75 protein-coding genes, 4 pseudogenes and 1 riboswitch are annotated in these 86,207 nt (G+C 37.6%); of the genes and pseudogenes, 25 read left to right on the top strand and 54 right to left on the bottom strand.

Annotated features, from left to right (window positions below):
* Positions 1–208 precede the first annotated feature (208 nt).
* Together JCM12304_RS08545 and JCM12304_RS08540 are read right to left on the bottom strand one after the other, a co-directional pair.
* On the bottom strand, positions 209–1,147 hold the full coding sequence (locus tag JCM12304_RS08545) for an L-threonine 3-dehydrogenase (protein WP_040956616.1): 939 nt from the start codon (positions 1,145–1,147) through the stop codon (positions 209–211).
* An 80-nt stretch (positions 1,148–1,227) separates the two neighbouring features.
* A complete protein-coding gene (locus JCM12304_RS08540; RefSeq protein ID WP_019379029.1) occupies positions 1,228–2,418 on the bottom strand; it encodes a glycine C-acetyltransferase in 1,191 nt (396 codons plus the stop codon).
* Positions 2,419–2,703: 285 nt separating this feature from the next.
* Here JCM12304_RS08540 and JCM12304_RS20040 point away from each other — a divergent pair, with 285 nt between their 5' ends.
* On the top strand, positions 2,704–2,835 hold the full coding sequence (locus tag JCM12304_RS20040; RefSeq protein ID WP_019379030.1) for a hypothetical protein: 132 nt from the start codon (positions 2,704–2,706) through the stop codon (positions 2,833–2,835).
* 116 nt (positions 2,836–2,951) lie between these two features.
* Here JCM12304_RS20040 and JCM12304_RS08535 read toward each other — a convergent pair whose 3' ends face one another.
* Complete coding sequence (locus JCM12304_RS08535; RefSeq protein ID WP_019379031.1) at positions 2,952–3,755, bottom strand: 3D domain-containing protein; 804 nt, start codon at positions 3,753–3,755, stop codon at positions 2,952–2,954.
* Between the two features lie 777 nt (positions 3,756–4,532).
* A complete protein-coding gene (locus JCM12304_RS08530; RefSeq protein ID WP_040956617.1) occupies positions 4,533–5,459 on the bottom strand; it encodes a DUF1002 domain-containing protein in 927 nt (308 codons plus the stop codon).
* Positions 5,460–5,742: 283 nt separating this feature from the next.
* Here JCM12304_RS08530 and JCM12304_RS08525 point away from each other — a divergent pair.
* Positions 5,743–6,946 (top strand): annotated as a pseudogene (locus JCM12304_RS08525) (MFS transporter).
* 156 nt (positions 6,947–7,102) lie between these two features.
* Entirely contained in the window at positions 7,103–7,348 is a 246-nt protein-coding gene (locus JCM12304_RS08520) for a YuzB family protein (protein WP_026041403.1), read from the top strand.
* A gap of 96 nt (positions 7,349–7,444) precedes the next feature.
* On the opposite strand, the gene JCM12304_RS08515 is transcribed toward JCM12304_RS08520, so the two are convergent.
* The 8 genes from JCM12304_RS08515 to JCM12304_RS08480 form a co-directional block, all read right to left on the bottom strand.
* The gene (locus JCM12304_RS08515; RefSeq protein ID WP_060679771.1) at positions 7,445–8,614 is read right to left on the bottom strand and encodes an iron-containing alcohol dehydrogenase; all 1,170 of its coding nucleotides are present in this window, start codon (positions 8,612–8,614) and stop codon (positions 7,445–7,447) included.
* Between the two features lie 12 nt (positions 8,615–8,626).
* On the bottom strand, positions 8,627–9,007 hold the full coding sequence (locus JCM12304_RS08510) for a RidA family protein (protein ID WP_019377356.1): 381 nt from the start codon (positions 9,005–9,007) through the stop codon (positions 8,627–8,629).
* 48 nt (positions 9,008–9,055) lie between these two features.
* Positions 9,056–9,676, bottom strand: coding sequence for a lysozyme family protein (locus JCM12304_RS08505; RefSeq protein WP_060679769.1), 621 nt, complete (start codon positions 9,674–9,676; stop codon positions 9,056–9,058).
* Position 9,677: 1 nt separating this feature from the next.
* Entirely contained in the window at positions 9,678–10,103 is a 426-nt protein-coding gene (locus tag JCM12304_RS08500; RefSeq protein ID WP_040956621.1) for a hypothetical protein, read from the bottom strand.
* Positions 10,100–11,461: an MATE family efflux transporter gene (locus JCM12304_RS08495; protein ID WP_019377359.1), complete on the bottom strand. Its 1,362-nt coding sequence runs from the start codon at positions 11,459–11,461 to the stop codon at positions 10,100–10,102. Before JCM12304_RS08495 ends, JCM12304_RS08500 begins: the two co-directional genes overlap by 4 nt.
* A 234-nt stretch (positions 11,462–11,695) precedes the next feature.
* Complete coding sequence (locus JCM12304_RS08490; RefSeq protein ID WP_060679768.1) at positions 11,696–13,693, bottom strand: TRAP transporter permease; 1,998 nt, start codon at positions 13,691–13,693, stop codon at positions 11,696–11,698.
* Positions 13,686–14,219: a DUF1850 domain-containing protein gene (locus JCM12304_RS08485; protein WP_060679766.1), complete on the bottom strand. Its 534-nt coding sequence runs from the start codon at positions 14,217–14,219 to the stop codon at positions 13,686–13,688. The genes JCM12304_RS08490 and JCM12304_RS08485 overlap by 8 nt, the downstream gene beginning before the upstream one ends.
* 105 nt (positions 14,220–14,324) lie before the next feature.
* Entirely contained in the window at positions 14,325–15,317 is a 993-nt protein-coding gene (locus JCM12304_RS08480; RefSeq protein WP_060679764.1) for a TAXI family TRAP transporter solute-binding subunit, read from the bottom strand.
* Positions 15,318–15,526: 209 nt separating this feature from the next.
* Here JCM12304_RS08480 and JCM12304_RS08475 point away from each other — a divergent pair, with 209 nt between their 5' ends.
* Positions 15,527–17,146, top strand: coding sequence for a long-chain fatty acid--CoA ligase (locus JCM12304_RS08475; RefSeq protein ID WP_060679763.1), 1,620 nt, complete (start codon positions 15,527–15,529; stop codon positions 17,144–17,146).
* A gap of 199 nt (positions 17,147–17,345) precedes the next feature.
* Here JCM12304_RS08475 and JCM12304_RS08470 read toward each other — a convergent pair whose 3' ends face one another.
* From JCM12304_RS08470 to JCM12304_RS08450, 5 genes are all read right to left on the bottom strand, one after another.
* Positions 17,346–18,278 carry an ABC transporter ATP-binding protein gene (locus JCM12304_RS08470; RefSeq protein WP_019377364.1) on the bottom strand — a complete coding sequence of 311 codons (933 nt, stop codon included), beginning with the start codon at positions 18,276–18,278 and terminating at the stop codon, positions 17,346–17,348.
* Positions 18,278–19,330 (bottom strand): ABC transporter ATP-binding protein, encoded by a 1,053-nt coding sequence (locus JCM12304_RS08465; protein WP_019377365.1) that lies wholly within the window; start codon positions 19,328–19,330, stop codon positions 18,278–18,280. Before JCM12304_RS08465 ends, JCM12304_RS08470 begins: the two co-directional genes overlap by 1 nt.
* Before the next feature lie 18 nt (positions 19,331–19,348).
* Entirely contained in the window at positions 19,349–20,509 is a 1,161-nt protein-coding gene (gene opp3C / locus JCM12304_RS08460) for an oligopeptide ABC transporter permease (RefSeq protein ID WP_060679761.1), read from the bottom strand.
* Entirely contained in the window at positions 20,510–21,439 is a 930-nt protein-coding gene (gene opp3b, locus JCM12304_RS08455) for an oligopeptide ABC transporter permease (RefSeq protein ID WP_019377367.1), read from the bottom strand.
* 157 nt (positions 21,440–21,596) lie between these two features.
* Entirely contained in the window at positions 21,597–23,294 is a 1,698-nt protein-coding gene (locus tag JCM12304_RS08450) for a peptide ABC transporter substrate-binding protein (RefSeq protein WP_040956623.1), read from the bottom strand.
* Positions 23,295–23,581: 287 nt separating this feature from the next.
* On the opposite strand from JCM12304_RS08450, the gene JCM12304_RS08445 reads away from it, so the two are divergent.
* Positions 23,582–23,944 carry a DUF3899 domain-containing protein gene (locus tag JCM12304_RS08445; protein WP_172675271.1) on the top strand — a complete coding sequence of 121 codons (363 nt, stop codon included), beginning with the start codon at positions 23,582–23,584 and terminating at the stop codon, positions 23,942–23,944.
* A 50-nt stretch (positions 23,945–23,994) separates the two neighbouring features.
* Here the strand turns inward: JCM12304_RS08445 and JCM12304_RS08440 are convergent, their stop codons facing one another.
* Positions 23,995–25,035 carry an NAD(P)H-dependent flavin oxidoreductase gene (locus JCM12304_RS08440; RefSeq protein WP_256200801.1) on the bottom strand — a complete coding sequence of 347 codons (1,041 nt, stop codon included), beginning with the start codon at positions 25,033–25,035 and terminating at the stop codon, positions 23,995–23,997.
* A gap of 114 nt (positions 25,036–25,149) precedes the next feature.
* On the opposite strand from JCM12304_RS08440, the gene JCM12304_RS19565 reads away from it, so the two are divergent.
* Positions 25,150–25,314 carry a hypothetical protein gene (locus JCM12304_RS19565; protein WP_172675269.1) on the top strand — a complete coding sequence of 55 codons (165 nt, stop codon included), beginning with the start codon at positions 25,150–25,152 and terminating at the stop codon, positions 25,312–25,314.
* A gap of 436 nt (positions 25,315–25,750) precedes the next feature.
* Here the strand turns inward: JCM12304_RS19565 and JCM12304_RS19370 are convergent, their stop codons facing one another.
* From JCM12304_RS19370 to JCM12304_RS08425, 4 genes are all read right to left on the bottom strand, one after another.
* Complete coding sequence (locus JCM12304_RS19370; RefSeq protein WP_156036061.1) at positions 25,751–25,900, bottom strand: hypothetical protein; 150 nt, start codon at positions 25,898–25,900, stop codon at positions 25,751–25,753.
* 173 nt (positions 25,901–26,073) lie between these two features.
* Positions 26,074–29,250: a DEAD/DEAH box helicase gene (locus tag JCM12304_RS08435; protein WP_060679757.1), complete on the bottom strand. Its 3,177-nt coding sequence runs from the start codon at positions 29,248–29,250 to the stop codon at positions 26,074–26,076.
* Between the two features lie 84 nt (positions 29,251–29,334).
* Positions 29,335–30,522 carry an MFS transporter gene (locus tag JCM12304_RS08430; RefSeq protein ID WP_040956627.1) on the bottom strand — a complete coding sequence of 396 codons (1,188 nt, stop codon included), beginning with the start codon at positions 30,520–30,522 and terminating at the stop codon, positions 29,335–29,337.
* Positions 30,523–30,636: 114 nt separating this feature from the next.
* Positions 30,637–31,488 (bottom strand): MurR/RpiR family transcriptional regulator, encoded by an 852-nt coding sequence (locus JCM12304_RS08425; RefSeq protein ID WP_060679755.1) that lies wholly within the window; start codon positions 31,486–31,488, stop codon positions 30,637–30,639.
* Positions 31,489–31,624: 136 nt separating this feature from the next.
* On the opposite strand from JCM12304_RS08425, the gene gnd reads away from it, so the two are divergent.
* From gnd to gntK, 3 genes and pseudogenes are all read left to right on the top strand, one after another.
* Complete coding sequence (gene gnd, locus JCM12304_RS08420; protein WP_060679753.1) at positions 31,625–32,521, top strand: phosphogluconate dehydrogenase (NAD(+)-dependent, decarboxylating); 897 nt, start codon at positions 31,625–31,627, stop codon at positions 32,519–32,521.
* 172 nt (positions 32,522–32,693) lie between these two features.
* Positions 32,694–34,037, top strand: coding sequence for a GntP family permease (locus JCM12304_RS08415; RefSeq protein WP_019379309.1), 1,344 nt, complete (start codon positions 32,694–32,696; stop codon positions 34,035–34,037).
* Positions 34,038–34,185: 148 nt separating this feature from the next.
* A pseudogene (gntK, locus tag JCM12304_RS08410) lies at positions 34,186–35,741 on the top strand (gluconokinase).
* Between the two features lie 128 nt (positions 35,742–35,869).
* Here the strand turns inward: gntK and JCM12304_RS08405 are convergent.
* Positions 35,870–36,583, bottom strand: a complete 714-nt coding sequence (locus JCM12304_RS08405) for a sulfite exporter TauE/SafE family protein (RefSeq protein ID WP_019379307.1) — start codon at positions 36,581–36,583, stop codon at positions 35,870–35,872.
* Positions 36,584–36,778: 195 nt separating this feature from the next.
* Here JCM12304_RS08405 and JCM12304_RS08400 point away from each other — a divergent pair, with 195 nt between their 5' ends.
* Positions 36,779–38,203, top strand: coding sequence for a YfcC family protein (locus JCM12304_RS08400; protein ID WP_060679751.1), 1,425 nt, complete (start codon positions 36,779–36,781; stop codon positions 38,201–38,203).
* Positions 38,204–38,330: 127 nt separating this feature from the next.
* Here the strand turns inward: JCM12304_RS08400 and JCM12304_RS08395 are convergent, their stop codons facing one another.
* A complete protein-coding gene (locus JCM12304_RS08395) occupies positions 38,331–38,942 on the bottom strand; it encodes a superoxide dismutase family protein (protein WP_019379305.1) in 612 nt (203 codons plus the stop codon).
* Positions 38,943–39,288: 346 nt separating this feature from the next.
* On the bottom strand, positions 39,289–39,801 hold the full coding sequence (locus JCM12304_RS08390; RefSeq protein ID WP_019379304.1) for a DoxX family protein: 513 nt from the start codon (positions 39,799–39,801) through the stop codon (positions 39,289–39,291).
* A 408-nt stretch (positions 39,802–40,209) separates the two neighbouring features.
* On the opposite strand from JCM12304_RS08390, the gene JCM12304_RS08385 reads away from it, so the two are divergent.
* The 3 genes from JCM12304_RS08385 to JCM12304_RS08375 all read left to right on the top strand — a co-directional run bounded on the left by JCM12304_RS08385 (position 40,210) and on the right by JCM12304_RS08375 (position 43,044).
* Positions 40,210–40,605, top strand: a complete 396-nt coding sequence (locus tag JCM12304_RS08385) for a GntR family transcriptional regulator (protein WP_019379303.1) — start codon at positions 40,210–40,212, stop codon at positions 40,603–40,605.
* A gap of 269 nt (positions 40,606–40,874) precedes the next feature.
* Positions 40,875–41,807 carry an ABC transporter ATP-binding protein gene (locus JCM12304_RS08380; RefSeq protein ID WP_060679749.1) on the top strand — a complete coding sequence of 311 codons (933 nt, stop codon included), beginning with the start codon at positions 40,875–40,877 and terminating at the stop codon, positions 41,805–41,807.
* Entirely contained in the window at positions 41,800–43,044 is a 1,245-nt protein-coding gene (locus JCM12304_RS08375; protein WP_040956633.1) for an ABC transporter permease, read from the top strand. The genes JCM12304_RS08380 and JCM12304_RS08375 overlap by 8 nt, the downstream gene beginning before the upstream one ends.
* Before the next feature lie 137 nt (positions 43,045–43,181).
* Here JCM12304_RS08375 and JCM12304_RS08370 read toward each other — a convergent pair whose 3' ends face one another.
* Positions 43,182–43,367 (bottom strand): hypothetical protein, encoded by a 186-nt coding sequence (locus JCM12304_RS08370; protein WP_060679747.1) that lies wholly within the window; start codon positions 43,365–43,367, stop codon positions 43,182–43,184.
* 199 nt (positions 43,368–43,566) lie between these two features.
* On the opposite strand from JCM12304_RS08370, the gene JCM12304_RS08365 reads away from it, so the two are divergent.
* Together JCM12304_RS08365 and JCM12304_RS08360 are read left to right on the top strand one after the other, a co-directional pair.
* Complete coding sequence (locus tag JCM12304_RS08365; RefSeq protein WP_060679745.1) at positions 43,567–44,109, top strand: flavodoxin family protein; 543 nt, start codon at positions 43,567–43,569, stop codon at positions 44,107–44,109.
* Between the two features lie 304 nt (positions 44,110–44,413).
* On the top strand, positions 44,414–45,523 hold the full coding sequence (locus JCM12304_RS08360) for an N-acetylmuramoyl-L-alanine amidase family protein (protein WP_019379298.1): 1,110 nt from the start codon (positions 44,414–44,416) through the stop codon (positions 45,521–45,523).
* Between the two features lie 347 nt (positions 45,524–45,870).
* Here JCM12304_RS08360 and JCM12304_RS08355 read toward each other — a convergent pair whose 3' ends face one another.
* From JCM12304_RS08355 to JCM12304_RS08325, 8 genes are all read right to left on the bottom strand, one after another.
* Positions 45,871–46,719: a DUF2785 domain-containing protein gene (locus JCM12304_RS08355; RefSeq protein WP_060679743.1), complete on the bottom strand. Its 849-nt coding sequence runs from the start codon at positions 46,717–46,719 to the stop codon at positions 45,871–45,873.
* 21 nt (positions 46,720–46,740) lie between these two features.
* On the bottom strand, positions 46,741–47,769 hold the full coding sequence (locus JCM12304_RS08350; RefSeq protein ID WP_060679741.1) for a MerR family transcriptional regulator: 1,029 nt from the start codon (positions 47,767–47,769) through the stop codon (positions 46,741–46,743).
* Positions 47,770–47,833: 64 nt separating this feature from the next.
* Positions 47,834–48,391: an AAA family ATPase gene (locus tag JCM12304_RS08345; protein ID WP_019375751.1), complete on the bottom strand. Its 558-nt coding sequence runs from the start codon at positions 48,389–48,391 to the stop codon at positions 47,834–47,836.
* Positions 48,392–48,430: 39 nt separating this feature from the next.
* Complete coding sequence (locus JCM12304_RS08340; protein WP_060679739.1) at positions 48,431–49,183, bottom strand: amidohydrolase family protein; 753 nt, start codon at positions 49,181–49,183, stop codon at positions 48,431–48,433.
* Positions 49,184–49,207: 24 nt separating this feature from the next.
* A complete protein-coding gene (locus JCM12304_RS08335; protein ID WP_060679737.1) occupies positions 49,208–49,672 on the bottom strand; it encodes a GNAT family N-acetyltransferase in 465 nt (154 codons plus the stop codon).
* Positions 49,673–49,776: 104 nt separating this feature from the next.
* Positions 49,777–50,115 (bottom strand): GNAT family N-acetyltransferase, encoded by a 339-nt coding sequence (locus tag JCM12304_RS20335; protein WP_369813150.1) that lies wholly within the window; start codon positions 50,113–50,115, stop codon positions 49,777–49,779.
* Between the two features lie 25 nt (positions 50,116–50,140).
* Positions 50,141–50,302: a GNAT family N-acetyltransferase gene (locus JCM12304_RS20330; protein WP_369813148.1), complete on the bottom strand. Its 162-nt coding sequence runs from the start codon at positions 50,300–50,302 to the stop codon at positions 50,141–50,143.
* A gap of 156 nt (positions 50,303–50,458) precedes the next feature.
* On the bottom strand, positions 50,459–50,650 hold the full coding sequence (locus JCM12304_RS08325) for a hypothetical protein (protein ID WP_019375747.1): 192 nt from the start codon (positions 50,648–50,650) through the stop codon (positions 50,459–50,461).
* A gap of 158 nt (positions 50,651–50,808) precedes the next feature.
* On the opposite strand from JCM12304_RS08325, the gene JCM12304_RS08320 reads away from it, so the two are divergent.
* The gene (locus JCM12304_RS08320) at positions 50,809–52,074 is read left to right on the top strand and encodes a hypothetical protein (protein ID WP_060679735.1); all 1,266 of its coding nucleotides are present in this window, start codon (positions 50,809–50,811) and stop codon (positions 52,072–52,074) included.
* Positions 52,075–53,054: 980 nt separating this feature from the next.
* On the opposite strand, the gene JCM12304_RS08315 is transcribed toward JCM12304_RS08320, so the two are convergent.
* The 4 genes from JCM12304_RS08315 to gltC form a co-directional block, all read right to left on the bottom strand.
* Positions 53,055–54,098, bottom strand: coding sequence for a ribonucleotide-diphosphate reductase subunit beta (locus JCM12304_RS08315; protein ID WP_019376447.1), 1,044 nt, complete (start codon positions 54,096–54,098; stop codon positions 53,055–53,057).
* Positions 54,076–54,507, bottom strand: a complete 432-nt coding sequence (locus JCM12304_RS08310; RefSeq protein WP_172675270.1) for a flavodoxin — start codon at positions 54,505–54,507, stop codon at positions 54,076–54,078. The genes JCM12304_RS08315 and JCM12304_RS08310 overlap by 23 nt, the downstream gene beginning before the upstream one ends.
* Positions 54,508–54,509: 2 nt before the next feature.
* Entirely contained in the window at positions 54,510–56,708 is a 2,199-nt protein-coding gene (locus JCM12304_RS08305; RefSeq protein ID WP_369813149.1) for a ribonucleoside-diphosphate reductase subunit alpha, read from the bottom strand.
* 191 nt (positions 56,709–56,899) lie between these two features.
* Positions 56,900–57,090: riboswitch (cobalamin riboswitch) on the bottom strand.
* Between the two features lie 110 nt (positions 57,091–57,200).
* Positions 57,201–58,106: a glutamate biosynthesis transcriptional regulator GltC gene (gltC, locus tag JCM12304_RS08300; protein ID WP_019376450.1), complete on the bottom strand. Its 906-nt coding sequence runs from the start codon at positions 58,104–58,106 to the stop codon at positions 57,201–57,203.
* 158 nt (positions 58,107–58,264) lie between these two features.
* Here gltC and gdhA point away from each other — a divergent pair, with 158 nt between their 5' ends.
* Positions 58,265–59,659: an NADP-specific glutamate dehydrogenase gene (gdhA, locus tag JCM12304_RS08295; protein WP_060679729.1), complete on the top strand. Its 1,395-nt coding sequence runs from the start codon at positions 58,265–58,267 to the stop codon at positions 59,657–59,659.
* A gap of 117 nt (positions 59,660–59,776) precedes the next feature.
* On the opposite strand, the gene JCM12304_RS08290 is transcribed toward gdhA, so the two are convergent.
* The 6 genes from JCM12304_RS08290 to JCM12304_RS08265 all read right to left on the bottom strand — a co-directional run bounded on the left by JCM12304_RS08290 (position 59,777) and on the right by JCM12304_RS08265 (position 65,235).
* A complete protein-coding gene (locus JCM12304_RS08290; RefSeq protein ID WP_060679726.1) occupies positions 59,777–60,571 on the bottom strand; it encodes an ABC transporter ATP-binding protein in 795 nt (264 codons plus the stop codon).
* Between the two features lie 2 nt (positions 60,572–60,573).
* The gene (locus JCM12304_RS08285) at positions 60,574–61,557 is read right to left on the bottom strand and encodes an ABC transporter permease (protein ID WP_060679724.1); all 984 of its coding nucleotides are present in this window, start codon (positions 61,555–61,557) and stop codon (positions 60,574–60,576) included.
* Between the two features lie 87 nt (positions 61,558–61,644).
* Positions 61,645–62,655 (bottom strand): ABC transporter substrate-binding protein, encoded by a 1,011-nt coding sequence (locus tag JCM12304_RS08280; RefSeq protein WP_060679722.1) that lies wholly within the window; start codon positions 62,653–62,655, stop codon positions 61,645–61,647.
* Between the two features lie 202 nt (positions 62,656–62,857).
* Complete coding sequence (locus tag JCM12304_RS08275; RefSeq protein WP_060679720.1) at positions 62,858–63,340, bottom strand: thioesterase family protein; 483 nt, start codon at positions 63,338–63,340, stop codon at positions 62,858–62,860.
* A gap of 15 nt (positions 63,341–63,355) precedes the next feature.
* Positions 63,356–64,336, bottom strand: coding sequence for a 3-hydroxyacyl-CoA dehydrogenase NAD-binding domain-containing protein (locus JCM12304_RS08270; RefSeq protein ID WP_060679719.1), 981 nt, complete (start codon positions 64,334–64,336; stop codon positions 63,356–63,358).
* Between the two features lie 5 nt (positions 64,337–64,341).
* Positions 64,342–65,235 carry a beta-keto acid cleavage family enzyme gene (locus tag JCM12304_RS08265; RefSeq protein ID WP_019376457.1) on the bottom strand — a complete coding sequence of 298 codons (894 nt, stop codon included), beginning with the start codon at positions 65,233–65,235 and terminating at the stop codon, positions 64,342–64,344.
* A gap of 291 nt (positions 65,236–65,526) precedes the next feature.
* On the opposite strand from JCM12304_RS08265, the gene JCM12304_RS08260 reads away from it, so the two are divergent.
* Positions 65,527–67,116: a BCCT family transporter gene (locus JCM12304_RS08260; RefSeq protein ID WP_060679717.1), complete on the top strand. Its 1,590-nt coding sequence runs from the start codon at positions 65,527–65,529 to the stop codon at positions 67,114–67,116.
* A gap of 425 nt (positions 67,117–67,541) precedes the next feature.
* On the opposite strand, the pseudogene JCM12304_RS08255 reads toward JCM12304_RS08260, so the two are convergent.
* The 5 genes and pseudogenes from JCM12304_RS08255 to JCM12304_RS08235 all read right to left on the bottom strand — a co-directional run bounded on the left by JCM12304_RS08255 (position 67,542) and on the right by JCM12304_RS08235 (position 72,403).
* A pseudogene (locus JCM12304_RS08255) lies at positions 67,542–68,383 on the bottom strand (MBL fold metallo-hydrolase).
* Positions 68,384–68,484: 101 nt separating this feature from the next.
* Complete coding sequence (locus tag JCM12304_RS08250) at positions 68,485–69,129, bottom strand: DUF421 domain-containing protein (RefSeq protein WP_060679715.1); 645 nt, start codon at positions 69,127–69,129, stop codon at positions 68,485–68,487.
* Positions 69,130–69,194: 65 nt separating this feature from the next.
* Positions 69,195–71,084 (bottom strand): asparagine synthase (glutamine-hydrolyzing), encoded by a 1,890-nt coding sequence (gene asnB, locus JCM12304_RS08245; protein ID WP_060679714.1) that lies wholly within the window; start codon positions 71,082–71,084, stop codon positions 69,195–69,197.
* 17 nt (positions 71,085–71,101) lie between these two features.
* Positions 71,102–71,869 (bottom strand): hypothetical protein, encoded by a 768-nt coding sequence (locus JCM12304_RS08240; protein WP_060679712.1) that lies wholly within the window; start codon positions 71,867–71,869, stop codon positions 71,102–71,104.
* Between the two features lie 24 nt (positions 71,870–71,893).
* Positions 71,894–72,403, bottom strand: coding sequence for an RNA polymerase sigma factor (locus JCM12304_RS08235; protein ID WP_256200800.1), 510 nt, complete (start codon positions 72,401–72,403; stop codon positions 71,894–71,896).
* 198 nt (positions 72,404–72,601) lie between these two features.
* Between JCM12304_RS08235 and fdhD the strand changes: the two genes are divergently transcribed.
* Complete coding sequence (gene fdhD / locus JCM12304_RS08230) at positions 72,602–73,408, top strand: formate dehydrogenase accessory sulfurtransferase FdhD (RefSeq protein WP_060679710.1); 807 nt, start codon at positions 72,602–72,604, stop codon at positions 73,406–73,408.
* A gap of 111 nt (positions 73,409–73,519) precedes the next feature.
* Here fdhD and JCM12304_RS08225 read toward each other — a convergent pair whose 3' ends face one another.
* Positions 73,520–74,053 (bottom strand): hypothetical protein, encoded by a 534-nt coding sequence (locus JCM12304_RS08225; protein ID WP_060679709.1) that lies wholly within the window; start codon positions 74,051–74,053, stop codon positions 73,520–73,522.
* 9 nt (positions 74,054–74,062) lie between these two features.
* Positions 74,063–75,237: pseudogene (locus JCM12304_RS08220) on the bottom strand (Alp7A family actin-like protein).
* Between the two features lie 331 nt (positions 75,238–75,568).
* Between JCM12304_RS08220 and JCM12304_RS08215 the strand changes: the two are divergent.
* Entirely contained in the window at positions 75,569–76,960 is a 1,392-nt protein-coding gene (locus tag JCM12304_RS08215; RefSeq protein ID WP_060679707.1) for an alanine/glycine:cation symporter family protein, read from the top strand.
* A gap of 71 nt (positions 76,961–77,031) precedes the next feature.
* On the opposite strand, the gene JCM12304_RS08210 is transcribed toward JCM12304_RS08215, so the two are convergent.
* Positions 77,032–79,080 carry a catalase gene (locus JCM12304_RS08210; protein ID WP_060679705.1) on the bottom strand — a complete coding sequence of 683 codons (2,049 nt, stop codon included), beginning with the start codon at positions 79,078–79,080 and terminating at the stop codon, positions 77,032–77,034.
* Between the two features lie 243 nt (positions 79,081–79,323).
* On the opposite strand from JCM12304_RS08210, the gene JCM12304_RS08205 reads away from it, so the two are divergent.
* Complete coding sequence (locus JCM12304_RS08205) at positions 79,324–80,589, top strand: GGDEF domain-containing protein (RefSeq protein WP_060679703.1); 1,266 nt, start codon at positions 79,324–79,326, stop codon at positions 80,587–80,589.
* Between the two features lie 80 nt (positions 80,590–80,669).
* Positions 80,670–81,578 carry an EamA family transporter gene (locus JCM12304_RS08200; protein WP_060679701.1) on the top strand — a complete coding sequence of 303 codons (909 nt, stop codon included), beginning with the start codon at positions 80,670–80,672 and terminating at the stop codon, positions 81,576–81,578.
* A 78-nt stretch (positions 81,579–81,656) separates the two neighbouring features.
* On the opposite strand, the gene rlmN is transcribed toward JCM12304_RS08200, so the two are convergent.
* Positions 81,657–82,730: a dual-specificity RNA methyltransferase RlmN gene (rlmN, locus tag JCM12304_RS08195; RefSeq protein WP_019376471.1), complete on the bottom strand. Its 1,074-nt coding sequence runs from the start codon at positions 82,728–82,730 to the stop codon at positions 81,657–81,659.
* Positions 82,731–83,081: 351 nt separating this feature from the next.
* Between rlmN and JCM12304_RS08190 the strand changes: the two genes are divergently transcribed.
* A complete protein-coding gene (locus JCM12304_RS08190) occupies positions 83,082–84,098 on the top strand; it encodes an LLM class flavin-dependent oxidoreductase (RefSeq protein ID WP_060679699.1) in 1,017 nt (338 codons plus the stop codon).
* A gap of 47 nt (positions 84,099–84,145) precedes the next feature.
* On the opposite strand, the gene wrbA is transcribed toward JCM12304_RS08190, so the two are convergent.
* A complete protein-coding gene (wrbA, locus tag JCM12304_RS08185) occupies positions 84,146–84,757 on the bottom strand; it encodes an NAD(P)H:quinone oxidoreductase (protein WP_060679697.1) in 612 nt (203 codons plus the stop codon).
* Between the two features lie 158 nt (positions 84,758–84,915).
* On the opposite strand from wrbA, the gene htpX reads away from it, so the two are divergent.
* Both htpX and JCM12304_RS19735 read left to right on the top strand, forming a co-directional pair.
* Positions 84,916–85,794 carry a protease HtpX gene (htpX, locus tag JCM12304_RS08180; RefSeq protein ID WP_019376474.1) on the top strand — a complete coding sequence of 293 codons (879 nt, stop codon included), beginning with the start codon at positions 84,916–84,918 and terminating at the stop codon, positions 85,792–85,794.
* Between the two features lie 156 nt (positions 85,795–85,950).
* Positions 85,951–86,109, top strand: coding sequence for a hypothetical protein (locus tag JCM12304_RS19735; RefSeq protein WP_218185779.1), 159 nt, complete (start codon positions 85,951–85,953; stop codon positions 86,107–86,109).
* Positions 86,110–86,207: the final 98 nt, after the last annotated feature.

The following is an 86,207-nucleotide window of genomic DNA, read 5'->3' as shown; positions in this document are numbered from 1 at the left end:
CCATTACAAGAACCGAATACGATTACATTTCCAATTTAAACCTGTGGCAAAGAAGTCTATTATATCTGATGAAAACAAATCACACTCTAGGGTAGCTTAACCTCCCCAGAGTGCGATGAATAAATGCGTTTTAAAATCGACTAAAATTCAATACCAACGTCATTTGACTTAGAACCAAAAAAGCGCCCTTTTACAGGACGCTTTTTACTTATTTCTCACGAATTTTTTCCAACATATCTTTTGTCATTTTATCAATGTCATATTCTGCTTTAAATCCCCACTCGCTTTTTGCCGCAGAGGAATCAATACTATTTGGCCAGCTGTCAGCAATGTTTTGTCGAACAGGATCAACGTTATATGTCAGTTCAAACTCAGGGATGTGTTTCTTGATAGCTTTTTCAAAATCCTCTGGTGCTGCAGAAATTGCAGATATATTAAATGCATTGCGGTGCTTCAACTTCGCAGGATCAGCTTCCATTAAATCAACAATTGCATTCAAAGCATCTGGCATATACATCATATCCATATATGTACCTTTACCAATGTAAGAGCTGTATGCTTTATTTTTAATAGCTTCATAATAAATTTCTACAGCATAATCTGTCGTACCACCACCCGGAGGCGTTACATAAGAAATCAATCCAGGGAATCGTACACCCCGTGTATCCACGCCAAAACGATGATGATAATAGTCTGCCAATAGCTCTCCAGCCACTTTATTAACACCATACATGGTATTTGGTCGTTGTAACGTATCCTGAGGGGTATTATCTTTTGGTGTTGAAGGTCCAAATGCACCAATGGAGCTAGGAGTGAAGAACTGTAAATTAAGCTCATGTGCCACTTCTAACGCATTAACAAGACCACCCATGTTAATATCCCAAGCTATTTTAGGGACAACTTCTGCCTTGGCTGAAAGTAGTGCAGCTAAGTGCATAATGGTATCAACCTTATGCTCTTTTGCTACCTCCATTAATCGGTCTCCATTCGTGACGTCTGCAATCTCAAATGGTCCTGCATCACGGATGCCCTCAACTTCTCTTATATCTGCTCCAATTACATTATCTTTTCCATATGTTTTTCTCAGTTTTCCCACAAGCTCGGATCCAATTTGTCCTAGAGCCCCTGTAACTAAAATTTTTCTCATTTCCTAAACCCTTTCTATGTTGAATAGAGAATTGTGTAAACAAATTTAAAAGCCGGAGGGGAATTCCCCCTCACAGCGGACTAAATTAAGCCCATTTCTTTTCCAACTTTTTCGTAAACTGAAATTGCTTTATCAAGCATTTCTTTTGTATGTGCAGCAGTAGGCATATTACGAACACGACCCGTGCCGCGCGGTACTGTAGGGAACACAATTGATTTAGCATAGACTCCTTCTTCAAAAAGACGCTTACTAAATCTTTGTGTATCATTTTCGTCACCAATAATACAAGGAGTAATTGGAGTTTCACTGTTCCCAATATCAAAGCCTAGCTTCTTCAACCCATCCTTTAAATAGTTAGCGTTCTCCCAAAGCTTCTCATTCAATTCCGTGCTTTCCATCAAAAGCTCGACTGCCTTTGTACTAGCTGTTGCATCTGCAGGAGATACAGCTGTAGAAAATAAGAATGGACGTGAGCGTACTTTGAGCCAATCAATCAAATTTGCTTTCCCGGCAACATATCCACCAATAACTCCAATAGCCTTGGAGAGTGTGCCCATTTGAAAATCAACTTTATCCTGTAAACCAAAGTGCTTTACAGTTCCTGCTCCTTTTCCAAGTACACCTGACCCATGAGCATCATCTACATACGTGATTAAATCAAATTCTTCAGCAATCTCAACAATTTCAGGAAGCTTGGCGATATCCCCATCCATGGAGAAAACTCCATCTGTAATTACCATAATTTTATTGTATTGGCCTGATTCTACTGCTTCTTTTGCCTTCAACCGTAAATCTTCCATATCAGAGTGGTTAAAACGGATAATTTTAGCTTTGGATAATCGGCAACCATCAATAATAGAGGCATGATTTAATTCATCAGAAAGAATGGCATCATGTTTATCCATTACTGCAGAAATTGCTGCCATATTACAGTTAAAACCAGATTGGTATGAAATAACCGCTTCTGTGCCCTTGAATTGAGCCAATTTATTTTCTAATTCAATATGAAGATCCAGTGTTCCATTAATTGTACGTACTGCACCAGCTCCAACTCCATGTGAATCTACTGCCTTTTTTGCAACTTCCTTTAAACGATCATCGGTAGCTAGCCCAAGATAGTTGTTCGATGACAAGTTAATTCTTTTTTTCCCGTCGAGTTGAATTTCCGGTCCATTCGCACCCTGTACCGGATCAATTTCATTATATAATCCTCGCTCTTTTAGTTCAGCAATGTTCTCATCTAAAAAGCTATTTAGTGCCTTACTAGTCATATTATTTTTCCTCCTTGTTTGTAAGCGCTTCAATTACATTATCGAGTAAAAATTAGAGCACATAGTTTACATACAGTTTAACATATAGGGTTTAAAATGTTTACTTTATCAAGTTACTCAAAAGAAGTAAAACTATTCATTTTTATCTGATAGTAATTCTCTCAAATTTGTGTTACTTCCTTTCATAAATGTAAGGTTTTTTCTACAAAATATTATAAAAAACGATGGTTATCTACACTTATTTTTATTATAATTGAATTAGTTCTTATTGATGGAGGCATTTAAATGAAGAAAGTTCTGGTTGGTTTGTTTGCGATTATTATTCTCGGCTTTGGAATACTTGGTTATACAGAAATGAACAACGATACAAATGAAATTGTAGATGAAAACTCTCATTCTACTACAATTAAATTATAAAATTATCGCTTGTACGTTTAATATAAATAAAAAAAAGGAAAACATCTTATACATAAATGTTTTCCTTTTTACGTTTATTCGATTATTTAATTGTACGTTTATTCATCTATTTAATTTTATTCAACAATTGTTACTTTTACGTCGTTGCGTACGCCCCAGTTATAAGCTTCATCTTTTGTTGGAACGTGTACGTCAATACGGTTACCTTTAATAGCACCACCGATATCAGCAGCAGTTGCATAACCATAGCCTTCTACATGTACTTTAGAGCCTAAAGGAATAACATTAGGATCCACAGCAATTACTTTTGCATTAGGGTTTGCGTTTAAATCTACACCAGTAGAAGTAATTCCTGAACAACCTGCACAATCAGCAGTATATGCTGTAGCTTTTACAGAAACTGTTTTACCTTGTGGGCTTTCATCAGATTCGTTATCTTCTTGTTTAGAAGCCGCTGATGCTGTGTTCTGTGTATTAGATGACTCAGTTGATTTTTCTTCTTTTTTCGGTGCTGCTTTTTCAGTTTCTTTCTTTTCTACTTTAGTTGCTGGCTTATGACTTTTATCTACGTTGACACCTTTAACAGTCAACTCTTGTCCAACTACAATTAGATCTGAATCTAATTTGTTCCATTCTTTTATATTTTCAATTGATACGTCAAATTCATTTCCAATACTGCTTAGTGTATCTCCTGATTGAACTTCATACATTTCATTGATAAATAGATTTTGTTTTGGATGAATTGTAGTAGATTTCAATTCATTGATAGCTACTAAATCTTCAACAGTTGTATTATATTCATTGGCTATTTGCCAAAGATTGTCTCCTTCTTGTACCTGGTATTCCTCCGCTGATACAGTTGATACAGCAGCGCCAGCAATAATGATGCCTGTAGCGAATGAAGCTAATAATTTTTTCATTCGATAGTCCCTCCTTCAATTTCTGACATTGCCTATACTATCACATGGATACAGGCAATGCAGTTACAAGACTTTTAAGTGTATGTTACAAGCATTACCACTTTTAATACTTTTATTACAAATGTAATAGATTTGTGATAAAAGACCGATAGATTTCCAATTTATAGCACAAAAGTCACAAAAAAAGCGATTCTGTAATAAAAAAAGCGATATTTTTTTTGAATTACTATTTTTTTCGGCTATTATTCTATAAAACTATTAATAGATTAGAGAAAAAAAGCATTGACAAAGGCTTTTGAAAACAAAATAACTATTAGTCTTGCATCTGCAAAAAACCTAATAAATTAAATTAGTTGATCAATAACATAGACTATTCCTGTTTTGTAAAGAAATAATTTAACTGTATAGTTGGAGGAAAATGCGAAGTAGAGTGGGGACTACCAGCAGGAGAGCAAGCTAATCAGCTGCACACTGAAGTTATCCGCCGGAGAATGAGTTAATCAGCTGCAGAGCGAAGAAATTTGCCTTAGATATTTAAGAGATTTAGGGATTAACTATATTGGATTTTTTTAAAACGGGAGTTTGCAGTCCTACCAAATTAGTTCGCACTTTATCTAAATTGTTATTTAGCTAAGAATGCCAATAAATTTTCGAACTTCATTTTTATCACCTATGAAACAAGAAAGGGACTCTATTTTAGAGTCCCTTTCTTGTTCTTATTTAGAATACATGACTAACTATTCACTTCATGAGTAAACTGAGCGCTATAGCTTTATATTAATTAAATAATCCTTTAAAAAAGTTTCCTAAGGAATGGAAAAGTTCACTTAAGAAGTTTGCAACCTTCTCCCAGAAGCTTTGATCCAATCCAAGTTCTTCTGCTTTGTTTTTAATAGTTGACGCAATGTCTTCCAACTGATTTTTCACCTGGTCAAAATCAATGTTTAAGTCGCGCATTTTATCAAAAAGATCTGTGAGCATTTGGCGGTCTGCTTCACTCAAGGAAATTTCCAATTTATCCAATTGCTCCTTCACAATCCGCTCTACATCTTCTTTCGTAGCAGGGTTTTGTTCTGCAATCTGTTTCTTTATGTCTGTCAAAAGCTGACTAACCTTCTCTTGACTCATTCCTTCTTTTTCAGCCAGATCTGTTGCTACGTCAAGTTCTTCATTAGCTAATTCCATTCTTTCCTTATCTAGCTGTTCACCTTCGACATCATACGCTTTGTAAATACCAGTTAAGGCAGAGTGACCACTAACTTTCACAGGAGAAGCTACGTCTACAGTTGCATCTTCTACCCCTGCTGTTAATAATGCGTTTGCATACATTTCCTTTGTTACTTGGGTAATATTATCAGGTGTAACAATATTAACGGTTAAGCCATTTCCTTTTTCCTGTCTTACAATTTTAGCACTGGAAAACATTCTGGAATTAGGGTCACCATCAATATAATTGGCTATGTCTTTCCCTGTGACATTATACTCCTGTACATCTGTTGCTTCCTGTACTTTAAGTAATTCACGAACCTCTGCTCGTTGTGCATCTGTTAACGTATCTCCATAAACGACAATAGGAACGCCTAACTTTTCATTAATGCTGTTAGAATCACTTGCTCCGCTATCTGCAAAAGATGTAGACGCAAGCCCCATAACAAAGCCGATGATGAGGGTCATCATAATAATTATTTTTAATTTCTTTTTCATTTTCATTCTCCTTTGATGTTTATAAACATGTAACTTTTTAAGTAAGTCGCGTTTACTCGTATATTTCAATTGTATGTTTGTCCAAGGTGAATATTGATTATCATCTATTATTATAACTTTTTATTTGCAATATGAATACACATTTGTGTTTTTCATCCAATAGCTAAGCATATATCTTTTGTTCCCTATACAGTTGCGATATATTTAGTGTGTCGAACTATTATATAGAAAGAAGGGTTTGCAAATCAATACAAATTCATTAGTAAAGCGCAATTTAGCAATCATGTGGTTTGCTAACTTTTTTATCGCAGGCAGTATTACGATGGTTCTACCGTTCATCTCATTATATATTGAATCCTTCGGCGATTTTTCAGATGCTTATGTGCAAAACTGGTCTGGTTGGATATTTGCAATTACTTTTGTAACAGCTTTTATATTTTCTCCAATTTGGGGGCGCATCGGTGACAAGTATGGCAGAAAGAAAATCTTAATATTTTCTGCAGTCGCTTAGGCCTTTCCGTTTTCTTAATGGGGTTTGCTACCTCTGTATGGCAGCTTTTTTTATTACGATTATTTATGGGCATAGTGACTGGCTTCATTCCGATGTCTCAAGCTCTAATTTCTACACAGACACCTAAAGAGATAGCCGGAAGAGTGCTTGGAACATTACAAACAGGTAGCATTACCGGAACATTAATGGGGCCACTTATCGGCGGTTCATTAGCAGATACATTCGGCTATGCAAGTACATTCAAAGGGGTTTCCATAACGGTGTTCCTTTCCGCCATTATTGTTACATTCGGGATAAAAGAAATAAACGTCAAACTATCCTCTAAAGAGAGCGACTATAAACCATATTCCAGCAAAGAAGTAATCTTACACATTGTAAAGAAACCGGTTCTACTTGTTGTCATGTTAATTTCTGTATTAGTTCAAGTAGCACACTTTAGTATTCAGCCAATCCTCTCATTATTTGTTGCTGACATTCATGGGCCTCAAAGCATAGCATTTTTCTCAGGGATGGCTTTTTCAGCTGCGGGGTTAGGTAATTTATTGATGACACGCAGGTGGGGGCGCTTGGTGACAAAATTGGTTACATTAAAATACTTATATTCCTGCTGTTCATGGCCGGAATTGTATATTTCCCTGGGGCCTTCGTAACTAATATTTGGCAACTAGTTGTATTACGCTTTTTGCTTGGGATTTCCATTGGAGGGATCATTCCAGTCAGAATCGCATATATTCGTCAGGAAGCCCCTCTATCTATGCAAGGTGAGGTGCTCGGATATAACACAAGTTTACGTTTTCTTGGTAACATTATTGGCCCTTCATTGGGAGGTTTCTTGGCAGGATTCTTTGGATTTTCAGCTGTATTCTTTGTGACAAGTGCCTTACTTATTCTTAGTGGGGTTATCATGTTAATTGCTTGGTATAAATATGAATATGAAGGTAAACATTCGCATTCCTTGTCAACCAACAGAAGTTAGCTAAATCTTTAATAGTAATGACAGGACGCGAAACAAACCTTTTTCTCTTTTCCTTCTATGCTGAACTATTGATTTAAACGTAAAAATATGCAAAAATAACAGAGTCTAATTAATAAAATAAGACAAACTTGTTTACGTAGAAAGAAAGTGATTTATATGGGTATAGTCGTAGTTGAAGTTTGTGACGGCAACGAAATCACTACAATTGATATAGAAGCAATACTGGAAGAAGAGTTTCCTGAAGTCGCTGTTTTAATGAATGAATGTTTATCCTTTTGTGGTTTATGCAGGGTAAAACCATACGCCCTTGTTAATAACAAGCGTGTCTTCGGAAATACGCCAGAGGAATGTCTCGATAAAATTCGTGACGCCATTAAAAAGGAACTAGCTGTATATGAATAACAGCTAGTTCCTTTTTAATTTTCTCTGCTATATTATTTCCCGGGTAATAATTTGTCATAATTTGTTGCTACGAGTAACGCTACCGGATATAGTAACTTATAAACTAGCTCTGAAAATAGCTGCTGCATCTTCCTTCGTCAGCTTTTTGAAATTACCGAATTCCGGACTGGCTATTACTGTTCTTTCCGCCATGTCGTCTACGGATTGTTCATCAATAGAATAATCAGCCAAACGAGACGGAGCCTCTATACTATTCCAAAACTCTCTAAGTTTTTGTATTCCCTCGTTTGCAACTTCGAAATCTGTTTTGCCTTCTTGCTCCACTTCAAATACACGGATTGCAAACTGCTTAAATCTACCTACGTTTGTCTCATCAAGCACATGCTTCATCCAATTAGGAAATAGAATGGCAAGACCGCCGCCATGAGGTATGTCATGTATAGCGGAAACAGCATGCTCCAGGTTATGGGAAGCCCAATCTCCTCTAAGCCCCATACTAAGCATATCATTTAAAGCTAACGTTCCACTCAACATGATTGTTTCTCTGTATTCATAATTCTCAAGGTCATTTAATAATTTCGGTGCTGTTTCCATCACAGTTTTTAACACTGACTCACAGAAACGATCTTGAATAGGTGTATTTGTTGCTTGGTGGAAATAATGTTCTAATACATGTGACATCATATCAACCATACCATAGATTGTTTGATCCTTTGGAACAGACACTGTATGTTCCGGATCAAGAATGGAAAATTGTGGAGAGGTATATGGTGAACCCCAACCATGCTTTTCATTCGTTTCCCAATTGGTAATTACAGAGCCTCGATTCATTTCAGATCCTGTGGCCGACAAGGTAAGAATCGTACCAAACGGAAGTGCATCCGTTGCTGCTTCCTTTTTAGTTACAATATCCCACATATCAACATCTGTTTTAGCCCCCGCAGCAATGGCTTTTGTACAATCGATCGTACTACCTCCGCCAACTGCTAAGAGGAATTCAACACCTTGCTCTTTACATATTTCCACACCTTTTCTGACCGTAGAAATTCTAGGGTTTGGCTCTACACCGGATAACTCCAACACTTCTGCATCTATTTCAGCTAATTTTTTCATTACATTATCATATATGCCGTTTCGTTTAATACTACCTCCACCGTAGACAAGTAATACCTTTTTCCCGTATTTCTCAACTTCCTGTGGCAGAGCATCTATTTGGCCTTTACCAAAAATTAATTTGGTAGGATTCTGATACGTAAAATTATCCACACATATTGCCTCCTATTTCTTGGTGTATACAATAACATCCATTTCTATAAGTACGTCTTTTGGAAGGCGACTTACTTCGACGGTCGCTCTTGCAGGGTAGGGTTCTGTCAAATAGTCTCCATATATTTCATTCACAGTAGCAAAGTCCTCCATGGAGTTTAGGTAAATCGTGAACTTAACTACTTTTGAAAAATCAGTACCTGCTTCTGTTAAAATTGCTTGTAGATTCGCTAACACCTGCTTTGTTTGTTTTTCAATTCCATCCACAACTTCCCCTTTGCTTGGATCAATGCCGATTTGGCCCGAAACATAAACAAAGTCACCTGCCTGAATAGCTTGTGAATATGGCCCAAGGGCAGCTGGTGCGTTATCTGTATGAATTGCTTTCAACATTTACATTCCTCCCATGCATATATTTCTTTCATCATATCATTTCTATACTTAATCTGTCGCTAAACCCTTCTTATATTCCATTACAGATTCAACATAGTATATATCCCCATAGCATGCTTCTAATTTTTTCGCCTCTTCACGTAAACAACGATATTTCTCTTTTTCAGGATCTTCATTATACATTTTTCGGGAGAAAGCTATAGCAGTTTCTTGTGTAAAAGTACCTGTCCTATTTACGGCATAGTCTATAAAACCTCTGCCAAAATTATATGCTTGAACAGCTAATTCTACATCTCCATCCGCTTCTTCTAGTGTTTTAGAAAAGTAATAGACTCCTTGTTTTATGGATACCTCAGGGTCATCTATGCATCCTCTTGACCCACAAAAGCTTTCTGATGCTTGCATCGGATCGTTTCCTCTTCCTCCCGATTCCTGCATCATCATTGCTAATAAAACATGGGTTTTATCAGCTATTCCATACTTTTCCGCATACTTTTTAACAAGTGGTTCATAGGCGATTACCTCTTCACTCACAGATGACTCCTGATTCCAATTGTTCTGTAATGGTTCATAGCTTACCAAGGACAAAAACAGGAGCACCATACATAAGAGAAAAGTTATTAAAAGTGAATGTTTCCATGCCTTTTGTGTTTTCTTTTTATATTTCATATTAATTATTCCTTTTTACAAAAACTATTAAACTACCAACTAGCCATCCATAAATAAAATGGGCTGATAACCAATAAAAGAATGCCATTCCATCGGTAAGCTCAGGGGTGCGGTCAGAGAAACTGGTAGTTAAAAATAATACAGCACCTATTAGTGTATTTATAACAATATAGAGAAGTACTTTTTTTTCACTTTTAAATCTGCTTAATCCGTAATAAAGCACGAAGACAAGAACGATAGAAACAATTAGGTGAAGAATAAATTCTGCTACTGGATGTAATGGAATTTCTTTTAATACAGGTATATAGTCAACATTCATTAGTAGTACGTAAACTTTTTCGGAGCTCCACTTTTCCAATATAAAAAGCAGACCACCGAGAAACAGACCGGATATAATTCCTATGTTAACTAGTTTCCATTTATTCAATACTCTTCCCTCCCTGCTTTTTCACGTGAAAATAATTCCTTCTCTTTCCACTTACCGAATCGATAATACATATAAGCAATCAAGCTACTTACGAGAAAGCTTAACCCCATCCCAATTGCTATACCCATCTCACCAAATAAACCGGACATTATCTCAGCCAGAGGGTAACGCAATAACCAGAAAGATATAATATTTAAAATTAAGACCTGATACATAGCGCCCGAAGCACGGACAATACCATTTAAAATAAAGTTAATCCCAAGAAAAGGGTAGCACAAAGCAATAATAGTTAAATACGTGGTACCAAATTCAACTGCAGCCTTATCCTGAATAAACAACTTTATTCCATATTCAGCAAACAATAGAACACACACACCGACAATTAGCATGATACCTGCGTTATACAACACTCCATACTTGGCGATCTTACGGACTCTTTCCCAGTTATTGCTGCCTATATTTTGCCCGGCCATACTACTAACCGCCGTACCCAATGCATGAGCAGGAAGCATAATTAAACTATCTAATCGCTGCGCAGCACTAAAACCGGCAACTACGTCTCCACCAAAATCAGTTACCGCACTCATTATTGCTGCAACTCCTGCAGCAATTACAGCCATTTGCATACCAGATGGGATGCCTAGATGGAAAATCAGTTTTATTTCTTCCTTTTTAGGAAATTCAGGTATTTGAAAAGGAGCTAGTTTTTTGCGCAGTACATAGGAGACACCAAATATAAATGCACTTCCCTGAGCAAGAATTGTTGCATATGCAGCACCCTTAACGCCTAAATTAAACACAGAAATAAACAAAGGATCCAAAACTATATTTAATAAAACAGCAATCATTACAAATCGAAGGGGTGTTTTACTATCACCTAACGCTCGCAGTACAGTACTGATAAAATTATAACCAAACAAGAAGAGAATCCCAAGAAAATTTAACTGTAAGTAAGCCTTCGCATTAGCCAGCATGGCCTCCGGAGTCCCTACAAGCATAAGAAGAGGCTCTGCCAGCAGAAAACCGAGCAGGCCTAACATAACAGAAAGAATAGTTAAGAGCACCACAAACGCATTTAAGTAACTTCTTAACCCTTCTTGGTGTGACTTCCCCTTTTGCTGTGAGAGTATTGTTAGGGCAGCATTATTCATTCCAATAACGAAGGATAATACGGTAAAGATGATCGTACTGGAGACTGCCACCGCCCCTAACGCGTTTCCCCCAAGCAAATTTCCTATCCATAAACTATCTGCAAACTGATAAGAGGTTTGAAGCAAATTTGTCAGCATAAGTGGACCTGAAAAATATATTAACTGTTTTAGTATATTTCCTTGGGTAAAATTATGCTGATTTGCCATGTTAACAATTCCTTTCTAATAAAATGCTTGAGATCCAACTTAATTATTTTTATATTTGACGAAGAAACCGATCCAATGAGCGTATTTCTATAGCGTTATGATAAACATATTTCTCAAAAAAGCTTGCAATTCATATTTATAGGTAATTCAAACTACCATCTACTTTACCCTTATCTTCCCTGAACATAAACAAAGGTGACCAGAATCTCTGATCACCTTTGCTGTATTCGTGTATTAAGCTTGTGCTCTTGCTTCTTTTGCTTTGTCTTTTTTATCCCGTTTCCAGATGAACTGGAGTGCAATCATAATAATGAATGCTGCTGCACCAAACAAATCGGTGTGTCCCTCTGGATAAATTAAGAGTATTCCTGTTATCACTGCAGCAATCCGCTCAATCCAAGGAAGTTTTCGATACCAATAACCAATTAATCCTGCTCCAATAGCAATCATACCCGTAATAGCAGTGAGTAAAATTAGCAAGATTTCAAAGAAAGTCGTATCTATCATGAGTAATTGCGGTTGCAACACAAACATATATGGAATAATAAAGGCTGCAATTGCTAACTTTGATGCATTTACTCCTGTACGTATCGGTTCGCCACCAGAAATACCTGTTGCCGCAAATGCCGCAAGTGCAACCGGGGGCGTTATATCCGCTACAATACCAAAATAAAATACAAACATATGACCAGCCAATACAGGAATTGCCACTTCCAATTGATCATTTAATGCAAGTATTGCAGGTAAAGCAATTGTAGAAGTAATAATATAATTTGCTGTCGTCGGTGAGCCCATACCTAATATAATAGAAGCAATCATTGTCAGGAACAATGTTAATAGCAACTGAGCTTCTGGTGAACTGGCAATAGACCCTGCAATACTGACAAGACTATTACCCATTTTCAAGCCTAAGCCTGTCTTAGTAACTACACCAACGATAATCCCTGCGCAAGCTGTAGCTGCTGCTACTCCTAACGCCGTTCTGGCACCTTCTTGAAGGGCTACAATAAACTTTGCCGGAGTTATTCTTGTTTCCTTCAGGAATAGACTCACTATAACTGTAATTAAAATACCTAGTAATGCTGTTCTTTCAATACTGAATCCCTGAAACAGCAGAAAAACAATAGCAATAATAGGGAGTAATAAATGAAGCTTCTTTAATACTGTTTTTTTGGCAGGAATCTCTTCTTTAGGTAAGCCATGCAAACCAAGTCTCTTTGCTTCCAGGTGGGTCATAATCCAAATCCCTGAGAAATAAAGTACAGCTGGAATAGTCGCTGCTTTCGCAATTTCCCAGTAACCTACACCAGCAAATTCAATCATCAGAAATGCAGCCGCACCCATAATTGGTGGCATAATTTGTCCACCTGTTGAAGAGGCAGCTTCAACTGCTCCCGCAAAATTAGGTTTATAACCAAGCTTTTTCATCATTGGGATAGTATAAGAACCTGTTGTAACTGTATTCGCTACAGAACTACCTGATATCGTGCCATTTAAAGCACTGGAGAAAATGGCCACTTTTGCAGGTCCACCTGTTCGCTTACCTGCAATAGCAATTGCAAGGTCATTAAAGTAATTCCCTACACCTGTCTGTACTAAAAAAGCACCAAACAGAAGAAATAAAAAGATATATGTAGAAGATACCTGTAGTGGCGTACCTAAAATACCTTCTGTTGTAAAGAACATGGAGTTAATCAGCTGTTCGAGACTCAATCCGCGATGTGCCAGCATACCAGGCATATTAGGGCCAAATAGTGCGTACACCATAAATAATATCGCAATAATTGTTATAGGAAGCCCTACAGCACGTCTCGTACCCTCGAGCACTAGTAAAATAGCAATACTACCGACAACCATTTGTGCTTGAGTAATTCCGCCTATCTGTTGAACTAATGTATCATAAAACACCGGCCAATAAGCACAAACGAGAATAGATAATAATGCAAGAATATAATCATACCAAGCTACCTTTCGTTTGTTCCCTTTTCTTCTCGCCGGAAATAGTAAGAAAATAAGGGTAAGAGCAAACCCTAAATGGACAGTCCGTTGAATATAGGCCGTATATTGGCCAAATGCACCTGTATAAAGCTGAAAAAGGGAAAAAGCCAGCAGCCCGAAAAAGACAATTTTAGCAGCAATGCCACCAAGATTTCGAGTATTGGATTCAGCATCATATTTCTGTAAGAGTTCCTCTTGATGTACTTCTGTTAGCTGATCTTTTGAATCACTCATGGATTCTCACTCCTTTCAAAAATTGCCAAGTTGATAGATTTTCGACTTTAATTTTAAACCACGCTCCTGGTTTAAAATACTTATTAAAGTACACCATATGTTCATTATCCACGCCCCAAACAAGGCGATTCTCAGAAACTGTCTTTCCATTTCTTACATTCATATATGGAAAGATATTATCCAAGTTCTTCACATGGTATTTACCATCTTCATATACAAACGTTTCCCCTTCTTGCGCATTAGAGGGCATTCCAATTCCAAAGTGCTCATAAACGATCTCATATTGTTTTATTTCATGATTACCAAGCACTTGATACTTTTCAACCACGTCTGTCAAATGAATGGAGTGTTTGAAGATGATCTGAAAGGTATCTTTCTCATCAATCGGTAAGAACGCTTCGATGTGGTTTGTATTTTCTTTATAGAACACCACCGCTGTGCGGAAGGGAACAAATAAGAGAAGTACTGCAATAAAAATGAGAAGAATGGCTACATAAAGTACTTTTTTATTTTGATAAAACTTCATTTTATTCACCTAGATTACATCTGTCTTTCATACAAAAATGAGTGACCGGCAGCAAACTCCAATAAAGGATTACTAGCCGGCCACAAAACTTATATTTTTTTATCTTTACTTAGACACGCCAACTTCATCAAAGTATTTTTTTGCGCCAGGGTGTAAATCAATCCCAATACCATCCAGCCCAGATTCTTTCGTAATAAACTCAGCTTTAGCATGGGCCATATCACCTGTATTTTCGTAGATTGCTTTTGTAATTTCATAGACTGTATCCTCTGAAAGACTGTCAACAACAGCTAGCATTGCAAGTACAGCAACTGTATTCACATCTTCCTTTAAACCATACGTACCAGATTTAACAGTATCTGCAGCATAGTATGGATACTTTTCAACAAGTGCGTCTACTTTATCCTGTTCAATTGGCACAATGCTAACATCTACTGTAGCAGATAGTCCTTCTACTGCACCAGTTGGAGTTCCAGCTGTAATAAAGGCGGCATCAATGTTGCCATCCTGAATTCCACCAGTGGATTCTCCAAAGTCAAGATTTTGTGCTTCAATATCATCCATTGACATATCATGAATTTCAAGAATTTGTTCTGCATTAACATACGTACCTGAACCAGGTGCACCAACAGATACAGTTTTACCCTTCAGATCTTCAACAGATTTAATTCCAGAATCTGCTGTTGTAACAATCTGAATAGTCTCAGGGTATAAAGATCCAATCGCTTGAACATTATCTACAGCTTTACCTTCAAAAGAATTTGTTCCTTCAATTGCATTTGCTACTACATCTGTCTGTACAAAGGCAAGTTCAGCATCTCCTGCCGCAAGAGCTGCCACGTTATCCGCAGAAGCGTTTGAAGACAATGCATCTGTTTGGATATCAGTTTCATCTGTAATAATTTTGGCCATTTCTCCACCTAGAGGATAATATGTACCACTTGTGCCTCCAGTAAGCATGCTTAGGAATTTCGGCTTATCCCCACCATCAGAGGAACCACCATCTTCTTTCCCTTCCTCACTATCTCCGCTACCACATGCTGCCAACAGCAATGCAAGCGCTAGCATTAATATAAATGAAAACGATTTCTTTTTCATCCATACTCCCCCTTATAATCTTTATTATAGTAAAACTATTTTACCTTTAAAGCTGGTAAGTTGTCAATATAACTTGGGCTAATAGTTAATAATTTAAGAAAAATCTCACTATAGAATAATACTTTTTTACTAATTGTACATAATTTTTACAATAATATGATATTATGAATACAAGCTTTTTTATTACTATTTTAAAGGAGTTGTTGTATATGATGCACGTCACGTTAACAGTTGGTGCAATGATGGAACATGCGGAAACATTTTTTCCTAAGAAGCAGGTTATTTCGCAAACACATGATCAGTTACATCACTTAACTTACAAAGATGTTGGACAGCGAACCAGGCGTCTTATGTCCGTATTGAAAGAACTCGGAGCGAACAAGGGAGACCGTATAGGGACACTTGCCTGGAATCATCATCGTCATTTGGAGATTTATTTTGCTGCTCCGGGCATTGGTTCGGTCTTACACACCATTAATATCCGTTTAGCTCCAGAACATATTATTTATATTATAAATCACGCTGAGGATAAAATATTATTTGTAGATGAAGACATCCTCCCATTGATTGAGAAAATTAAAGATCACTTAACTACTGTTGAAGCTTACGTTGTCATGACAGATAAAGCTGAACTTCCCGATTCATCCATCCACCCTTTATACTCCTATGAAGAACTCTTACAAACTGGAGATCCAAGTTATCCATTTAACACTGACATTGATGAAAATGAAATTGCCGGCATGTGCTACACATCCGCCACGACTGGCAAACCTAAAGGAGTAACCTACTCACATCGAGGCATCGTGCTGCATAGCTACGCACTTGGCTTAGCTGATTCTGCAGCTATTTCAGAGTCGGATGTTTCCATGCCTGTTGTTCCTCAATTCCATGTAAATGCTTGGGGTACTCCTTTTGCTTGTACATGGTTTGGTTCAACACAGGTCCTGCCTGGCCCAAGGTTTACCCCCCAGCGACTGGCTGAATTCATTGATAAGTTTAAAGTTACCATAACAGCAGGTGTACCTACCATATGGTTAGCTCTATATCGCGAGTTGGAGAAAGGCATTTACGATACGTCAAGTCTCCGTGCTGTTCTATGTGGTGGCTCAGCAGCTCCACTTGGGTTAATAAAAGCATTTGAAGAAAAACTCAATATCCCGTTCTTTCATGCTTATGGAGCAACTGAAACAACCCCATTGGTTACTTTATCTCGATTAAAGAGTTACCAGCAGAATTTATCCAATGAAGAAAAGTTAAAAGAACGTTCCAGACAAGGAATTCTAGTGCCAGGTCTCCAAATGAAGGTGCTTGGGAATAGTGGTGAAATTTCTTGGGACGACCAAGAAATGGGGGAATTACTAGTCCGTGGTAATTGGATAGCAAATGAATATTACAAAGATGAACGAAGTGAACAAGCATTTGTTGATGGATGGTTTCATACAGGAGATGTAGTTACGGTTGACGAAGAAGGTACGATAAAAATTGTAGATCGGACTAAAGATTTAATTAAAAGTGGAGGGGAGTGGATTTCCTCCGTTGATCTTGAAAACGCTATAATGGCACATGAGGCTGTCTTTGAAGCAAGTGTCGTTGCAGTTCCTGACGCAGAATGGCAGGAGCGGCCAATTGCCTGTGTTGTTCTTAATGAAGGCTATAAAAAAGATGGAATGAAAGAAGCTATTATGAATTATCTGCGCCCACAATTCGCTAAATTTTGGCTGCCGGACAACGTACTATTTTTCGATGAAATTCCTAAGACGTCAGTAGGGAAGTTTTTAAAACGGGAATTACGTGAGCAAGTTAAGGAGCAGTTGGGGTTAAAAAATTAATAGATTGTTGTGTTGAGAACCAAGTAAATATCTGCCTTAGATAAGATTAGTGAGCTACAGAGATTTCTTCACCACCGACAAAGTTAATCAGCAGTAGCAATTATACTCCCATTATTGATGGGAATAGTTAGTATACAGAATTTAATCTGCTATCATCAAAAACCCTTGTTCTACAATAGAACAAGGGCCTTGTTTATTCTTATTTATTTGCTTCTTTTTTATATTGTTCAAATTCCTTAGAAGTACAGCGCACCCAATGTCGTGGCCGAACCTCCCTAAATTCCGGCTGCTCACTTGTGTCGTGAACAGTAGGATCATAAGCCACACGTCTGCGTGAACGTTCATAATTTGGATCTGGTAAAGGGATAGCAGATAATAATGATTTAGTATATGGATGAATTGGATTATGATACAGTTCATCTGCATCTGCAAGCTCTACCATATTACCAAAATACATAACACCAATACGATCACTAATATACTTCACCATGGAAAGATCATGCGCGATAAACAAATAAGTTAATCCGCGCTCTTTCTGAAGCTGTTTAAGCAAATTAACTACCTGTGCCTGAATAGATACATCAAGAGCAGATATCGGTTCATCTGCAATAATGAAGTCTGGCTCGACAGCAAGTGCTCTTGCAATACCTATACGCTGTCTTTGTCCACCACTAAACTCATGCGGGAAGCGTGTTGCATGCTCTTTATTCAGACCAACAACTTCTAATAATTCCTCTACACGGGCTTTACGTTCCTTATCATTTTTCGCCAGATTATGAACGTCAATACCTTCAGCTATAATATCCATTACAGTCATACGAGGGTTTAAAGAAGAAGAAGGATCCTGGAAAATCATTTGCATCTTACGGTTAAATTTCAGCAATTCATTCTTTGATTTCTTCCCGTGTACATCTTCGCCTTTAAACTTCACTTCGCCTTCTGTCGCTTCATATAAACGAATGATAGTTCTTCCAGTTGTCGACTTCCCACAACCGGATTCCCCAACTAATCCAAACGTTTCACCTTTGAAGATATCAAAGGTTACTCCGTCTACTGCAGTAATTGTTCTATGTCTTCCAGCTTTAAAGTGTTTTTTTAGGTTTTTAACTTCAAGTAACTTTTCTTGTGACATTATTTCTCACCATCCTTCGAACCTGTATTAGAGAAGCCTTGCATTCTGCGTTGCACAGATTCAGGTGGCTCGATTTTTGGAGCATCTTCATGCAATAGCCATGTAGCTGCATAATGTGTATCAGATACTTTAAACATTGGCGGCTCCATTACTGTATCAATCTCCAAAGCAAATTCATTCCTTGGTGCAAATGCATCTCCCTTTGGTGGATTTAATAAGTCTGGCGGGCTGCCTGGAATAGCAAATAATTCTTCTTCATCACTATCCAATGTTGGCATAGAGCCAAGTAAACCCCAAGTATAAGGATGTTTGGCATTATAAAAGATATCATCTGTTGTGCCAATTTCGACAATCTTACCTGCGTACATAACAGCAACGCGGTCAGCAACGTTAGCTACTACACCTAAGTCATGGGTAATAAAGATAATCGCACTGTCTGTTTCCTTTTGAATATCTTTCATCAGTTCTAAAATTTGTGCTTGAATGGTAACATCCAAAGCTGTTGTAGGTTCATCTGCAATTAGAATTTTTGGATTACATGCCAGCGCAATGGCTACTACAACACGCTGACGCATCCCACCCGAGAATTGGTGTGGATACTGATTTAATCTGGTTTCCGGATGCGGAATCCCTACTAGTTCCAGCAATTCTACAGCCTTTTTCCTAGCATTAGTACGATTCATATTCTGATGCTTTATTAAACCTTCCATGATTTGGTTACCAATTTTCATGGTAGGATTTAGGGAAGACATTGGGTCTTGAAAAACCATCGATATATCTTTACCCCTGATTTTCTGCATATCTCTAGTAGATTTTTTTACTATATCTTCACCTTCAAAAAGGATTTCTCCTGATTTCACATAGCCATGTGGTTTAGGAAGAAGCTGCATTAGAGCCATGGATGTTACAGACTTACCTGAGCCTGATTCTCCAACGATTGCTAACGTCTCTCCTTTATTTAAATCAAAGGTTACACCTCGAACAGCTTGTACTTCACCGTTGTAGGTGTTAAATGAAACCTTCAAATCTTTAACTTCCAATAATTTACTCATTTAAAAACACCTACCTTATTATTTATGCATTTTCGGATCAAATGCATCTCTTAAACCGTCCCCGATAAGGTTGAACGTAATCATAATGACTGAAATTAATACTGCAGGAAATACCAACAAGTAAGGGTATAATCGTAAGTTCTCAAATCCAGTGTTAATTAGTGTACCTAGTGATGCTTCTGGTGGCACTAACCCAAGTCCGATAAAGCTTAGAAAAGCTTCGAAGAAAATGGCACTAGGAATAGTGAACATGGTATTAATAATAATTATACCACTAATATTCGGAACTAAATGACGACTAATTATCTTACCATTGGAGGTTCCCAAGGTTCGTGCCGCAAGAACAAATTCCTGACTTTTCAGCTTCAATATTTCTCCTCGGACAATACGGGCCATTCCAATCCACCCAGTAATGGTCAGAGCGATAATAATAGAGAGAATACCTGGTTGTAGCACTAAGATCATTAATAGTATAACTACCAGGTTCGGTATTCCAACAAGTACCTCCAAAATTCGCTGCATGACGTTATCAACTCGCCCACCATAGAAGGCGGAAACTCCACCATATGCAACACCGATTACTAAATCAATTGCTGCTGCAACTAGGGCGATAATTAATGATACTCTTGTACCTAACCACAATCTTGTCCACTGGTCACGTCCCAGTGTGTCTGTCCCTAGCCAAAAATATTGATCACCCATATCTTTTGCTTCATAAATATGATACGTAGCTTGTACTTCAGCAGACTTCGCACTTCCGTCTCCCTTATCAAGCTCTTTTATATCAATAAAATCTGCGTCATTACCATACCTGGCTACTGCATTTTTCGTAGCTTCTTCTATGTCTTTACCTTTAAATTCATCTGTTAATGTACCATCAAAGCCTAGCCAAGAAATATTTTCAAGTACTGGCACATGTGGTGGCATTTTCGCACGGGACAAATCTTGATCATCCAGTCCGTAGTCATTCATCCCCGGTCCTACAACACTCATAACAGAAATTATTATAAGTATGAACACACAGATCATTGCTAATTTATTTTTAAAGAAGGTTCTCCTTGCATCCTGCATAAAGGTTCTGCTTGGACGGGAGATTTTATCACTTGTATCTTCTTTTCTTTCCAAAGGAACAAGAAGATCCTTTGGAACATTATTATTATTTTTATTTTCGTTATCCATTTAGCTCTCCCCTCCTGTAAGTCTGATTCTAGGGTCAATTAATACATATAGGAGGTCGATTACTAAAATTATTAGAACAAACAAGAAAGCAAATAAAAGTGTTGTTCCCATAATTGTTGGGTAATCATTAACCATAACTGATGTAACAAACTGCTCGCCAATTCCAGGAACAGCAAAGATTTTCTCGATAACTAGTGTACCAGTCATTAGACTAACAGCCATCGGGCCCATTACTGTTACTAGTGGGATTAAAGCATTCCGGAGGCCGTGTTTAAAGATAATTCCATATTCACTAACACCTTTTGCTCTAGCAGTTGTAATAAAATTGGAACCCATAACTTCAATCATTTCTGTACGTGTAAAACGTGCAGCAGTTGCCATTGGGAAAATCATTAATGCAACGGTTGGCAGTATGGTATGTTCAAACGTCCCCCATAATGCGACAGGGAACAATTCCCATTCAACTGCGAGGTAGCGCTGCAGTAATCCTGCAAACACAAAGGATGGAATAGAAGTACCTAACACAGCAAGTATTGTGGAGGTATAGTCCAGTGCCCCATTATGTGATATTGCGGCGATGAGTCCCAGGAGAATTCCTAAAAATGTTCCAATTAACAGTGCCTGTGCCCCTAACTGAGCAGACGGACCAATGCGATCCATAAGTATTTTGGTTACAGGTGTATTGTCAAATGTAAATGAAATTCCTAAATCCCCTTTTACGAGACCACCAATATATCTGACATATTGTACGGGTACCGGGTCATTGAGGCCATATTTCTCTAATACAATTTCTCTTTGTTCTTCACTTAATTTATCTTCAGCTTTTAACGGGCTACCTGGCAGCATCTTCATCAGAAAGAATGATACGGTAGCAATAATGAACAATGTTACAGCCATATAAAGAATACGGCGTAGTATGTAACGAAACATTTCTGCACCTCCTGAATTTATGTCGAATCTTGTTGTAATTTATAAAATGTTCAATATTGTAAGACTTTTTAATTGCAGTGGAAAAGAGAGTATATGCCAAAGGGTCATACACTCTCTTCTCTGAAAGTAAAAGCATATTTTTTATTTAAAAATGTAATTATTTACTAACACTAGCCCACTTGTACTCGTAGTCCGGACCGAATGGGTTAACGATAATTCCTTCAACACCTTGTCTCAACAACTGTGCAGAAGCTTTTTGGTAAACTGGAGCAATTGCTGCATCTTCAAATAGAACCTTTTCAGCTTCTAAGAAGTTTTGATATCTTGCTGGGTTATCAGTAGCAAGTGTTGTTTGTGCCTCTTCCAAAAGCTTATCGTATTCTTTATTGGAATAACCCATTTTGTTGTTTCCACCATCTGTAATCCATAGATTTAAGAAAGTGTATGGATCTAAGAAGTCAGGACCCCAACCGGAGAATTGAATATCATAATCCATGTTTGTATCTAAATCCAAGCGTTGCTCAAATGGAACCTGCTTTAAAGTAACTTTTAATCCATCAAGGTTAGTTTGAAGCTGGTTTGCTAGGTATTCGTTCATTTGCTTAGCAGTTTCACTGTCACCAGCAAGGAATTCAAGTTCAACAGAATCAGTTCCTAGCTCTTCTAAACCTTTTTTCCAATATTCTTTTGCCTTTTCAAGATCATATGTTACTAAGTCTCCACTTACTTCGCGGAAATCTTCTCCAGATTCAGGCATTGGAGTAAAGTTTGCTGGTACTAAACCATTAGCTACTAGAGATCCGTTATTAAGAATCTGATCAACTAATGCCTGTTTATCAAATGCGCGGCTAATAGCTGCACGGATGTTTGTATTTGCTAAAGCTTCGTTTCTAGTTTGATTCATTTTCAAATAGAAAACAGAAGTTTGCGGGTTTACAATATAGTCTTCATGGGTAGAATATTGATCAACAAGGTCAGAAGATAGACCTGCACGGTCAACTGTACCTGCTTCATAAAGATCTACCGCTGTTTGTGGATCTTTAACTACTTCATATGTGATTTTATCTAGAGAAACAGTTTCTGCATCCCAGTAATCTTCGTTCTTTGTAAGATTCCAAGAGCTTGAAGTGCTTTCCCAATCAGATAAAATAAATGGACCATTTGATAATAATGTATCTGTGCTAGTTGCATATTTATCGCCTTGTTCTTCAACAAACTTTTGGTTTAACGGTAAGAACGTTCCGAAAGTTGTTAATGACTCAAAGTATGGAGTTGGGTTTTCAAGTTCTACTACTAATGTATAGTCACCATCTGCTTTAACACCAAGTTCTTCAACTGGCTTATCGCCACTGTTAACAGCAGTTGCATTCTTAATAACTCCACCCATCATGTATGGTCCATATTCTGAACCAGTGTCAGGGTTTACAGCACGTTGCCATGCATAAACAAAGTCATGTGCAGTTACAGGGTCACCATTTGACCATTTTGCATCTTCACGTAAAGTAAATGTCCATGTTTTACCATCTTCACTTACTTTGTGATCATTTGCAATACCTTCAACCGGCTTACCATCTTCACCTAATCGGTAAAGACCTTCCATTGTAGCACCTAAAAATTCAAATGCATATTGGTCTGTTGCCATGGAAGCATCCATTGTTGGAATTGTATCTCCATTAAGAAGATTTAAGACTTGCTCTCCTGAAGCTTCTTCTCCTTCTGATGCAGAATCTTCAGTTTTTTCTTTGTTACCACTGTCTTCTGTGCCTTCTGAAGCGTCGTCTCCTCCGCCACAAGCCACTAAGAACACACTAAGCAGTAAACCTAGTGCCAAAAGTAATGACCATTTCAACTTCATAGTCAAAAGAACCCCCTTATTTTCTATTTTCTGATATTTTCGTAGATGAATTCTACTACAAGAAGTATACAATTATTTTTACAGTTTTGTAAAGTCTTTTTTTAAAATAGTGAAAAAACTATTACTATTTATTAAATTAATAAAGTCATGAAAACCCTTGATTGACAACGCTTTCATGAATAAGTGTTCACTACAAATTATTACAAAATTATTTCCAATTAAATCTATTTTCTATGATATAATGAGTAACAAATTACTATAAAAGGTGGAAATATATGCAACTCTTCATGAACAAATGGTTCTATTTCTTAGTAAATATTTTAGTAGTGACGCTTATCTTTTTTCTATTCACTCCTAAATATGATCTGGAGAACTATATAAACACATGGTTTTATGTTTTTCTCCTTTCACTTGTAGCAATTCTATTTCTATTTATTAAAAAGGGTGGCTTTTTTGACGGTCTGACCTTCTCTTTTAGAAGATTTGGTAGTATGATGTCAAAAAAGAAGAAAGACTATATGGGAGAATGGAAAGACAAACCTGCGCCATCTCAAACTATAAATACTACTTTTTACCGCAATCTCCGATTCCTAGTGTGGATGCAAATTGTTATTCTACTATTGCTAATGGCACTCTACTACACAATATAATTCAGTTTTTAAAAGAGCACAATGAGTCAAAAAGCCCATTATGCTCTCTTTTATATTAGTGAATTTATTATTTGCTTTACCGATTCTTCCTTTTTTATTTCACCTACACCTTGTCCAGCCCATAAGGATTGAAGATCCGCCAATGAAAATTCTTTTGCTGTAGCTCGTATATCTTTAGTCATCTCATTTTGCAAAGGAAATGGCAATGAGTTAAGCTTACTTTGTTCTAAATCATCAATAAAACGGTTCTTCACTGCTCGAGCTGGGCGACCGGAAAATGCTCTTGTTATTTGAGTATCCTCTGCTTCTGCCTGGATTAACGCATGACGATAAGCCGCATTTGTACCGGCTTCTCTAGCTATTAAAAATTTTGTGCCAAGCTGGACAGCACTCACCCCCATTGCTAGCAATCCTTTTATTTGCTCTCTTGTATGTATAGCTCCTGCAGCTATAATAGGAAGTTGCAAATTTGCTTTAAATCTTTCCACTAAAGCTATTAAACCAAGATCAGCATTATCATGGAATCTATTTAAATCAAAGGTACTGCGGTGCCCGCCTGCTTCATAACCTTGTGCCACAACTGCATCATAACCTGCTTCTTCCAACAGTTTTGCCTCATATACATTCGTTGCCATTCCTATCAGTTTCACCTGATTAGCTTTTAATCTTTCAATTAATGAAGCTGTTAACACGCCAAAAGCTGTACTGACAATTGGAATGTTTTCATCGAGTATCACTTGAATTTTTTCATGTAGATGATCTCTTACTTTAATCTCTCTGCTTCCTTCGTTAATAGAAAGTTCTTGCCTGTATTTATTAAGGAATTGTTGCATTTCAGCGACTTCGTTGGAATATGTTTCAAGATTTATGGCGAACACATTTACTGCAAATGGCTTAGAAGTTAGCATTTTCACTTGTTTGATTTCTTCTTTCAGCTTAGGTGCGCTCATATAACCGGCACCTATTGTACCAAGGCATCCATTCGTTGCTACGGCTGCTACTAATTCCGGTGTAGTAATTCCTCCGGCCATCCCTGCTTGAATGATAGGATGTGCAATGTTCATTTCTTTACAAAAATCCAACTCACTCACCTCCCTAATCTAGAATTGTTTTACGGTCCTAATACAGATGCTAAGATACAACATTATCTCGTACATTCATAGTTGGAAATAATTGCTAACTAGAGTATATCTAATTTTAAGGAAGTGGATGAACCCACTGATTTCCGCTTTAGTGGGACGCTTTCCACCGGCATGGCTTCAGCCGCTTCCTTCACTACGCTACGTCCAGGGTCTTCAGCTCATGCTATTCCGGTAGGAGTCGCCCCCTTCCGCTCCAATCAATTTGTATCTGCTTTGTACCATAAATAGCGGGTTATTATCTAACCGCTTACCAGTGAAGGAAAAACACGAAGACTCCTCGGAAAGAAAAAACACCTTTCCTTCGTGCGATGCATAATTCGCTGAAGCCTTCCTTGTCCTGTGGGAAAAGCAACAGGGCTTTTTGATGGGGCGAGTAATCGCAAAAGGTCTTCGGTGGGACGAGGTAACGCAGTCCCAGCCCCAGCTGAAGATCCCGCAGGAAGTGGTTTTCTTCCGAGGAAGCTGAAGCGTTGCCCACGGAAAGCGAAGTGTATTTTCCGAAACGGCCGTTTACAGTACTATCAAGTTACTTTGCAGTATATCTATTTTGCGAATCACTAGATAGCCCCCAACATCTATATTAGAACCTGTTTTATATAGAATATCATACCTATAAAAAAAGAGGATGCATTTAACGAATACATCCTCCTAAATTAAATTCTGCTTATGACTTATTACTGAATAAATATTCCATCATCGAATCAAATAGAGCAACATCATCAGTTACCAGAAATACTGGCAATAACATAATCGCCATTACTACAGCAAAATTAGCTACGAAAAACTTTGCCACCCCTCTTGCAACTGTTCTCATCTTCCCATCTCCCTTAAGTGTTTACTTGTAATTTATACGAATGTGGCTTGGTTAAGAACAAAATATGGTTCGCATTATAAATTTTCTTCTTTTATAAAAGTCACGGATATTATTTTCCCTTTTTTCCGTTTATAAAAACATAAAGAACCAGCCTGGGCAGGCTGGTTCTTTCATTAAATATTCAATAGTTCTCTAACATCATCTTCACTGAGACTGGATAGCATAGACTCTCCAGGCTGAATAACCTGGTCAATGAGCTCTCGTTTCTTTTGTTGTAAATCATAAATTTTTTCTTCGATGGTACCTTCAGCAATCAACCGAATGACCTGGACAACATTTTTCTGACCAAATCGATGCGCTCTGCCTGTTGCCTGGTCCTCAACCGCCGGATTCCACCAAAGATCATACAAAATCACCGTATCTGCCCCAGTTAAGTTGAGGCCTGTGCCACCGGCTTTCAAGGAAATAAGAAAAACATCGTTTTCTCCATTGTTAAATCGTTCGCTCATTTCCACTCGTTCTTGTGATGGTGTCTGCCCGTGTAAGTAAAAGTAACCTATTCCTTCGTTCTCAAGTTTCGCACTAATGATTTCATGCATACTTGTAAACTGGGAGAAGATCAACATGCGTTTTCCACTTTCCCTTGCAGTACGTATCGTCTCCATTAATTGTTCAAGCTTACCCGATTTCCCCTGATAATTTTCGATAAACAAGGAAGGATGACAGCATAGTTGTCGCAAGCGTGTTAATCCAGCAAGTATCTTCATCCGGTTTTTTTGAAAACCACTTTCCTGCATCGATTGGGCAGCTTCCTGTTGAAGTTGGCGATGATACCCAATATACAAATCCTTCTGTTCTTTGGTTAGTTCGGATACATGAACAGTTTCAATCTTATCCGGTAATTCCTTCAGTACATCTTTTTTGAGACGTCGAAGAATAAATGGTTTTGTAATCTTTGCTATTCTTTCATGAGACAATTGTTTGAATTTGCGATGATTTGGCATCAGCCCTGGCAATATAACCTGGAAAATAGCCCATAGCTCATCAATCGAGTTTTCTATTGGTGTGCCACTTAACGCAAATTTTCTTCCTGCTTTTATTTCACGTATTGCCCTTGATGTTTTCGTTGCGTAGTTCTTAATATATTGTGCCTCATCTAAGATGAGTGTCTGAAAGGTCAATTCCCGGTAATATTCAATATCCTGTCTGAGAGTAGCGTAAGAGGTAATCCAAACATCTGCTGCATCAATCGTGCCGGTAATTTTTTCTCTTCGCTCCTGAGGATTCCCTGTTAAGATAGCTACTTTCATCTTCGGTGAAAACTTTTCACATTCATTCTTCCAATTATAAATAACGGAGGATGGGGCCACAATCAAGTGTGGATGCTCACTAGGCTCTGAGGCAATATAAGCGATGCTCTGTAAGGTTTTTCCTAAGCCCATATCATCTGCCAATATGCCCCCTAAATGATAATGGCTAAGTGATTTAAACCATTGATACCCCGTTTGCTGGTAATTTCGCAACGTAGCCTGTAAGTTAGCTGGTAATGGGTAAACTTGTTCTTCCGGTGATTTCAGTTGATGAAGCAGCTTGCGAAATGATGGATCATAATTTTTATTCGTTTCAATCATTTCATCTACCTGCGTACCACGATAGACCGGTACATGAATACTGCCATCTTGAAGATCATCTTTATTAATCTCCATATCACTAAAGAGCTGCTTCATGGAAGTAAAGTCTTCCCCTTCCAATGAGAGCAGTGCGCCATTTTGCAGACGGTAATACCGCTTTTTTTCAATAACGGCATCAATAATTTTGTTTATCTCTGAGTCGTCTACACCTGCTATATCAAAGCCAATTTCCAGTAAATTAGATGATGTTTCCAAATTTACTCTTGTACTGGGTACTGGGTCTGTTTCCATAATATAATTCCGTATATCTGAAGTCAGAAACAGTTCCACTTGGTCATCTAAAAGTGGAAGTACATGGTATAAAAAGTCGTATATTTCTTCCTCTTCTTCTGCTGCCAAATACAGTTCTTTTCCGTTATATTTAAAATTTGCGTATTCAATAAGACGCATGATTTGTTGTTCTTTCTCTGTATCTCGAATAATAATAACATCGTGCTGCTCTCTGCCACTAAACGGATCTATTAATTGATCTCCATAGTGATATTCCAGCTTACCAATAATCCAATCACTTTTTACTTCGAGATACATTTTGGCTCGTAGGGGAACTTGAATGATTTCTTCTCTTACATTATTATCTATCGCTACATCCCCAATTTTCTTCAAAGAGGGAAGCACTTCTGATAAAAACGTGTCTGCTTGTTGTTTGGAGATCGGCAGTTCGAGATTATCCATTCCAAATTGACTAATTTGCTCAAGCACAGGGACCTGTTCTTTAGCAGGGCTATAAAATACACCTTTATGAAAAAATAATTCATATGCCGGAAGATAGGCCCCGTCGGATAGTTCATCCATTATTAAGGTTAAGTCCTCTTTATCATTTTTAGAAATAGAAAAATGAAAAGGAAGACTATTTTTTTCTAATTGCACATGGGTAAAGGACGTCCGTGCTGTGACGACGGTAAAATTCCGTTCAATCAATTTTTCCAAGAGATCTTCTGCAATTAAAGGAGGAAGGGTAATATACCTTCGATCATTTGCTGTCTTTTGATAATACATGTAAGAGTGGTCATTATAAATGGACTCATTTTTTAAAACAGCATGCAGCTTTTCAAAAATTTCCCTATCCTGGGGGAGAAAATGATGCGTATCAGGAAAATAGGTAAATGTTTTTGTGAAAAAGTGTTCGATATTATTTAAAACATGCTTAAGAAATTCATACGCATCCTTTACTACGTAACAGCGCTTCTCCCCAGTTTTTATTTCAATGGATAAGCTTTTGTCATAAGACAGGTGACAATAATACTCCACCTTCATTTCCTTCTTCTCCGGAAGAATCTCATTTTCAGCTGTTGGTTGTTGAATATCACTAAAAGCCCTGATAAATCGGTTGGTCATATTATAATCATAATCTGCAAAGGCTGGAGGTTTATTATCGCTTCTATTGGCAACCGCTATTAATGTTGCAGCAACATGCTTACAGGAACCAAATGTTTCAAATGCCGGGCAATCACAATATGCTTCAATCGAACCATTGGAGAAATCCTTCATATTCAATTCTACAAAATAATCCTCAGAACCAATTACAGTCGCTGTCCATACACTATAGTTAATATCATATAAAAGGTCAGTAACCTTGTTATTCTTAAAGTAATCAAGTCCTCTTTTATAAATGACGGAAGGGAATAAACTTTGGATGTTGATATTACCGATACTTTTCAAAACGTTAGCAACCTACTTTCTAAGTCTTGTGTTCCTTCTATTGTATACGATCACAGCATGTTTTTAAACAAAACTGTTAATACCTTATAGATGATTACGGATGCCAGACTTTAGAATCAAATATACATAAAATAACATGGCAATTAAAACGGAACCAGCTGCTGTCACATAAATCGCTCCATAACCGGATAGTGAAGCAAGCTGGCCAAATGTCATTGCACCGATGCCTACCCCCAAGTCAAAAAATGAAAAAAAGGTAGCGTTAGCCATTCCTTTTCGATTGTTCGGAGATTTATCTACTGCCCATGCCTGTAATGCAGGTTGGACACTTCCAAACCCAAGCCCATAAATGGCTGCAGCAACTAACATTACCATCATATTTGGCAACCAGGATAACAATAGCATTGCAATAAAAATACAGATCGCACCTGGAAGGAATACATATAGATGTCCTTTATTATCATAAATCTTGCCAGCAAAGGTTCGTGAAATCATTAGAAAGGCTGCGTATACAAGGAAATACAGCTCGATACCATCTATATGCTCTTGAGCAGCATATAACGGCAAGAAAGAAGCAATTCCCCCAAATGTTACTGTAATAAAAAACAAGAGGATGGACGGCTGAATTGCGCTTTTTTCAAAAATATCAAATTTAATCGTAACAGCTTTATCCGGTGATTCTTCCACTTTTTTATAGTGAATTGTCATGGAAAGTAAAAATGCTACTAACCCCAGTCCTGCACAGATTAAGAACAGACTGGTAAACGAAATTACTCCAACAAGGGTCAAGCCAAGAGCAGGGCCAAATGCAAGAGCTAAATTACCGGACAAGCCAAAATATCCAAGGCCTTCCCCTCTTCGTTTCATTGGAATAATATCTGTAGCTATGGTGCTTGTTGCTGTAGTTGACAATCCCCAACCCGCACCTTGAACAATCCTCATAACCACCAGTAGTCCAATGCCTACAATGAAAGCATAGGAGCCAACAGAAATTACGAATACAGCTAAACCTATCATATAAACGAATTTCCTGCCTTTTGACTCCAGTGCATGTCCGGCATAGGGACGAAATAATAAAGCGGAAAAGGTAAAAATACCAATAATAATACCTATCATCTGATCACTGCCGCCTAATTCCTTTATAAATAGAGGTAGTGTTGGCAATGTCATTTGAAAACCTAAAAATATAAAAAAGTTTGCCAGACAAACCAGAACAAAATCTTTTGTCCATATCTTGTCTGTCGCTCTATGATTTACTGCTTGTGAACTCATGTATATTTTCTTCCTTTCTTCGTTACTCGAAATATATTATACATGAGTGGGCTTAGAATAGAAATGGAACGACATTACCATTTTTTATAAGAAGGCGCTTACGCTTTTGTTCCTTTATAGTCTTTTAACGGAAATAGCGCTTCTCATATTTTTTAATGCTTTATTTCCCAGGTCTTTTCTTGCAATCATTATATTTGTATATAGTGCGTCCACAATACTTAACTGAGCAATTCTGGATGATAATGCTTCTGAACGAAAATCTGTCTCCTCTGCCACAGTATATAATGCAATATCTGCTTCTTTGGTTAAGGGAGATTTAGCAAAATTGGTTATACTAATAATCTTTACCTCTTTATCCTTCAGCACCTGCAATACATCTAAAATATCTTTCGTTGAACCTGAATGGGAGATGAGAATAGCTACATCTTTCTTTGTTAGCTGAGAAGCAGCCATCAACTGCATGTGCGCATCCAAGGTTGAGTTTACATTTAATCCACTGCGAATAAACTTATGATAGGCATCCAGAGCTACAACTGCAGATCCTCCACTTCCAAAGAAGAAAATACGATCAGCCTTTAAAATGGTTTCGACAACTTTCTCCATTATATGCGAATCCATAATGTGCAATGTATCCTCCAAAGTTTTTACATTTGACCGGAATACTTTTTCGGTTACCATCCCCACACTGTCACCATCACTTATCTTTTCATGAATATCTTTCATCGGTGTTACAATTTCAGCTGCAAGTGCAATTTTCAGAGCTTGATACCCCTTGAAGCCAACCCGTTGACAAAACCGAAACACAGTAGATTCAGCAACATTTAATTCGTCTGCGACCTGATTAATCGTGTGGTGAATAATTTTTTGTGGATCCTGCAAAATATAATCAGCGATCTTTTTTTCCTTTTCACTAAACTTCCCATAATTACTTCGTATTCCTGCTAATCCATACTTATTTGGTTCCATAATGAAATTCCTCTCTATTTTATTCCATACAAACATTATAAACGAAAAAATTTTTTATGAAAACGCTTGATCAAGGAAAAATATTTGATATAATGAATGCGAAAAAGAAAAAAATTTCATCATTAGAGGTGACAAAATGAATATCGGATTAATTGGTCTCGGGAAAATGGGTAGAAATTTGGCTTTTAATCTAATGGACCATAATCATCACGTAGTTGGTTATGATGCAAATCGCTCCATTGGCGAAAATATAGCACATGAAAACTTCTCACTTGCAGATTCGTTGAAAGAACTTACGAACCAATTAGCTACTCCAAGAGTAATTTGGTTAATGGTTCCTGCAGGAAATATAACTGAAAAAGTAATTCAAGAAGTTTCTCCTCATCTGGACAAGGGCGATTCCATTATAGACGGTGGAAATTCAAATTATAAAGACACCTTAAACAGAAATAAAATTCTTTCTGAACAAGGTATTTATTTCTTCGACTGCGGTACAAGCGGTGGTATGGAAGGTGCGCGGAATGGCGCATGTACCATGATTGGAGGAAATGCAGAAAAGTTTACTCAAATCGAGCAACTATTCAGTGATATTTCCGTGGAAAACGGGTACTTATATACAGGAGAAACTGGAAGTGGGCATTTCTTAAAGATGGTGCACAACGGTATGGAGTATGGCATGATGCAATCCATTGCAGAGGGCTTTGAGATTCTCGATAAAAGTGAATTCAATTATGATTACGAGAAAGTGGCTAAGGTTTTTAACCACGGCTCCGTTATTCGCTCATGGCTAATGGAATTAGTAGAAAATGCTTTCTCAAAAGATGCTAATCTTGAACAGATCCACGGAATTATGCATTCATCAGGAGAAGGTAAGTGGACAGTAGAATCAGCAATTGATCTGCAAGTGGCTGCTCCAGTAATTGCCCTATCTCTTATGATGCGCTATCGTTCCTTAGAAAACGATACATTTTCCGGCAAAGTAGTTGCTGCACTTCGGAATGAGTTTGGTGGGCATGAAACCGTAAAAAAATGAAACTGAGAGGAAACTGACTTATGAGGTTTCCTCCTCATCCCTGTGTTTTCGCAACAATTGTAAGCGGTTAAACAAACTCGCTTCATTGCATTAATATTGTGCAGTCACTTGGTGGCTTTGCAAAAGTTATTTTCATATAAAAAAAGATTAATAGAAAGAGGAGGAAGTAAAAATGGGTGATATTTCATTAATTATGATCGCGCTAGCTGGTATTTTTCTTTTATTATTTTTAGTTATCCGCACAAAGCTACACGCCTTTGTTGCATTATTGCTTGTAAGTTTAATTGTCGGGGTGGCAGCAGGCATGCCACTTTCAGGTGTTATTGATTCAATGGAAAGCGGCATGGGAGGAACGCTCGGCTTCGTAGCAGTTGTCGTTGGGCTTGGCGCCATGTTTGGTAAAATGCTTGAAGTCTCCGGGGGAGCTGAACGGTTAGCACAAACAATGATTGCTAAGTTCGGGGAAGACAAAGCGCAATGGGCTTTAGGAGTTACTGGCTTCCTAGTAGCTATTCCTGTTTTCTTTGATGTTGGCTTTATTATTCTAGTGCCGATTGTTTATGGATTGGCTAAGAAGACAGGAAAGTCATTACTTTATTATGGTATTCCGTTGCTAGCTGGTCTTGCAGTAACACATAGCTATATTCCGCCAACTCCAGGGCCCATTGCGGTCGCTGATTTAATTGGGGCTGATCTTGGTTGGGTAATTCTTTTTGGTGCAATCGCTGGGCTTCCTGCAATGATCATAGCCGGCCCGATTTTTGGTAAGTATATCGCTAATAAAATTCACGTGGATATTCCGGATTATATGCAAATAGAAGAAACAGAGCATCAACAGGAACTACCAAGCTTTGCTATGATTGCTTCTTTAATTTTCATTCCATTAGTATTAATTCTTGCTAATACGTTGACTGGCGTTATATTAGAAGAAGGCAATGCAATTAGAAGCTTCTTTACTTTTCTGGGGCATCCCTTTGTTGCATTAACAATTGCAACATTATTGACCTTTTACTTCTTGGGTGTAAAACGAGGGTATAAGAAACAGGATGTTCAAGACATTGCAACAAAAGCATTAGAACCTGCAGGAATTATTATTCTAGTTACAGGCGCAGGTGGAGTTTTTAAGCAAGTATTAATTGATTCTGGAGTTGGAGATGTTTTAGGTGAAATGATGGTAAGCTCTGCACTACCACCTGTATTGCTCGCATTTTTAATCTCTACCGTCGTTCGTGTAGCTCAAGGATCTGCTACGGTTGCCATGGTTACTGCTGCAGGGTTAATATCACCTTTAATAGAAACAATGGGAATTACGGGACCATCCTTAGGCTTAATTGTTATTTCCATCGCTGCAGGTGCCACTATTTTCTCTCATGTTAACGACTCTGGTTTCTGGCTCGTGAACCGATATTTTGGTTTGGATGTGAAAGATACCCTTAAGTCATGGACCGTGATGGAAACATTAATTGCCCTTGTAGGGTTCGCAGTTGTATTTGTATTAAGTTTATTTATTGGATAAGCCGTGTAAGAAATCCTGCTCTTAACCCATGTAGGGCTATGCACATTACCTTTTGCTAAAAACTTATATGTAATACCTTATAAACAAACTACTGGAAAAAGAAGCATAACGTTTCTTTTTCCTTTTCCCATATAGGAGGTCCTTCATTATGAAGAACGAAAAATATTACCTTGGTGTAGATATTGGTACAACAAGTACAAAGGCAGTACTTTTTACAAAAACCGGCATCGTAATAACAAACCATACAATTAATTATCCTTTACACACACCGAACCCTTTAATAGCGGAACAGGATCCGGAGGAAATTTTCAATGCTGTGCTTGGCACAATACGTGAGACAATGAGGAAAAGTGATATTTCATCAGAACAACTAACACTCATTTCCTTCAGTTCTGCTATGCATAGCCTAATTGCTGTAGATGAGCAACATAATTTACTGACAAACAGTATTACTTGGGCAGATACCCGTAGTGCAAATCATGCAAAGAAAATAAAAGAAGAAATGAACGGCCATGAGATCTATTTACGAACTGGGACACCAATCCATGCAATGTCTCCACTCGCCAAACTTGTCTGGTTGCAGGATGAAAAGAAAGATATTTTTGATCAGGCAGCCAAATTTATCTCCATTAAAGAATATGTTTTTTATAAATTGTTTGGAAGGTATATCATTGACCATTCCATCGCCTCTGCTACCGGTATGTTTAATTTGGAAAAAATGAGTTGGGATGAAGAAGCTTTACTTGTGGCAGGCATTTCATCAGAACAGTTATCAACACCGGTACCAACTACCGAGATCATTAAAGGAACAGATAAGAAGCTGTGTGAGTTTATGGGTATTTCCCCCGACACACCTTTTGTAATCGGGGCAAGTGATGGTGTTTTATCGAATTTAGGTGTAAATGCAATTGACCCTGGAGTAATTGCTGTAACAATTGGTACAAGCGGAGCTATTCGCACTGTGTCCAATACACCGAGAACAGATCCCAAGGGACGCATATTTTGTTATGCTTTAACAGAAAATCATTGGGTTATTGGTGGCCCGGTTAATAATGGCGGAATGGTATTACGTTGGTTGCGCGATGAATTTGCTGCAGCGAGGTAGAGACAGCGAAGCGACTAAGCATAGATCCATACGATGTTTTAACAAAAATAGCAAGTGGGGTTAATCCTGGTTCTGACGGCCTGCTTTTCCACCCATACATGACCGGGGAACGAGCACCATTATGGAATGCGAATGCGAGAGCTTCCTTCTTTGGCCTAAGTATCCATCACCAGAAACAACATATGATACGGGCTGTTTTGGAAGGTATTATCTACAATTTATATACCGTGCTTTTAGCATTAGAAGAGTTAACCGGAGAACCTAAAAGAATTCAAGCAACTGGCGGTTTTGCACGATCCCAAATGTGGCGCCAGCTCATGGCCGATATTTTTGACAAACAAGTCGTTGTTCCAGAAAGCTATGAAAGCTCATGTCTTGGAGCAATTGTGCTTGGTATGTATGCATTAAATGAGATTGACGATTTCAGTATCGTATCAGAAATGGTTGGCAAGACGCATACACATGAACCAGTAGAAGAAACAACGAATATTTATCGTGAACTCTTACCCATTTATATACGCTTATCCCGCCTTTTTGAAGAAGAGTATGATAGTATTACAGAATTTCAACGAAAGCATATTAGTGCGGATAAGGCTTAATAATGTAAGGAAAAAAGCAACATGGCAGAGGCAAATTATTATAAGAATTGCCTCTGCCTCTTTATTTTGATAGCCATTAGCCCGAAGGAATCAAGCTATACACATGACAAAGTCTGAAAGCATCTAATTTACAATTGTTGTATAAGCAAATATAAGCCCGAAAATAGCAATAATCCATATGTCAGCCAACGAAACTTATCCTGATCAATCCACCTAAATAAGATTTGGCCTCCAATTAGTCCTACCAATACAATTGGTATCCCCCACATACTTGATACCCATACTTGTTGTGAGGTCCCAGAAACAATTAACTGAAGAGCCAAACTAACAAAGTAAATAAATAAGTAAAACGCCAACGTGGTAGCTCTTAGCTTTTCTTTAGTTGTGTCAGTACCTGAAAAATACAAAAGTATCGGCGGACCTGGCATGCCAATACTTGTTGTAAATGCACCAGAAACCCCACCTATCCAAAAATCCTTCTTCCCTGTTTGCGTTATCCGGAATTTCATGATTAACAATACAGTAAGAATTAGAATACTACCACTTACAAAATACTTCAAAAATATCAAATTGATGCTAGTAAACAGGAAAATGCCTATAGGTAATCCACCGATACTTCCAATGATCAGACGTTTAAGTATGGTGGTATCTACGTGTTTTTTCACATTTCTAATTAATAGAATGGAGATGAGCAAAGAAAGAATCAAATTAATTTGAATGGCATCTCTGGGCGCAAAAATTAAAAGTAAAAAAGGTGTAGCCATAATAGAAAAACCAAATCCCGTGCTTGTTTGAAGGATAGAAGCTATAAAGATAATACATATAAACAAAGCTACTTCCATGAAGGTACACTCCGATCAAATAAGAATTCAGGAATTATTATACACCCTTTCCTTTTATTCCGCTCTACATATACTGAAATTTCATTTAGAGGCATCCCTCCATTTAGAAAGTCATTTCGTATTTTTCTAACTATTTCGTGAATATACTTATTCTTTCTGGTACAATAGTAAAAACTTTTTAAAATAGGAGGGTTTATGGAACCACAAAAAGAAGTAAACCAAGATTATTCAGTAAAACAGCAGAATAAATGGCAGATGCCAGATACCTATGTCATCTTATTTTTTGTATTATTACTAGGATTTCTCGCTACATATGTTTTGCCATCCGGTTTGTTTGAGAGAGAAACAATTGATGGAGTGGAACGAGTTATTCCAAATACATATCACGGAACAGATACTGCTCCTTTGGGTTTTTTTGATTTTTTCTATGCTATCCAGATGGGGATGGTTGAGTCTGCTGATATCATCTTCTTAGTCTTATTCACAGGGGGAATGTTTGAGATAATTGAACGCTCTGGGGCTTTAAATGGCGCGATTCATAGGGCAGTACATATTACACGCGGCAACGAATTTTGGCTGATTGCTATCGTATCTGCCATTTTTGCATTAACAGGGGCTGTGGGAGCTGTGGCTAACGCAGTTATCGCTTTTGTTATGGTAGGAGTTATTATCGCCAGAACATTAAAACTAGATCCTATTGTTGCTGTAGCAATTACATTCGGTGCCAACTTTGCGGGCTTCAGTGTTGGTTTTATTAACCCTTACACTGTCGGAATTGCTCAGGACATAGCAGGTCTTCCTTTATTCTCAGGAATGGTACTACGCATCATCGTATTCCTCGTAATACTGGCATCGCTAATCTGGTATACATGGCGTTATACAAAAAAACTTCTTAAAGATCCATCAAAAAGTTTTGCAGGAGCCTACGGTGATGATGAGGATGGTAATGAGCAAGAGTTAAATGCTCCGTTTACTACAAGGCATAAGCTCCTTCTTATATTTGTAGGATTAAGTTTGCTTTTCTTTGTCTATGGGTCTATTCAATTGAAATGGACGATTAATCATATGTCTGCTTTTTTCGTTTTTATCGCCATCGGAGCAGGCATTATTGCGGGAATGCACTATAATAAGCTTGCCGAAACCTTTCTATCTGGAACGAGAAAGTTAGTTTACGGTGCAATGGTAGTTGGACTTGCCAGATCCGTTATTGTTGTACTGGAGAACGGACAAATTTTGGATACAATTGTTTATGGAATTGCTGTGCCCTTAGAACATTTCCCGCCTGCAGTAGCAGCTATCGGTATGTTTATCTCCAATGGGGTTCTAAACTTCCTTGTCAATTCAGGTAGTGGGCAGGCAATGATTGCGATGCCTATGCTAGCGCCTCTTGCGGATATGGTGGGAGTGACAAGACAAGTAGCTGTACAAGCATACCAATTTGGGGACGGTCTAACAAATTTAATTTTCCCTACATCAGGGATTTTGATGGCAAGCCTAGCTGTCGCTAATTTATCTTGGACCAAATGGTTGAAATGGATTATGCCATTATTTTTCATTTGGCTTGCTATTGCTGTTATTACCTTAGTTACGGGCGTTTTGATAAATTGGGGACCTTTCTAATTAAAAAAACTCAAGTGCCTGAAGTAAAGAAGGCAGGCTAATTTTGTCCCTTTAGCATGGAACACTTTCCACTAGAATAGTTTTTCAGCAATAAACGAAGCCGGCCAAGTTAGCCGGCTTCGTTTATTTATTCACCTATCACACCACAAGCAATACGTTCACCTGCATCTCCGGAAGGCTGCGATTTATAATCATCGGCTCCTGAATGAATAACAAGTGCTGTCCCTCCCTCCTTAAATAAAGAGTTCGCTTCACCTTTTTTCAGTGTAACCATGTCTGCCAAACGTTCTGTCTGAACGGTCCCATCTTCTCCTACTTCAATATTTTTCATATCTCCTGCATGCGGCCCCTCAGGTACATCAAATCCGTGCTTGGCATCTGTCGGATTAAAATGCCCACCTGCAGATTTAAAATCAGGCGCTTCACAGGCCCCCTTTTCATGAATATGGAATCCATGCGTGCCTGCCGGAAGCTTTTCTCCTTCAAGGGCAACATGAACCCCTTCTTCATCTTCTGTCAACGTTGCTGTTGCTACTACATCTCCATCCTTATTTTTTAAAGAGACAAGTACATCCTCTTTATCTGTTGAGTCTGACTTATTCTGATCTGCCATCGTTTCCGACGATTCTTCATTCTCTTGGTTGTTATCTTTATTAGGCTTTTCTTCTTCGTTTCCACCACAGGCTGCTAGAACCATTATCAACAAAACTGAAAATACTAGTAAAAGTGAACGCTTCATTTTACGAACTCCCTTCCTGATTGTTACTAGTATCTTCCTCTATTTTAAAGAAAATTAAACCTTTTTTGAGCTAATTCGTTCTTTTTCCTTATACAATAAATAAATGAGTAGTAATTGAGGCGTAATTTGTCTATTTAGATTGTTGATTTTATTAGTAGTCATATACCTATTTACTTAGATAAAGTATGTTAATTTTTAACCCACATTAATCAAAAGAAAATGCACATGCGTGTAATGTAGTTTCTTAACACATGGAAATTCAAACAAACCGAACGTTTAAATACATCGTCCGGTTTGTACTAAAGCATATATAAATTGTTATCCATCTTTTAAATTGGTTCCACCTTTACACTAGTGCTGCTTCCTTTTTATGTTTTTTATTAATTGGTTTATGGTCTTTTAAGAAAGGAATAATCCATCTGTCTAAACCATATTTACCAGCATTATACCCAGCTACGATCAAAAATACTGTAATTAAAACCATTTGGGCATTCGTGCTAACTGTACCACTGAATAAGAATGCAAAGTTCATAATTATGCCCATCAATGCTGCGAAATTAGTAAAGATCCCTAGAATAAGTGCAATTCCTACTAAAAACTCTCCCCACATTACGATAAAAGTAAATAATTCAGCATTTGGAATAGCTATAGCTTCTAAAAATGCGGCCCACCAGCCTTGAACTGCCGGGTGTTCGCCACTTGCACTTGCTACTGCGCCATGCAAGAAACCAGTCGCATCAAATTCTCCCCCAGTTATTTTACCGTATCCGGCTGTCAACCATTGGTAACCAATATAAACCCTTAGAAAAGTCAATATTCCCGCAGCTATCTTATTATTCCTAATAAAATCTACAAACATTTTATTCATCTCCTTTTCTATTATGTTCAATAGTTCACAATATATATTGTATTGTACCTCCTTGGTACATTTATATAATAACATTATTTAAAGTCTTTGTATATAATTATTGTGAAATATTTCACATATACTTACTATACTATGGCAATTTTGTTAACGTGGTATCGGATAATCCTGCGGAATTCTACAACGAGCATATATACAGAATAATAATTGACTTCTTTACTCAACATATATACTGTATATATAAACATACACAGTATATCACTATTTGAATTAGGAAAGACCGAAAGCAGCGCCCTCTATCGTAAAGAGAAAACTATACGCTTTAACAGCTTTAACTAATTGTCACGTTTACTATTTTCACTAATATTAGTAGATCACAATTTAAAATAAGGGGTGTTTAAGGTGGAATTACCTATCTCCATTTCCAAAGACTCAAGAGAACCTATTTATCATCAAATCGAAAACCAATTAAAAGCGTTAATTGCTGGAGGACATTTACCAGCAGATACACCTTTGCCTTCCATCCGAGCTTTAGCAAAAGACATGGAAACAAGTATGATCACTATTCGAAGAAGCTATCAAAATTTAGAACATCAAGGATTTATAAAAACAATACAGGGCAAAGGCACCTTTGTCGCCCATATTAAAACAGAATTGAAGCAACAGGTGAAAATCTCTACTGTATATTATGAAATCGAAAAAGCAATCAATATTGCATTTGATTATGATTACAACGAAAAGCAGATTCAAGAAATATTTTTTGAAGTACTCTCTTCGTACAAGAAAAATGGAAGCTGAAATATGAATTAGTTGATAAAAATCTCACACTAAAAAAGACGGTAACCACTCGTTCGTTAGGGATTTTATTAAAATTCTAATATTATGAAACTAACTGACTACTTCTACGTATTAAAACATAGGCATATGGTGAGAGCACTTGGGAAAGAAAAACTGCAACAAGGCTAATAAATTTATTGGGAATTTATCCCAATGCATGAGCTGAAAATACAGGAAAATTCACAGACTCACTTATATTTACCACACTATCTACGAAGGAGGGATTGTTAATGGAAGCATTGTTAACAGTAAACAAATTGGGGAAATCTTTTAAAGACAAACAGATCATTTCTGATATATCTTTTGAGGTTCGCAAAGGGGAAATTATGGCCATACTTGGACCAAATGGTGCTGGCAAGTCAACTACCATTCGAAACATTATGGGGATAATGTATCCAGATGAGGGTTCTATTACCTTTACGAACAGTACTGGTAAAGATATTCCAAGACATAAAATTGGTTATTTACCGGAAGAACGTGGATTATACAAAAATGTAAAAGTGATGGATATATTATTGTATTTAGCTGAATTAAAGGACTATCCACAAGCAAAAGCAAAGCAGCGGGCACTTGATTACTTAAAGAAATTTGATCTGGAAGGGAAAGAGAAAGTATCAGTAGAGGAGCTTTCTAAAGGGATGGGGCAGAAGGTTCAATTTATTGCGTCCATTCTACACGAACCGGAACTTCTTATATTAGATGAGCCATTTTCCGGATTAGACCCTGTGAGCCAGGAATTGTTTAAACAAGAAATAAAAGAACTTGCCGAAAAAGGGACAGCTATATTACTATCCTCCCATCAAATGAATTTAGTAGAAGAAATGGCAAATCGTTTGTTTATGATTCACAGGGGACAGAAAGTTATTTACGGATCGATGGAAGAGGTTAAAACAACATATGCAAATTTCAAATGCACCATTCGTGGCATAAATAATTTGGAGATTCTTCAAACAATACCCGAGGTACTACGAATTGAACAACAGGAAGATATATCTGTTCTTTACCTTGAACAGGCTGTTCAACCGACTTTATGGTTAAAGCAATTGCCGAATGAGTTAGTCGTTCATGAATTAACAATGGACCGTGTTTCGTTGCATGAAATATTTATAGATATTGCTACAGATAAAAATATGCTAAAAGAAACAGGTGAAGTATATGCGTAATACCATGAAGGTTGCCAAGTGGGAAATAAAGCGAAACCTGAAGAATAAAACGTTTTTAATCGGGTTATTCCTGACCCCGGTCCTTATTATTGGATTTATGCTTTTGGGTAGTCTTTTTGGTGATGATCCAGCTGATACAGAACAGGAAACAACCAGAGTGTTTGTAAATGATCAGCTCGGTGTATTTCCTGAACTTCAAGAAAGTGTGAATCAGAATAAATTACCTTGGGATCTATTGCAAACCGACCTAACCGAAAAAGAAGTAGCTGCAGAAGCAGAACTAAGTGAGAATACGGCATACATATTTATCGATGAACGCGCGATGCAAGAAGGTAATGTTCCTGTTTATCTCAGTGAGGAAATTCCTCCTTTTTTTTCAAATGAATTGCAACTATTATCTTCTCCTCTACAGACAATGCAAATGGAAGAACTGGGAATAACCGAAAAACAGCTTGCTGTTATCTCAAAAGGGTTCCACTTTAACGAGCAATCGCCAGGAGAAAATATTAATACTACTTCTACAGAAGAAGAAACCAGCTTAGGTGAAAATCCAATAGAAGATCTAGCCCCAGGAGCATTTGCAGGCTTTATTATGCTTTCCATCGTATTTACGGGTATGGCTATATTTCAAAGTGCCTCACAGGAAAAGAAAGATAAAATTGCTGAGATTATTCTTTCATCTCTTACACCAGCAGAGCTTATGCAAGGGAAAATAATCGGTTATTTTGTACTTGGCTTAATTCAAGCAGTTGTATCAATTACTTTGCTTTTTCCTTTTCTTTTATGGAAAATAGATTTACCAATTATAGAGTATATCTTTGTACCAGAGCTTATCCTATTATTAGTTATTGCAATCCTTGGTTTTTTACTATTTGCCTCTCTGTTTGTTGGAATTGGAGCTACAATGGCAGATATCACTACAGCTGGAAATTTTCAAGGTATGGTTATGATGCTTCCTTTCCTTCCTTTTATCTTTATCGGACCTGTAATCAGTGATCCAACTGGTCTAATGGCTCAAATTGGAACCTACATCCCATTTACATCGCCGGGTGTTTTACTGTTACGGTTAACTATTATGGAGGAATGGCCATGGGTAGAAATTGTGATTTCTTTAGCTATATTAATAGTTAGTGTTTGGCTTGCAATGAAGTTGGCTGGAAAAATATTTAAAGTAGGTATTTTAATGTATGGAAAGAATGCAACTCCCGGGGAAATATGGAAATGGATTCGGGCGTAATTATAATAGAGGCAGAGGCTGGATAATTTCAGCCTCTGCCTTATAAATAAATGTGTAACAGAAAGAATCCGTTGAATGCATGAGAACCAATCATAAATAGCAAAATAGTCTTTATTAGATCACTGATTCTTCTCTCATTACTTGTTTCGACTTTCCTCCCAAACAGTCCAAAGCACAAAGGTGATAATGGCACTAATGATAACAACAATGTTCGTATACGGGTGATACCCACCCTCGCTAAAAACAGCCAGTAATGTTCGTATTACAATTGCAGCGATTAATATAACAATAAACTTGAACACACTATTTCCTTTTATAGTCAATTTCTTTCCACCTATCTTTTTTATTGTCTGTAAAACCTTCTAGCGCTCCAAGCACTTTTTCGGTTGTTTTGCTTTCATGAAAATATTAGAACTTACTCATTAACAAATAAAAATTTTACTTATGATTTCCAATTCTTTTACATAGTCTGTAGTAAGCAGTCATATAGTAAACGGCTAAGAACATAAGGAGGTTAACATAATGAAGATAGCAGTAATTCATGGCTCGAGCCGTCAAAATGGTAATGCAGAATATCTTGCCTACCATGCCGTCCCGAAAGAAAAAGCCACCCATATTCATCTTCAAGATTACCATATTCAGCAAATTATTGATGAGCGCCATGAGGTGAAAGGGTTTAAAAATGTTCATGACGATCATAAAGAATTAATTGATCTAATGCTTAGACATGAGATAATCGTATTTTCCACGCCTATCTATTGGTACAGTTTATCAGGCCCAATGAAGACATTTATTGACCGCTGGTCCCAGATTATGCGTGACCCGAATTACGCGCATTTCCGAGGAGAATTAAAGAAGAAAAAAGCCTATCTTATTGCGGTTGGAGGTGATAACCCTACTATTAAAGGATTGCCGCTTGTTCAGCAATTTAATTATATTTGTCAGTTTTTTGGTATGGAGTTTGCCGGTTATGTACTAGGTCAGGCAAGTAAACCCGGCGATATTAAAAATAACAAAAGAGCTTTGGATGAGGCGGCTGTACTCGTAAAAGAAATCAACTTATAACTGGTATTTTTATACTAAATGTAAGTCATTCCCTTACAATAAAAATATAATAAGGAAATTCTTTTAGCACTAGTACCTGACTGTATTTGTAGAGCAGTCAGGTACTTTTATTATGGTATTTTTGTTCTAATGTCACTCTCTAACTATTCTTACTTTATTCGTGAACTTTATGCATTTAGGTATATTGACGAATTTTACTAGGGCTTCTGAATTGTTTTACTCTAAAATAGTTTATTTTGTACTTGTATAGGTAACAATTTAGTATTATGATTTACTTACTTTATTAATTATAAGGAGGGAAAACGTGAAAAAGATTTATTTTTCAGTTGTTGGTATTTGTATATTGCTATTTTCTATTCTTTTCATTCCTAATACGAGTCATGCAGAACAAGGGGAAATTTACGAAATTGGCGAGATCATTCTTAATGTTAGAAGTGAACCTTCTTCCAGCGGAAAAGTTATTGGTCAGCTAGTTGAAGGTAACAAGGTGGAAATTTTTCAAAAAAAACATGGTTGGGCTCAAACCTATTATGCAGGTGAAGAAGCCTGGATTGCTGCACATTACTTGATTCCAGTAAGTGGAAAAAGTCAGCAAGCGAAAACAGATAGATCCAATGAACAAGTGACCATTACAGCAAGTAATGTCAATATTCGTTCAGGACCTGGCGAAAACCATCCAGTAATTGCTTCCACAGATTCAGGAAATACATATAACATTGTAAAAACTTCAGGTGATTGGCACAACATAGAATTGACTAACGGAAATACTGGTTGGGTAGCTTCATGGTTAACGAATAATGGAACGAACAATAATGCTGCCGGGCAATCAAAGAAACAAACAAACTCAGTTAAAAATACAAAAAAAGCGAATGGCACGTTAAACGGTTATACAATCGTTGTTGATCCAGGGCATGGCGGCAAGGATCCAGGTGCAATTGGGCTTGGTGGGATCTATGAAAAAGATCTCATTTCGCCAACAGCTGAAGCAGTTGCTGGACAGCTTCGTTCGGCAGGGGCAAACGTTATCATGACACGTTCGGGAGATTATTTTGTTACACTCGGTAAACGAGTGGCTATTAGTAATAGCTATGATACCGATGCTTTTGTCAGTCTTCATTATAATACCTTCCCGATGTTGTCTATTAATGGTACGAGCACATACTACTATTCAGATAAGGATGCCGGCTTAGCTACTAAGGTGCAATCTGCTATGGCTTCAACAGTTCCACTGGCTAGTAGAGGTAGTCTACAAGCAAATTATAAAGTATTAAGGGAGAATCGGGCGCCCTCTATTTTAATGGAGCTGGGCTTTATCACCAATCCTAATGACTTAGCTCATATTAAAACTGCCGACTATCAAAATAATGTTGGACAAGCAATTACTACAGGTTTACAAAATTACTTTAGCGAGTAATCAAAAGAAGAGCTACCCTCTTTGATATGGGGCAGCTTTTCTTTATTTGATTCCATATTTATTAGGATGTTATGCCATCATTCGAAAAATAATGTATAGTGAACAAATTATAGCTAGTTTGCGAATGTCTACGGCCGATTACTTCAGTCTGCTGCTGATTAATTTGCTCTCCGGAGGATTACTTCGCCCTCCTGCCGATTAATTTGCTCTACAGAGGATTATTTCGCCCTCCTGCCGGTTAATTTGCTCTGCAGCTAGTAGTCTTCACTCTACTTCGCATTTTCCTCCAACTGTGTGAAAGCTGAAGTTCAATAACTGCAATAAAGTTCTTTTATACTCCAAAATATTTAATCATAGAACAATTCATGCCAGGCTTTCAACTCCTTCAATAACCTTTGTTGAATGATCGGGAAATTTCCGTTGAACAAGCATCTAAAGTAAACTGCCCGAAAAAACCGAACAATTTCTCCTCTTTTTCTAAAGAAGACTAAGTTTGTTCCTTCTCTATTCAATAATTCATTTAAATTGGTAGATACCTCAGATATCCAGGATGCTATACGGTCTTCCGTAGCACCCCGACCCAACAATGCTTCTATAACAAAAACAAGCCTTTCTTCTTCATCATCCAGATAAGGAATTCCTTCCTCATTCCTTTTGAATAAGTTGTGCTGTACTGCTTTCAAACAATCATCAACTAACCCCATATCGAAATATGGATGTTTTACCGCTTCTGCCAATAGATCAGCACCGTGTGCAACACTATGCGCCCAACCTTTGTCTTTTACATACCCGCGAATATCTCTTTCTAATTCTAAATATAAAATACTTTGTTTAATAATTTCTCTAACTTCTGTCTCAGATAAACGAAATTCTTGGCTATCTTTTTCTAAAATCAAAGCCAGAACAAGTGAGGAAAAGGATCTTGAGAAAACGGAGTCTGTTTCTGTCTCACCTATGTTTAAAAATAAATGATTGGTATCCATACATGTTTTTACGATATATCTCCACTGATCTACTTTTAAATAATCTTCTTGAATTAATTTCCCGAAAGCGTTGTATATCAATGCATCTCTTAATTCGGGATCGGTTGAGCCAATATTACAAAGCATTTCTTTTATAAGCTCATCCATAGAAATTTTACTAAGGTCGTAGTCATTATGATGAGTAATTTCTTGCAGTACGGTCTTTAATTGCATTAAATGAACCTCCTTTCCAACTCATTTTTCAGCATATATAACGCTTAATATTGAATTTATTTGTTGTGCTTTGACTTCGTAATCATGTGCAACCAGCCATTCTATTAGTAAGGATCTATCAGCATAATACTCATCTTCAATCGCTTCCACAGCTTCCATATTCCCCTCTAAGCGATACATGTCTAGAACACGTTTCCTGTCATTTTCATTTTGGAACATTAAATCTGCAATACATAATTGCCCTCCGGATTTTAACACACGGTTTATTTCCTGCAAGGCTAGCAGCTTTTCTTCATCCGGTAAATGATGCAGAGCATAGCTGGAGACAACTACATCCATTGTGAGATCCATAACGGGTAAAGCCAGAAAATGTCCTTTCCGCACTTCCATCAAAGGATATTTCTCCTTGCATTTTTCAAGCATCTTACCAGATTGATCAACACCAATCACATGGGCACCTTGATGAAGAAATCTCCCTCCTAAATTACCTGTCCCAACCCCAATATCTAAACATTGGTCTTTAGCATTTAACGTAATACATTGCTCTACCGTAGATAAAGCCACATCATAGCCTTGATGCACGTTAAACGTATATCCTGCCTTTTTAATATGTTGATCATATTCTATAGCCTGACTATCAAAGTCCCACTTGTCTTTCCACCCTTTACGAATTTGCTTCAGTTTTTTTAGATGCTCCGCCAATTTGGATATCGGCTGGAAATCGGCAGAATCCACATGCTCCATCATTTGATCAATAGTATGAATCATATCCTTCATCTCCAAAAGCTTTTCATACAAGACACTGCGTTGCAGATTTAAATAATCCTCCATCTGCATTCCAGGCTGCTTCAACATCTCCCTAATCTCACTAATTTGAATACCAATCTCTCTTAGGGCAAGAATGGTACTTAGCCGATATAAGTCGTCTTCGGTAAAGATTCTATAATCATTTTCTTGGTCTTTTTTTAGACTAATCAATCCTTTCTCCTCATATAAGCGAATTGTTCTAGCTGTTGTATTTAGTTTTTTTGCTGCTTCTTTAATAAGCATGTTCGTCACCCCTTCACGTTTACTATAAGGGTTTACGTTACGTTAATGTAAAGGAGGAATTTCCCTATAGTTCAAAATGCTCTTTTATCCTTTCTGCGACTTCCACGGCACTTAGCTTGTTATTATCAATACGAACATAATTATCTCGTTTGAGTTCGCCTTCACGTGAATTCAGTCGAAGGGTTTCCATACTGTTTAATAAATTTTGCTCTGATTGGTTTATGTTGCGTTTTGTTGGTTTGTGTTCCAATCGGTTTGCAGTTTTATTTCGCTTCAGCCTGATATCTAATTTCGCTTCTAATTCTACAAAATAGATTTCCGCGTTTTTTTCTCTAAAAATAGTACATACATGTTCAACGTTTTCCCAATCCTCTTGCTTGTTAAATGCCCAAACAAAGGTAAAGATTATTCCATCTTGATCCGTTTTGGCAAAGGAACGGAAAATTTCTTCCCGAAAGGTATTGGATAACTTCCATAACTCCGGACTAAATCCAAATAATGGTTCTAAAAGATCGATCGTCATGTGGTTATGCATTAGTTTCAAGTTAGTAAGTTTGGCAAGCTCCTGGCCAACTGTCATTTTTCCAACTGCCTGAGGACCGAATATGAGTACTAGCTTCATAGCTTATCACCTTTCTATTTTATAAAATGCAGCTCTACGTTAATTAAGTACTTTTTGATACCAATTTACACCATTTTCACAAAGTACCTTTCGTGCCTCATTTTCTCCCAATACGTCTATAATAAGTTCCATATCGGATAGTTGAAATGGTCTGTCTGCTCTTGTAGATGGAAGGTCTGTCCCAAACAATAGTGCTTCTGGATTTACTGCATGTATTTGTTTCATAGCTTTTGCTGGATCAAAGTCAAGTCTGCCGAAACCAGTTGATTTTACCTTCACTCCTTGGTCGACTAAGCGAAGCAAATCATGAAATCCGTCCTGTGTTAATCCCAAATGGTCAATAGAAACAGCTGGTAGATTTACAATCAACGAAAAGTAATCTTTCAGTTTGGTGGAATCAATATACAACTCCACATGCCAATTGACCATTTCATACACCCGCCGAGCAACATTTTCTAAATTCACCATCGCCTCTGTTCCTCCACGTTTCACATTAAATCGTACTGCCCTAACCCCTAATTTATGTAATTCAATAATCTCGTCATCGGATACATCGTATGGTAATTGTGTTACACCTACAAAGCCTTCGCCAAGTAAATGAAGGGCCTTTTTCAGGTAGGATTGATCGAATCCTTGAAAGGAGCCTGACACAATCGCCCCTCCTGTCACGTTTAAGTTCTTTGTTTTCTCTTTATAATCCTTACATGTAAATTGATCCGGCACGTATCCTTGGTTGGGAATTAGGGGATATTTTGGATCTATAATATGTAAATGAGCATCGAAGATTTTCAAAAAAATCCCTCCGTAATGAAATAGTTAACCTAAATGCAGCTTTAATCCTTCGTGGGAAGCTCGAAATCCAAGTCGTTTATAAAACTCCAAAGCTTCGGGTCGCTGTTTATCAGTTGTCAACTGTACAACATGGGCGCCTCTTTCTTTTGCAAGGTGAATGGCCCATTCGATCATTTGAGTTCCTATCCCCTTACCTCGTAAAAATTTATTAGTTCTTACACCCTCTATCGTCGCTCGCCATCCCCCCTGATAAGTTAAGTAAGGTGTGAAGGTGATCTGTAATACCCCAACTATTTCTTCAGCGAGAACAGCTAGGATTAATTCATTATTTGGATCTCCTTGAATTGCATTAAACGCTTTTATATAACTTTCCGGTAGTGGATCCTCAAGTCTTTCTCTCTTCCTTCCCAATTCATCATCTGCAAGTAATTCAATAATTTTATGAAGGTCCTGGATCTCTGCTTTTTTACATTTGAGTTGCGTATTCATTATTTACACACCTGCTTCTTTGCTTGTTACCTTTATCATAACCTACTAACAAGCGTACAAATAATACTTTTTTGTTATACACTTTGATAACGGTTTGTTTTCAACTATTTACAATCATCATTTTTAATAATCGCATACAATTTTAAGTCATGTTGCTTTCCTTTTGCATACATCGCCTGTCTCAGTGTTCCTTCATACGTCATTCCACACTTTTTCATGACGCCCTCCGAACCTGTATTCTCCAGAAAACATTTCGCTTGAATCCGAACAAGTCCTCCTTCTCTGAAACCAAATCGGATAACTTCTGTTGCTGCTTCTGTCATCAAACCTCTTCTCCAACACGTGTGGGATAGTACATAGCCAATTTCACCTACTCGGTGTTTTTGATTCCAAGTAACATAATTGATTGTTCCAATTAACTTATTATTCTCCTTTAGAATAATGCCCCAAAAATAAGAATCGCCTTGCTCATAACCTTTTTGTATCCTCCAGCGACTGATGCGTTTCCCATGAAACGAATTGAGATACCTCTTTACAGCCTCCGTATTCGTTTATATCATGAAGATCATTCTCCGTAATTCTTCTTAGAATAAGCCTTTCTGTTTCTAATTCTGGTAAACTATTTCTCACATACAAACCTCCTATATTCAACTTCTTATTAAAATAAAAACTCACCCCCAACGTTTTTACTTAATTGTAGGAGTGATTCATCAACTGCCTTATGGAATAATCGTTTTGGATCTTCCATCCTTTCATTATTTATATCTCAGTCTCCATCCTTAATTATTAATTAGGTCCGTGGTTTTGGTTATTCATATTAGCCTGATGAATAATATTTTCCGGAAGATTACGGGGGTCATCATTTAAAGGTTTAGCCTTTTCCCCGGGGTTTATCCGCCCACCTCTTTTTTTGGCGACAAGATCGATAATATAACCAAACACTAATAGCCCTCCGACTATTTGAAGCCATAATGGCATATGAATCTCCCTTTCCTTAGGTTTATTTATTTCTAGTATATGTTTATTTCAGATTATTTACAATATTACTTTACAGTAACTTCCTATTTCCCTTGAAATGTAACCTTTATCGCATCATGTTATACTGAAGAAAATAAAAAAGTGAGGGTTTTATATATATGGACAATAAATTGGAAAAACTAGCGAAAGCTACTGCAGAAGAGTGTGGTCTAAGCAACTACTTTCTGAAAAGAAGCCACATCTTTAAAGAAAGTGGTATACCTGGGGAACATAGCTACCTTTTATCCACAGAGTGGTTCCCTGAAGACTCTGAGCCTATGGATGAAGAACTCAATCCACCTGGTGCTGCTGTGATCGATATTGATATTCAAACTGAAAAAGTGAAGCGAATTATTTTTGTGCAGGATGTCTCCTTTGCTGAAGAAGGCAGTTTTCCTAACTTAAATCAAAAAGAAGAAACGATTACATGGATCGAAAACATTACCGGCTTGGAATTTGGACGACAATTTCAGCTATTGCCTACAGAGGGAACGACAATGCATTTTCAAGCGGCTGTTGATAACATTCCGGTTTTCCCTACTGGTGTAATTAATGTGGAGTTTAATAATGAAGGCCAACTTACGCTATTTTCTATTGATGGTAACTTCCCTTCCGAAGATGCTATTCATTGGGAGCCTTTTGCGTTAACAACAGATATTGTTGAATCTGTTGCGAAAGAACAAATGCAATTGCTTGAAGTGCCTTTAGAGAGTGAAGAAATGTGGAAATCTATCTATAGTGCAACGAGCGTATTTCTAACAAATGACGTTAAGAAAGTAATTACATTTGAAGAGGCAGAAGAACAGGCTGCTTATGTAAAAAAACAAATTATTATGGAATGGGAAGAAGCTATTAAGGATCCTTTTTCTCCAGTAGAAATTGACTTATCTCTTGAGGCTACGGAGGAGGAAGCATTATCTGATCATAGCACTTCTAAGAAGGAACTGGATAAAGAGGATGAGGAAAAAGCAACATTAGAAATTAAGCGGTTCCTACAACGAGTTTATCCTGATGACAGTGGTAAATGGATGCTGTACAGTTTGCGTTTACAAGATTCTTATATCATTGCAGAGTTGCTTCCTGCAGAACGTGGGCGACGAGTAATTGATCGCAAACTTCAGGTATATCTTGATAGTGAAAAATATACTGCTTTGAATTACTCAGATTTTGATAGCCTAATTGAAATTTTTGATCACTTTTCACCAGCTCAGACTCCGGTTTTAACAAAACAGCAAGCATTTGAGCTTTTACGTAAACATGTAGAAGTTACACCTGTTTATGTCTACAGTCAGACAGAAGACAAATATATATTATGTGGAAAAATAGATTGTTCCTATGGTGTTGACGCAGTATCAGGGAAAGTTATCCCATTGGATCAATTATAGATAAGATAGAGGTATACTTTATCTTCGCTTTACAATGCATACCTGCCTATTAGTTAGTTGTGGACGAGTGATTCTGTCGTAGATTATATTTTCTTTATCAGCAAGGGATCATAAATTTTATGTTGGGGGCCACCAGTGATTAGCAAAATAGTTAAACTACGACGTAACTTAATAGTACTCTAAGCGGCCGTTGCGGAAAACACACTCCGCTTTCCGTGGGCAACGCTTCAGCTTCCTCGGAAGAAAACCACTTCCTGCGGGATCTTCAGCTGGGGCTGCGATTACTCGCCCCATCAAAAAGCCCTGTTGTTTTTCCTACACTGGAAAAGTGGTTAGATATTAACCCGCTATTTATGGTTTAAAGCAGATACAAATTGATTGGAGCGGAAGGGGGCAATCTAAGAACGCCACGTCCTGTGGCAACGATTGCATAACCAACGTCCTGTTGGCCCGCGACTCCTGCCGGAATAGCATGAGGCCACTGAAAAAGTCCGGTAAATTCTTGAGAAGGCTAGTTCCAAAAAATTACATCACCACTTTTTAGCCTATGAGTGGCATAAACTAGTTCTGGCTCTCCATTTATGCATATTAACAAAACAAAATTTTGGGATAGCGTCTTTTGAAAAACTTCTATTTTAGTAGAAAATGACTTTTTCAGTGGCCTCGAATTGCATGAGCTGAAGACCCTGCACGGAGCGTAGCGGAGGAAGCGACTGAAGCCATGCCGGGCGGCAAAGAAGACACTGTGAGGTTACGAACAGATGTCGCGCTTGTACCCGGAGGTGTGAAAGCGTCCCCCTGCAGTGGAAATCAATGGGTCTATTCCCCTCCTTAAAATGAAATCTACTACAAATTTACGTCGCAGTTTCCTCCAACTATGAAAAAATAAGATTATATGAGGTATCATATGCGCCCCAGCATTTACAATAAATCATCAAGAAGCATGCCTCCGGTGAAAAAGAGGCATGCTTCTTTTAATCTTAAAGATCGTCAAATCCGTTTAAATCACTTGTTTTGGTGTACTGTCTTGATTTTTGTTCAAAGAAATCAGTTTTAGTTCCATCAAAGTTATCCACATATGCACGAATCCACTTCATTGGATTCTCCACATGCTCTGGATATAATTCTTCCAATCCCATCATCCGGAGCATTTTATTTGCACGGTATTTAATATAGCCTTCCATTTCCTCTAAATCTATTCCCTCTACATTTCCCAATACATAATTCGACCATTCTGTTTCCAGTTCTACTGACTGCTTAAAGTGATCGTATACCCATTCAACAAATTCTTCTGTATTATGTTCCGGGTTTTCTGCCAATGTTGCTCTGAATAGCTCAGCAATGAAACGGCCGTGCTCCAGTTCATCTCTATTAATATAACTAATCATCGTGGAAGTACCAACCATTTTGTTATGACGAGCCAAATTATAGAAAAATGCAAAGCCAGAATAGAAGAACATTCCTTCAAGTAACGCAGTATACGCTAGCGTTTTTAGAATGTTATCCATTGTAGGTTTTTCCACAAATGAATTGTATTGGTTTACTAAGTTTTCATTTCGTTTCAACAACACAGGATCTTTTCTTCCAAGCTGAAAAGATTCGTTTTGTTCATCCAGTGAGACAACGGAAGCAAGTACATAGGAATAACTTTCATTATGCACAGCTTCTTGCTGGGCAATTACCGCCATTATTGATTGTACGGACGGATCTGTTGCATATAACGAAATTAGTAAAGCAGTACGTGTTTGTGGTCCATCTAATGTGGACAATAATCCGATGATCTTTAAATATGCCTCTTTCTCTGCTTCTGATAATGTGGAAAATTGTTTTACATCACCTGCCATATTTACCTCATCAGCCTGCCAATAATTCCCAATCAGCCGCTTGTATATCTTATACCAATGTGGATATGCAATATCATTCCAATTCAATATTCCGCTTGATTTTCCTCCAAATAAGCCTGTGGACTTGTTTGGATTACGCGGCTCCAAAGTCTTTGCTTTAGAAAGCATAACTTCTGACATGTTCTAAAACTCCTTCCACCCAATCATAAACCATTTTTTCCTGATATCCCCGGGGGGACTGTTCAATTTTAAGCCCTGGCCATTTACTATTATAAAATTGAACCAGTTTATCTACTGCTTTACAAAACAATTCATCCCCGCCAAATTGTGTATCACCCGTACCAAAAACTGCAACATTCTCAGGCTTGTAGCCAATTTCCCATATAAAGTCTTTCACTTCTTCAGGCGTACTGCCCCTATCCCATGTAAATGTTCCAATAAAGATAAAATCATAATGGGAGACATCTACGGGGGGATCTATACCCATAAGATGTGTATCTACATTAAACCCTTTATCATAAAGTTTTTTTGCAATATGATCAGCAACTTCTTCCGTATTGCCACTATAGGTATGATACGCAATTAGCATCCTCAACTTTGACACCACTCACATTCTTCGACATCATTTGATGTTGAACGTACGTAATAAGTTGTTTTTAATCCTTCCTGCCATGCCTGCAAGTGAAGATTTAGCAAAACAGAGGCTTTAATCGTATTTGGCACATAAAAGTTGAATGAAATACTTTGATCTACGTGCTTTTGTCTAGCCGCATTTTGTTTCACAGACCAACGTTGATCGACAATATATGCAGAACGGCGATAAATATCGTACGTATGATGATCTAATTCTGGTGCCGTAACAGGAATCTTAAAATCCTTCTTTTCTTCGTTGTAAAAAGCTTTAAATACAGGATCAATACTAGCTGTAGAACCGGCAATCATCGCTGTTGTAGAGTTTGGTGCAACAGCCATTAAATAGCCATTACGCATTCCGTTCTGCTTTACTTGTTCTTTAAGACCTGTCCATTTGTCACTCGTATACCCTTTATTGGTGAAGTATTCACCCGTTTGCCACTTACTGCCTTCATATACAGGATAGGAGCCCTTTTCTTTACTTAATTCCATACTGTTTTTAATGGTTAAATAAGCAATTTCCTCATATAACTCGTCAGCGAAATTCACTGCTTCGTCTGTCTCCCATTTAATATTCTTCTTGGCAAGTAAATGATGCCACCCGAATGTACCCAAGCCGATAGCTCGGTATTTTTGATTTGTTAATTGTGTTTGCTTAATTGGCAATGTATTTATATCTATTACGTTATCCAACATACGTACTTGGATTTTTAACAAACGATCAAGCACACCGTCGGGAACAGCTTTTCCCAGATTAATTGAGCTTAAGTTACAAACAACGTAATCACCAGATTTATATTTTTGCACAATCGTGTTTTCATTTTCTACAAATTCTTCTATAAATTGCGTTGGAGATTGATTTTGCGTAATTTCTGTGCATAAATTCGAGCAATAAATAATTCCTTCGTGTTCATTACTGTTCTGACGATTCACTTCGTCACGATAAAACATGAAAGGCGTGCCTGATTCAAGCTGTGATTTCATTATCCTTTTCATAATAGAAATAGCTGGCACCTGTGTTCTGGAAAGATTCTCGTTTTGAATACATGCTTCGTACTTTTCGCGCCATGTTCCGCTGCCCTTTTCTTCATCATAGAAATCTTCCAAGGAGAAGCCCATAACCTGTCGTACTTCATGTGGGTCAAACAGATACCAATCGCCCCGCTTGTCCACTTGTTCCATAAAGTAATCAGGCAAGCAAACCCCTGTAAAAATATCATGGGCGCGCATTCTGTCATCTCCATTATTTAGCTTCAGATCAAGAAATGCTTCAATATCTTTATGCCATGCATCTAAATAAATGGCAATGGCCCCTTTACGAGTGCCCAACTGATCCACGTTAACAGCTGTATTATTCAGCTGCTTAATCCAAGGTACTACCCCACTGGACATACCTTTAAATCCTTTAATTGCACTACCGCGGCTGCGGATTTTACCCATATATACACCAATTCCGCCACCATTTTTCGACAGTTTGGCAATATCTGTATTACTGTCATAAATAGATTGAAGACTATCGTCGACTGTATCAATAAAACAACTGGATAACTGACCATGCGTTTTTCCGGCATTCGTTAACGTTGGGGTAGCCACTGTCATATAAAGGTTGCTAAGTGCCCAGTATGCTTCCTGGACAAGTTGTGCACGTTGCGCCTTATCCTCATCCTGCATTAAATACATAGCAATTATCATCCAACGTTCCTGAGGTAACTCCATTACATTCTTATTGTGATCTGTAGCAAGATAGCGACTTGCTATGGTATGTATTCCTAGATAGTTAAACAGCAAATCTCTTTGTGGATCAAGCTGCTTTTCAAAAGCTTCAATCTCTTCTTTATTATATTTATTTAATAGGTTAGTAGCATAAATTCCTTGCTCCGTTAGCGTACTAATTAATTTATAAAAATTGCCATAACGTAGATTCACATCAAAGTCCCGGTTTTTGGCAGCTTGACGATATAGCTCCTCAAGAAAAATTCTGCTGGCAAGAAACGCCCATTCAGGTGCAGATTCGTCAATATTTTCTAAAGCATTCTTAACTAAAATATCGGTTATTTTTTCCAAAGAAGTATCTTCTTGAATTGCTCTCAATGATTTTTCAATATACTTTTCCGTATTTATGGGTAATTCTTTTGCTGCCCGGTTAATCCATTCCATTACCTTTTCTTCGTAATCCAAATTCTTTGTTATCATGTGAAACCTCCTCAAAAAAATAATACCGATATACTGTCACCTTAACCTTTAGTGCAATAAAAAAACCGTTCTCCTCATATTAGGAACGGTCAAAACGACAGAACAGTGCTACTTAAACTAGCATCCATCGTTTCACCTTCTCTAATCCCGGAGAATGGAAACTACAAGTTATGGCAGGTATCCTGACTTTTGGTCTTTCTACTAGAGTCCTTCCCATTTGCTCAATAGACATCTCAAACAGTGGAATCATCTCGTTCGTCACAATTACAGTTGCGGGTACAGTTCCAGAATTTCACTGGATTCCCTTTTAAACACGAATGGTGTAACCATAACCAAAACACTATATATAGTGTTAATATTATATTTAGTTATCGATATATTGTATCTATAGACTATCATAGGTAATGAAGTTTATCAAGAAAAATGTAGATAAATATATACTCAAAAATAAAGAATTTAATATTGAAAGCTTTCTAGTCTGCTAAAGAATTGTTTTATAAATTCATAGAATAATTTTTCCGTTGGCAGCAGTTGTCGTTCTGCGGGGATAACTACACCCACTGTACGAGTTACATCTGGTTCCTTAATGGGAATTTTCACTGTAGAACGTGGTAAATGATCAACAAGCGTAATTTCAGGAACCAACGATACACCAAGTCCAGCAGAAACCAGTCCCTTAATGGCATCAATATCCTTCCCCTCAAAAGAAACTTTAGGGGAAAATCCAAGCTGTCTGCAAGCCTTTATGATAATATCGTGTAATACAAAGCCTTCTGGAAAAAGAACAAAGGAATCGTCCCTTAATTGATTAAGATGTAATGCCTTTTCCTGGGCAAGTCTATGTTGTTCTGGTAATAATGCAACAATTTTCTCTGTAAATAGAATAGAGTGCTTTAATCTTTTTTCATTAAGTGGAACAGGTCCAAGCAACGCTATATTACTTTCACCTCTAATTACAGCATTCTTTAAATCATAATATGAACCTTGATTCAATTCAAATTTTACATTTGGATATTGATTTCGAAAAGCAGAAATAGCAGTAGGTAGAATATAAGCCGCCAAGCTGCTCGGAAAACCGATATGAATGGTACCCCTTTGAGGATCTGTATATTCTTCTACTACTTGTACCCCATCATCTATTACGTTCAATGCTTGCTCCATATGATCAAGAAAAACCCTGCCAATAGGGGTCAATCTTACATTCCTGCCTTCCCTGATAAAAAGATTAACACCAAGTTCTTCTTCAAGATTAAATATTTGTCTACTTACTGCAGACTGTGCAACATGAAGCGCATCAGCAGCCTCTGTAACATGCTCACGTTTGGCAACTTCAATGAAATATTTTAATTGTCGTAGTTCCAAATTTAACCGCCACCTTTTATTAATCTCATTATAGCATTAATTATATCTAATATTCATATTGTTAAGATGAATTAATTCAGGTAAAATAATAAACAGAATATTCATTAATTCGGTTGGATTTTCTTAGCGATAATTTGAAGGAGGTTGTTGATGCCTTTATGAGTCTAATTAAAGAGAAAAAGGTTTCAGATGATAAATCAAGCGTAGAGAATGTAGAAAATTACTTAGAAGGACTTTATAAGCGTGTTCTTGAGCGAAATCCCAATGAGGGTGAGTTTCACCAGGCAGTTGAATTGATCTTCCAATCCCTCTCCCCTGTCCTCATTAAAAACCCTATCTATATTGAAAAAGGCATTTTGGAACAACTAGTTGAACCTGAGCGCGTAATTACCTTCCGTGTTCCATGGGTTGATGACAATGGGAAAGTCCATGTGAATCGTGGTTTCCGTGTTCAATTCAATAGTGCACTGGGCCCGTACAAAGGTGGGCTTCGTTTTCACCCATCGGTCAATTTAAGTATTGTGAAATTCCTAGGTCTGGAACAAATTTTTAAAAACTCACTAACCGGTCAGCCTATAGGTGGAGGTAAAGGTGGAGCTGATTTTGATCCAAAAGGAAAATCAGATAATGAAATTATGCGCTTCTGCCGCAGTTTCATGACCGAGCTTGCGAAGTATATCGGACCTGATGTTGATATCCCGGCTGGAGACATTGGCGTTGGCGCTAGAGAAATTGGTTATATGTTTGGCCAGTATAAGAAAATCCGCGGGACTTTTGAAGCTGGAGTACTAACAGGAAAGGGATTAAATTATGGCGGCAGTCTTGCCAGAAAAGAAGCGACCGGTTACGGCACCATTTACTTTGTAAAAGAAATGCTGAATAGTGCGAACCTGACTCTTCAAGATAGTACAGTTGTCGTTTCAGGATCTGGTAATGTGTCTATTTATGCAATGGAAAAAGCATTAGAATTCGGTGCAAATGTTGTTGCTTGCAGTGATTCCAGTGGATATATTTACGATCCGCATGGAATTAATCTGGATACAGTGAAGCAGATTAAAGAGGTGGAGAGTGGACGAATTGCCGATTATGTTGCAATTCATCCTAACGCTGAATTTGTAGATGATTGTTCTAAGATTTGGACTGTGCCTTGTGATATTGCTCTTCCGTGCGCAACACAGAATGAGATCGACGAAGCTGATGCAAAATTATTAATTGCTAATGGTGTTAAAGCCGTTGCAGAGGGGGCTAACATGCCTTCCACAACAGAAGCAATTGATTTATTCCTTGAGAACGATATTTTATTCGGACCTGCAAAAGCAGCTAATGCAGGAGGAGTAGCTGTTTCTTCTCTCGAGATGGCTCAGAATAGTATGAGAATGTCATGGACATTTGAAGAAGTAGATATGAAATTACAAGAAATCATGCAAAACATATACCAAAATTGTGTGGCAGCAGCCGAAGAATATGGCTATCCCGGTAACTTAGTTATCGGATCAGATATTGCCGGATTTGAAAAGGTTGCAAATGCTATGATTGAACAAGGTGTCGTATAAATTAGTTTAAAAAAGTGCTTACCCGAGTGGTAAGCACTTTTATTATGGAATATAACTAAGTCCGATAAATCTGCTTTAAAATATATGTTAATATTTTTCCACGACTTATAATAGCCATTAACCCAGAACCGCTCGATCACTTTCGAATTGCTCACCTCTTATACGCTGGAACTCGCGTAATAAATCTTCCACCCTTAAACCACGCTTCGCCTTTCCGCTTACTTCAAAAATAATTTGACCTTTATCCATCATTACCAAACGATTACCTAAATCCAAGGCTTGCTGCATATTATGTGTAACCATCAGCGTAGTAAGGCCTGAATTGGCGACAACCTCTTTTGTAAGCTCTGTTATTAACGCTGCACGTGAGGGATCTAAAGCAGCTGTATGTTCATCTAACAACAAAATATCCGGGTCAGTAAAAGTGGTCATTAAAAGAGATAATGCCTGCCTTTCTCCACCTGATAAAAAACCTACTTTCGCATTCAATCTGTTTTCCAGACCAAGGTTCAGTGTCTTTAATCGGTCTCGGAACATCTCTTTCCTTTTTTTAGTTACACCAAATACAAGCTTTCTTTTTTTATTACGCGCATAGGCCATTGCCAAATTTTCTTCAATTGTCATCGAGGGGGCTGTACCTGCCATTGGATCTTGAAATACACGTCCGATAAAGGCGGAACGTTTGTATTCCGGTAAATGGACAACCTGTCGTCCATTGATTAACACATCTCCAACATCAGGGTATAGATTACCGGAGATAGTATTCATCAAGGTTGATTTTCCTGCCCCATTGCTTCCAATTATAGTAACAAAATCTCCCTTTTTAAGATTGAGATTTATATCTGTCAATGCCTTCTTCTCGTCTGGAGTCCCTTCATTGAAGGTAATGGAAATATCTTTTAAATCCAACATAGTTACGCCCCCTTTGCATGTTGATGAAGTTGTGCTCGTTTCTGTAAACGACGCTGCTTTTCTTTTCGCGCGTGTACTATTTTAGGTGTAATTAATGCTGCTATTACTATAAGAGCAGTCATTAGCTTCATATCTCCTGTTTCTACAAAGTCAAAACGCAGAGCAACTGTTACGATCATACGATATATAATAGCTCCCCCGATTACCGCAATAGTCGCCCTGGCAACGGTTTTGGTACCAAATAATGCCTCACCAATAATTACGGAGGCGAGCCCTATTACAATCATACCTATCCCCATTCCAACATCTGCAAAGCCTCCAAGTTGAGCAATTAAAGCACCAGCAAGAGCTACCAATCCATTGGAAATTCCTACACCAATGATTGTCAGATTATCTGTATTTGCTGATAAGCTGCGAATCATACGTTTGTTGTCACCAATCGCTCTTAGTGCTAAACCAATTTCTGTCTTAAGGTAAAAATCAGTTACTAATTTTATAGTGATTGTAATTACTAGCATAACGATTAAAAAGGCCCACGTGCTTGGCAATCGATCCGCACCCATCGCAGTTAATAAACCATTTAAGGCCTGGTCAACACCGGTATTACCCCAAATCGTTTGCAGTTGGGTGAAAATGGTTGTTTCATTTAATAGCGATAGAGTAGGCGTATCCATGATCCTTAAATTAATGGAATAGAGTGCAGTCATCATCAGAATCCCTGCAAGCAGGGCGTTAATTTTACCCTTTGTATGCAATAAACCGGTAATACATCCTGCAAGAAAACCTGCTCCAATTGCAAATATAGTAGCTATAACCGGTGGGACTCCGTTAATAATTGAGATTGCTGCGACGGCACCTCCGGTAACGAAACTGCCATCTACAGTTAAATCCGGGAAATCTAAAATACGAAAGGTTAAATAAACTCCCAATGCCATTATTGCATAAATGATTCCTGATTCTACTGCACCAAACATAGCTATTAGCATCGTATATCCCCTTCCTTCCGTATTTGATATGTGTATTTGGTGCAAGGAAGAGCCAGGTTGTCTCCTGGCTCTGTTATAGTTATTATCCTACTCATTTTCAACAAATTGGGCTGTGTTATCCCATTCGTCATTCCATTCTACGTTTTGTTCTTCTGCTGCTTGTTTATTAATAAACAGTTGTATTTCAGGCGGATATTCAACAGGGAAATCGCTTGGTTTCTTTTCACCCTGCAAAATTTGTGCCGCCATTTCACCTGTCCGGTAACCTATTGTATGATAGTCAATACCAAAAGTGACAAAGCCACCTTTTGCTAAGGAATCCGGTTCACCAACAATAAGTGGGATATCCTGTTCATTTGCAACTCCTACCACACTGTCCAATGCAGATACTACTGTATTATCAGTAATGATATAAAATACATCAATGTCACTAACAAGTGAATTAGCGGCCTGTTGAACCTCAGCAGAATTTGCTACAGTGCGCTCTTCTATTTTAAGATCTGTACCCTCTGCTGCTTTACGAACAGCCTCGATTTGGGTAACAGAATTCTGTTCTCCAGCATTATATAACATTCCTATTGTTGCACCAGCGAAGTTTTTATTTAAAAATTCGATTGTTTGATCAATTTGTTCTGGGTGCAGATCAACAACCCCCGTAATATTCTCCCCAGGCTCATCCATGGAAGAAACCAATCCTGCATCGACTGCATCGGTTACCGAGGTAAATACAATTGGGATATCTTTCGTTGCTTGCAATGCTCCTAAGGCACTTGGTGTGGAATTTGCAAAGATAAGATCAACCTGATCAGCAACAAAATTATCTGAAATTGGTTTCACATTATTTTGGTCACCTTGCGCACTTTGAAAATCATATTCAACATCCAATCCAGCTTCCTTTAAAGCAGCCTGAAACCCTTCGTATGCTGCGTCCAGTGATGGATGCTCTACGATTTGGCTGGCTCCTATTGTGTATGTTTCTTTCTTTGCTGCATCTTCACTTTTTTCTTTATCTCCTTCCGAGCCAGCAGCATTATTTGATCCACAAGCTGATAATAGTACCATTGCAATTAACATTGCTAAACCAATTACTTTCTTCAATTTGCTTTCCCCCTGTTATGTGCTAAAGTATTGAAAATGTTAAGCGTGATTATATCATATATTTATCAAAATTAATATAGTTTTCTAAAAAATCTTGAAAAATAATAAAAGCAATAGATGGCGGTAAGTGAGTAGAAATAAGTAGTGAGGAAGTTATAGTGCATCATAAAAAGAAGAGGCCACAAAACGGCCTCTTCTTTTGCTAGTGCTTATTTTTTCGTTTAATACCAATAACTCTTCCTACTTCTTTCGGATTTTCGTCAGGTGTATGATTTTTCGCAAGTTCTTCCACCTGCTTAAACACATCTTCAGGGAATGGAGAAGCCTTTCCTGTTGACTGGTCAATGCCCATCAACATTTGTTCTGAAGTAGCAGCACGTTTACCGTCAGCTCCGTATAATTCAAAAAACACATGGACACGCTTTGCATCATAGTCAATCATTTTCAGATGTACCTCTAGCTGTTCATTTAAGCTCATTTCCGCTAAATAACATACATGTGTTTCCATGGTAAAGATCGTATAATTCTTCTCTTCGCGAAACGTATCATCAATTCCAACTAATTTCATGAACCGGTCTACGCCCCAACTGAACACACGTACATACTCTGCATCGTTCATATGCCCATTGTAATCAATCCATTCTTCACGAACCTTATCTTCAAGGATTACTTTAGACTTTGTCATTTGATCGTCCCCCATCTATAGCTTTCCATTCATTGTAGCTGCAGGCCAATACTTTTCCAATAGTTCTTGTAATTCGACCAAGAATTCGTCTCTACGCTCTTCCAGTTTTTCCATAGAAATACCTTCTGTTTGGGTTTCACAGCCTGTAATAACCTTTTCAGCAAGCTCATCTGTTAGTTCAGGAGCCTCTAGTTTCGTCCATGGAAGCTTGAGTGCAGGGCCGAATTGTTCCAATAGATGGCGCATTCCTTGCTTGCCGCCACCCATATGCAGGGTTAGAAATGGCCCCATTAATGCCCATCTCAAGCCAGGTCCGTACACGATAGATGCATCCACTTCTTCTGTAGTAGCTACACCATCATTTACAATGTGTAACGCTTCTCTCCATATTGCTTCCATCAGACGGTCTGCAATATGTCCTTCAATTTCTTGTTGAACAATAAGTGGCTTCATTTTCATAATCGCATAAAATTCTCTTGCCTTTTCAAGGTTACTATCAGATGTCTTTTTCCCACCTACCAATTCAACCAAAGGCATCAAATATACTGGGTTAAAAGGGTGTGCTACAATAACACGTTCCGGATGATTTGTGCAATCCGCCTGTAAAGTACTTGGCAAAATCCCTGAAGTACTTGAACCAATAATTGTTGCTGCTGGAGCATGTTTATCAATCTCAGCAATAACCTTTCGTTTTAATTCTTCTCGTTCAGGTACATTTTCTTGTATGAAATCAGCTTCAGAAACAGCTTTAGTTAAATCTGGCTCAAAATATAAATTATTCTTGGAAGCATTCTCTGCCAATCCCATTTTTTCCATATATGGCCACGCGTGTGCAACTGCTTCTCGAGTGCGTTGCTCAGCACTTGGATCCGGATCACTCGCAGTAACAGTAAAACCATTTGCCAAGAACCTTGTAATCCATCCGTTACCAATTACACCAGTACCGACAACTGTAATATGTTTTATTTGTTGTATGTTCAAATTCTCTGCTGACATTTTATTTATTCCGCCTTTCCATTCGGGTTACGCAGATTTAAAAAGCTTCTTGCTTCCGCTGGTGACATAACATCTGCTCCTAAGCTCTGAACAATACCTACTGCTTTGTCTACCAATTGTTCGTTTGTTGCTAAGGTACCTTTCTTCAGATAAAGGTTATCCTCCAAGCCAACTCGTACATTACCACCTTGAAGAACTGATTCAGCAACCATAGGCATTTGCATGCGACCAATACCGAAAGCAGCCCATGTTGCATTTTCAGAAATGCGCGACCGCATGTAGGCTAATGTTTCTGCATCAGCGTCTGCTCCCCATGGAATCCCTAAACAAAACTGAAACATCGGATCTCCCTCGATAAGCCCTTCTTTTACCAATTGATTGGCAAATCGAATATGACCTGTGTCAAAACATTCTAACTCTGGCTTTACACCGCTATCTTTAATAAGTTTTGCTTGTTTACGAAGCCAATCTGTAGGACTAATATACACTTGATCTCCAAAGTTGACACTTCCACAGTCTAATGTGCAGATTTCAGGTAATAATAAGCCAACAGGTTCATGACGTTCCTCAGGTGTTTGCATGTCTGTTCCCTCTGCACCTGTAGCAGGATTTGATTCACTCGGAATCCAGTCTCCACCGCCACCTGCAGTAATATTAATAATTACGTCTGTGTCAGCTTCACGAATTCGCTCTACAATTTCCTGAAAAAGCTTAACATCATGACTTAATTTCCCAGTTTCAGGATCGCGGGCATGCACATGGGCAATTGTAGCTCCAGCTTTAGCAGCTTTTATAGCAGAATCTGCAATTTCTTTCGGTGTTACCGGAACATGAGGACTCTTTTCAGTCGTTTCTCCCGCTCCTGTTACAGCACATGATAAGATTACATTTCTATTCATATTTCTCCTCCTAAAATTCAGATTAAATATTGTATTAGTTGTCATTTAATTAGTATAGAAATTATTTATTTTTCTATTATGAATTAACCATACTATAAGTAAAGATTATTTTAAAACACCATTTCACATAGTATTTAAGAGTATATAAGAGGATTTTAACGTTATATTACCATAAACTTTATACAATAAATATTTCACAAAGTTTATGTAAAATAACAGGCGTTGTCTAATCCCCTTATGTTTGTTAATCTAAAAAAGCAAACGTTCGGAAAATAGAAAGGATGTTATAATATGAAAGCAAGATTAATTGATTGGCCAACGTTTATCAGTGCCTTAATTTTATTACTTGCTGTTTCTATACCTCTTATTATTTTTCCAGAGGCAGGAGCACAGGTTGTTAATGAAGCAAATAAGTTTATGACAGGAAACTTTGGAATACTTTATCTGTTGTTGGGTTTATTGGCATTTGTATTTCTTATCTTTGTCGCATTTAGTAAGAATGGGCAAATAAAGTTAGGTAATCGAGAAGAAAAGAAAGAATTCGGAACTTTTTCTTGGGCTGCCATGTTATTTGCCGCAGGTATTGGCTCAAGTATTTTGTATTGGGGAATGATTGAATGGGCTTACTACTATCAAGGTCCTCCTTTTGGTTTAACTCCAGAATCAAAGGAAGCAATTTCTTGGGCTTCTACTTATGGTATTTTTCATTGGGGGCCTATCGCTTGGGCCATCTACACTTTACCCGCCTTACCTATTGCCTACTTCTATTATGTTAGAAAAAAACCTGTCCTAAAAATCAGTGAAGCTGTTCGCCCCGTATTAGGGAATCTGGTTGATACTCCTCTCGGTGTGGTTATTGATGTATTATTTATGTTTGGACTAATGGGTGGGGCTGGTACAACATTGGCACTTGGTACTCCAATGATTGCTGAAGGTATTCATGATCTTACCGGAATCCCTGTGACCCTTGGTTTAAAAGCTGTCATCATGTTAATATGTACTGCTATTTTTGCTATCAGTTCGTATTCTGGTCTAAGCAGAGGAATTAAGGTTTTAAGTGATGTTAACCTGTGGTTGGCAATTTTTATCTTGGCATTTATCTTTATTTTTGGACCAACTGTATTTATCAGTGAAACTACTTTCACAAGTATTGGTCTCATATTAGATAATTTCTTTAGTATGGCCACCTGGCTGGAACCCTTCCGAAATATGGGTGGGTTTACTGAAACGAAATTCCCTGAATCTTGGACTGTTTTCTACTGGGCATGGTGGGTAGTTTATGCTCCATTTGTCGGGTTGTTTGTTGCCCGTATTTCCAGAGGCAGAACAATAAAAGAAATGATACTCGGTACAATGATTTACGGTACAATTGGATCTTTACTATTCTTTGGGATTATGGGTAACTTTGGTCTTTATCTTCAGCTTTCCGGAGCATTTGATGTTATTGGATTCATGAATGAGTTTGGAGCTCCAGCAGCGATTATTGCTATTTTACACCAGTTACCGATGTCATCTATTATTGTCGGGATATTTACCGTACTTGCTATCGTATTTCTAGCAACTACTTTTGACTCTTCATCCTATATTTTAGCATCTGTTGTACAAAAAAACGTTCAATCAGAACCACTGAAGTGGAATCGTCTCTTCTGGGCATTCACTCTATGTCTGTTGCCATTGGTTCTTATGTTTATTGGTGATTTGGAAGTACTGCAGACAGCGAGTATCGTAGCTGGTTTCCCAGTTATTTTCATTATGTTCCTACTAGCATGGTCGTTCATGAAGGCCTCGAACAATGATATTCGGGCATCGAAAGACTACCGATCACCAACCATTCACATTAATCGTAAAGAAATATTAGAAAAACAGAAAAAAGAGAAGTAACAGTTTTCATTTTGATTGGTGGTTTGAGAACGCGCGGAATATTTTACTAAAAGAAAAAGGTAACATTGAATAAGAGAGTGATTCATGTACTACCGACATGGACCACTCTCTTACCTTTATTTATTCTTTCTAATATTTTGAGGTTATTCAATGATTCGCAATATAAATAGACTGCGAAGTAACTGTAAGTATTGTAAATTACTGTTTCTAAAAGATACACTACTAAAATATATTTTAATACATTTTGATGATCATCAACCGCCCGCGGAAAGCGGAATATTTCCCCGTAGCGGTGATTTACGCAGCCTCTATATTTTTAGTTAGTTCGCATTTTACTCCTGCTATTCATGTACAGATAAAGCTTGTACTCCAACATTCGCAATAGATCCATTGTCTCATGACGAGCTATCAGTTATCCTGCATAATTAATCTTTTTCTTCTCTCACGTACTTGCCATGCTCAGGTACTGCAATTTCCTGGAAGTTACGTGTTAATTTATCCAATTCTTGCTGAAGTTCATCTCCCAGCATAGGGATTCCATGGCCTGTAACTGCATGAAGAGGATTTAATGATGCTAACTTCTTTACAGAGTTTTCAGCAGCTTTCCAATCAGGAGTGAAATATTTTGGTGGACCATTTATCTCTTTTTCTTGCTTAATCACCTCAAACATTTCATCCTGTTTTACCGTCGTGAACGCATCTCCAGCTATCAAGGTATTGTCTGATTCACGGAATAGAGAAACATGGCCTGGTGTATGCCCTGGTGTATGATACCATTTCCAATCAGGCATATGAGGAATTGTTCCATCAACCGGTAATTCATGAACATAACCACTTAAATCTATAGGTTCATTCGGAAAGTATTTCGATAACTTTGCTACTAACCCACCAGCAACGGTTGGATCGGGCTCCAGATAGCTGGTTTCGTTTGTAATATAAGGGATTTCCAGTGGATGAGCGTATACAGCACGTCCCATCTCCTCAAAAGCTCTGCAGCTGACCCTACATGATCAAAATGACCATGTGTTAAAATGATTGCTTCAGGTTTGCTGTTTTTTCCAAATAATTTTTCTGCTTCTTTTTCTATGTCCTCTGCTGATCTAGGCATTCCCGCATCTACTAATACCCAATGATCTTTACTTCCAACAAAGCATAAATTCACAACCTGGTTCGTGAAACAGTGAACATCATTAGCCAAGAGACGAACATTACCATTTCCTACAGAAGTCATTGGCATTACTTTATTTTCATATGGATTATTAACCATGTCTACACCTCCATGTAGCTTTTACACACTTTTTCCCTTAACAATTATTAATTAAACACACGAATATACTATTCCCTCCTGCCATAAAAAATCCCCCACCATTACTGTAAATGTTCTGGTGGGGGATTTGTGTGTTCCTTCTGTTTCACTTCAGCAAACAAATTATTATCGCTTTCCTTGTTCACAAGTGAATTTTGTTGTGAGTTCTGTATAAATTGTTTATTGCTTTGAAAAGCCAGTTGATCGAGTTTTAACTGTAAATCTTCTTTCAATTGTAGTAAATCTTGTTTGGTAGCTGGCTGGGCTGAAGGCTTTAAAGTGAATCCAACCTCTCCATTAGGTTCCAAGGTAGCCCATTGGATATCCTTCATATCTGTAACATTTCTTTGTCTCAAGTTAGTTTCTAGCTGATCAATAGTCAATCTCATCTTTTTTAAATTTTTTTCATTCAAAGTTCCATTTTCGATAACAACCTTAGATTTACCGGAAATTAAATTCTCGAAAAAATCAACCTTAATCTGAACAGATTCCATTAATATTAAAGTTAATACTAAAACACCACCAACACCTAAGGTCACCCATATATTTTTATCAGCAACAGGTTGGATGAGTAAAGAACCAATTGCAATCATGATCACAGTTTGGGCCAAGGTCATTTGTGAAATTGACTTTCTTCCCGCAATTCGAAGCAAAAAGGTACCACCTACAACGATAAGGATTGCTTTCCAAATCCAGTCAAACTCCATTTGTGAATAAACCCCATTTCACAATCATTTTTGCTTAGTTTGCCACATTTGCCCAACCTTATTCACTATATGATTTGGTGTTCCCTGCTACGTATACTAATAGGTTCATTTTGTTCCATATAGACACTATGCCATACCATAAAGGTTAGAACTGTCCATAACTTTCGAGAATAGTCGCCTTTCATTTGCGCATGTTTTTCCAATAAAGAAAAGATAACGTTTTTATCAAAAATATGCTCTGTCTGGCTTTCTCTTATAAGATTTTTAGCCCATTCGTATAGTTCCTCTCTCAGCCAATGTTTTATAGGGACAGGAAAACCAAGCTTTTTACGGTTTATTACATGTTCTGGCACAATTCCCTGTGCAGCTTTTCTCAAGATTGATTTTGTAGTGCCTTCTGCAATCTTTTGTTCTACCGGAATTTTACTTGCTAAGTCGAAAACTTCTTTGTCTAAGAATGGAACTCTCACTTCTAATGAATGGGCCATTGACATTTTGTCTGCTTTTAAAAGTATGTCTCCAATCAGCCATGTATGCATATCAATGAATTGCATTTGTTGAGTAGGATGACTTTCTTTAACCTGCGCATACAATGGCTCTGTCCATGATTTATAGGTGTAGTTCGGGTTATACTGTTTAAATAACTGGTTCTTTTCCTGTTCTTCAAATATTTTAGCATTACCAATATATCTGTCTTGTAACGGTGTTGTACCTCGCTGAAGAAAACTTTTTCCTTTCATTCCTTCCGGGAGGATACATGACAGCTGATAGATCTTTTTACTAAGTACGGAAGGTAGATACTTAAAATACTTTAGTGATTCTGCTTCCCTGTATATTTCATATCCTCCAAATAACTCATCAGCCCCTTCACCAGAAAGAACGACAGTTACATCTTCCTTTGCTTTTTTTGATAAAAAGTAAAGAGGGATACATGCTGGATCTGCCAATGGATCGTCCATGTGCCACATGATTTTAGGTAAGGCTTCAACAAATTCTTGTGGTGTAATTAGACTAGAGATATTTTCTACATTAAGTTTTGCCGCCGTCTCTTGTGCAACATCTATTTCTGAGTAACCATTTCTAGCAAAGCCAACTGAAAACGTTTTAATTTTAGGGTTTATTTCTCTCGCTAATGCTACAATAAACGTTGAATCGATTCCACCGGAGAGAAATGCGCCTAACGGTACATCACTCTGCATATGTTTGTGAACAGATTCCGACAAAACATCTTTAATCTGGTGAATGACTTGTTTTTCACTGCTCAAAACCGGATTGAATGCAGGCTTGAAATAAGAATATGTTTCTAACGGTTCTCCCCACGCTTTAATAAAATAGTTCCCTGGCTCTAAGGTACATACCCCTTCTGTTAATGTGAATGGGTTAGGTACATACTGAAAAGAAAGGTAATGCTGGATAGCAACGGTATCTAGAACATTCAGCTGATTTAAGTAGGTAATACATTTTCTTTCCGAAGCAAACGTAAACTCACAGTCACTTTCACAGTAATATAGTGGTTTAATACCAAAATGGTCCCGCGCTCCATACAGCGTCCTTTCCTCTGAATCCCATATTATTATTGAGAACATGCCGCGAAGCTTAGAAAAGGCTTTAACTCCAATACTCTGAAATAACTTTGCTACAACTTCTGTATCAGAATCTGTGTGGAACTCAAATCCTTCAGACCTTAACTCTTCCCTAAGAATTTTATAATTATATATTTCCCCATTAAAAGTGAGCACGTATCTATCTCCGCCAAAGTAGAATGGTTGAGATCCTGCTTTTAAATCCATAATTTTAAGTCGACGGAAAGCTAAAGCCATATACGAATCACTATAATAACCCTCCTCATCCGGTCCCCGATGCTTAATTAGCTTATTACTTTCCTTAATTGCTGTAAGATGTTCTTCACTAAATGCTGTATTTTCTTTTAAGAGTACACCCACAAATCCACACATATCTCTTCAGCCCCCTATTATTTGACTACTTTAAAGCTCTCTAGCATATAATTAAATCTAGCACCATGTCCTTCTGCAGCCTCCAAAAAATAAGCCTGTTTAATAACAAACACCTGCCCATTTTCCTGTTCAGTAACATAATATCTATGAACAGGTGTATCCCACTGATTGCCAACTTTTCCCAACTCATTGGCAGATTCCCTCCCAATTCCCCGCAACATTGTGGATGAAATTGGATTATTGACCGTTTCTTCCTCCACTATTTCCAACCCTTCCTTATCTATCTCCGTTTTAATTTGCTTTACAATTTCCCCACTTGGCACACCGCTTTCTTTACTTATTTCCATGTATACTTCTGGATAGTTTTCACCTAAAGGTTCTTTCGGCTCGACTCGGTCTCCATCTTGCCCCTCAATTAGTTTGTAACGGTCTTCATCAATATATATAATGTAGCGAAGCTCTTCATTAGTCTCTAACTGAGTCTTCATTTCCTCCTTATGCCCTTCTAATTCAATTTCCTGGTTTTTCTCTTCTACGAATAATTCCTTTATGTCTTGTATCATTGCTTGCCCTGTCTCTGTCATGAAACCAAATATCAAAAGTGCAATGGTAGCAACTGATGCTATACTGCCCACAAGAATCCTCTTCCTCTTTTTTCGTCGACGGGGTGCTATGAAAAGTTCTTCAGATATCCCTTCCCAAGTCTTTCGCTTAAGTTCCGAATTAACATTCGTATACCTATTTACAGATTTCTTTAACTGCTCATCAAATTGGTTACTATTCACCTGCAACACCCCCTACAATCTCTTTCAATCGTTGCCTGGCTTTATACAGCTCGATTTCACGGTGTTAACATTTAGTTCAAGAATCTCAGCAATCTCTTTTTCCTTAAATTCATTTAAATATTTTAGAATAAGTACAGTTCGGTGATTGTCATCAAGCTCCTCCATTGCTACTTCTAAGTCTTCTATCCATACTTCACTATCAGAGTCTGTTTTTTTACTGTTAAAATAATCTAGTAGTTGCTCTGTTTCCATACTGATTGCTTGCTTTGATTTTTTTGCAATATACCTTTTTGCTTCATTTATTAATATTTGATAAAACCATGGTTTGAAAGGTTTTTTCATATCATACTTGTCCAGGTTTCGATATACTTTTATGAAGGTTTCCTGAACAATATCAGAAGCATCTGATTGATTTTTTGTTATACCATAAGCTGTTCGAAGTGAGTAATCGGCATATGTATTATATAGCTTTTCGAAGGCTTCCTGATCCCCGTTCTTTATTTTTCGGATAAGCTTTTTCTCTCGATCAAACAATGGAGCACCCCCTCTTTCAAATTGCTCTTACTATATATACCTTTATATTAAGTAAAAAGTTTCCATTTGAAATAAATTATTTTTAGGTTTTCATTTTCTGCGGTATACTGTTAGCTGAACTTTAAATTATTATAGATTTCAAAGTTTTAAAAAGGGGTATCAATTATTAGTGAAATAAATTCAATAGAGGTGAGAGGTATGAATGATACTAACCAAAATGACTGGGAAGTTATCCGATTTGATGGTAACCTCACTTCAGTAGAAGAGACAGAAGTAGCGGAGGAATTCCCATTAACCGTTATGATAAATGGTGAAGAATTTGCAACAATGGTATGTTCACCATCTAATTTAGAAAGTCTGGTTATCGGGTTCCTTGCGGCAGAAGGTGTCATTCGTTCTTTTGATGAGATTTCCTCTCTGTCAATAGATAAAGATCAAGGCTTTGCTTATATTGAGCTTACTCGCTCGTTTTCTCCCAAACAACAGGATTATTCAAAACGTTTTATCGGTTCTTGTTGTGGGAAAAGTAGACAATTTTATTTTCAAAGCGATGTAAAAACTGCCAAAACAATAAGAAATAACCTTTCTATATCGGCAAATCAATGCTATAAATTAATGAAGGAATTGCAGGAACGCTCCGAACACTTCAAGCGAACTGGCGGAGTACATAATGCAGCACTTTGCACAGTAGAGGGATTGCTGTTTATGTGCAGTGATATTGGCAGGCATAATGCCTTGGATAAAGTATATGGATCTATTCTTCAGGAACGTATCCCATTAAAAAATAAGTTAATTGTTTTTAGTGGAAGGATATCTTCAGAAGTATTATTAAAAATATCTAAGATTGGGGTAGGTATTATTATTTCCAAATCCGCCCCGACAAACCTGGCATTAGAATTGGCAACTGATTTAGGGATAACTATCGTAGGTTTTGTTCGCGGTAATAGAATGACTGTATTCACAAACGCTCACCGCATTAGTGAAGCGAATAATAAAAACAATTGAGGAAACACAGGCTGGCCCTACCATAGTCCCGCTAATGATGTGGTGTAGATTACTCTTTCTGAAAAAGAAAAGCTGTCACGGCAGGTAGTAACTTACCTGCGTGGCAGCTTTTTATCTGTTCATACTGGAGAAGAAGTCGCCTAATGGATCTTCCTCTTCTTCTTCCTTCTCTTCTTCCTGATGGATGTCCAGATCCAATCCGTCCATATTCATATCAACCAGATTCCCGACAAATGTTTCCTCCGGTTGTTCATCCTCCTCCTGAGCCATAGCTGATTCTTGTAAATATAATGCTTCATCAATATTGCTCGTATTACTATTTAATGCAGCAAGAAGCGAGGAAGCACGCATTGGATCACTCAGTAGCTGGTATAGAATGGTGCCAATTAGTGCTTCAGAGTGTTCATGCTTTAACCAGCTTTTTTGCTCTTTTGTCAATTGCTTCGGCAAAGGAATGGTGATTGTCTCTCTTTCCCTGGAGAATGTTTCGTTTACACCCTTTAGAACAAACTGAGCAATTTCACTCGAGAAGTTTCTTCTCTCCCTCTCCTTAAGTCTTTGTAGTTGTTTTAAAAGATAATTAGGTGTATCGGAAGGAACACGAAAGGTTATTGATTGCCCGCGTTCTATACTTTTATTAGACATTATCTCACCCTATTTTGTTTTTGCAGTTGTTTCTTCTTCCTTCTTCACGTTTTTTGCTGATTTATTAACAAAGTCTGTAATTAGTTTATAATAGGCATTCGCATCATCCATATGCTCTCTGATTCATCTTCAAAGAACTCTATATTGAAGCCATCTAATTTGTTATTCAATGCTTTAATATAATCCTTTAAGACAGCTGATCCGCCACCAACGAAATAACAAATTTCCGATTGGGAATTTTTTGACCATACATTACGAAGAAAACGATATTCTTTTTTAGCAAGCTCTAATAAGATGTGATCAGTTATATCGTGAACGTTGGTTCTACTTCCTTTTACCATTATGTGGTGACGATCATTTTTTCTAGTGATGATATCTACTACATCTCGCCTGCTGTCAAGCTCCACACCATGTTTGGAACGGATTTCTTCGCGAATTTGTTCTAAAGACTCTGATACGCCCAAATTAAACCCTTGAGCTTTATCATCGTCTACATTGCGATTCCTGATGACAGCAATATCTGTAGATAATCCGCCGATATCCTGAATAAGAATTTGCTTATTTATTAATTCTTTATTAATTACTTTAAGTTCATTATCCATAATAAGATTTACGTAAGCTGCAAACCCTTCAGGATATACCTTTACTTCATCAAACTTAATGTTTACTTTTTTCCCTTGATGTTTAGGTGTAACCAAAAATTCTACCTGATGAACAGATCCTAGCAATTGTGACCTGTAGCCAACATCTTTACCTTCTTTTACTTCACGGAGAGGCAGTCCTGTACCTAATATATAATTGGCATCAATTGTATCATTTTTCGCTGCTTTAAAAGCCTCACTCTCGACTGCATCCAAAGCTAATGATGCGAATAACATAATTAATGTCTGATCTTCCTCAGACTTACTGCTACCTGGATCAAGTTCTGTTGAGTTAGTAGTTTTTGTTGCTAAATTACCTACACGGTATACTACATTGTTCTCCTCAAGGGCAGGGGAGTGAACTCGTATGTGGATATTATCCAATACTTCTTTGTCATTTAATTCTTCAATTCCAATTACCGGTCGATCCTCCATGTCCTGTGCGACGACATTTGGTATGTACAATTCATTTTCCATTTTTCCAAAGTTGGCTTTAAGAGCATCATTACCAACATCCACTGCTGCAATTCTAGGGTTTGTCATATTGAAAAAACTCCTTCCAAATTAAGTACTTACTATTACTAGATTAATAGTTTTTAGTGTAATAATCAATAAATGTTTACATGTTTTCTTTCGAGTTTACTTGTATACATTTTGCAAACGCTGATAAAACAGTATGTGTACGTAATTGTTTACTTGTTTTCAGTATTGTGTACATATTGTTTACTTTTTGTATACTTGTATTCAATTAGGTATACAAGGGTTTTTATGGAATTATTTACCTTTTTATTTTTTTAGGAATATTTTACGATTTGATTTTATTTATTCAGGGAAGTAATTACTAACCTCAAAATATAGAAAAGGATGGGTTGGGATGGAAGTAATTGAAACATTTGTAGCAGACATATCAAATTTTTTATGGACATACTTATTATCATTCCTATTAGTAATTACTGGTTTAATTTACACTTTTCGACTTAAGTTTTTTCAATTCCGCTATTTTGGTCACATACTCAAAAATACTATTGGGCAGGTATTTAAAAAGAATAAGCACACAGGGACAATCACCCCTTTTCAGGCATTTACATCAGCACTCGCTTCAACCGCAGGAGCCACTAACATTGTAGGAGTACCCGTAGCTATATCTTTGGGCGGTCCAGGAGCCCTGTTCTGGATGTGGATTGTCGCTCTGATTGGAATGGCTACACGCTACGGGGAAATTGTATTGGGTATGAAATATAGGGAAAAAAATGAGAAAGGTATATGGGTTGGTGGTCCACAATACTATATTAAAAAGGCCCTGGGTTGGAATACGGTCGCCCTATTGTTTGCAGTATTTCTTATGCTGGAAATCATACCTAGCATTATGGTGCAGTCCAATTCCATTACAACACAGCTTCAAGGCGCATTTAACTGGCCCGTTCAGGTAACCGGGATAATGATAGCAGCCATTATTGGAATTATTGTTTTTGGGGGCATTAAACGGATTGCAAACGTAACAGATAAGCTTGTACCCTTTATGGTTCTAAGTTACCTAATTCTTGCTCTGATAATTATAATTGTTAATATAGCTGAATTACCAAACGTGTTAAGTTTAATATTTACACATGCATTCACTCCAATATCTGCAGCCGGGGGTTTTGCAGGTGCTGGTATAGCACAGGCTCTGCGTTGGGGAATTGCCAGAGGTCTATACTCTAATGAAGCTGGCATGGGGACAGGTCCAGTTGCTCATGCAGCCGCACAAACAGATCATCCCTCCAAACAAGCATTGTGGGGTGTCTTCAGTGTATTTATTGATACTATTGTAATTTGTACTGTTTCAGGATTACTTGTACTTGTAACCGGTGCTTGGAAGGATGTAGATGCAGCTAATGCTTCCAATATGATTAATGTAGCATTCTCAAACTTGTATGGTGACACATTTGGTGGTGTATTTGTAGCTATATTTTTAATGTTTTTCGTTATCACTACAATAGGAATCCTGATTTTCTTTGGCGAAAAACAAGCAGAATACCTTACAAATTTAAAAGGTGCAAGGGTAATGCGAATTGTATATTTAGTGGCTATCTACATTGGAGCAATAGGAGGGCTTAAATTCGTATGGCAGTTCCTTGATCTAATGTTAGCATTTGTTGTGATATTAAACGTAATTCCAATGATATTCCTAAGTAAAGAAGTTAAAAAACTGACGGATGACTATATATTCCGGTTCTACCACGGTAATGAAGGTAAACCAAAGATAACTCTTTTTACAGATGAATAACCAAACATATATTTTAAAACCTAAAAAAGGTGGACTACGATCAAGTAGTCCACCTTTTAATATAAATATATTTAACGGTTCCAGAAACGATGTTCACTTACTGCTTCTGTAAACCTTGAGACAAAGCTGCTTATATCGGTATCAGTTATCACTCCTGGCTTATCTGATAGAGAATTGTTTTCGAGACATTTGATTCCTTCATGAGTAGCACCAATTGGCTTAAAATGATTATAAGCCTCGTTTACGTAATATGTGGCGTTTTTCCAAAAGGCTTCTTGAAGGTTGTCACCACCTATTACATATATCGCATCATATAGCACCGGATCAGCGGTCGTAAACGTCTGATCAACCTCTAGCTCTTTACCTTCTTTTCCTTTAATCGTTCCTAATTTACTGCTGACAACTTCCGGTTCTGTTTTTTGTTTCTTCAAACCTTCTATAACATGCTTTACATCCTTTTCATTGAAGCCATCTCCAAGAATGACAGCAATCTTTCTCGTGTCTGGTTTTTTGCGGGTGTTTTCTTGACTTAATGCTGGAGATGTTTTGGTAATCTCGTTTGCTATTTTAGACGCTTGCTGAGGCTGCTCTACCCCAATATTTCCAGCTACTTCTTGAGCCATAGCCAGATTCACATTAGCGAACATATTAACTACCTGTTGCTGTACAGACTGATTAGACACTTTGCCTAATTCAAAGCTAAATGCTTGTATAATATGGTCCTTCTCAGCATCTGTCATACTGTTCCAAAATAGAATAGCTTGGGAGAAATGATCCTTGAAGCTTTCACTACGTGCTTGTATCTTTCTGCCATCTACTTTTTCCTGGTAATGCACATATCCACCTTCTTCTGCAGAAGAGGTTTCAGGTGTATTATTTGCAAGAGAATTATTGTGATAGCTTACTTGTCCCCTATTAATCGTTTGTCTACCATATCCATCACGTTGGTTATTGTGGAATGGACACACTGGTCGGTTTATAGGCAATTCATGAAAGTTGGGCCCACCTAAACGTATTAATTGAGTATCTGTATAAGAGAATAACCTTCCTTGTAATAAAGGATCATTTGTAAAATCAATCCCAGGGACAACATTTCCGGGATGAAAGGCAACCTGTTCTGTTTCAGCAAATACATTATCTACATTTCTGTTTAAGGTCATTTTCCCAATAATCTTAACTGGCACGTCTTCTTCTGGCCAAATTTTAGTTGGGTCTAATATATCAAAATCAAAGTTGAACTCATCTGCTTCATCTATAATCTGTACACCTAATTCAAATTCCGGGTAATCCCCTTTTTCAATAGATTCATACAAATCAGCTCTATGGAAATCAGGATTTTTACCATTTATTTTTTGCGCCTCATCCCATACCGTAGAGTGCACTCCTAATGTAGGCTTCCAATGAAATTTAACAAAATACGCATTTCCTTGTTCATTTACAAAGCGAAAGGTATGTACACCAAACCCTTCCATCATTCGAAAGCTTCTTGGAATCGCTCTATCTGACATATGCCACATAATCATATGGGCTGATTCCTGATTGTTTGCAACAAAATCCCAAAATGTATCATGAGCTGATGCTGCTTGAGGGATTCCATTATGCGGCTCAGGCTTCACTGCATGTACTAAATCAGGAAATTTGATAGCATCCTGAATAAAGAACACTGGCATATTATTACCAACCAAATCATAGTTACCTTCTTCGGTATAAAACTTTGTAGCAAAACCTCTTACATCTCGTGCTAGTTCTCCAGAACCTTTGGAACCTGCCACTGTAGAAAAACGTACGAACACAGGGGTTTTTGAACCTGGTTCCTGTAAGAATTTTGCTCTTGTATATTCTTTCATCGATTCATATAGTTCAAATTCACCATGTGCAGCATATCCTCTAGCATGTACGACACGCTCAGGAATACGTTCATGGTCAAAGTGAGTCATTTTTTCCCGAAAGTGAAAGTCCTCCATTAAAGTCGGACCACGTTCCCCAGCTTTTAATGAAAATTCATCTTCCGAAACTCTTAAACCCTGATTTGTAGTCATCTTTTTACCATGATCTTCTGTACGGAATTCATTTAATTGCTCATTTTTACTCTTTTCATTCACCTTACGTTGATCACTCATTTGACCTCTCCTTCCAATAGAGTTATTCACAATTTTTATTCCCTATAAGAAGAAACTACAAACTTGAAAAAGGAATATGAGAGATTAATAGAGAATAACTATGGGTATATGTAAATTAGCAAATACATACTTGTGGTTTGTCATAAATTTTTAAAATTTAAATTTATTTGTATCATTATTTCCAGATTATGCTATTATAAGATTAATAATAGGATAATAGACCTAGGAACAGGAGATAAAGTCATGAGAAATGTGCGGATCTTTATTATTTGTATATTTATAGCCTCATTAGTAATAGCTTTTTCCTATGGTCATATTACCGTTGAAAAAAAGGTATTTTTAAACGCGCTTTTTTTATTTTGGTTATTTTCAAGTCTTTATTCTCACTTAAATATTGTAGTTAAAAAAGGTAATGTCAATATGGATCATGGCATTTCTTATGGCTTGGCTTTAGCCCTATTCGCAGGCCCACTTGGTTTATTTTTATTTGAATTTGTTCAACGATTTATTGTCTACGCAGGACGGAAAATTGCCGGAACTGCAGACCCGGACGAATTTCTACATACCTTTTATAATATTGGAGCATTTACTCTTAATAATTCCATCGCTTTCTTTCTGTTTACCATCTGTTACCCGTATGTGGAACCGGTTCCTTTCGGGTTTTGGCTTCTCATTATTTTATTAGTAATTGTCGTCGCTCTGCTATCTGATAGCTTCCTTATCCTGATATTTTCCTTCACTGGCGAGTTGAAAGGTCCAAAGGATGCTATTGAGTTCATAAAGAGTAGAAATGTACTCGATATGGGAAAAACAGCCTTTTCAAATGGCTTATTGTTCATACTATTATTGGAACAAAAATGGGAAATGATTATTGCCTTATTCTTGTTAAATTATCTAGTCAGCAGATCCTTTATCAATAAATCTAAAAGCATCAAGAATAAAATGGAACGAGATAAGTTTGAACAAATGGCTTATACTGACTTCTTAACAAATGTTCACAATAGAGCATTTATGGATAAAAAAATGAGTGAACTAGATCAAACATCAGAACAAATAGGAATTATTGTTGCAGATATAGACACATTTAAACGAATTAATGATACATATAACCATGCGGTTGGTGATCAGGTAATCAAGCATTTCGCCTCTGTATTGCAAAGTTCAATCAGCGAAGAGGATTGTCTATTTAGAAGTGGAGGAGAAGAGTTTACTATCTTTTTACGTAATAAAACCTATCAGGAATGTGTTCAATTTGTACATGGTATTCGAGAAAAGGTGGAAAGAACAAAGGTAACGGCGGAGTACCATGCAAATAAAATTACTATTTCCTATACAGCTTCTTTTGGACTTTTTTATTTTCTGACTGGTCAGGAAATGGAAATAATGAAGGCATATATTCAGGCCGATCAACTTTTACTTCATTCAAAGCAGCTTGGTAGAAATAAAGTCTCAACAAAACATGCTGAGGGGGCACTTCCCTCATCTGTTTCATATATCCCTACAAACTAATTGTTTTCCGCCACCTTCCACTCCAAATATGTTATTATGGTTTTGCAAATAAAGACATGTCTGATTTAGGAGGGGTTAGGGTGAAAAATAAAGGGATTCTATTTGTTCTTATCGGTGCCTCAAGCTTTGGTTTTACACCTATTTTTGCAAAGCTTGGTTTTCAACATGGCTATACACTTGGTCAGCTTAATATTATTCAAATGGTTTTATCCTGTATCCTTCTGTGGGCTATTACCATATTTAAACATACTGATTTCAAAGGGATAACAAAAAGAAATATAATCAAAATTATGATCACAGGTTCCTTTGTAGGGCTAACGAGTGTCTTTTACTATGGGGCCATTCAGTATCTTCCTGCTTCTCTAGCAGTAATTCTTCTATTTCAGTTTGTTTGGATTGGGATTTTCTTTGAATGGATCTTTACTAAAATCAAACCAACTATTGTAACCTTGGGTGTCCTGGTGCTTATATTAACAGGTGTTTTCTTTGCTTCAAACGTAATTGGAGGCACCATTCAAAGCATGCCGATTTCCGGTCTGGTGCTTGGCTTTCTTGCAGCAATTACGTATGCAGGATTTATATTCTTTAGTGGAAAAGTAGCAGTAGACGTCAATCCATGGGTGCGAAGCTCGATTATGGTAACTGGATCTGTCGTTTTGGTGTTACTTATATTTATGAGGAGTATCCCTTCTGTCGTAACGTTTGCGCCTGAATTATGGTTAATCGCAGCAGGAGTCGGCTTGTTTGGGTCTGTTTTTCCACCCCTCTTCTTTGCCTTAGGTGCACATTTAATTTCAGGTAGCCTTGCCAATATACTAAGCTCCGTAGAATTACCTGTCGCCATCATCTCGGCAAGCCTCATCCTTTCCGAGCATATCAGTGGCTTGCAATGGATAGGTATTATAATGATTATTCTTGCCATTGTAATTAATGAATTAGGCATCTCCATAGTAAAGAAATTGAAACATAAAAAAACGTATCAGACATAAGTACTGATACGTTTTTATTTGTAATTGTAGTAGTGTTAAAGCAAATGACCGGCTCTTGGCTCTTACCTCATTACATGCTTATAAAGCATTCTCTTTCTTATTCTTCTTAATTTGTTTACTTCTTAATTGTCCACATGCTGCATCAATATCTGCACCGTTTTCCCAACGAACACCACAATTTATGCCTTGTGATTTTAATGTTTCAAAAAATGCTTGAATATTTTCTGAATCACTTCGTTGATACTGACTGTGCTCATCTACAGAGTTATATGGAATTAAGTTCACATATGCTAAATGGCGATGGTTTGCCAAAAGCTTAGCAAGCTGAATGGCTTCTGCTTTGTGATCATTTACATCTTTGAGCATAATATATTCATACGTAATTCGTCGGTTAGTCTTCTCTAGGTAGTAATCAACAGAATCCATTAACTTTTCAATTGGAAAAGCCTTATTAATCTTCATGATTCTTGTACGCAATTCATTGTTCGGAGCATGAATAGATATAGCCAGATTTACCTGAATACCGGTATCAGCAAAATCTTTAATCTTATGAGCTAATCCACTCGTTGATACAGTAATATGCCTTGCACCGATATTAAGACCTTTATCATCGTTAACAACATAAAGGAAATCCATCAAATTTGTAAAATTGTCAAATGGCTCTCCAATCCCCATAACAACAATATGACTTACTCGTTCGCCTTTTTCCTGTGCGTCTAAATGCTTCTGTACATTCATAATTTGCTCAACGATCTCTCCACTTGATAGATCGCGACTCTTTCTCAACAGACCACTGGCACAAAAAGTACAACCGATATTGCAGCCTACTTGTGTTGTAACACAAACAGATAAGCCATAATTAAAACGCATAAGCACTGTCTCAATCAGGTTCCCATCCGCAAGTTTGAAAAGAAATTTGATCGTTCCGTCCTTTGATTCCTGTTTTACTTCTTGTTCCAGGGTGTGTAGGACAAAGTTTTCTTCTAATAAAGCTACCGTCTGCTTGTTTACATTTTTCATTTCCGAAAAATCTGTAATACGCTTTTTATAAAGCCAATTCCATACCTGGTCTACGCGGAAACGTTGTTGTCCATGATCCATAAGCCAATCCGTCAACTGATCATATGTTAGTCCGTAAATGGATGGTTTCATATTTGTATACCCTCATTTCTATAAAAAAGCATCTTTTGTTAATAAAGTTGCTTATTTCTCAAAAACATTCCAATATATTATCTTACTATATTACTGAAAATTTGACAATAAGGCAAGCCAGTTTTATTTATATCCCCAATAAGCTCTATTACCAAACAGGTAAGCGTAATAGTGACGATCATTTATAAAGCGAGTAACATCATTTGGTAAAGATATATTATATAAGTTAATAAAGCGTTGTTTCCATCTGTTAAATGAGATGATAACTTGTTATTTAATTTAACGTTGGAGAAGCTCTAATCTATTAAAAGCGGAATAACTTTTTTAACAATTATTACAGGAGTGATTTAAGTGGATTCTATTCAACCAAAAACCTTTCATGATACACCTTTATCCGTACTTGATTTAGCACCAGTAAATGAAGGAACAGAGCCCACGGATTCTTTTAAAAACAGTGTTGAATTAGCACAGCATGTTGAACAGTTAGGATTTAATCGTTACTGGCTTGCAGAGCATCATAATATGCCCGGAATCGCCAGTTCTGCAACATCTGTTATTATGGGTCATATAGCAGAAAAAACAAGTCGTATACGAGTCGGTGCTGGTGGTATTATGCTTCCAAATCATGCAACACTTGTCATTGCAGAACAATTTGGAACACTGGAATCCTTGTATCCGGAAAGAATCGATCTGGGCCTAGGGCGTGCGCCAGGAAGTGACCAAGCAACGGCTTATGCATTGCGTAGAACACTAAACATGTCCGTTGAGGATTTTCCGATGCAAGTGAATGAGCTACAGGATTATTTCTCAGACAATCCTATTTCTCGTGTAAAAGCTGTTCCTGGACAAGGCCTCTCTATACCTATTTGGCTCCTTGGTTCAAGTGATTTTAGTGCACGGCTTGCTGCAAAGAAAGGGCTGCGTTTTTCATTTGCCAGTCACTTCGCTCCTGCATACACTGTACCTGCACTAAATTTGTATCGCGAAAATTTCCAACCATCCGAAGAGCTGGAAAAACCGTATGCTATGGTAGGGGTTAATGTGATTGCAGCCGACACAGATGAGCACGCTCAGTTTATTGCAACCTCCCTTCAGCAACAGTTTTTAAATCTGCGTAGAGGGCGGCCAACAAAACTTCAACCACCTATTCAGGATATAGAAAGTGAGTGGACACCGATGGAATTAGCAGCAATTAAGCAATCCCTTGATCCTCGTTCCACCATTATAGGTGATAAAGAAAAAGTAAGGAAAGGCTTAGAAAGCTTTATAGCAGAAACACAGGCGGATGAAGTAATTATCAGTTCTCAAATTTATAATCAAGCCGACCGTTTACGTTCCTATGAAATTATAGGAGAATTAATGGAATAGACTAAAAACCGCCTTCCCATTTATTTAGAAGGCGGTTTTTCATTTTCCTAATCAGTGCTTGATTTTATACGTTTTGCGATATCTACGGTTCGCTTCGTTTGATGCTTGACAGCTGCTTCGACGTTTTCAACCATCTTCCCATCCTTGCCTTGGGTAACTGAGGTTCCATATGGATTACCCCCTGCTGGATACACTACATCATCTGTATATCCAGGTGGTACAATTATTGCACCCCAATGCATCATTGATGTATATAGAGATAGAATAGTTGCTTCCTGTCCTCCATGTGGGTTACTAGCAGAGGACATCGCACTCACAACCTTATTCACCGTTTTACCTGCAGCCCATAAACCTCCTTGTATATCCAAGAATTGTTTCATTTGGGACGGGATGTTACCAAATCGTGTAGGCACACTAAAAAGAATAGCATCCGCCCATTCTATATCCTCCGATTTAGCCTCAGGTACATCCTTTGTTAATTCTATATGTTTCTCCCAGACAGGGTTGGAGGCAATTGCTTCTTTCGGGGCCAATTCCTTTACCTTCAAGACCTTTACCTCTACTCCTTGCTTTCTACCAGCCTCTTCCGCCCACTTTGCCATCTGAAAATTTGTTCCTGTCGAACTGTAGTATATAATTGCTAAATTTACTTTCTTCATTTATTTACACCTTTCTATTTATAAGAGATAAGCTTAGAATATGCTATTCAATCTAATTTATACTGCAATTAAACTACACTTCTGTTGTAAACATGGTTTCTACTAGTTATAATTAGATTATGTGAATTGCTCACAATAATAAAATTAAGGGTGAGAAGATGGGGAAACGAATTTTTTACTTTTTACTGACAAACGTCTTGGTTCTTGTCACAATTAGCATTATTTTTTCACTGATTCCTGGTGGTTGGAATTATATTGAAGATGGTGGTATCAACCCGGTATCATTATTAATATTTAGTGCAGTAATAGGCTTCACTGGATCATTTATCTCCTTGGCTATGTCTCGCTGGATGGCTAAGAAGATGATGGGTGTTCGGGTCATTAATCCAAATGAGGCTATGTCTGCAGAAGAAAGATTAGTAGTTGAAAAGGTACATCGCTCTGCACGTACAGCAGGGCTTATGCATATGCCTGAGGTGGGCATCTATAATTCCCGAGAGGTAAATGCTTTTGCTACTGGGCCAACCAAAAAACGCTCGCTTGTGGCTGTCTCAAGTGGTCTGCTCCAAGAAATGGATGATGATGCAATTGAAGGTGTTATCGCTCATGAAATAGCTCATATAGCTAACGGGGATATGGTTACAATGACTTTGCTGCAAGGTGTTGTAAACACATTTGTTGTATTCCTTGCTCGTGTTGTAGCATTTGCAGTTTCGCGATTTGTAAAAGAGGAAATGGCACCGATTGTACATTTTATTGCGATTATTGTTTTCCAACTTATTTTTTCGATACTTGGAAGTCTTGTTGTATTCGCCTACTCACGGCACAGAGAGTACCATGCCGACCGGGGTGGTGCAGATATAGCAGGTAAGGATAAAATGAGACATGCTTTAGAATCATTAAAAAACTATGCCAACCGCACACAGATGAATGAAGAACAAACAGCCATATCTACCCTAAAAATAAATGGAAGACGTAAATCCAGTATTTTCTCTACACATCCAGATATTGATGAACGGATTAGAAGACTGGTATAATTCATGCAACAAATAAAAAGCCTTTCACGTGAAAGGCTTTTTATTTATCTCCATCTATTATCATAGTTGGAAGAAACTGCGAACTAAAGTATATTTTATTTTAAGGAAGCGGATGGACCCATTGATTTACGCTTTAGTGGGACGCTTTCCACCGGCATGGCTTCAGCCGCTTCCTCCGCTACGCTACGTCCAGGGTCTTCAGCTCATGCTGTTCCGGTAGGAGTCGCGGGCCAACAGGACGTTGGTCATGCAATCGTTGCCACAAATGTTTTCGGTGGGACGAGGAAACGCAGTCCCAGGACGTGGCGTTCTTAGATTGCCCCCTTCCGCTCCAATCAATTTGTATCTGCTTTGTACATAAATAACGGGTTATTATCTAACCACTTTACCAGTGAAAGAAAGACACGAAGACT

The organism is Virgibacillus halodenitrificans JCM 12304 (genome assembly GCF_001310895.1).
Classification (GTDB): Bacteria; Bacillota; Bacilli; order Bacillales; family Amphibacillaceae; genus Virgibacillus_Q; species Virgibacillus_Q halodenitrificans.
This window is presented reverse-complemented; position numbering and strand designations above follow the sequence as displayed.

Excerpts from the sequence above, each read along its gene's own strand:
- JCM12304_RS08545 (WP_040956616.1), bottom strand. The coding sequence starts at position 1,147 with ATGAGAAAAATTTTAGTTACAGGGGCTCTAGGACAAATTGGATCCGAG.
- JCM12304_RS08540 (WP_019379029.1), bottom strand. The coding sequence starts at position 2,418 with ATGACTAGTAAGGCACTAAATAGCTTTTTAGATGAGAACATTGCTGAA.
- JCM12304_RS20040 (WP_019379030.1), top strand. The coding sequence starts at position 2,704 with ATGAAGAAAGTTCTGGTTGGTTTGTTTGCGATTATTATTCTCGGCTTT.
- JCM12304_RS08535 (WP_019379031.1), bottom strand. The coding sequence starts at position 3,755 with ATGAAAAAATTATTAGCTTCATTCGCTACAGGCATCATTATTGCTGGC.
- JCM12304_RS08530 (WP_040956617.1), bottom strand. The coding sequence starts at position 5,459 with ATGAAAAAGAAATTAAAAATAATTATTATGATGACCCTCATCATCGGC.
- JCM12304_RS08520 (WP_026041403.1), top strand. The coding sequence starts at position 7,103 with ATGGGTATAGTCGTAGTTGAAGTTTGTGACGGCAACGAAATCACTACA.
- JCM12304_RS08510 (WP_019377356.1), bottom strand. The coding sequence starts at position 9,007 with ATGTTGAAAGCAATTCATACAGATAACGCACCAGCTGCCCTTGGGCCA.
- JCM12304_RS08505 (WP_060679769.1), bottom strand. The coding sequence starts at position 9,676 with ATGAAATATAAAAAGAAAACACAAAAGGCATGGAAACATTCACTTTTA.
- JCM12304_RS08495 (WP_019377359.1), bottom strand. The coding sequence starts at position 11,461 with ATGGCAAATCAGCATAATTTTACCCAAGGAAATATACTAAAACAGTTA.
- JCM12304_RS08490 (WP_060679768.1), bottom strand. The coding sequence starts at position 13,693 with ATGAGTGATTCAAAAGATCAGCTAACAGAAGTACATCAAGAGGAACTC.
- JCM12304_RS08485 (WP_060679766.1), bottom strand. The coding sequence starts at position 14,219 with ATGAAGTTTTATCAAAATAAAAAAGTACTTTATGTAGCCATTCTTCTC.
- JCM12304_RS08480 (WP_060679764.1), bottom strand. The coding sequence starts at position 15,317 with ATGAAAAAGAAATCGTTTTCATTTATATTAATGCTAGCGCTTGCATTG.
- JCM12304_RS08475 (WP_060679763.1), top strand. The coding sequence starts at position 15,527 with ATGATGCACGTCACGTTAACAGTTGGTGCAATGATGGAACATGCGGAA.
- JCM12304_RS08470 (WP_019377364.1), bottom strand. The coding sequence starts at position 18,278 with ATGTCACAAGAAAAGTTACTTGAAGTTAAAAACCTAAAAAAACACTTT.
- JCM12304_RS08465 (WP_019377365.1), bottom strand. The coding sequence starts at position 19,330 with ATGAGTAAATTATTGGAAGTTAAAGATTTGAAGGTTTCATTTAACACC.
- opp3C (WP_060679761.1), bottom strand. The coding sequence starts at position 20,509 with ATGGATAACGAAAATAAAAATAATAATAATGTTCCAAAGGATCTTCTT.
- opp3b (WP_019377367.1), bottom strand. The coding sequence starts at position 21,439 with ATGTTTCGTTACATACTACGCCGTATTCTTTATATGGCTGTAACATTG.
- JCM12304_RS08450 (WP_040956623.1), bottom strand. The coding sequence starts at position 23,294 with ATGAAGTTGAAATGGTCATTACTTTTGGCACTAGGTTTACTGCTTAGT.
- JCM12304_RS08445 (WP_172675271.1), top strand. The coding sequence starts at position 23,582 with ATGAACAAATGGTTCTATTTCTTAGTAAATATTTTAGTAGTGACGCTT.
- JCM12304_RS19370 (WP_156036061.1), bottom strand. The coding sequence starts at position 25,900 with ATGAGAACAGTTGCAAGAGGGGTGGCAAAGTTTTTCGTAGCTAATTTT.
- JCM12304_RS08430 (WP_040956627.1), bottom strand. The coding sequence starts at position 30,522 with ATGAGTTCACAAGCAGTAAATCATAGAGCGACAGACAAGATATGGACA.
- JCM12304_RS08425 (WP_060679755.1), bottom strand. The coding sequence starts at position 31,488 with ATGGAACCAAATAAGTATGGATTAGCAGGAATACGAAGTAATTATGGG.
- gnd (WP_060679753.1), top strand. The coding sequence starts at position 31,625 with ATGAATATCGGATTAATTGGTCTCGGGAAAATGGGTAGAAATTTGGCT.
- JCM12304_RS08415 (WP_019379309.1), top strand. The coding sequence starts at position 32,694 with ATGGGTGATATTTCATTAATTATGATCGCGCTAGCTGGTATTTTTCTT.
- JCM12304_RS08405 (WP_019379307.1), bottom strand. The coding sequence starts at position 36,583 with ATGGAAGTAGCTTTGTTTATATGTATTATCTTTATAGCTTCTATCCTT.
- JCM12304_RS08400 (WP_060679751.1), top strand. The coding sequence starts at position 36,779 with ATGGAACCACAAAAAGAAGTAAACCAAGATTATTCAGTAAAACAGCAG.
- JCM12304_RS08395 (WP_019379305.1), bottom strand. The coding sequence starts at position 38,942 with ATGAAGCGTTCACTTTTACTAGTATTTTCAGTTTTGTTGATAATGGTT.
- JCM12304_RS08390 (WP_019379304.1), bottom strand. The coding sequence starts at position 39,801 with ATGTTTGTAGATTTTATTAGGAATAATAAGATAGCTGCGGGAATATTG.
- JCM12304_RS08380 (WP_060679749.1), top strand. The coding sequence starts at position 40,875 with ATGGAAGCATTGTTAACAGTAAACAAATTGGGGAAATCTTTTAAAGAC.
- JCM12304_RS08375 (WP_040956633.1), top strand. The coding sequence starts at position 41,800 with ATGCGTAATACCATGAAGGTTGCCAAGTGGGAAATAAAGCGAAACCTG.
- JCM12304_RS08365 (WP_060679745.1), top strand. The coding sequence starts at position 43,567 with ATGAAGATAGCAGTAATTCATGGCTCGAGCCGTCAAAATGGTAATGCA.
- JCM12304_RS08355 (WP_060679743.1), bottom strand. The coding sequence starts at position 46,719 with ATGCAATTAAAGACCGTACTGCAAGAAATTACTCATCATAATGACTAC.
- JCM12304_RS08350 (WP_060679741.1), bottom strand. The coding sequence starts at position 47,769 with ATGCTTATTAAAGAAGCAGCAAAAAAACTAAATACAACAGCTAGAACA.
- JCM12304_RS08345 (WP_019375751.1), bottom strand. The coding sequence starts at position 48,391 with ATGAAGCTAGTACTCATATTCGGTCCTCAGGCAGTTGGAAAAATGACA.
- JCM12304_RS08335 (WP_060679737.1), bottom strand. The coding sequence starts at position 49,672 with ATGAATACGCAACTCAAATGTAAAAAAGCAGAGATCCAGGACCTTCAT.
- JCM12304_RS08325 (WP_019375747.1), bottom strand. The coding sequence starts at position 50,650 with ATGCCATTATGGCTTCAAATAGTCGGAGGGCTATTAGTGTTTGGTTAT.
- JCM12304_RS08320 (WP_060679735.1), top strand. The coding sequence starts at position 50,809 with ATGGACAATAAATTGGAAAAACTAGCGAAAGCTACTGCAGAAGAGTGT.
- JCM12304_RS08315 (WP_019376447.1), bottom strand. The coding sequence starts at position 54,098 with ATGTCAGAAGTTATGCTTTCTAAAGCAAAGACTTTGGAGCCGCGTAAT.
- JCM12304_RS08310 (WP_172675270.1), bottom strand. The coding sequence starts at position 54,507 with ATGCTAATTGCGTATCATACCTATAGTGGCAATACGGAAGAAGTTGCT.
- JCM12304_RS08305 (WP_369813149.1), bottom strand. The coding sequence starts at position 56,708 with ATGGAATGGATTAACCGGGCAGCAAAAGAATTACCCATAAATACGGAA.
- gdhA (WP_060679729.1), top strand. The coding sequence starts at position 58,265 with ATGAGTCTAATTAAAGAGAAAAAGGTTTCAGATGATAAATCAAGCGTA.
- JCM12304_RS08290 (WP_060679726.1), bottom strand. The coding sequence starts at position 60,571 with ATGTTGGATTTAAAAGATATTTCCATTACCTTCAATGAAGGGACTCCA.
- JCM12304_RS08285 (WP_060679724.1), bottom strand. The coding sequence starts at position 61,557 with ATGCTAATAGCTATGTTTGGTGCAGTAGAATCAGGAATCATTTATGCA.
- JCM12304_RS08275 (WP_060679720.1), bottom strand. The coding sequence starts at position 63,340 with ATGACAAAGTCTAAAGTAATCCTTGAAGATAAGGTTCGTGAAGAATGG.
- JCM12304_RS08270 (WP_060679719.1), bottom strand. The coding sequence starts at position 64,336 with ATGTCAGCAGAGAATTTGAACATACAACAAATAAAACATATTACAGTT.
- JCM12304_RS08265 (WP_019376457.1), bottom strand. The coding sequence starts at position 65,235 with ATGAATAGAAATGTAATCTTATCATGTGCTGTAACAGGAGCGGGAGAA.
- JCM12304_RS08260 (WP_060679717.1), top strand. The coding sequence starts at position 65,527 with ATGAAAGCAAGATTAATTGATTGGCCAACGTTTATCAGTGCCTTAATT.
- JCM12304_RS08250 (WP_060679715.1), bottom strand. The coding sequence starts at position 69,129 with ATGGAGTTTGACTGGATTTGGAAAGCAATCCTTATCGTTGTAGGTGGT.
- asnB (WP_060679714.1), bottom strand. The coding sequence starts at position 71,084 with ATGTGTGGATTTGTGGGTGTACTCTTAAAAGAAAATACAGCATTTAGT.
- fdhD (WP_060679710.1), top strand. The coding sequence starts at position 72,602 with ATGAATGATACTAACCAAAATGACTGGGAAGTTATCCGATTTGATGGT.
- JCM12304_RS08225 (WP_060679709.1), bottom strand. The coding sequence starts at position 74,053 with ATGTCTAATAAAAGTATAGAACGCGGGCAATCAATAACCTTTCGTGTT.
- JCM12304_RS08215 (WP_060679707.1), top strand. The coding sequence starts at position 75,569 with ATGGAAGTAATTGAAACATTTGTAGCAGACATATCAAATTTTTTATGG.
- JCM12304_RS08210 (WP_060679705.1), bottom strand. The coding sequence starts at position 79,080 with ATGAGTGATCAACGTAAGGTGAATGAAAAGAGTAAAAATGAGCAATTA.
- JCM12304_RS08205 (WP_060679703.1), top strand. The coding sequence starts at position 79,324 with ATGAGAAATGTGCGGATCTTTATTATTTGTATATTTATAGCCTCATTA.
- rlmN (WP_019376471.1), bottom strand. The coding sequence starts at position 82,730 with ATGAAACCATCCATTTACGGACTAACATATGATCAGTTGACGGATTGG.
- wrbA (WP_060679697.1), bottom strand. The coding sequence starts at position 84,757 with ATGAAGAAAGTAAATTTAGCAATTATATACTACAGTTCGACAGGAACA.
- htpX (WP_019376474.1), top strand. The coding sequence starts at position 84,916 with ATGGGGAAACGAATTTTTTACTTTTTACTGACAAACGTCTTGGTTCTT.
- JCM12304_RS19735 (WP_218185779.1), top strand. The coding sequence starts at position 85,951 with ATGGCTTCAGCCGCTTCCTCCGCTACGCTACGTCCAGGGTCTTCAGCT.